Source organism: Rhodococcus sp. C3V (assembly GCF_029269915.1).
In the GTDB taxonomy this organism is placed as follows: domain Bacteria; phylum Actinomycetota; class Actinomycetes; order Mycobacteriales; family Mycobacteriaceae; genus Rhodococcus_F; species Rhodococcus_F qingshengii.
The window spans coordinates 170,882-283,230 of record NZ_JARJBE010000008.1 but is presented as its reverse complement, the minus strand read 5'-3'; the positions used below and the strand labels follow the sequence as shown (position 1 = coordinate 283,230).

The window sequence follows — 112,349 nt, the reverse complement described above, 5'->3', positions numbered from 1 at the left end:
ACAAGATCACCTCACCTCTGCACTCGCTGTGGTGGGCGATCAAAGGACCTTTCGAGAACTGGGACCGGACAGCACAGCGGGCCCGGGAGATTGCTGCGCGATACTCGGTCACCGACGTCGAGAGTGCTTGCGGGGATCTCAGTTTGGGGGCGCAGCGTCTGGTCGAGGTGGCGCGGGCGATGGCGACCGAACCCGAAGTCCTCCTGTTGGACGAACCGTTTGCCGGCGCGGATCACGACGGCATCGCTGCCATCTCCGGTGCCGTGCGATCGATTGCCGCGCAGGGCAAAGGAGTAGTCCTGGTTGATCACAACGTCGATCTCATCGCGGCGCTCGCAACCAAGATCGTGCTGCTCAATTTCGGATCAGTGGCGTTCTACGGACCACCGCAGGAGTGCTTGGCCAGCGACGCGATGCGAGAAGTCTATTTCGGTTCCGAATACGAGGAAGGCGCCTGACATGCTCGAACTCGACAGAGTCACAGTTCGATACGGATCCGCTGTCGCCGTCCGGGAAGTCTCCCTTGTCGCCCCCGCCGGTGAAGTGACAGCGATCGTCGGGCCGAACGGTGCGGGCAAGACCAGCTTGGCGGGATCCATCTACGGCTCGGTTCCCGCCACCGGGACAATCAAATTCGATGGTCGAGAGATCCAGAAATTATCGGCACTGGATCGTGTCCGCAGCGGATTTGCCTACGTTCCCCAAGGCAGGCAACTGTTCATGCGAATGTCCGTTCGCGAGAACCTACGCGTCGGCGCAGACCTGCTGGGATTGAAAGCCGAAGCCGTGGAAACAGCTTTCGAGAGGTTCCCGATCCTGCGTGAACGCTCGGAGAGTTATGCCGGGGTCCTCAGCGGTGGTGAGCAGCAGATGTTGGTTCTGGGGCGGGCCCTTCTGGAAACCCCGAAGGTGTTGCTCCTCGACGAGATGATGACAGGACTGGCACCGAAAATCGTCGCGGAGCTGCGAGCATTGGTCGGGGGTCTGGCCGCCGAGGGTGTGACCGTCATCGTGACGGAACCGGCACTTACTGCACTGAAATCGGTTGTCGACCGCGGATATGTCATGCAGCGCGGCGAACTCGTCCGCGAATGCGATTCCGCAGCGACACTGGACAACGCGTACAAACAATCGATGGGCGTCCTCAGCGCCGACGGGAGATGATCGACGATCATGCTTGAAACGAAGACACTCGACTTCACCGTCGGTGAATTCGCCACGAATCCGGACCGCTTCGCCGGCGTCAGCATCAGCGAAATGGTCAGGCATTGGTCTGAGACCATCCCGGACGAAACCGCCTTTGTCACTCCGGAATCGAGGGTGTCGTGGAAGCAGTACGACGCGGCTGCCGATGCGATCGCGTCGGCGCTGGATCTAGCTGGTGAGGGATACGGACATGTAGCCGTGTTGCTCCCCGACACCGCTGTATTCCATGCGGCTCTCTGCGCAGCATTTCGTACCGGCCGCGTCGCCGTCGGAATCGGTTCGCGCTCGGGCATTCGCGAGATCTCTCATCTGATCGCCCGCTCGGAAGCCTCCGTACTCGTCACCACTCGCACGCTGCGCGGCGTCGATACCGCCGAACTCGTGGCGAGTCTGCGGGCAGAGCATCCCGGACTGGACGTCGTCTTCGCCGACGAACGCGCCGACGTGAGTTTCGAACGCGTGAGCGCAAACGGCGAACTCACCTCGTTGCCGGTCGAGCTAAAGCAGTTCCCCGCAACCAGTCCGTGTTTTGTCACGTCAGCCGTTTCGATGCTGAACTCGACCTCCGGCACAACGGGCCTACCCAAACTGGTCACACAAACCGAGGATCGTTGGATTGGTTTCTCCGAGATTGCCGCCGAGGCGGCGGCGATCGGTTCGGATGAGGTGTTCCTCGGCGCGGTTCCAGCACCTTTCGGATTCGGCCTCTGGACTTCGCATTTCCTGCCGGCACTACTCGGTGCTCGCAATGTCGTCATGGAACGCTTCGACGTTTCGGTGATGATCGAGTTGATCGAGCGCGAACGGGTGACTGCTTTGAATTGTGTGAGTACACAATTCAAGATGCTGTTGCGTTCGGAGGCCGCGGAATCGGCCGATCTCTCGTCACTTCGTTTCATGTTCACCGGTGGTGAAGCCGTGCCCTATTCGGAGGCGCTGGCATTCGAACAACGTACCGGAGCGGCTGTCCTGCAGTTCTACGGATCGAACGAAACCGGCGCCGTCTCGGTGACGACGGTTTCGGACGATTCCGACACCCGACTGAAGACGTGCGGCCACGTCATCGATCGCATGCGAGTTCGTGTATTCGACGATGCGGCAAAGGAAATGACCGGCTCCGTCCGCCGCGGTCAGCCTGGGGTGAACGGACCGCTGATGTGTCAGGGCTATTGGGGGGACACCGATGCGAACGACGAGTTGTACACCGATGACGGTTGGATGCTTCTCGGCGACATCGTCGAGATCGACGAGACAGGACGGGTGCGTGTGGTCGGGCGCAAAGCCGACATCATCATTCGTGGCGGCAAGAACATCTCCGCGGTCGAAGTCGAGGAGTACGTGCGCGCGCACCCTTCGGTGGAGTTGGTCGCCGTGGTCGGGGTCGACGATCCGCTGTTCGGTGAGAAGGTCTGTGCGGTCGTCGTGTCCGCCGATGACGATCTGAGTTCGGAGGATCTGACCGCCTGGCTGCAGAGCCGAGGAGTGACCCGCGAGTACATACCCGAGTACGTGATGACGGTCGCCGAATTGCCGATGGCGGCAGGCGGCAAAGTAGCCAAGGGTGAAGTCAAGGCACTCGCGCAGAGGCGGATCGCTGAACTCGGCTGATCGCACTTGGCGGTACCGGCTTCGCGTTACGCTGATCCGGACATTGTGCCGAGAGTGAAGGAAACCCGATGACGAACCCTTCACCGCATCGGTGGCGCAGGCGCTTGCTGTGGGCTCTGGCAATTGTGTTCGTTCTGGTCGGAGCCGTGGTTCTGGCCTTCGTTCTGAGCCCGAGACCTGGCGCACTCACCGTGCGATGGGTCTTCGATCGTGATGCGGTGAAAGTCACCGAGGCGCTCGAGAAGCACGCGCCCGAAGGCGTCGACTCGATCAAGGACCAGCAGTACCGCGCCGATGACGACGACGCATACCTGGATGTCTACTTTCCCGCAGCGACGACGACCGCATTGCCTACGGTGATCTGGACTCATGGCGGTGCCTGGATCTCGGGAAGCAAGTCCAACTACGCGCCGTACTACGAGTTGCTGGCCTCGCGTGGCTACACAGTTGTGTCCCTGGACTACTCACTCGGACCTGAGCACCACTATCCGACAGCGGTGCGGCAGCTCAACGACGCTCACGCGTACGTCGTCGCGAATGCGGAACGGCTGCATGTTGATCCGACGACGGTCGTTCTCGCCGGTGATTCTGCGGGAGCGCAACTCTCGAGTCAGCTCGCCACTCTCATCACTGATCCCGCGTATGCGAACCGTGTGGGCGTGGTCCCGTCGCTGCGGCCGGATCAGTTACGTGGAGTAATACTGAACTGTGGAATCTACGACGTCGGGAACATGGTCGGCGGACCCGGCATCATCGGTTGGGGGGTTGATCGGTCCCTCTGGGCGTATACCGGCGTGCGTGACTTCATGAGTACCGACGCAGCGGATCAGATGTCGACCTTGAACTACGTCACCGATCGATTTCCGCCTGCCTACATCAGCGGCGGCAACGCGGATCCTTTGACAGATTCTCAGTCGAAACCGTTGGCTGACAAATTGACGGGGTTGGGAGTTGCGGTCGACACACTGTTCTATCCGGCCGATCACGTTCCGGCGCTCGGTCACGAGTATCAGTTCGATCTGGACAATGCCGACGGTCTCACTGCCCTCGATCGCACGGTTCAGTTTCTCGACGCACACACCCGCTAGTTGTCGGATGATGCTGAGACGCTGAAGAAATGGTCATTTCAGACAAAGCGCCGCGGGTGTGTTGCCGGGGAATTCTCGACTAGTCCTTTTGGTCTAGCCTGGGTGAATCCGACCCGACCCCAGGAGTTGTTGTGCGCGCGTCTTCCCCCGACAGACGGCGAAGGCGCATTGTCGGAACCGCGGCGGTATTCGTCGTCGCCCTGCTGTCCGGGGTAACCGCGGCACTCGTCAGTCCGTGGCCAGGAGTTCTCCTCGTACGGTGGATGTCAGCGGGTGGCTCCGAAGCGACACACGCACAACTCGACAGACATGCACCATCAGGAATCGTCTCGATTCTCGATCAGTCGTACCGCGACGGCGACGACGATGCACAACTCGACGCGTACTACCCGTCGGAGTCCACTTCGGCGCTACCCACGGTGGTCTGGGTGCACGGCGGTGGCTGGATATCAGGATCGAGAACTGATGCCGACGGTTACTACAAACTGTTGGCAAATCAAGGCTTCACTGTGATTTCGGTGGACTACTCACTGGGACCAGATGCGTATTACCCCACCGCAGTGAATCAACTTAACGACGCGTATCGATTTATCGTGAGCCATGCGGACAGGTTGCATGTCGATTCGAACAACCTCTTTCTTGCCGGAGATTCGGCAGGCGCGCAGTTGTCCAGTCAGATGGCGACCGTCATGACCAGCCCTTACTACGCGTCGGAAATGGGTGTGGAGCCGGCATTACGTCCCGAGCAGACACGCGGAGTTGTCCTCGACTGTGGGGTCTTCGATCTGAAACCGCTGCTGTCACAGGGGAAGTACTTCGGTTGGGGCGTCGACAAGCAATCGCTGTGGGGGTACCTCGGAACGAGGGACTTCGACGGGTCGACTGCAGTGCGTCAGATGTCGACACTGGGTCATGTGACCTCGGACTTTCCAGCGACGTTCATCACCGGCGGAAATGTCGACCCACTGACCGCCAGCCAGTCGAAACCCATGGCAGAACGGCTCGCCGATCTGGGCGTCGAGGTCGATGCACTGTTCTACCCGGACGATCACGAGCCTGCACTCGACCACGAATATCAGTTCGACCTCGACACCGTCGACGGGATGGTCGCGTTCGATCGCACAGTCGCGTTCCTGCGCGACCACGTGCGTTAGCGCGGTCAGCGAATCACGTACGGCGAAATCGAACTCCGGTGCTCGCTGATGTCGAGGTCTTTACCCAACGGAGGGAAGGCACGCTGCGGACAATTGAGACGTTCGCAGACACGGCAGCCCGAGCCGATCGGCGTTCCCGGATTCGACTCGTCCAGATCCAGACCGTCGCTGTAGACGAGTCGGTGGGCGTGTCGAATCTCGCATCCCAATCCGATGGCGAAGATCTTTGCGGGCTGTCCGTATCGAGCCGCTCGACGTTCGACCGTGCGAGCAACCCATAGGTATCGGCGGCCGTCGGGCATCTGTGCGATCTGAGGCATGATCTTGCCCGGATACGAGAACGTCTCGTAGACGTTCCACAGCGGACACGTACCGCCGCTGGTGGAGAAGTGGAATCCGGTGGCGGACTGACGCTTCGACATGTTTCCGGCACGATCGACACGCACGAACATGAACGGAACCCCGCGAAGTTTGGGGCGCTGCAGGGTCGAGAGGCGGTGGCAGATCGTCTCGTAGCTCGCGGAATAGAAGGCAGACATACGCTCGATGTCGTACCGGAAGTCCTCGGCAACCTCGTGAAACTGGCTGTAGGGCAGCACGGTGGCCGCGGCGAAATAGTTGGCCAAACCAAGCTTCGCCAGGGAAACCGACGCTTCGCTGGTGAAGTTGCCCTCGGCCACCAACGAGTCGAGCAGGTCGCCATGCTCGAGGTATGCGAGTTCTGTCGCGAACTTGAAGACCTGTTGCCCGCCGGAGAGTCGTGCGGAAATTTCCAGGACCCTGGTGTCCGGGTCGTAGCGATGAAGTATGTTCTCGCCCAAGTCGACTCGTCGAACGATCTGCACGTCATGGACGGACTCGAGGCGTCTGGCGATCTCGCCGGCGACGTCGCCACGGTGAAAGCGCATCCGGGCAGTGAGTTCTTCGGCCGCGGTGTCGAGATCGTGGATGTAGTTCTGTCGCTGATAGAAGTAGTCGCGCACTTCCTCGTGCGGCATGGTGATCGAACCGCTGCCGCTGCCGTCCGAGAAACGGTCCTCCGTGGCTGCGGCGAGCTGCGCCGTCGTGTTCCGGAAGCGGCGATGCATGTTCACCATCGCCTTGGCCAGGCCCGGGTGGGTGGAGACCATCTCCGCGATTTCGTGGGCGTCGGCGTCGATACCCATCTCTTGATCGAGGGCAACTTCACGCATTTCCGCGATCAGGCGTGTGTCGTCCTGCGGGGAGAAGAAGGTGGTGTCGACACCGAAGACTTCACTGATTCGCAGGAGCACCGGCACGGTGAGTGGCCGGACGTCGTGCTCGATCTGATTGAGATAGCTTGCCGAGATCTCGAGCGTCTTGGCCAGCGAAGCCTGACTCAACCCGCGCTCGGTCCGCAGTTGGCGGAGCCGGACACCGACAAAGGTTTTCGACATTTTCCCAGGATACGAGTGACAGTCCGGCTTCGCAAAGGTGGGTTCGCAGTCTTCGCACAGGGGCTCCGCCCCCGTGAGTGGTTGAGGAGCCTCGGCACTCCCTAACCACTCACGGGGCCGGAGGCCTAGACCCTGTTCTCCGAACGCGGGGCGCCGATTCCGGGATCGATCTGGAACGGCCCGCTCGACGAGGGTGCAAGGGGGAAGTCGAAGATCGCAGTCGGGAGATAGACCGTCGAACACGAGTTGGGGATATCCACGACACCCGACAGGCGGCCCTCGATCGGCGCCGCACCGAGTAGCAGGTACGCCTGCTCTGGCGCGTACCCGAACTTGGTCAGATACTCGATCGCATGCAGGCACGCACGCTGGTAGGACAGATGTGAATCCAGGTACTTCTGTTCGCCGTCCAACGTGACGGAAGTGCCCGAGAACGCAAGCCACTCGGAATACTGCGGATCCGTGTTGCCCGGCATGAAGATGGCGTTCTCGGAAACACCGTAGGTATCCATTCCGCCCTTGATGATGTCCACACGAAGATCGATGAAGCCGCCCATCTCGATGGCACCGCAGAAAGTGATCTCACCGTCGCCCTGGGAGAAGTGAAGATCGCCGACCGACAGATTCGCACCGTCCACGAACACCGGATAGAAGATTCGGCTGCCCTTGGTGAGGTTCTTGATGTCCTGGTTTCCGCCGTTCTCACGCGGGGGAGCGGTACGAGCCGCCTCGCCGGCCACGCGTGTGTACTCGTCACCGGTCAAGGTTCCCAGTACTGCATCGCGGGGCTCGGGCGGAAGTGCAAGCGGGGGAACCCGATTGGGATCGGTGGCAATGAGGGCGCCCTCGCGGGCATTCCACTTGGCGAGCAAGGCTGCCGACGGAGCCGTGCCCATGAGTCCCGGGTGGACGATGCCCGTGAACGAGACGTGCGGAATGTGACGCGACGTCGCCGTTTGGCCGGAGAAATCCCAGACGGCCTTGTACGCATCGGGGAACTGTTCGGTGAGGAAGCCACCGCCGTTGTTCCGAGGGAAGATGCCCGTGTACCCCCAGCCTTGTCCGGCCAACGGACCCGAATCTTCTTGGGGGATAGGCCCGATATCCAAGATGTCGACGATCAAGAGGTCGCCGGGCTTCGCGCCTTCGACGGCAAAGGGGCCGGACAGCGTGTGGACCGTGGTCAGTGGTGCATTGAGAATGTCGTCGGCCGAGTCGTCGTTGTGTATTGCGCCGTCGAACCATTCGCGGCAATGGACACGAAACGCATCACCGGGTTTCACCGTCACCGCCGCTGGGATGTCCGGGTGCCACCGATTGTGGCCGACGATTGCCTGGTCGGTGAATTTCTTGGCGGAATCGAGTGGAAACAGCAGTTCAGGCATATGCACTCCTCATTCTCGAAGAAACGGAAAACTCGTGGCGGCAGGACTTTCGTGTCGGATCGGGCCTCACGGCGAGGGCGCGCGGTGAGGACGCTCAGGGGCGAGGTAGCTTGCGGTGCAACGGATTGGACGTCGTCGGGGCAGATTGCCGGCCGCGGCCGGGTAGCGACCCACTGACCACGGCAGGCTCGTGAGCCGATCGAGCAGTGCTGTCCAGTAGACCCATCGCGGCCGACGACGCGTGACTCAACCGGGGAGACGAGACCACCCGCTTGGACTCGAGACTGCACTGGGGGCAAGTAATCGACTGGGGCACTTCGGCCATCGCGAACGACCGCTCGAGCGGGCCGCAGCCGGTACAGCGAAACTCGTACAGAGGCATGCGGTCACGCTATCGGAGGATCCGTAAGTGCGACACTGGAACGACACGCACCGGGTTGCCGATGCCGCAATTGCGCCCGTCAGCGCAAGTACACAACCGCGTTGTCTCCGCCGGTACAGGTGACGATGCCGGAGGTCACCTTGCATGCCATCGTGTACTCCTTGCCGGTCACCGGACTACGTGCGGACACGGTGCTGGATGCACCGGTTGCACCGGAGTTCCCGTAGGCGATCCGAACCGCCTCGGCAAACTCACATGAAGTTTTGCCCCCACTTGTCGCGGACTCCTTGTAACTTCCGGCCGGCTGCCCGCCGGGGCAGGCGGACGCACCGGCCGGAAAGTTCGCGGCGCGTGTGGTCGTCGGGGATGTCGTGCTGGGAGCGGTTGTCGTGGTGCCGGGTGTGTTCGCGGCGCTGATGGTGGTGTGGGCGGCGCCACCGGCGGCCGAGTTGGGGACGTCCTTCGGCCAGAGGACCCAGGCAAGCCCGCCGAAGAGAGCCAACACAGTGATGACTCCGATTACGGATACCGGAATCACCCAGCCGGGCCGACGCGGCGGCGGATTTCCACGTGGCGGTGCAGGCGGGAATCCCTGGGGCGGGGGATACGACTGCGGCGCGGCTCGGTAGCCCAACTGCGGCGGCTGTGGACCGGATTGCGACCATGCCTGGTTGTTCGGTGGCCGCTGATAGTTGTCCGGCACCGCTTTATCGCCCGGTCGGGGGCGTCGAACGACAAGTCATGGTTCGACAGCATATGGCCGGCGAACGGGTTGTCTCCGGCTTTCCCAGGGGTAGATCCCGGAATTGTCCTAGCGAAGGCTGTTGCCGAGGAGTGATTGCGGTCACTCGCGGGTAGTGAAGTTGGCTCCGAAGTAGCGGACGGGCCTGTTCCGAGTGGCGTGCGAACTGCCGGAATTCGCAAGCGGCGGAGTTGAGTGCATTTCGTTCACAGCCTGCGGTTTCTTTCCTACTCGCCAGTACGGAACCTGTCCGATTGGGTAGTACCAGCCGCGTAGGAATCTTCACAGACTTAGCAAAGTGTGTTGAAAAGGTAGCGAAGATTGGCATTAGCAACAGGTAGACGGCACTTTTTCGATGTGCCATTCTCGGTAAGTACACAAGAAGGGCCTGGCAAGTATGTGAAGTAGTACGCACGTACTGCTCACAACAGGCCGGACCAGCAGATCAAAGAGATGGAGTCTTGATGTCGACCACCGGCACCCCGAAGACCGCAGCTGAGCTCCAGCAGGATTGGGACACCAACCCTCGCTGGAAGGGCGTTACTCGTAACTACACGGCCGATCAGGTCGTCAAGCTCCAGGGCACCGTCGTCGAGGAGCAGACCCTCGCTCGTCGCGGATCCGAGATCCTGTGGGATCTCGTGAACAACGAGGACTACATCAACTCCCTCGGTGCACTTACCGGCAACATGGCTGTGCAGCAGGTTCGCGCCGGCCTGAAGGCCATCTACCTCTCCGGTTGGCAGGTTGCCGGCGATGCGAACCTCTCGGGCCACACGTACCCGGACCAGAGCCTCTACCCGGCCAACTCGGTTCCGACCGTCGTCCGTCGCATCAACAATGCACTGCTGCGCGCCGACGAGATCGCCAAGACCGAGGGTGACACCTCCGTCAGCAACTGGCTCGCTCCGATCGTTGCCGACGCCGAAGCCGGCTTCGGTGGCGCTCTCAACGCTTACGAGCTGCAGAAGGCCATGATCGGCGCCGGCGCTGCCGGTGTCCACTGGGAGGATCAGCTCGCTTCGGAGAAGAAGTGCGGCCACCTCGGCGGCAAGGTGCTCATCCCCACGCAGCAGCACATCCGCACCCTGACCTCGGCTCGCCTGGCTTCCGACGTCGCGGACGTTCCGTCCGTCATCATCGCCCGCACCGACGCTGAGGCCGCAACCCTCATCACCTCCGACGTGGACGAGCGCGACCGCCCGTTCCTCGACGGAACCCGCACGGCTGAAGGCTTCTACGGCGTCAAGAACGGCATCGAGCCCTGCATCGCTCGCGCCAAGGCTTACGCACCGTACGCAGACCTCATCTGGATGGAGACCGGCGTGCCGGATCTCGAGGTTGCAAAGAAGTTCGCCGAGTCCGTTCGCAGCGAATTCCCGGACCAGCTCCTGGCCTACAACTGCTCCCCTTCCTTCAACTGGAAGGCGCACCTGGACGACGCGACCATCGCGAAGTTCCAGAAGGAGCTCGGCGCGATGGGCTTCAAGTTCCAGTTCATCACGCTGGCCGGCTTCCACTCGCTCAACTACGGCATGTTCGACCTTGCCTACGGCTACGCCCGCGAAGGCATGACGGCATTCGTCGACCTGCAGGAGCGCGAGTTCAAGGCTGCCGAAGAGCGTGGCTTCACCGCCATCAAGCACCAGCGTGAGGTTGGCGCCGGCTACTTCGACACCATCGCCACCACCGTTGACCCCAACACCTCGACGGCAGCTCTCAAGGGCTCCACCGAAGAGGGACAGTTCCACTAAGAACTGACTTCGGGTGGGGGAGAGGCTCGGCTTCGGGTCTCTCCCCTGCTTGTATCACCGCACTACTTTCTCTCGTCTTCAAGGCAGTTCCGATTGCGTCGGCCACCAGCGTCGACGCAGTTCGAAGTGCTTGTTTTTGCAACACCTTCACCAGACAAACTCCACGAGACAAACAAGGAGCTGACGTGACCAGCGAAAAAATTCAGCGCGTCGGCGTTATCGGCGCCGGAATCATGGGTGCCGGAATCGCCGAGGTGTGCGCCCGCGCACATGTCGATGTTCTGGTCTTCGAGCAGACTCGCGAGCTTGCAGCAGCCGGGCGTTCACGCATCCTGCGTTCGCTCGACCGCGGCGTGAGCAGCGGAAAGATCACAGAACGTGAGCGTGAGCAGGCCGCATGGCGTCTGCGTTTCACCTCCGATCTGGGAGATTTCGCGGACCGCCAGCTCGTCGTGGAGGCCGTCGTCGAAGACGAGAAGATCAAGAGCGAAATCTTCGCCGAGCTCGACGCGGTCGTGACGGACCCGGATGCGGTTCTCGCGTCCAACACGTCGTCGATCCCGATCATGAAGCTCGGCATCTCGACCAAGCGTCCCGAGCGAGTCATCGGCATGCACTTCTTCAACCCGGTTCCGGTTCTGCCGCTCGTCGAATTGGTGACGACGCTCAAGACCAGTGCCTCCGTCTCGCAGCGCGCCGAGGCTTTTGCCAGCGACATCCTCGGCAAGCAGGTCGTCCGCAGTGCCGACCGCTCCGGCTTCGTCGTCAACGCACTCCTGGTGCCGTACCTGCTCTCGGCGATCCGCATGGTCGAGTCGGGCTTCGCGACCAAGGAAGACATCGACAAGGCAACGGTTCTCGGCCTCGCGCACCCCATGGGTCCGCTGGCTCTCACGGACCTGGTCGGACTCGACACCGTCAAGTCCATCGCCGACTCCATGTACGAAGAGTTCAAGGAGCCGCTGTACTCCGCTCCGCCGTTGCTCCTGCGTATGGTCGAAGCCGGCTTGACCGGCAAGAAGTCCGGCGCGGGCTTCTACGAATACGCCGACAACGGTCGCTCCACCAAGCAGGCAAGCTAAGGCCCAACGCCCCTGTGCGCCTTTCTGGTAGTTCCGGCTACCACAAAGGCGCACAGGGCGCTCGCGCCCCTCGGTTAGAAAGGTCGACCGCATGTCCAGCAGCACTGCAGCATTCGGCTCCAGCGTCCTGGGGTATCCGCGCATCGGGCCGCGCCGTGAGCTCAAGCGCGCCCTCGAGTCCTACTGGCACGGCACTTCGGACAAGGACGCACTTCTCGCGGTCGCCAAGGAACTCCAGGAATCGACCTGGAGCGAATTGGCTGCGACGGGATTGAGCCAGGTTCCCGGCAACACCTTCTCCTTCTACGATCACGTGCTCGACAATGCGCTGCTCTTCGGCGCAGTGCCGGAGCGGTTCAAGCCGCTCGAGGGCGCCCTCGAGCCGCTCGATTTCTACTTCACGATGGCCCGCGGCCGCCCGGACTTCCCGCCTCTCGAGCTGGTGCGCTTCTTCGGTACGAACTACTACTACCGTCAGCCCGAGATCGACGCGAACACAGTGTTCTCGCTCAACTCGGATGCACTTCTCGACGAGTTCGAACGTGCGAAGGCGCGCGGCATCGAATTGCGCCCCGTCATCATGGGGCCCGTCTCGCTGCTTCTGCTTTCGAAGGTCGGACCTGCCACCGAGAAGTCCGATCCGAACTTCACCCCGCTCGACCTGTTGGACGCGCTCCTGCCCGAGTACGAGAAGCTCTTCGAGCAGCTCGCCAAGGCCGGTGCGACCTGTGTTCAGTTGGACGAGCCTTCGGTCACCGAGGATCGCACCCCCGAGGAGCTAGCCGCTCTGGGACGTGCGTACGAGAAGCTGTCGACGGCCCCGCTGCGCCCGCGCCTGTTGGTGACGGGTCCGTACGGCAAGTTCGGCGAAGCCCTCAACATCTTGGCGCCCACCAAGATCGAAGCCTTCGGTCTTGACTTGGTGCACGGCAAGATCACGGCCGAGGAACTGGCCGCGGTGCCGAACATCAAGCGCAAGCGCATCTACGCGGGCGTCGTCGACGGTCGCAACGTCTGGCGCGTCGACCGGTTCAACACCTTGACGTACCTGAACGAACTCAAAGACGTTGTGCCTGACCTCGTCGTCTCCACGTCGTCGTCGCTGCTGCACGTGCCGTACGACGTGCTCTCCGAGTACGACATTCCGGGAGACGTCGCAGACCGTCTGGCTTTTGCGAAGCAGAAGGTCGGCGAAGTCGTCTCACTGGCGAAGGCGCTCACCGAAGGTCCTTCGGACAAGTGGCGTAAGCGTCCGACGAAGGTGCACTTCAAGCTCAAGCACGCTGTCCGTGCTCGGGTGAACGCGATCAAGCCCGAAGATCGTGTGCGTGCACCGTACGAGGAGCGTCGTAAAGCTCAGCAGGAACGGTTGAATCTGCCCTTGGTGCCGGCCCAGACACTGGGTTCGTTCCCGCAGACCGACGCGATTCGCCAGGCTCGTTACGAACTCGGCCAGGGGCGTTTGGAGTGGGACGACTACTACAAGCGCATCCAGGAAGAGATCCAGCGCACAATCCGTCTGCAAGAGGACATCGGTCTCGATGTTTTCGTGCACGGCGAGCACGAGCGCAACGACATGGTCCAGTACTTCGCCGAACTGCTCGAGGGCTATGCCTTCACGCACAACGGTTGGGTCCAGGCCTACGGATCTCGTTGCACGCGTCCGCCGATTCTCTACGGCGACATCGCACGTCCGAAGCCGATGACGGTCGAGTGGATCGCGTACGCGCAGTCGCTGACCGACAAGCCGGTCAAGGGCATGCTGACGGGTCCGGTCACCATGATCGCCCGTTCGTTCGTTCGCCAGGATCAGCCGCTCTACGAAACGGCAGAGCAACTGGCACTTGTCATTCGAGACGAAATCGCGGATCTCGAAGCTGCCGGAATCGCCATCATCCAGGTGGACGAACCGGCAATTCGTGAACTGCTGCCACTGCGTGAGGACGGCCGGGAGGCCTACCTGGAGTGGGCCGTCGACGCGTTCCGTCTGGCAACAGGTGGAGCGAAGCCGGAAACACAGATCCACACACATCTGACGTACTCCGCTCGGTCGTCGGTGGTCGACGCCATCGAACGGTTGGACGCCGATGTGACGGCTATCGTCGCGACCCGCTCCATCACGTGGGTTCTCGAAGCACTCAAGGAAGGCGCGCTCACGCACGGCGTCGGTCCCGGTGTCTACGAATCTCGCTCGGCTCGGATTCCCGACATCGACGAACTCGACGAATTGCTCACTGAGGCAAGCGAATCGATCTCTCTCGATCGCTTGTGGGCAAACCCGGACGGCGGCCTCAAGACCCGCCATCCGTGGCAACTCGAGCCTTCGCTGCGCAATATGGTTGCGGCCGCGAGGCGCCTGCGTCGTCGGGCCGAGCAAGCCGAGCGCGACGCCGGGAAAGCCACGTAAAGAACAAGTCATGGAGGGGCCTGCGAGTTGCAGGTCCCTCCATGCACGGGTAGGCATGTGTGCATGGTTACTGCTGCTGCTTATGCCGCGACGTCCGCTGACGGTCCCCTCGAGAAGACCACTGTCGAACGCCGCGAGCTCGGTCCACTGGACATTCTCATCGACATCAAATTTGCCGGCATCTGCCATTCCGACATCCACACCGCTCGCAACGAGTGGGGCGGAGCCAAGTACCCGATCGTCCCCGGACACGAAATCGCCGGCGTCGTCGCCGCCGTGGGTTCCGATGTCACCAAGCACAAGGTCGGCGACCGAGTGGGCGTCGGCTGCTTCGTCGACTCGTGCGGGGAGTGCGACGCCTGCACCGCCGGTGAAGAGCAGTACTGCCGCAAGGGTGTGACGGGTACGTACAACGCCACCGGCCGCGACGGCGAGCGCACTCAGGGTGGCTACTCGACGCACATCGTCGTCACCGAGCACTTCGTGCTCTCGATCCCGGAGGGCATCGAACTCGACGTTGCAGCGCCGCTCCTGTGCGCGGGCATCACCTTGTACTCACCGCTGCGGCACTGGAACGCCGGCCCCGGCAAGAAGGTCGCCATCATCGGTTTCGGCGGCCTCGGGCACGTCGGCGTGAAGATCGCCAAGGCGCTCGGAGCGGAAGTCACCGTCCTGAGCCAGACGCTCGGCAAGAAAGACGACGGGCTTCGCCTCGGCGCCGATCACTACTACGCGACCAACGACCGTGAGACGTTCAAGGCTCTTCGCGGCGAGTTCGACCTGATCCTCAACACGGTCTCGGTCAACCTCGACATCGACGCCTACATGTCCTTGCTTGCCATCAACGGCACTCTCGTCGAACTCGGCCTGCCCGAGAAGCCGATCGAAGTTCGAGCATTCTCGCTCGCCGCAAACCGTCGTAGCCTCGCCGGTTCCATGGTCGGAGGTATCCCGCAGACACAGGAGATGCTCGACTTCTGCGCCGAGCACGGCATCGGCGCAGAAATCGAACTGATCCCGGCGAGCGACATCAACGACGCTTACGAGCGCGTGATCAAGAGCGACGTCCGATACCGATTCGTGATCGACACCGCAACGATCTGACCCGCTCGGTCCTGCCCAGTCGAATTGTTCGCGGAGCTCAGTCGAGTTGCTCGCGAAGATTACTCAGTGTCTTCGCGAGCAACCTCGACACGTGCATCTGGGACACACCTACTTTCTCGGCGATCTGTGTCTGCGTCAGATTTCCGAAGAATCTGAGCATCAACACCGTCCGCTCTCGCTCGGGCAGCTTGTCGAGAAGCGGACGCAACGCCTCGTGATTCTCGACGTTCTCGAGAGCTGCGTCGTAGTCACCGAGTGTCTCCACGAGCGGGAGATCGTCGGTGTGATTGGACGCGGCACCGTCGACCGAGACCGTCTGATACGCGTTGCCGGCGATCAAGGCCTGGGCAACTTCTTCGCGTTCGATCCCCAACGTCTCGGCCAACTCGTCGACGGTCGGCGCGTGTCCGAGCTGTTGTGACAGCTCGCTGATGGCCTGCCCGAGTTGGAAGTGCAACTCCTTCATCCGGCGGGGAACCCGCAATGCCCAACCGGTGTCGCGGAAGTGTCGTCGAACCTCGCCCATGACGGTGGGAACTGCGAACGAGACGAAATCGGATCCGCGCGTGGAATCGAAACGGTCGACGGCGTTGACCAGACCGAGACGCGCCACCTGAACCAGATCGTCGTGTGCCTCGCCACGACCGTCGAATCGTCTGGCGATGTGCTCGGCCAACGGTAGGCATCTGGTGATGAGTGCAGTGCGCACTCGTTCGTACTCCGGGCTGTGGGGCTCGAGGGTCCGCAGTTCCTCGAAAACTGGTATTACGTCCCGATATTCGTCGGTGGACCGCCGACGCGGGCGTGACGGGCCGTCTGCGGAAGCGGTCACAGGCGCCCGCTGAGGGCCTTGGTGAACTTCATGGTGGTGATGTAGCCGACGCCGCCGAGGTTCTCTTCCTGGTCGAGCGAAATCGAATCGGTGAGTTCGGTGAGGATGTGCCACCCGAACGAACGCTGACTGCTGTCCTCGTACTCCGTGGTCGTCGTGGACACGGACACGTGCAATTGCGGGGGCGTGAAGACGAACCGACACACCAGAACCGAATCAGGCGCAGCGCGAACGATCAGATGCGTACAGATTTCGTCCATGGCCAGTTTGATGTCGGCGATGGCGTCGAGGTCGAAGTTTTCCTGAATGGCAACGGTGGCGGCCAGTGCACGCAAAATCGACAGCTGATCGAGAGTCGCTTGAATCCTCAACTCCACAACTGGCTGAGTCTGATCCTGATCGGGCTCGAGTGCGCTGAGGTGTGCCATAAGTTCTCCGGATCGTCGTACCAGGGGTCGCGGTGAAGTCTGGTGCCGAGAACGATACCCATCCCGACCTTCACAGTGACCCCCGAACACGAAATTTGGTCGATGGTGGTGCCGGGGTAAACGACACGATTCTGCTCACGACCGTTGGCGATCGCAACATCGGATTACCTCGCGGAACCGCAGACCAAACCACATTTTTGTTCGGAACACCGAAACGAATGGTCGCAACGCACTTGTGACGTCCGTCATGCTGGCGTACTGTTTCAAACCGAGGTTGAGCACACAGCCGATGAGGGATTTATCCGTATTTCTGGAGACCCGTTCATCGTGCGTCTCCTTCGGAGGTCCCTTCTCTTTTGCAGAGTGTAAACCGTTGCGGGATGGGAGAACCATGACTGTTGTTCCAGGATCATCTATTTCAGGCTTTACGAACGCGGCGAAGGGATCGGTAGACTACGGACCTCCCGCGACCGGGACAGCGACCGCATCGTTTCACGCGCACCGCATCAGTGCACACACCGCTGTGATCAAAGTTCGTGGTGAGATCGATCTGATGAGCGCCAATGCTTTTCGTGACTTCTTGACGTACCACGTGGCCGCGGACCGGACGCTGGTCGTCGATCTATCCGAACTCGAATTCATGGGGACGTGCGGCTTGTCCGTGCTGTCGGTCCTGTCGACGCGATCACGCGACGTGGGCGGCACACTCGCGCTCGTCTGCGCCCGCCCGGTGCAAAGGTTGCTCAAAGCAGCTGGTCAGGAGTCGATGTTTGCCTGCTACGAGTCGCTCGATCATGCAATCGGACTCGAAGAGACCCGACGTTTTCCCGCTTGATCACGCAGTTTCAGTCCAAGCTTCGTGAAATCACCTTCGTGAATTCAGTTTCGTAGAGCCCGTCAGCGTCAGTGCACTTCACTTCGGTGAGTGCCCTTGTGTTGGCGGGCTCTCGGCGGTGCTGTGACGCAGCGGCCGTAGGTGCGGACCACTTCGGTGGCGACGTGATCCCACGAATACGATTCGCACGCTCGGGCCCGGCTCTGCCGTGCGAACGCCGCGCCTTCGTCCTCGTCGTCGAGAAGATGGCGGACTGCGCGAGCGGTTTCCACCGGGTTGTTGACCGGGACCCGACGCCCGGTGAGTCCGTCGATCACCGTATCCCGCAGTCCGCCAACAGGAGTCGCGACTACGGGAACTCCGCACGCCATTGCTTCCAGTGCCGCGATTCCGAACGGTTCGTATCGAGGGGTGCACACGAGGGCGTCGGCCGATCGCATCAGTTTCGGTACTTGGCGGTGCGGAACCCGTCCCAACAATTGGACGCGATCTGCGACGCCGAGGCGCTCGGCGAGCTTGACCAAGCGGATCGCCACTTCGTCGGTGCTCAGTTGCGCGACGGGTGGCCCGCCGATCACCACCAACTCCGTATCCGGCAGCGAAGCCAGCGCGGCGACGGCAACATCGAAGCCCTTCTGCTCCGCCAGTCTTCCGACGCAGATCAATCGATGCGGTGCGGTTTTCTTCGCGGCGGGTCCCTCCGGGGTGAATGCTTCGGTGTCCACGCCCGAGGGCACCATCGTGGTCCGTGATCGTGGTGATCCCTGCCGGACCAGATCGAAGATTTCGTCCGAACTGGTCGCGATGACATGGGTTGCGCCCCTGGCGATCAACGGTTCCAGGTGAGTCCGCTCCGAGGGGCTGTCGTCGGCTGCTCCGAGGTGGCGGTGCGCCGCAGATCCCAGGGAATGGAATGTCTGAAGTACGGGGATGCCGAGCGATCGGGTCGCGAGTTCCGTTGCCACACCGGACATCCAGAAGTGCGAGTGCACCACATCGGGTCGGTCGGTACTCCACTGAGCGCGCAGAATGCTGGCAAAGGTTCCCAGGTGAGGGAGGATGTCGGCATCCGGGAGAGCCTGCGTCGGGCCGGCCTCGAGATAGTCGACGGAGTACCCGGCGCGGGCGCGAACGCGGTCCGGCCCACCGACGTGGGCACGCCTGGTGAAGACGGTGACGTCGTGTCCGGCACGAACCAAGGCGGCAGACAGTTCGTCGACGTGCAGGTTCTGTGCACCGGCTGCCGAGCAGCCCACCGGTGCGAGTGGATCGGCGTTCACCGACACCATGGAGATCTTCAGCATTCGTCCGGGAGCCATAGCGGGCGAGTACTTCATCGGGTCCCCTCTCCACTTGATCGGTTCGTCTGGGGATACCCGGAGTCCGTGATCTGAACCGGGTTTCGACGCGGTCAGCGCTGGGCACATTCCAAACACGATGGCGAGGAGTGAGGTTCGATGACAGAACAAATGCTGGTCGACGCAACCGTCGGACTCGGGTTCGAGCGGTACGTACAACGGGTGGCGGTCGGTGTGGGGGCCGGCATCGAGCAGTGGTGTTGCAGGCGCGAGCACCCTCTGGAGGCTTACATCGCATTGGACCGAACTGTGCCGCGTTTCCCCGGGCGCGAGGTGGCTTTGCTGTGGGAGGAGACGTGCGGTTGGGCCCTGGCCGTGGAGACCAGATCAGGGGAGGACCTCATCGTTCTCGGATATCTGGGCGAACACGCAGTGCCGACCCCGGACGCCGTCGCCGATTTTGCCGCGACACTGGGTACGCGCAGCCCACACTGGGTCATGAACAGACCATTGGCGGATTCGGACGAGACCGCGCGAGAACTGCGGAGCTACTCCGGAAGTGCTTACGCCTGAACAGTATCGAGGTCCGATCGGCTCAGTTGACTACATCCAGGATGGGATCGAGAACCGGAGTCGCTGCAGCCTCGACGGCCGGATCGTCCATGAGCTTGAAAACGATGTGACCACCGAGCGCGCCACCGACACCGACCGCGGTGAGCGCCAGCACCGACAGCACTCGCGCCAGCGCGAGTGAGTCCTTTCCGCGTAGCCTGTACGACGCCGCAAAAGACCAGATCCCCACTGCATTCGACGCCGCGTGCACCAGCCCCACTCGGCGTGCGACGTCGCCACGTTCGGACCAGTCCAGCCATCCCGTCAGCAAAGCCGGCGGAGTCGAAACCAATCCGAGCCCGATCAGCCGTCGTGCAGTCTGCGGATCGCCTAGAACATCGAAGACCAACGAAGCCGTCCACGCGCCCGCGGGAATGGTCACGAGGGCAGGATGGATGGGATGCCCGACGGCGGCGCCGCGCAGAAGTGCGGCGACAGTGCGCGATCGGTCGGATCGCTCCGTGATCTCGAGGATTCTGCGCCTGAGGCCAGTGGACGGACCGTCCAGTCCGCGAGCGGATTCGATTCCGCGATAAAGAGTTCCGATGTCCATGTAATTCGGCTACCCGGCGTAGACGTCGGGAAACCTCGCGACGGCAGTGTCTTGTCGACCGTCATGCTCCGGCGTACGGTCGAAACGAAAGAGATCCGACCGGAGGAGCGAACGATGAAGCTCAATCTCTTTGCAGCGTGGGCGTCGTATTTCCTGGTGCTGGCCACAGTGGTCTGCCTCGGCAGTTTTCTGGTGGCGGCAGGTTCAGGCCAGGGTGGTTGGGCATTGATCGCCGGCCTCGCCGGCGTCGCGTGCATCGGCCTCGCGGTAGCCCTGTACGCCAGTACTGTGCGTCACGACCACAAAGTGCACCGCGAATCCCCACACCTGTTCTGATCAGGCCTGCTTCTGATCAAGACTGTGCGAGTCGTGCCTTCTCCGCCTCGATGTCGAAGTCGGCAGGGGGCCAGTCGAGATCGAGCTTTTCCAGAGCGTCGATCAGTAGCTCCGTGACCGCAATGCGGCTGTACCACTTCCGATCACACGGCACGACGTACCACGGCGCGTGCTCGGTCGACGTCTTGTCGAGCATTGCCTGATACGCCTGTTGATATGCAGGCCACAAACCGCGTTCGGTCACGTCGCCAGGGTTGTACTTCCAGTACTTGTCCGGGCGGTCGAGACGTTCTTCGAGTCGCTTCTTCTGCTCGTCGAGCGAGACGAACATCGCGACTTTCACGATGGTGGTTCCGGCGTCGACGAGTTCCTTTTCGAACTGGTTGATCTCGTCGTAGCGCTTGCTCCAGACATCCTCCGGGACAAGATCGTGGACGCGCACTACCAGGACGTCCTCGTAGTGGGAGCGATCGAACACACCGAGATAGCCGCCGCGGGGGAGTTCCTTCTTGATCCGCCAAAGGTAGTGATGTTGCTTTTCCTCTTCGGTCGGGACGCCGAAGGCCGCGTGCTGAACTCCCGAAGGATCCACGTGACCGATCACGTGTCGGACCATGCCGCCCTTGCCTGCGGTGTCCATTCCTTGCAGAACCAGCAGGACTGAACGACTGTCCCCGGACCGGCCGTTGGCGTACAGCAACTCCTGCAGGTCGGACAGAACCGCGCCGCGTTCCTCGAGCAGACGTTCGCCGTCAGCTTTGTTTCCGGTGAATCCCGGAGTGCTGTTGCGATCGAGTTGATCGAGTTCGAACCCGGGCTCCGCCCGCAGGGTCTTGGCGGCCGGTGTTTCCCACAGCGAGTCTTGTGCCATGCCGAAAGAGTGCCACAGGATCGCGCCCGGCGGCTCGAAAGTTCGGTCTCGGGCGAGTCAGTCCTCGGCAGGCTTGACGAGGGGATGCGGAACCGACTTGAACTTGGCCGGTGATCCGTTGACCGCAGCTATGCCGGTGATGCCGCCCCACGTCATCATCGTGAGGTAGTCGATCAGCGATTCCGCGGACATCGACTTGTTGGAGATCCACCAGTGCGTCGCGAGCTGAATTCCGCCCACGATCCCGAACGCCCACGGCAGCGAACCGCCGGAATCCATCTCCATCTCGCGAAGACGATTGCCCAACACCGTGGAGAGCAATTCGGCGATCATGCGCTCGGAATCGGCAACGACGTCGCGGTTGGCGCCGGCGCCGTTGGCCATGACGTAGAGGTAGATGTCGGGGTCGGATGCCACCGTCTCGACGTATGCGGTGATGCTCGCCTGGGTGAGTTCGAAATCGTCGAGATCGCCACTGATCGCTTCGTAGATACGCGGCGACAGGATGGTCTCGACGTACCGCATCATCGTGGCGGTCGTGAGGTCGCTCTTGTCGGCGAAGTATCGGTAGAGCACGGTCTTGGAGACACCGATCTCGGACGCGATCTCGTCCATGCCGATCTCACGGCCGCGCGCGCGGATGGCGGCGATGGTGCCGTCGACGAGTTCCTCGCGGCGAGCGATCTTGTGCTCACGCCAACGACGCTTCCGACCGTCGGATTTCTCGGGCTTCGCATCAGCAACGACTGGGCCGTCTACCTGCTCGTTGTCCTGCACGGCATTCTTGGCCACGAGTCATCTCATATCTGTGGTGCGAGCCACGTCCGATCGGTCTACTTTCCGGTCCAGCTTAATGTCCGCGCCTTTATCTCGGGCACTCACATCCGCAGTTCGGGGGATTAGGTCCTGCAGAATCGGACTTCGTGTCGCTCGCGCTACGCCGCGTCACACCTTTCGGCACAATGGCGAGGGTGCAGCAACTGAGCCTCTCCGCCTTCGACGACGCCGCCAAGCGTCGGGACCTTCGCAAGATGAAGGTCTTCGCTACTGGCCTTCTGGGCTTCGCGACGGTGGTCTACATCTTCTGCCGGTGGCAGGAATCCCGCGGCGCCGGAGAGTGGGTCGGGTACGTCCGGGCCGCGTCCGAGGCAGGCATGGTCGGCGCGCTTGCCGACTGGTTTGCCGTCACCGCGCTCTTCCGTCATCCGATGGGCCTTCCCATCCCGCACACTGCCATCATCAAGCGTAAGAAAGACCAGCTCGGAGCCAGCCTGAGCTCATTCGTCGGTCAAAACTTCCTGGCTCCCGAGGTTGTGTCGGCCAAGGTGCAGCAGGCGCAGATTCCGCTGCGGCTCGGCACGTGGATGGCCGAACCTGCCAACGCCGCTCGCGTCGCCGCCGAGACGTCGACGGTCTTGCGCGGCATGGTCGAGGTTCTTCGCGACGAGGACATCGCCCAGATCATCGACAACACGATCGTGAAGCGTCTGGCCGAGCCCATGTGGGGACCGCCGATCGGCCGAGTGCTCGGTGAACTTCTCAAGGACAACAAGCAACTGCCGATCATCGAATTGCTTGCCGAGCGGGCACATCAGTGGGCTCTCGGCAGCCAGGAGACGATCGATCGTGTGATCGTTCGCGATTCGCCCGCGTGGTCGCCGAAGTTCGTCGACGCCATGCTGGGGGAGAAGATATACAAGGAACTCGTCGAGTTCACCTGGAAGGTCCGTTCCAACCCCGAACACGAGGTACGCCTCGCCGCCAACCGCTTCCTGATCGACTTCGCCGATGATCTGCAGAACGACCCGGAGACCATCAAGAAGGCCGAGGGGATCAAGGCCGAGATCATGGGTCGCGAGGAAGTGACGGGTCTGGCGTCGTCGACATGGCAGGTTGCCAAGCGGCTCATCATGGAGTCCGTCGACGATCCGAACAGCACCCTGCGGACCAAGGTCGCCGAGAACGTCGCCGGCTTCGGAGTCAGGCTGCGTGACGACGAGTCCATGCGTGAGAAGGTCGACGGCTGGCTGGTGCAGGGCACCAAGTACATCGCGGAGAACTACACCGACGAGATCACTGGAGTCATCAGTGACACCGTCGAGCGGTGGGACGCCGACGAAGCGAGCCAGAAGATCGAGTTGCAGGTCGGTCGAGATCTTCAGTTCATCCGTATCAACGGCACCGTTGTCGGCTCGATCGCCGGACTGCTGATCTACACGATTTCGACGCTCATCTTCGGCTGAGCTGTCCGGTATGTGACGTCCACCACGAGTGCTAGCAGTAGTGCTTGCAATAGTTAGCACCCTCTCCTATCCTGGGAAATGTCCACTGGAAAGGGAGGACGCAATGCCAGCGAAGTCGACGAACTCCGATGACGGAGATCGTGAATCATCCGGTGCCGCAGCCGGAGCAAGCGACTTGGCAGCTCGCGTCGTCAGCTCTGCGGCACACGACATCGGGGGGTTCATTCGTGCACAGCGGGAAGCCGCCCAAGTTTCGATGCGCCAACTCGCTCAACTCGCCGGCGTCAGCAATCCGTATCTGAGTCAGATCGAACGCGGATTGCGCAAACCGTCGGCGGACGTACTGGCGCAAATCGCCAAGGGCCTTCGAGTCTCATCAGAAGTGCTGTACGTCCAAGCGGGATATCTCGAGCAACGCCCGCACAGTCCCATCAGGGACGCGGTGTTGGCCGAGACGGCCATCAACGAACGGCAGAAGCAAGTACTGCTCGAAATCTACGACTCGTTCTGTCGCGAGAACGAGTCGTCAAGACCAGCCGCAGCGCCCGATTTCGCTGAATCGGCCGCAATTCCAGACACCGAGACTTCACTAGGAGAACAAGATGACTGACAAGAACGCCATCGACAGCGTCAAGACCTCGCTCTACGCCGCCGTCGGCGCAGGCGACCTGGTTGTCCAGGCCGTGGCCGATGTAGTTGCTCAGGTTCGTGAGCGCGCCGAGAACACCCAGGGCGATGTCAACGGCCGTGTCGACGGTGCTCGCGAGAAGCTCGCTTCCGTCCAGGGTGACGTTGCCGAGAGCGTCGATGCGCTGCGCGAGCGTCTCGCCGGCCTGCCGTCCGAGCTGCCCGAAGAGCTCGCCGAGCTGCGCGAGAAGTTCTCACCCGAGGAACTCCGCAAGGTCGCCGAGGCATACCTCAAGGTTGCCGGAGATCTGTACAACTCCCTCGCAGAACGTGGCGAAGACGCAGTCGAGCGCATCCGCAAGCAGCCCGCAGTCGAAGAAGGCATCGCTGCTGCAGAGTCGGCACTCGGCGACGCCGTCGAGCTGACCGAAGACGCACTCGGAACCGTTGCTCGTCAGACGCGCGCCGTAGGCGAGCAGGCTGCCAAGCTGGCCGGCCGCGCTGCCGGACGCATCTCCGACACCGCAGAAGAGGTCGGCGAGAAGATCTCTGACGCCGGTGAGAAGATCGCCGACGCAGGCGACGAGGCTGCACTGAAGGTCCTCGACCTCGGTGACCAGGCTGACGAGGCTTCCAAGGAAGCTGCCGCTCGCGTGACCGCTGCTGCTTCCGACGTCCAGGAGCGCGCGACCACCGCCGCGAAGAAGGCCGCTCCGGCCAAGGCTGCACCCGCCAAGGCTGCTCCCGCCAAGGCCACCGCGCCGGCTCCGGCCAAGAAGGCTGCTCCGGCCAAGAAGGCCTGATTTGCCCAGCTCCACCTGACGAAGGCTCCCTCACTCAGCCGAGTGTGGGAGCCTTCGTGTTCGTCGGGAACCGGATGAGAACTTAGGATGTAGTTGTGACTCAAGTCGATGGGCTAGTCGGTCTGATCTTTCTCGCACTCAAAGTGCTCGCATTGGTGGGTGCTGTCTACGCGATCGTTCATGCCGTCAGGCAGCGTCCTGACGCTTTCACCGCGGTCAACAAATTGACCAAGCCGATCTGGCTGGGAATTCTGATCGTCGCGGCGTTGATTCTCTTGGCGACGTCCCCTGTCGGGCTCCTGGGCATCATCGCGGTCGTTGCAGTGTGCGTGTATCTCGTCGACGTTCGCCCGCGGGTGGACGACATTCAGCACGGCGGTTCTCGCTGGTAGTTTGCCGTACTCCCGCTCATTCCGAGCCGTGGTTCCCGGCTCATGGTGTGCTGCCCCACTCTTCTCTCCAACGCTGACAACGGGCGTTGTTCGAGTGATAGTGTCGGTTAACGGCAGTCACACATAGATTGCATCCGTCTGTCGTCAGCAGCAGTCAGGGGTAAATGCATGTCCAGTCGTTCGCGCACCACAGAGCTTCGAGTACTGGCAGGCGCCGTCGGAGTGGGAGCACTCGTCGCGGCCGTCGCTGGGATCCGTCATCGGCGATCCACGCGTGGGTTGACTCTTTCGAGCGACGTCGAGCCCAATGCACTCCTGAAGACTCCGACGCTCAAAGCTGACATCAGCGAACTGACCACCGACGACGGTGCGATCATCAATGTCCGGGCTTACGGTCCCGTCGACGGCGATCCGATCGTTCTCAGTCACGGCTGGACGTGCTCCACCGAATTCTGGTACCCGCAGGTCAATGCGCTTGCCGGCGAATATCGCGTCATCACCTACGATCAGCGCGGTCACGGCCGCAGCACCGTCGGCAATCTTCCGCTCGGCCCGGACGTCCTTGCCGACGATCTCTCTGCAGTGCTGGCGGCCACGGTTCGCGAGGACAAGAAGGCCGTCATCGTCGGTCACAGCATGGGCGGGATGAGCATCATCGCCTGGGCAGGTCGTCACCCCGACGAGGTCAAGAAGTACGCGTCGGCGGTCATGCTCGCGAGCACCGCGAGCGAAAGGTTGATCGCCGAGACCACGGTCATCCCACTGCCCAATCGTTTCCCTCGCGTGCCGGTCCCCGTGGGCCGCGCCATCCTCAGTTCGCCCGTTCCGTTCGTCTCCTCGGGCGCCATGACGAAGGCGATCCAGTACGTCTCGATGTCACCGAACGCGACCAAGGCCGAGATTCAGTTCTGCGAGAACATCGTTCGTGAGTGCAAGCCCCGCATCCGTGGAGGTTGGGGAGCAGCGCTGAGCACCCTCGACATTCACGAGGGACTCGACAATCTCGAAGTGCCGACCACCGTGCTCGTCGGTTCGCTCGATCGGCTCACTCCGCCGGTCCATGCGCGCAAGCTTGCGCAAGTCCTCGACGACGCCGGCAACCTCGAACGGTTGATCGTGTTGCCGGGCGTCGGTCACATGTCGTCGATCGAGAACATCGACGAGTTCGACAAGGAAATCGTGCGACTGCGCAATCTCTAGCGCAACGCAGCTCTAGCTGAAGACGACCGTCTTGCGCCCGTGGACCAGCACACGATCCTCGAGGTGCCAGCGCAGTCCGCGGGAGAGTACGAGCTTTTCGATGTCTCGACCCTGACGGACCATGTCGGCGACATCGTCGGCGTGGTCCACACGGATCACGTCCTGCTCGATGATCGGACCGGCATCGAGTTCGGCGGTCACGTAGTGGCAGGTGGCGCCGATCAACTTCACGCCGCGGGCGAACGCCTGGTGATAGGGGCGGGCACCGATGAACGACGGCAAGAAGCTGTGGTGAATGTTGATCGCGCGCCCGGCCCAGTGCTCGCACAGTGATTCGGGCAGCACCTGCATGAATCGGGCAAGAACCACGGCGTCGGGATTGTGAGCGTCGACCAGGGCGCGGACCTTCTCGAAGGACGGTCCCCGTTCTGCCGGGTCCTTGGCGAACGGAACATGGTGGAAGTCGATCCCGTGGCGCTCGGTGACACTGCGCAGATCTTCGTGGTTTCCGATGACGGCGCTGATTTCTGCGGGGAGTTCCCCGCCCGCGGCGCGGCCAAGGAGGTCATGCAAGCAGTGACCTTCCTTGCTCACGAGCAACACGATCTTCTTGGGTGCGCCGGAGTCGTGAAGAGTCCACTCGGTTTCCGGACCGATCTCGGCCGCAACAGCTTTGAACCGTTCACGAAGCTCGTCGATGCTCATACTCACCGACGATGCACGGACCGCCTGACGCGTGAAGAACCATCCGGTGTCGGCATCGGCGTGGTATGCGGCCTCCACGATCCATCCACCGACGTCGGTGAGAAAGGTCGAGATGCGTGCGACGATGCCCGTGGTGTCGGGGCAGCCGAGGGACAGAACATAGCGACGATCATCGATCGATGGTGCAGCGGTCATGCGGCCTAGTCTCTCAGGTGCGGCTGCAGCGACGGTCGCGTGGTGGTGTGCCAAGCTTTCCAACATGTCTGAAGCTGCACTCACTCGTTCCCAGGTTGCCGCGATGGTGGACCACACTCTCCTCAAACCCGAAGCCACCGCGGCCGATGTGACCGCCCTGATCGACGAAGCACGCAGCCTCGGTGTGCTGGCTGTCTGTGTCTCGCCGTCGATGTTGCCGATTCGCGCCGAGGGACTTGTGACGGCGGCCGTCGTCGGATTCCCGTCGGGGAAGCATCATTCGCTGGTCAAGGGTGCCGAAGCGCGACTGGCCGTCGATCAAGGCGCAGCCGAGATCGACATGGTCATCGACGTAGGAGCGGCGGTCGCCGGCGACTACAGCGCGGTGTTGGCCGATATCCTCACCGTCCGCGAGGCGATGGGGGAGAGTGCGATCCTCAAAGTGATCCTCGAAACCGCAGCGCTGTCCGACGAGGCCATCGTCGAATGTTGCCGCGCAGCTGTGCGTGCCGGGGCGAACTTCGTCAAGACCTCCACCGGCTTCCACCCCGCGGGTGGAGCGACGGTCGAGGCCGTCGCACTGATGGCGCAGACGGTCGGCCCGGGCGTGGGAGTCAAGGCCAGTGGCGGAATACGTACGACGCAGGCAGCGCTCGACATGATCGCGGCCGGCGCCACCCGCCTCGGACTATCCGGAAGTCGAGCAGTATTGGACGGTCTGGCCGACTAGGTCAGCAGGCCGCAGCTGTCCGGAACCGCCGAGGTGTTCTGGTTGTTCGCGTCGGCGACGGGCATGGCGTAAGCGCCGCCCTCCAACGAGATCTGGATAGCGTCGTCGGTGACGGTCAGCTTCGTGGGCTTCATGTCCAGCGGGTAGGTCTGCAGGCTGTCGGTGAGTGTCTGGACGATGCCGTCGACCAGATCGGTCGGCAGACCCAATCCGAGAATCTCGGCGCCGACGGTCTGGACGTCGACCACACCGTTGGTGACGGTGGGCTTGACCGTGAGCTTCGCGAGCCCGACCGGACCGACGTCGAACGCGAGTGTTCCGGCGCTCGAGTCGGCGGTGACGCCGGAGACGAGCCCGCCGAAGGTCTGTTCCTGCAAGGTGGCGAGAATGCCTGCGGTAGACCAGGTGACGTCGGCGCTGGAGCTGCCGACGGTGCCGCTGTTGCCCGCCGAGGGCTGCAAGTTGATGTCGTTCACCTTCGCGTGAACCTGCATTCCCGTTGCGGGGCCGAACGAAGAGTCGTCACTGTCGATGCTGATGTACGGCACCTTCTTGTCGACTGCCTGCAGGAGTACGGGCTTCCAGCTCAACCCGACGTCGACCTGGGATCCCAGTTCGCTCTGGAACTGATCGGCCATGCAGGTCTTCACCTGGTTGCGCACGTACAGTTCTCCACCGACGAGCGCCGCGACGAGCACGGCGATCACCACGAGAAGGATGATGAGCACTCGGTTGCGCGGACGAGGGTTGTTCGCTGCGACAGTCATTCGCCAGATTCTTCCCGACGAGTCTGAACGAACTCTGTGAATACGCACTTCCTCATTCCTGTGATGCGCGACACACTCGCCCGTAGTCTGTTCGAAACGGCGTTTTCGACGGTCACCGGAGGTGGTCATGGCTTCGGACTACGAATCACTCGAGTTGCTGGCGCTGCGACAGTGCGGATTTGTCACGGCTCTCCAGGCATCCGAACTGGGTTTCGGTCTGGCGTTGATGGAAGAAATGACGGAATCCGGAACATGGACATGTGAGTGCCGCGGGCTTTTTCGCCTCGAACGCGTCAGACATACCGCCTTGGACGAGTTCGCGAAGTGGTGCACGTGGTTCGCCGGTAGCGCCACCGTCTCGCACTACAGTGCCGCAGATCTGCATGGCCTCGGGCACCTGCAACCTCGCTTCATTCACCTCTCCGTTGCGCACCCTCTCGCGGCGCCGACCCGCCAGGTAGCACTGCACCGACTGCCGCTCGCGGACGACGAGTGTGAACAGATCGGGCCCATCCGCATCACCACGCCTTTGCGTACCGTGCACGACCTCGCTTCCGGTGGAATTTCTCAAGTCCTGCTCAACGAAGTAGTCGCCGATGCGGTCGCGATAGGTCGACTGGACGCGCACGAGTTGTATCTCTCGTGTGAGAACGCGAGCGTCGACGTTGCTGTTCGGGTCGAGTTGGCTCTGGCCGCAAGCCTGTAGCCGAGAGAGATCTTCGAGGCTCCTGCGACCTTCTGGCATCACGCCCGAAATCGAATATGACGCCGATATCAGAGATTTGTAATTCGCTATTTTCGGGCGACTGTTTTGTCTTTAGCGCAGGTAAGAACGCATCCAGATGTGCGGTGCGGGACGTTCAGCCCACTGTTATTGCAGTTCGGCGATGTCGCCGATGAACTAAATCTACGAAAAGCGTAGTTACTTTACAGTCAATGGGATAACGTCACGGCATCGAAAGCAGACGGACGCTTGTCCTGGACGCCTGTCTGCCCCGTTGTCGAGAGGGATCTGGATGTCCGTGAGTGGTGTTCGTCGTGTTGTCGGTGGGTTGAGTGTTTTTGCTGTTTCTGCGGGCTTCGCGGTGGTTGCGGGCGTCGGGGTTGCTGGTGCGGCTCCGGTGACGGCGGAGTTCAATTCGAGTGGTTACAAGATCACACGAACGATCAGTAACGCGACGCCGTCGGAAGGTGATGTGATCACCTCTACGACAGTGTTCAAGCGGACCGACTTTGTGGTCAATTACCTCTACGCGGTTCGGGATTTTCATCCGTCGTGCATGACGTATGTCGAGGGCTCGGCGAAGGTGAACGGGAAGGCCTATTCCCCGGAAACGCCGGTGAGCGCTGATTCTGTGCGTGTGAGCGCGAGCATCACGGATTGGCCGTTGTATCAGAACAATACGAAGTCGTTCGAGTTTCAGTATCGGGTCGGCGCAGGATGTGAGCGCGGGACCGATCTGGCAAGCACAGTGCATTTCGACGGTTCGGCTTGGGTGAATGACACGACAAATGGTCGTGGTCCTTCGGTCAACATTCAGAAGAACGTCTCGACGACAGCACTTGCGCCCGTCGGTGGCGCTCAGGTGGGGCAACCGGTGACGCTGAGCGCGACGGTGACCGGTGGTGCCGACGGTGATTCGGTGGAGTTCTTCGACGCCGCCACCAAGATTGGTGCGGGTACCCTCGCCAATGGTGTTGCAACACTTGCCTGGACACCGACCACCCGTGGAGACCACTCGATCACAGCGAAGTTCGCCGACACGGCGCGTGCCGTCGGCTCCGCTTCGGCAGCGCTGATCGTGAACGTTTCGCAGGCCGATGCTCAGTCCAGCACGACTCTGGCGCCGATCTCGGGCGCGCAGGTCGGCAAGTCGACCAATCTCAAAGCGACTGTGTCCGCGTCGGGCACCGGTGGAACGGTCACGTTCAAGGTCGGCGGAACGGTGCTCGCTTCGGTGCCGGTGGCAGGCAACGGTGAAGCGACCTATGCCTGGGTTCCGACGGTCGCCGGTGCACAGACGGTGGAAGCCGTATTCGCCGGTCGATCCGGTGTCACCGGGTCGAGTACCACCGCGAATGTGACAGTCGCCGAACAGCCCGCCGGAACAACAAGCTCCACAACAGATCTCAGCGTAGTAGCGGGCCAGGTCGGCGTTGCCCAGACGATCTCCGCTCAAATCAGCCCCGCCAATGCGGGTGGCACAGTCACCTTCAAGGACGGCGAGACCGTCATCGGCACGGCCACGGTCGATTCATCCGGAAAGGCCAGCCTTTCGTGGAAGCCCGCAACTCAAGGGCAGCGAGTTGTCGCGGCGGAGTACTCGGGCGCCGGCACGGTGACGGCATCGTCCGATCAGGTCTCCGTCCAGATCGCCGCACCCGTCGACGGTGAAGAACCAGGCAACGGCACCGGTTCGCTCGGCAGCCTCGGCAACATCTTCGGCTCCTAGCCGCCGACACCTGGTGATGCCCCGCCCGCGTTCGGCGGTGGGGCATCACCCATTTCGCTCACTTCTCGAGAAGGAAAAGCTATGTCTGTAGGTTCTGCACGCCGTGCAGTTGCAGGTTTGAGTGTGTTTGCTGTTGCTGCGGGTTTCGCGGTGGTTGCGGGTGTCGGGGTTGCTGGTGCGGCTCCGGTGACGGCGGAGTTCAATTCCGACGGGTACAAGGTGACTCGGACGATCAGTAACGGGACGCCGTCCGAGGGTGATGTGATCACGTCGAAGACGGTGTTCAAGCGAACTGCCGCGGTTCACAATCTGTATGCGGTGCGCGATTTTCATCCGGCGTGTATGACGTATGTCGATGGTTCGGCGACGGTGAACGGTAGTGCGTTCCGTGTCAACGAGGTGGCTACTGATTCTGTTCGTTTGAGTGCGGGTGCTACGGAATGGCCGATGTGGGGTGGTGACGTCAAGACGTTCGAATTCCAGTATCGCGTCGGTGCGGATTGTGCTCGTGGTACTGATTTGTCGACGACGGTGCATTTCGACGGCACGGTGTTCGTTGACGACACGACAAATGGTCGTGGTCCGTCGATCAACGTTCAGAAGAACGTCTCGACGACGACGCTGTCACCGACCAGTGGCGTGAAGTTGGGACAACTTGTTCCGCTGAGCGCGACGGTGACCGGTGGTGCCGACGGTGATTCGGTGGAGTTCTTCGACGGTGCCACCAAGATCGGTGCTGGCGCGCTCGCCAATGGTGTTGCAACGCTTGCCTGGACACCGGCTGACGTCCGAACCCACAGCGTGACGGCCAAGTATCTCGGTAATGCAAAGGTGGCGTCTTCCACGTCGTCAGCTGTCGACGTCGTAGTGTCCGAAGCGGACAAGAGCACTGTAACCGCGATCACCGGTCCCGCAAGTGCAGTTGCAGGTGAGTCCGTGACCGTCGAGGCTACGGTGTCGCCCACTCCGGCGGGTGGCACGGTGCAGTTCAAAGACGGTGCAACCGACCTCGGCGGCGCCGTTCCCGTCGATGCCAACGGCAAGGCCTCGCTGACGAATTCCTATGCAGTCGGAGCGCATTCGATCGTGGCGGTGTACTCCGGTTCCGGTGTCTACCAGACTTCGACGTCGGCGCCACATGCGCTGACAGTCGCTCCGGTGGTGGTCGAGGAGAACACAACGACCACCCTCGTCGGCCCGTCGACAGGTTCGACAGGGGAGGCCTTGTCGTTCACTGCCTCCGTCTCGACCGGTGCTGCAGGCGGAACCGTGCAGTTCAAGGAAGGTGGCAGGGATCTGGGATCCCCGGTTCCCGTGGACGCCTCAGGTAAGGCAACAACCACGCCGACCTTCAACGTGGCGGGCGAGTACAGCATCACCGCAGTGTTCTCGGGTTCGGGTAACTACTTGGGCTCGACATCGAACGCCCAGACCGTGAACGTCAAGGCGCCGGCTCCCACCGACCAGCAGACCCAGACGGTCTTGACCGTTCCGGCGGATGCAAAAACCGGTACGGCAGTTGGTCTGTCCGTAACCGTCACGCCGACGCCGGTTGGCGGCACAGTGCAGTTCAAGGACGGCTCGGGCAATCTCGGCTCACCGGTGCCGGTCGTCGAGGGCAAGGCGTCGATCATGCACGAGTTCGCGAGCGTCGGTACGCACGACATCACGGCCGTCTACTCGGGTGCAACAGGATTCCTCACCTCTACCTCGGCCGCTCAGTCGGTTTCGGTCACGGCTCCGGCCGCGGAGGATCAGGAAACGTCCATCACCGTGAGCGCTCCGGCGTCAGCGGTCAAGGGCGCGAAGGTCGATCTCGTTGCGGCAGTGGTACCTACGCTCAGCGCAGGAACGGTTCAGTTCATGGACGGAACCACCCCGATCGGTGGACCAGTTGCGGTGGTGAACGGTAAGGCCACGCTCTCGCACACCTTCACCGAACTCGGAGATCGCCGAATCACCGCGGTGTTCAGCGGAACTGACGGCTATCTCGGTTCCGAGACCCAGGCCGCAGTCACCGTCAAGGTCACGGCAGAGTCCGACGGCGGCGATCCCGGCAACGGCGGCAGTTCGACCGGTTCACTGGGAAGCCTGGAAAACATCTTCGGGTCCTAGCCCGACGCCTGCATACAGACGCCTCGCCGCGGAGAACACCTCCGCGGCGGGGCGTTTCCGTCTGTGAGTTCAGGGATTCGGCGCTACGACGTGCCAGGGCACGGTCAGGATGCAGTCACGAAGACGTCGCCGCGCGGGTTGCACGGGAATTCCTTGCGCCCGAAGAATTTCCAATGCGGCGGCCCAACGATGGCGAGGTCCGAACGAGGCGTGCGGCGCGGCGGTGGCCCAGGCTCGATCGGCCGCGCTGAGCAACGCGTGGATCGGCTCACCGGGAACGTTGCGGTGGATGAGAGCCTTCGGGAGACGTTCCGCGATGTCGGAAGGACGCTCGACGTCGAAGGGGTCCCAGGCCAGTGTCAGGGTCAATGGACGATCAGCGTCGAGAAGCACCCAAGCGCAACGTCTCCCGAGTTCGTCGCAGGTTCCGTCGAGTAGCAGCCCGCCCGGTGCGAGACCGGACTGAATGTGTGACCACGCAGAGTCCACAGCCTCCTCCGGGTACTGCCGGAGCACGTTGAAGGCGCGTACGAAGACGGGTGTGAGACCGGCAAGTTCGAATCCACCACGGGCGAAGCTGACACCGTCACGACTCTCGACCACGCGGGCGGGGTCGATCTCGAGCCCGATGACGCGTCGATCCCGCCGGACAGCGGTGAGGCGGCTTGCCATCTCGAAGGTGGTGTCCGGCCTCGCCCCGTACCCGAGGTCGACGATCAACGGATCGGTCGCGTTGTTCAGGGCGTGCGCGATAGTGCGGTTGTGCACGATCCACCGGTCACTACGTCGCAGTCTGTTGATTCCCGTCGTGCCACGGGTGATGACCCCCTCGATCTTCGGGGGTGGAGCTTTCTTCACGGCGGGTTCAGCGTGCGGCGAGCCAGGTCGCGGTGACCTGGGCTTCGGTGCGGAACAGATCTACGAGGTTGACGAGCATCAGTTGCTCCAACTTCGCGCCGATGAACGGTATGAAGACCTTGGCCTCGGACGTGGTTCGCAGCGTGGACCCGGTATCGGTCGCGAACAACTCCATGGTGCCGGACAAACTCCCCGGCCCGGCCGGGATGGACGCTTCGTACGTTCCGGTCACGGTGTCACCGAAGGCGCCGTACGACTCCTTACGAGTGATGACAAGATCCTTCTTCATCACCGTCTGAGCGATGTCAGGCAAATCCGTGCGCGGAAGAATGTGGTGGAGCACGAGATCGATTCCGGAATCGGTGACCTCGAAATGTTCCACATGGTTCTCGGAATGCTTGCGCATCTCCTCGACACGGGCCTCCCAGTACGAGCGGTCCGCCAGCGCCGCATAGACCTGCTCGGGGGAGTGCTGATAGCGGGCGGAGTAGTCGATGCGGCGAGCCATGATCGGAAAGAATACCGGTTACACGCTGTGACAAGCCAAATCGGCTGTATCCACAACTGCCGCCGCTCGCAGGGTTTTACTTCGTGATCCACTCCCGGGTGAAGTCCTGTTCGGCTTGGATGAGCCGGACAACCTCGTCGACAATCGCACTTTCGATCTTTCCGCCGAGGAACGGGATCTTGACCTCGACCTCACCGTCGATCTCGAGAGTGGCGGAGTTCTCGTCACCTGTCAGCACCTGCGTGCCCTCGACACGGGCGGGAACGCCGTCGACGTGGGCGGAGAAGGTGCCGGTGGCCTTGCCGTCCTTGAAAGGCGCCATCGTTTCACTGCGCTTGATGACGATGTCGCCGTTGACGACTTTCGACACCATGCTGGGGAGGTGCTCTGCGGCAATGATCTGCGACATCGTGACCGCGACGGTCTCGTCGCGAACGGTCAGCTCTTCGATCGTTGCGCCGGGACCACCGACAGCGACGATTCGGTCGCGCCAGTACTGCTCGGAGGTCACCGCCTCATGGACCTTCTCGGCGGGGACTGTGTACTTCGACGAATGCTCGATGCGACGGCTCACGATTGTGGAGGCTACCGTTTATCGATGTGTGGGACGTAACCATTGGCAGACGCGTCGTGGAATCAGGCGCTTTCGTGTCCGAGAACGTTGACTTGTCGGGATTGACGACGCTCCGAATCGGGGGACCGGCGCGGCTGCTCGCCGAATGTCCGACGACGCAGTCGTTGATCGACGTCGTGACGCTGCTCGATCGCGAGCAGATCCCGACGCTGATTCTCGCCGGCGGATCCAATCTCGTGATCTCCGACTCGGGATTCGACGGAGTTGTCGTTCGTGTGGCCAACACCACCGTGAGCCTCGACACGGACCGCGTCGTCGCCGAAGCGGGCGCGGTGTGGGACGAAGTAGTCGGTCAATCGGTCGCCGCGGAACTGGGTGGCCTCGAGTGCCTGTCCGGGATTCCGGGCTCGACCGGTGCGACGCCGGTGCAGAATGTCGGCGCGTACGGCGTCGAGGTGGGCTCGCGGCTCCGGCAGGTTCAATTGCTCGACCGACGCAGTGGCGAAGTGTCGTGGGTCGAACCGTCGAAACTCGACTTGGGTTACCGGTCGAGCGTCCTCAAGCATTCGGACGCAGCACTGGTTCTCGCCGTCGAATTCGACGCGTCGACCGACGGATTGAGCGCCCCGCTCGCGTACCGCGAACTGTTCACCGCACTGGGGGCAGAAGAAGGCGAGCGGTTACCTGCGTCGCAGGTCCGCGAGGCAGTTCTGGGACTTCGGACAGGCAAGGCGATGGTCCTTGATCCGTACGATCACGACACCTGGAGCGCGGGTTCCTTCTTCACCAACCCCGTGGTGCCCGACGACAAGCTGCCTGCCGTGCTCGAAGCAATCGCCGAACAGCTCGGCGGCGTCACCGTGCCGCAGTTCCCCGGCAGTGGTGGAACCAAGCTCTCGGCCGGATGGTTGATCGAACGGGCCGGATTCTCGAAGGGTTATCCCGGCGAAGATGCACCGGCCAGGCTGTCGACCAAACACACCTTGGCGTTGACCAACAGAGGGTCGGCAACGAGCGCGGATGTGGTCTCGCTCGCGCGGACAGTGCGCGACGGCGTCGAAGCCGCGTTCGGTGTCCACCTGGAACCGGAACCGGTAACTGTGGGCTGCACCGTCTGATTCTTGACAGAGCCCGCAGGTAGCCTGTTGAAGTGCATGAGCTGGGTGGTAGGAGAAGTCGTTCGCGTCTTGTTGCGTTGGTAGCTGTATTGCTCGCTGTGATGGTGGCCGTCGTCGGCTGCACGATCGGCGGCAAGGACGGACAGGGCGGCGCGGCGGCCGCTGAACCAGCACCGGTGGCGACCGTGGTGTCGACGCCGGCGCCCGGCACCAAAGATGTCAGCCCGGTCGCCCCCGTCTCGGTAGCCGTGACCCAGGGAACGCTGTCCGACGTCAGCCTCAGCAACGCAGCCGGTAAAGCCGTTGCAGGACAATTGTCGCCTGACAAGACATCGTTCACCGTCAGTGAGGCACTCGGCTACGGCACCACGTATTCGTGGTCGGGTTCGGCAACCGGAACCGACGGTAAATCCGTGCCAGTCCAAGGGAGCTTTACGACGGTTGCCCCGGAGTCGACCACCGGCGCCACCCTCAACATCGCCGACGGCCAAGAAGTTGGCATCGCGGCACCGATCACGTTGCAGTTCGACAACTCCGTCGTCGACAAGGCGGCCGTCGAGAAGGCGCTTGTCGTGACCACCGTGCCGCCCACCGCCGGATCGTGGGCTTGGCTGGCCGACGACAACGGCGGATCGCGGGCCCACTGGCGTCCGGCCGATTACTGGGTGCCGGGCACGACTGTCCATCTGGACGCCAAGCTCTACGGCTTGAACTACGGCGGTGGCGCCTTCGGCGACCAGGATCTCACGCTCGACTTCACGATCGGTCGCAGCCAGATCGTGAAGGCGAATGCGCCCAGCCACCGCATGCAGGTGGTGCGCGACGGTCAGACGATCATGGACATTCCCGTCAGCTACGGCGAGGGAAACGAACCTCGAAACGTCACGCGCAGCGGCATTCACATGGTGACGGAGAAGTACGAAGACTTCATGATGTCCAATCCGCCGTTCTACGAGAACGTGCGTGAGCGTTGGGCCGTGCGCATCTCCAACAACGGCGAATTCATCCACGCCAATCCTGAGACCACCGGGGTGCAGGGCTCGTCGAACGTCACGAACGGTTGCATCAACCTGTCGACATCCGACGCGCAGGAATACTTCGGAACCGCCCTCTACGGTGACCCCGTAGAGGTGACCGGCACGTCGATCGACCTGTCTCCTGCGGACGGCGACATCTACGACTGGGCAATCGATCTGCCGACCTGGAAGTCGATGTCGGCACTGCCGTAACTCTGTACTGCGGTAAATCCGTGGATGAGGGAACCGTCCGGGCTCTGCTTGCGTCTGTACAGGTAAGTGCTGTCGGCTCGGGGGAGTCCGACGGGGGTTTTCGACTTCAGGGGGACAGCGGTGGGCATTCCATTTCTGGAAGACGTGCTGGGAAGAATCTCCGAAGCGACGCAGGCCGTGCCTCCTGGCGTGGCGGCATTGCCAGTTGTCGGCACTCCCATCGCGAGCGCAATCGCTACATCTGCTCTGGTGCAATCCATAACCGACGACCGCGGCGCGTTCGACGACGAGATGGCTGCTGCGACCGTTGACGCCGATGTGGAGCGCGCACGAGCCTGGGGTGAGCGCGATGCCCTCACCGCTCAGACGTCGTCGCTCGAGTACAGCGAACACGCAATCGTGGACGACGATCCGTTCGATGCGATGTCGCACTCCGAAATCTTCGACCACGTCAACGAGATGAATCCGGCAACCCTGAGTGCGATCGGTGAGGCTTGGAAGGCCATTGCAGGCCGGGTAGAAGCCGGCATCGGGAAGTTCCAGAACGACGTGAACGGTGCGATCACCGAAGGCTGGCAGGGGCGCGGCGGCTCGGCTGCGCTGGAAGCAGTGCTGGCCTACTCGGCTGATGCGGGTGAGCTGAAGGTGCGGGTCGATCTGATCTCGAACAAGATCGAGGAGGCGAAGATCGCACTCGACGAGGCCAAACGCTCGATTCCGGCCCCCGACGGCGCCTCGACGGTCGAGAGGTTTCTCAGCATGGTTCCCGGGGCTACATGGAAGCAGGCCCAATACGAAGCGGAAGAAGCCGAACGTCAAGCGCGCCAGGTGATGAAGGACGTGTATCTGCCGTCCATGAAGCGTGCGGACGATCAGGTGCCGATCCTCCCGGCCGCATTCAATCCGGTCACCGGCGGTGGAGGGGCTGGAAGTGGCGGGGCTGGAAGTGGCGGCGCATTCGGTGGTGGTGGTGCCGACGGCGGGAACTTTTCGGGTCCAGGAAACGGGCTCGGCACGCCATCTACATCGGGTGGCGGAATTGGCGGGGGAGCGGACGGTGGAAACTCCGGCGGGGCAAACCCGCCCGGACACGGTTCCGGTCAGAATCCATCCGGCACCGATTCCGGAAATGGTGACAACCGTAGCGGCGTTGATGCCCAAGGGAATCCGAACGTCGATGCAGTTCGATCCGGAACCGATTCCGACCCGGCCGGGACCACGGCGGCACATGCCGGTCCACTGTCCGCCGGTGCAGCGCCAGATGGCCTAGCTCGTGCAACTCCGAATGGTGCTCAGCTCGGTTCCGGAGTGCCTTCAGGCCTCATGGGTAGCGGTTCGGGTGGTGGTTCCGCAGGTGGAATCGGTACCGGAGGCTTCGGGCCAGGTGGAACCGGAGGTGGCGCTCTCGGCCCTGGCGGCGTGGGCGGCCTCGCCAATGGCGGGCGTGGGGGCGTCAACGGAACTGGCGGTACCTCGGCGACGGGCGCGCAGAGCGGTCGGGGCGCGATGGGTGGCGTCGGCGGCATGGCACCGGGACGAGGGCAAGGGCAAGACGAAGACAACGTTCACGACACCCCCGGCTACCTCGTCACAGTCGAGAACGGCAATGCCCTGGTCGGCGACCTACCGATGGTCTCCCCGGCGGTGCTGGGCGAATGACCACCATGCAGTGGCAGTTCACCGGCCTCGAATTCCAGATTCTCTGGGAAGCGGTCGGACGTGACCGACTCCCGTACCCGCTGCGGTTTCGTCCGACGGCCGAAACCATGAACGAGCTGACAGAAGAGCGACGACGAGCGGGAGCACACCTGGCTTGGTTGCTCGACGATCGGCTGCATCACGTTCTCGGTGCTCTTGCGAATCCTGATGCTCGCGTTGAGGTTTCCGGTTTTCACGGGCAGAACATGAGTACGGTGACGCGATTGCACGGCGTTGTTGCCGGCGACCTGGGGGTGCTCCTGACTCAACTGCCCGGCAGGACTGTCGACTGTGGCTCCGACGTGGTTTTCACCGTGGTACGCCCATCGGCAATTCCACGGATGCTCGTCGATCACCTGCCGACCTGCCCCGCTGGATCGGAGCGTGGTGTGAGCATCGAAAGGCCGAAAACTTCCGGTAGAGCGAGCTTTCTGAGCAGTGCTGCCGGTGCGCGCGGGAGCGAGGAAGTGAGCAGATTCTTCGGCCGAGAGCGGACCTCGATCGGTGAAGTCACCACATACCCGGGAGGAGCGGTGGACAGCAGACCGACAGGCGACGGAATAACGTTCCACTGGTACGACTATGCCGGAGATGGTCGGTACATCGTCACCGCTGGTGAAACCGTAAGTGCCCGTAGCGCTTCCACGGAAATGGCGGAGGCCGAGATTGCACGCAATCTCGGCCTCGTCCTGCACCGGGTGATTCGCACTGGTTAGTCAGAACGATTCGAACTAGCTGGTGGTGCGGTGGAACCGACCGGGGCTTGCCTGATCCCTCGGCTTGACGATGATCTGATCGAGGTTCACATGTGACGGCCGCGACGCGACAAAACCGATGATCTCGGCGATGTCCTGCGCCACCAACGGTGTGATTCCCTCGTACACCTTGTCGGCCTTGTCCTGATCGCCCTCGAACCGGACGAGTGAGAACTCCGTCTCGACGGCTCCCGGCGCGATTTCGGTCAGTCGAACGGGCTTGCCCAACAGTTCACCACGCAATGTCCGATGAAGGACGGCTTGAGCGTGCTTGGCGGTGGTGTAGCCCGAGCCGTTGTCGTATGCCTCCAGCGCGGCCACCGAGGTGATGGTCACGACCAGACCGTCACCCGAATCGATCAGCTTGGGCAGCAGTGCCTTCGTCACACGCAACGTGCCCAGAACATTGGTCTCCCACATCCACCGCCAGTCGTCCAGATCCGCGTCCAGGACTGTTGCCAGACCCTTTGCACCACCCGCGTTGTTGACCAACACGTCGACACGTGGGACCACGGCCGCAAACGCGTCGACGGAATCCTCGTCGGTGACGTCGAGTTCGAGAGCGGTACCACCGATTTCCTCGGCGATCTTCTCGAGACGATCGACGCGGCGAGCACCGATCACGACGTGGAATCCCTGAGCTGCCAGGGTGCGGGCGGTGGCCTCACCGATTCCGGAGCTGGCTCCGGTGACTACGGCGATGCGGGCATCGGAAGAAATGGTCATGATGCAATCGTAGGGCTAGTCGGCGGCATACTCTGCTTCCCGTTCGATGGATTCGATGTGACGACGCGGTACTTGTATCCGGCCGGGTGTGTAGGTGACGGCGCGCAGCGCGCCGCTGTACCGGAAGGGACCATGGCGTCGTCGTACCTCCCACGACACAGGTCCCCTGGCGTCGACACCGACCGAGATACCGGTCCACGGCGCCATTCCCACCAGTTGTACTTGCCCGAGCAGCCGGCCCGCGTGAATGCCGTCGACGCTGACGTGGAGATCCCAACGCAACCGCGGTACCACCGTCACCGACAGCTCGATGCGTTCGGTGCCGAGCGCCAGCGGTCCGGCGTCGACAACGGAGTAGGAACCGAACGCGTTGTACCCGAGATGCAGGTGCCCGTCCTCGACGTAGAGAAGGTACCCACCCTGCGGATCGCCATGGGCGACAAGGACACCGGCGTCACCTTCGCGGTAACCGTCGAGTTCGACCGTGATGTCGAAGTCGCGGAACCCGATCAGCTTGGATGAGCGGTAGCGCTCCAGCGGGGGCGTTCCGGCAAGTAGTCGCACCGGGCGTGAGAGTGCTCCTTCCTCCGGACGGCGAACCGCGCCGACGGTATTGCCGAGTAGAGGAAACACGGTGTTCGCCCACGCCGAGTGGTCCCAGGCCTCGGCGAGTTCGCGAACCTTGTCGGGAAACCGTGATGCCAGGTCGTCGAGCTCGGTCGGGTCGGTGCGGACGTCGAACAACTGCCAGTGCGGTTTGTCGATGTCCGCCGGGGTGAGAGCCAGCAGTTTCCAGCCGTCCTTGTAGTAGCCACGGTTGCCGGTCATCTCGGTGTACTGCTCGGTGTGAGTGCTCGGAGCGGCAGACGAACGCAGAACGGACGCGGAAGACACCCCGTCGAACTCTTTCACCGGGAGCCCGTTTCGCACACTGGGTGCGTCGATTCCGGCCAGTTCGAGCAGCGTAGGGGTCAGGTCGGTGACGTACGCGAACTGGTCGCGAATCCCGTTGTCGTCTGCTCCGGGTTTCAATCCAGCGGGCCAGGACAGGAGAAAAGGAACACGGATCCCGCCGGCAAAGGATTGCCCTTTGTAGAACCGGAACGGGGTGTTGGACGTCTGTCCCCATCCACGTGGATAGTGGACGCCCAATTCAGGTCCGCCGATGAGGGATTCGTCGTGGGGGACATCGCCCACCCAGTCCGGATCCTGAATATGCGCGAACTGTGCGAAGTAGCTTCGGGTCCCGTCCGAACCGCCCTCGGCGGTGCCGCCGTTGTCGGAGGTGAAGACGATGATCGTGTTGTCGAGCTCGCCGAGTTCGTCCAGGGTGTCGACGATGCGTCCGACGCTCTGATCGATCGAGTCGACCATCGCCGCGTACACCTCCATGTAGCGGGCGAACCTGGGCTGCACTTCCGGCGTGAGTGATTCCCATTCGGGGACGTCGAAGCCGGGTTCGGAGTTTCGCGGTGCTTGTTGCGTACCTTCCGGAAAGAGGCCTTGCACGAGCTGAGAGGCGAACCGCGACTCGCGGATTCGATCCCACCCTTCGTCGTAGCGGCCGCGGTACTTTTCCTGGTCGGCAGGCTTGGCCTGCAACGGTCCGTGCATGGCGACGTGTGCGAAGTAGAGGAAGAACGGCTTGTCCTGATCGTGGGCGCGGAGGTCCTTGATGTACCCGACCGCTTTGTCGGTCAGATCGTCGGTGAGGTAGTACCCCTCGGGGTACTCGTCCACGTCGACCACAGAATTGTCGGAGATCAGTTGATTGGGATAGTAGAAGGAGTTGAGGCCTTCGAGTGAGCCGTAGTAGCGATCGAAACCGCGCTGCGTCGGCCAGGAGTCACGACTTCGTCCCGGGGCCAGGTTGGCGTCGCGTACGAGGTGCCACTTGCCGACGGCATAGGTCGCATAGCCCGCGCCGCGGAGGATTTCGGGGAGTGTCTGGACGTCGTCGGCCAATTCCAGACGCAGTCCGGGGTAGCCCGGATCGGCGTTGGCGACAAAACCGTACCCGGCGCGGTGCGGATTCAGGCCGGTGAGAAGAGCTGCGCGCGACGGCGAGCAGAGGGGCGTCGTGTGATAGTTGGTCATCCGAATGCCCTGCGCGGCAAGGCGGTCGAGGGTGGGAGTCTCGATCTCGGAGCCGAACGGCCCGATGTCGCTGTACCCCATGTCGTCGATCAGAACCACGACGATGTTGGGTGATCCGGGAATCGGGGTCGTGGAGGTGGGCCACGACGGGGTCGAATCGGCTGCGGTGCGGCCGATTCGACCCTCGAAGCCTTCGTATCCGCGGGCGTGCGGAGGAGGGGCGGAATCCGATGAAGTCATGGGAGAGTCGAGGCGCCTTCGATGATCGAGTATTCGGAAGCGTCGCCGGCGATGCTGCGGCTTCGTTCCCCGTGGATGTTGACCGGGATGTCGCCGGCAAGGGTGATGCGCTCCAGCCGCCGGTACTGATCGTCGTAGTCGGCGATCGCGTAGTGCTGGGTGGCGCGGTTGTCCCAGATCGCGACGTCACCCGCTTCCCAGTTCCACCGCGTCGTGTACTCGAGCTTGATGGCGTGATCCTGCAAGAGCTTGAATACACCGTTCGACTGTTCGGTGCTCAACCCGACGAAGTTCTTGACAAAATGTCCGAGGACGAGCGTGCGTTCTCCGGTTTCGGGGTGGACCCGCACCACCGGGTGTTCCGTCTCGAAGTACGTGGACTGGAACTCCTCGCGGTAGGCGGCCGTGCGATCTTCGGTGAGCCGCTCGGCGCTGGTTGCCGCATAGTCGTAGACGTTCGTGTGGCGAGCCCAGAGGTTCTCCGCGAGCGCCTTGAGCGGATCCGGCAGTCCGTTGTAGGCGGCTACCCCTGACGCCCACGTCGTGGAACCGCCGTATTCGGGTAGCTGCACCGCGCGCAGGATCGAAGCCTTGGGGATGCGGTCGACGAAGGTGACGTCGGTGTGCCAGCTGTTGGCCTTGCCCAGGTCCGAGTCGATGGGCAGAACTTTTGCGCCGTGCGACTTCACGGTGGGGTGGGCAGTGGTCGGGGTACCCAGCAGTTGGGCGAACTCGTACTGCGAATCGTTGTCGAGGTGGTCTTGCCCGCGAAAGAAGATCACCTTGTGTTCGAGAAGTGCTTGCCGGATGAGGGAAATCGTCGCCGGGTCGAGATGCCCGCCGAGAGTGATTCCGTCGATTCGGGCGCCGATATGCGCGCCGAGGGTGGTGACAGTGCCGCGAGCGGCGTCAACGGCCGCTCCGTTCGTTGATGCCGAATTCGTGAGGGTCGGCTTGGCGAAAGCTGTAGACATGGTGCACCTTTCGTGGGGAGTGTGCCCACCCAAACACGCGAGATTTCGCCCCGACAGGGTTGCGTTCAGTGTGATCGTTACCGCACCTGATTTGTGAATCTCGGTGAAGCTGCTACTTTTGGAGCCATGTCGACCGACCAGCCTGCCGCTTTGCGGGTCACCTATGTGACCGCTGCGCTTGGTTCGCGTCTGCCTCTGGCGCGAGAGCTGTGTTGTCGCCGCCGTTCTTTCTGCAGCTAATTTCTGCGCCTTTTCTGTCTATTTCTTCGTGTGAACAGTGGAAACGCTGATTTCTCGGTCGACAGAGATATGCGCCTTCTCCTCCTTCTGCAAGGGACAGCCATGTCGACACCCACAATCTCCGCCATTCCGAACATCCGATCGCGAACCGCGCTCTCGGGAACCCGGACCCGTACCCAGATAGTTGCGCCCGAACTACGCATCGCCGACGGTCCGTCCGCGACTGTGTTGCGCATTGCTCGATCCCGTGGGCCGCTCTCACGTGACACTGCGGCAAAGGCATCAGGGCTGAGCATCGCCACCGTGAACCGGCAGGTCACGAGCCTGCTGGACCTCGGGATCCTGCGCGAACGCGCGGACCTGACGGCCTCCGGAGCAATCGGGCGTCCGCGAGTTCCGTTCGAGGTCAACCACGAGCCTTATCTGACAGTCGGCATCCACATCGGTGCCGTCGTCACCAGCATCATTGCCAGCGACATTCGAGGAAAGGTGCTCGGCGCCGTCGAGATTCCGACGCCTGCCACCAATTCTGCTGTCGCGCTTGCCACGATTGCGCGCTCGGCCAAATCCTTTGCCTCGCGGTGGCACAAGCGTCGTCCGCTCGCCGTCGGCGTGGCCATCGGCGGTCGCGTCGATTCAGCGACCGGAGTCGTCGATCACCCGCGTCTGGGATGGAAGGGCGCCAAGGTCGGGTCCATCATCGGAGCCGGCTTGGATCTCCCTGTATCGGTAGCCGCCCACGTCGAGGCGATGGCCGCGTCGGAACTTCTGCTCAGTACCGACCGTGCCGAAGCCCCGACGCCGGGCACTACCGGCCTGTACTTCTACGCTCGTGAAACTGCCGGCATCGCAATCACTTTCGAAGGGCGAGTGCACACGCCGTCCAGCGGACCCGGTTCGATCGCGCACCTCCCCACCGGTTCGTCCGCACGGTGCACCTGCGGAGCCGTGGGTTGCCTTGAAGCGACGATCAGTGACCGCGCCGTAGTCGCGCAGGCTTTGTCTTCGGGCGCCGTGATCCAGGGCGGCGAGCGTGTCACGATCGCGGACGTCTACCGGGCAGCGTCGTCGGGTTCCATTCCGGCACACGAGCTTCTGGTTGATCGAGCACGCGTCCTCGGCCGGACAGTGGCGATGCTGCGTGACCTGTTCAACCCGGATCGTGTGATTCTGGGTGGTCAGGCATTCACCGACTATCCCGCCGGGGTGCCCCATGTCGCCGAGGCCTTCTCGACGGCATCCTCCTTGGAGCGTAAGGACATTCGAATTACCGGTTTCGGCAATCGGGTTCAGGAATACGCTTCCACGGTCGTGTCACTGAGCTCACTGTTTGCTGATCCCGCTGCGGCTATGCGCCGCGCGTCGGCCGTCTGACTGCGAAGAGGGTAGTCAGAGTTCCGGTCGATCCAAGACTCGCAACCAAGATCCGTCGGGCTGGCGGCGCGCGACCTGCGTGCGCCCGCCGGTTCCGTCGGATGGTTTGGTCGAGGTCATTGCCAGGTCGCCGCTGATCACCGTCGGTAGAGATTCCTCGACGGTGAATCTCGGTGCTGCGGCCAGCATCTGAGAGATCACCTCGCGGATGGCTTGGCGGCCCACGGTGAGGGACCCGGGCGGGAAGGCCATCACCGCATCCTCCTCGTAGAGTGCGGCGACGGCGTCTGCGTCACCAGCGTTGGCGAACTGCACAAAAAGCTTCGCGATGTCTTCCGGGGTTCCGGCCTTCTGAACGTCATCTGTTGTTGTCATGCTTCCATCGTTCTACCGCACCGGCGATAAGTCCAAGATCTAGTTTGTCTCGCAGCTAGAATTAGCAGTTATGGAACTTCGGCAACTCGAGTACTTTGTCGCTGTCGTTGAGGAAGCTAATTTCACTCGCGCCGCCGAGCGGCTTCACGTAGCCCAGCCGGGTGTGAGTGCGCAGGTCAAAAGACTGGAACGTGAGCTGGGTCAGGAGTTGCTCGACCGTAGTGGTCGAACCGTTCGTCTGACCGACGCCGGGCGAGCTGTCCTCCCACACGCCCGCGCTGCTCTTGCTTCCGTGCAGAGCACCCGCGACGCTGTCGATGCCCTGAACGGACTGGTTCGGGGCTCCGTTTCGGTCGGGATGGTCACCGCCTGCGCTTCCGCCGATCTGACTGATCTGCTCAGTCGGTTGCACACCAGACACCCCGGCCTGGACATTTCGCTGGCCGAGGACGATTCGCGCAGTTTGCTTGCCGGAGTGTTGGACGGAACCTTCGACATAGCCGTCATCGGGGTGGCGGGCAAGCTGCCGGAAGGGCTCGAATCGAGGGTGATCACCGACGAACGACTGGTGGCCGGAGTGGCGGCGGATCATCCGCTGGCCGAGGTGTCGTCTCTGCCGTTTGCCGAACTCGCGACGCAATCGGTCATCTGTCTGCCCGAGGGAACCGGCATCAGGACGTGTCTGGACTTCGCATGCGCCGCGGCCGGCACCACGCCGACGGTTGCGCTCGAGGCAAGCAACCTCGGCATCATCGTTTCATTGGCCGCGCAGGGGCTGGGAATGGCCGTGCTTCCCGAGTCGGCAGTGGGGGAGTTGCATCGGATCGATCTCGAACCGGAGGCGCGATCTCGGCTGGAATTGGTCTGGCGTTCGTCGGGCGGCAAGAATCCTGCGGCCTCCGCTCTCATCGATCTTGCGAGAGCTGTTCCCGCCGAGTGAGTTCGGCCTGCGCCCGATCCAATCCGCCGTGCTCGAGAGCAGCCAACCTCGACCTGTCCTTCCAGACGATGGTGCCGCGCCGGCGGACGATGACCGACATCGTTCCACCGAGATGCTCGAGCGCTCCTGGAACGTTTCGACGCTCGGCAGGTATCGGAACAGGAAGTATGTGTGCGTCGGCGATGGGTGCGGTCCCGTCGATGTCGACGCTCCACTTCCGGCTGTAACCCCGAAGCGTCCAGCGATCGTCGGACACCGTCGTCTCCACCTGTGACGTCAGTGGATTACCCAGCCGCAATACCGTTCCGTCCGGTAGCGCGGCAACGACGGCGGTGACTTCGGTGCGCAGAGGTCCGGCGCTGACCTGTCCGCCGGCAAACGCCACGCAGGCTCGAGGATCGGTGAACCCCTGTGCCTGTCCCCACCACCAGGATTCCGGGAATCCTCCCTTTCCCCAGTTCTTCTCGCCGTACACCTGCGCTCCGGTGAGATCCCAGCTCTGTCCGTCGATGACGGCGCTTCCCTCGACCCGGCCGCCGAGCAGCCACGGATGCCAGTACTGATTGAGTGCGGGAACTGATTGGAAGTAACTCGACCCCCCGAAGCGGCGGTGCGGCCAGAATCGCTGATTACTGATGCGTACGTCGAGATGACTGTCGCCGAAATCGACCTGGAGTCGATCGGCATTGCCGCGGAAAGCGTTGTCGGCGTAGGCCCCCAGGATACGGGGATCGGCCGATCCGTTCGGATGCTCAGCAGTGCGGAGGAATCCGCCTGGGTGTGCCGCGAGACCGAGCGTCGACCAGCTGCCGCCGTCGGCCTTGTTGATTCCGGCGAGCGCGATCACCACCCGTCCGCTGTCTGGCATCGTGAATCGCCAGAAGTAACCCTCCATCGCAACGTCATGGGAGGCAAGCAGATTGCCGTACGGCAGGGTGGCACCCGAGGCGCGGTACGCGGGAAGCTTCACGGTCCCAGTACTGCCTGTGATGCGGTGACCTGAGCGACGAGGCGGCCCTCGTCGTCGCGGATCTCGGTCACCACCGCGACGGTGCTGCGCCCCGCGTGCAGTGGCCGGGCGGTGGCGGTGACCGTGCCCTTGCGCACGCCGCGAGTGAAGACGGTCGACGAACTGGTGGTGGACGTACTTGCGCCGGACGGCAGATTGAGGAATGCACAGACGGCGCCGACGCTGTCTGCCAGCGTCATCAAGGCGCCGCCGTGCATTCCGTTGCCGGCGGTGGTGCGGTGGCTGTCCCAATCCAGATGGCCGACAACCTGTTCGGGTGCCGCGCTGTCCAACTGAATTCCGGTGTGAACTGCAAAAGGCATGCTCGCGACAAGTTGTTCGAGGTCCATGCCTACCGATGTTAACGAGCCGCCGAAACCTCCGTCGGGACTTCGGTTTATCGAGGGCGGTGACTCATAGGGGCAGGGCGGTTTCCGACAGCCCTTCCGGCGCGTTGCGACGACGGAACCACTCGGTGCCGAATGCCGCGGCGAGCTGCTCCGTCGGCATTTCGAGGAACGGGCCGAAATCGCCGACCTGCGTTGCGTGCGCGTACATGGCCGCGCGCTTGGACGAGATCACCGAACTGACATCGACCGCGGTGGTGAGTTGGTCAGCCGGAAGCCCGAACGATTCGATGTCCGGCGGCTGCGCCTCCTCGGTCCACTCGGGGTTGGCCTGCATCAGCATCTTCATGTGATCGCGGTTGGTGGACGCCTCGTAGACGAACGGCGTGCCCGCGAGTTCTGCAGCACGAACGCCGACGTGGTGGACCTGGATGTGATCCGGGTGGCCGTATCCGCCGTTGGGGTCGTAGATGGTCAGGACATCGGCGTTCTCTTCACGAAGAACCTCGGCCAGACGCTCGGCGGCCTTCTCGACGTCGACGTTGCAGAACGCTTCCGGATTCTCGTTCTCGGGCGTACCCACCATCCCCGAATCCGGGTAGTGCAGGGACACGACGCGACTGGCACCCAACGCGTCGGTGGACGCCTCGAGCTCACGGCTGCGGCGCTGAGCCAACGTCTCGTATTCGTCCAACAGTCCGTCGGGGAATTCACCGAGAGCACCGTCGGTAGCGGTGACGACTACGACGCGGTGACCTGCGTCGGCGGCCATTCTCATCACGCCGCCCGTGGTGAAAACTTCGTCATCGGGATGGGCGTGGAAACACACCAGGACACTCATTCGCGCAATCGTAAGGCAAGTTACCGACAGGTCAACCCGAGCGCACAGTGAAAACGATTTGTCGAGTCGGCCTCGGCTCTGTGAACCTTGTTCAGTGCACGAGAAGCTGACATGAGCGAATCCACCAACAAAGGCCTGCTGAGCGCCTACCGCGAGATCTTTGCCGCCCCCGGATCGGTCGCCTTCTCGGCCGCCGGATTTGTCGCAAGGCTGCCGATCGCCATGATCGGTATCGGAATCGTGACGATGATCTCGCAACTTCGTGGTGACTACGCGCTCGCCGGCGCGCTCGCCGCGGTTTTCGCGCTCTCGTCGGCGATCATCGCGCCCGCGGTCTCGCGTGCGGTCGACCGCTTCGGACAGCGAGCGGTCCTGCCGATTGCCGCAGCCGTGAGCGTCACCGCGATCGGGGCGCTCCTGCTCGCTGTCCGGATGGAAGCTCCCGACTGGCTGCTGTTCGTTCTGGTCGTCCCCGGCGGCGCCACTCCGACGATCGGCGCGATGATTCGCGCCAGGTGGGTGGCGATCTATGTCGGAAAACCTCAGCTGCGCACCGCCTTCGCCTTCGAATCGGTGGTGGACGAGCTCTGCTTCGTGGCGGGCCCGGTCATATCGGTAGGTCTGAGCATCGGGCTCTTCCCCGAGGCTGGACCACTGGCAGGGTTGATCCTGCTGGTCACCGGAACCCTGCTGCTGGTCATACAGCGCGGAACCGAACCGAAGGTGCATCCGCGTCGACCCGGCCGCGGACGATCGGTTCTCGGTAACCACGTGATGTGGATCGTCATCGTGATCATGGTGATGCTCGGAACGATCTTCGGCGTCATCGACGTCGGCGCCATCGCGTTCACCAAGGAACAGAATTCGCCGGGGTCGGCGACGCTGGTCCTCGCGCTGTTCGCCGGCGGTTCGGGAATCGCGGGACTGATCTTCGGGTCGATGCACCCGGCGCGATCGCTGCGCGGGCAGTTGATGATCGCGTCCTCGGCGGTCGCCGTTCTCAGCGTCCCGCTTCTGTTGGTCGGAAACGTGGCCGCACTTGCGGGTGCCTACGTGCTGGCGGGCGCGACCATCGCACCGACGCTCATCATCGCGACAGCCCTGGTCGAACAGATCGTCCCGCCGGAAAAGCTCACCGAGGGAATGACCCTGACGGTTACCGGCCTCGGCGTCGGCGTGGCGCTCGGGTCTGCGCTGGCCGGACAGCTGATCGATCGCTACGGCGTCCCGTCGGCCTACATGCTCGCCGTCGGCGCCGCAGTCGCAGCCTCTATCGTGACGGCATGTCTATTCGTGAAGCCGTCAGCGTCGACGGCACGTCCATCGTCTATCGAGTAACCGGAAATTCGGCGGGGACCCCGCTGGTGTTGCTGCACGGCTGGGCTCAGTCCTCGCAGTGCTGGGGCGAGCAGGTCCTCGCGGACCTGGCCGCGGACTATCGGCTGATCGCCGTCGATCTGCGCGGCCACGGTTACTCCGATGCGCCCGAATCCGGATACGACGATTCCGCGAACTGGGCCGGCGACGTCGCGGCTGTTCTTGCGGCCGAAGGCGTCACCGAGAACGCGATCCTGCTCGGCTGGTCGTACGGCGGTCTGGTGATCTGCGATTACCTGGCAGTGCACGGCACCGGCGCGGTGGCGGGTGCGGTTCTGGTCGGGGCGATCACCAGCATCGGGCGCGGCGAAAAAGGTGGCAAGGTCGGCTCGGCGATGCGTAGCGCAGTTCCCGGCGCGATGTCCGAAGATCCCCGCGAGGCGATCCGTGCACTCGGCGCTTTCGGCAATGCTCTCACCGGCCCACCCGAGGGCAAGGGTGCAGCGTCGCAGGCCTTGTTCGGGAACAGCCTCTCGACGCGTCCGCGGGTGCGCGCAGCACTGTTCAACCGTGCTGTCGGTCACGACGACTTGCTCCGCAACCTGGATATCCCCGTTCTCGTTCTGCACGGAACCGAGGACTCCGTCGTCGACGTGAGCGCAGGTAAGCACGCCGAGGAACTGATTCCCAAGTCCCAGGCGTCGTACTGGGAAGGCTGCAATCACGGCCCGTTCGTGGAGGATCCGACACGATTCGTGTCCGAAGTGCGAACCTTCATCTCGAGCCTCGGTTAGAGTTCGCGCCCGGTGAGGGGGCAGTATGGAGTCGTGACGCCCATGCACATTTCGCGCCCTCGCCGGGTGGCCGTTCTCTCGGTCCACACCTCGCCATTGGCGCAACCCGGCACCGGTGACGCGGGTGGGATGAACGTCTACGTTCTGCAATCCGCCATTCAGCTCGCCAAACGTGGCGTCGAGGTGGAGATATTCACCCGCGCGACGTCCTCGGCCGACGCACCCGTGGTGGACGCCGCTCCCGGAGTGCGGGTTCGGAACATTGCTGCTGGTCCCTTCGAAGGGCTGGACAAGGCGGATCTGCCGACTCAACTGTGTGCCTTCGTCGCAGGAGTTCTACGGGAGGAAGCGCGACACGAGCCCGGGTACTACAGCCTGATCCACTCGCACTACTGGTTGTCCGGGCAGGTCGGCTGGCTCGCCCGCGACCGCTGGGGCGTGCCCCTCGTACACACCGCCCACACCCTCGCGGCGGTGAAGAATCTTTCGCTTGCCGAGGGAGACACCCCGGAGCCGGCAGCACGTCAGATCGGCGAGCAGCAAGTAGTCGCCGAGTCCGATCGCCTGGTCGCCAACACCACCGACGAAGCCAAGGCGCTGCACGAGTTGTACGGCGCAGACCCCACGCGTATCGACGTCGTGGCTCCCGGCGCCGATCTCACCCGCTACCGCCCGGGCGATCGCGATTCCGCCCGCGCGTCCTTGGGGTTGGACCCGGGCGAGATCGTCGTGACTTTCGTCGGCCGGATCCAACCTCTGAAAGCACCGGACGTTCTGCTGCGTGCTGCCGCCGAAGTGATCAGCCGTCGCCCCGAGTTGCCGTTGCGCATCCTCGTCGTCGGCGGGCCGTCGGGAACTGGCCTCGCGCGGCCGGACGTGCTGATCGAACTTGCACGATCACTCGGCATCAGCGCGCAGGTGACATTCTTGCCGCCGCAGGCACCGGAGCGTCTCGCCGATGTCTACCGTGCCTCGGATCTGGTTGCGGTGCCGAGCTATTCGGAGTCCTTCGGATTGGTCGCCATCGAAGCTCAAGCCTGCGGAACTCCCGTGATCGCCGCCGACGTCGGCGGACTGGGAGTAGCCGTACGCAACGGTGACACCGGCCTGCTGGTTCAAGGACACCGCACCGAAGATTGGGCCGGCGCCCTCGAATCCTTGGTGACAGCACCGACGCGCTTGGCCGAACTCGCCGCGCAGGCACCGCGCCACGCCGAAAATTTCTCGTGGGAACACACCGCGGACGGTTTGCTCGAGAGCTATCGCAAAGCCGCAGTCAACTACAACAACGGAACCGGTCCCAGCGACTTCTCGCCCCGCCGTGCGCGGGGTCTGTGGCGTCTGCGCCGGACCGGGGGAGTGCGTACATGAGCAGCATTTCGGACACCATCGAGCAGGCTCTCACCGAGCGCGAACTCGAATTCACCAGAAAAGACGACGCGCATTTCATCGTCGAACTTCCCGGTGAACACAAACTCAAGACGTCGACTCTGCTCACCGTCGGCAATCACGGTGTGCGGGTCGAGGCCTTCGTGTGCCGCAAGGTGGACGAGAACTTCGAAGGCGTCTACAAGTTCCTGCTCAAGCGCAACCGTCGTCTGTACGGGGTGGCGTACACACTCGACAAGGTCGGGGACATCTACCTCGTCGGCAAGATCGCGGAGCATGCGGTGACCGGCGATGAACTCGACCGAGTGCTCGGTCAGGTTCTCGAAGCCGCCGACGGCGATTTCAACGTCATCCTCGAACTCGGCTTCTCCTCGTCCATCAAGCGTGAGTGGGCGTGGCGGGTGTCGCGAGGCGAGTCGCTGGCGAATCTCGAACCGTTCAAGCACCTCATCGAGGAAGAGCCCGCGCAGAGCTGATCGAGCGGGGTGAGACACATCGCGAATGTGTCACGTAAAGTGACCTTTACTTGTGACTGTCGTCACGGAATAATACTGTTCCCGTGAGTCACAGTAAGTTGGTTACATCACCCCGCCGCGCAACTTTTCGAGGAGCACAGTGAGCTTCAAGAGTCCGTTCCCCGACGTTGAAATCCCCAACCTCAGCGTCTACGACTTCCTGTTCGGAAATACCGACCCCGCAGACCTCGACAAGACGGCCTTCGTCGAGGGCAGTTCGGGCGCAGTCACCACATACGCTTCGCTGATCGCACAGATCAACGGCGTTGCAGGCGCTCTCGCAGCGCGCGGACTCGCCGTCGGCGACGTGGTCGGGCTGCATTCGCCCAACGTCCCGGCCTTCGGTTCCGTCTTCCACGGCATCCTTCGTGCCGGTGGCGTCGCGACCACGATCAACGCGCTCTACACCGCCGAGGACATCGCCAAGCAACTCACCGATTCCAAGGCAAAGTTCCTCTTCACCGTCTCGCCGCTCCTGCCGCAGGCAAAGGCCGCTGCTGACCTGGTCGGTATCCCGGCTGAGAACGTCTTCGTGCTCGACGGGGCCGAAGGCCATCTGTCGCTGCGTGATCTGCTCGGCGAGGGTGCAGCGGCGCCGGAGGTCTCCTTCGATCCGGCCACCCAGCTCGCGGTGCTGCCGTACTCGTCTGGCACCACCGGCCGACCCAAGGGGGTCATGCTCACTCATCGCAACCTCGTGGCCAACGTCTGCCAGATCATTCCGCGGATGGGCATCGAGACCGACGACAAGATTCTCGCGGTCCTGCCGTTCTTCCACATCTACGGCATGACGGTCCTGCTCAACGCTGCGCTCTACCGCCGCGCGAGCCTCATCACGATGCCGAAGTTCGATCTCGTCGAGTTCCTGCGGATCGTCGCCGAGCAGAAGTCGACGTACATCTTCGTCGCACCGCCCGTTGCCGTCGCGCTGGCCAAGCATCCGCTCGTCGATCAGTACGACCTCTCGAGCGTACACACCATCTTCTCCGGTGCGGCCCCGCTCGACGCGGCGCTCGGCAAGGCCGTCGCCGACCGGTTGAACTGCCACGTCCGCCAGGGCTACGGCATGTCCGAGATGAGCCCGGTCTCGCACGCGATCCCTTTCGATCGTGACGACATCGCCCTCGACACGTGCGGTCCGACCATCGCCAACATGGAATGCAAGCTCGTCGACCCCGGAACGGGCGAAGAGGTCGCGTACCCGGCTCTCGGCTCGGACGGCGTCAGCGAGCCCGGCGAACTGTGGTGCAAGGGCCCGAACATCATGCTCGGCTACCTCGGCAACGACCAGGCCACCAAGGACACCCTCGACGACGACGGTTACCTGCACACCGGTGACATCGCGACCGTCGACGGCGACGGCGTCGTCAAGATCGTCGACCGCCTCAAGGAACTGATCAAGTACAAGGGCTACCAGGTTCCCCCGGCGGAACTCGAGGCCTTGCTGCTGACCCACCCGCAGATCGCCGACGCCGCAGTGATCGGCGTGCTCGACGCCGAGGGCGAAGAGGTTCCGAAGGCATTCGTCGTGCTCCAGGACGGCGCCGAGTTGACCGAAGACGACGTGATCTCGTTCGTCGCCGAGCGCGTCTCGCCGCACAAGAAGGTTCGCCAGGTTTCGTTCATCAGCACCGTGCCGAAATCCGCGGCCGGAAAGATCCTCCGCAAGGATCTGCGAACTGCGGAAGTAGCCCCGAGCTGATTTCCGGACAGGGTTGATCAAGAAGGGTTCCGGTACTCGTGCCAGGATGAACGCCATGAGTATCGGAACCCTGGTCCTGCTCCGCCACGGCGAGAGCGAATGGAATGCACTCAATCTGTTCACCGGCTGGGTGGACGTACACCTGACAGACAAGGGCATGGCCGAGGGCAAGCGCGCCGGCGAACTGCTCGCCGAGCACAACCTGTTGCCCGACGTTCTCTACACGTCTCTGCTGCGCCGCGCGATCAGCACCGCAAACCTCGCGCTCGATGCCGCCGATCGCCACTGGATCCCCGTGGTCCGCGACTGGCGCCTCAACGAGCGTCACTACGGCGCTCTGCAGGGCAAGAACAAGGCGCAGACCAAGGAAGAGTACGGAAACGAGCAGTTCATGCTCTGGCGTCGTAGCTACGACACCCCGCCGCCCGCCATCGAAGCCGGCAGCGAGTACAGCCAGGACACCGATCCCCGGTACGCGAACCTCGACGAGGTTCCCTTGACCGAGTGCCTGCTCGACGTCGTCAAGCGTCTGATCCCGTACTGGGAGGACACCATCTCCCAGGAGCTGCTCGCCGGTCGGAACGTGCTGGTCACCGCGCACGGCAACTCGCTGCGTGCGTTGGTCAAGCACCTCGACGGCATCTCGGACGAGGACATCGCGGGCCTGAACATCCCGACCGGAATCCCGCTGCGTTACGACCTCGACGAGAACCTGAAGCCGCTCAATCCCGGCGGCACCTACCTGGATCCGGAGGCCGCAGCTGCCGGCGCCGCCGCGGTGGCGAATCAGGGCGGAAAGTAGCAACCCGATGATGTGCGTCGAGGCCCCCCGAACAGTGATTTCGGGGGGCCTCGGCCAACAGCAGATGAACGACGAACCAACGCCGTCCACCTGGCGGATTACACGGGTGGGAACGTCCGAACCCGCCGTAACCGACTCTTCGCGCGAACGTACGATTGCGCCGTGAGTGTCGTGATTGCAGTGCTGCTGGTCGTGGTCGCCGGCTTGGTCGGCTACCTCGTCGGCGGGGTGCTGGTACCCAGGCTGTCGTCGCGCCAGAGTCAGCGCTCGGACGAACAGACCGGGCTCACGATGTCCCAGGTTCTCGACCTCATCGTGTTGGCTTCGGAAAGCGGTATCGCCGTCGTCGACGGTTTTCACGACGTCGTGCTCTTCAATCCTCGCGCCGAGGAACTCGGTCTCGTCAAGAATCGTCTGGTCGACGAGCGAGCTTGGCGGGCTGCTCAGGAAGTTCTGCGGACGGGTCAACCCGTCGAGGTCGATCTGACGGCGCAGACCGCTCAGCGGGGCCGCGACAAGATCGCGGTACGTGGCACGGCCCGGTTGCTCAGCAAGGACGATCGCAACTTCGTGGTCCTGTTCGCCGACGACGATTCCGAGCAGGTCCGCATGGAGGCGACCCGACGCGATTTCGTCGCGAACGTCAGCCACGAACTCAAGACGCCGGTCGGTGCGATGAGCCTGCTCGCGGAGGCGCTGCTCGAGTCCGCTGACGACCCGGAATCGGTGCGCCACTTCGGCGAACGGGTGCTCGGTGAGTCGATTCGTCTGGGCAAGATGGTCACCGAGTTGATCGCACTCTCGCGTCTGCAAGGTGCCGAGAAGCTGCCGGATCTCGACGTGGTCGACGTCGACACCGTGGTGTCCGAAGCACTGTCGAGGTCGAATCTGTCGGCCGAGGCCGCCGGGATCACGGTCACCACCGACCATCCGAGTGGGCTGGAAGTACTCGGGGATCAGACTCTCCTCGTCACGGCATTGTCCAACCTCATCGAGAACGCTATTGCGTACTCGCCCAAGGGTTCTCCGGTGTCCGTCAGTCGTTCGGTACGCGGCGACAATGTCGCGATCGCAGTCACCGACCGAGGAGAAGGCATCGCGAAAGCGGACCAGGAGCGAGTGTTCGAGAGATTCTTCCGCGTGGACAAGGCGCGGTCACGGCAGACCGGTGGAACCGGTCTGGGGCTGGCGATCGTCAAACACGTCGCGGCCAATCACAACGGCTCCATCGAACTGTGGAGCAAACCGGGTACAGGGTCTACCTTCACGTTGCAGATACCGGCACACGTGGAGTCGGACGACGACATCGACTCTGACGACGCGGGAACCGCCGGTTCCACGCGGATCGGCAGACGAGAACAAGGCAGTAGAGAAAACGGCATGGAGGCCAAACGATGACGAGTGTGCTGATCGTGGAGGACGAGGAGTCCTTGGCGGACCCGCTGGCGTTCCTGCTCCGCAAGGAAGGCTTCGAGACCACCATCGTCAACGACGGACCGTCGGCGTTGGCGGAATTCGATCGCTCCGGAGCGGACATCGTCCTGCTCGACCTCATGCTGCCCGGCATGAGTGGCACGGACGTCTGCAAGGCGCTGCGGTCGCGCTCCGGCGTCCCCGTCATCATGGTGACGGCGCGTGACAGTGAGATCGACAAGGTCGTCGGACTGGAACTCGGTGCGGACGACTATGTGACCAAACCGTATTCGGCGCGTGAGCTGATCGCTCGCATCCGTGCGGTGCTGCGCCGCGGGGTGGAGAACGAGGCGGACCTCGCCTCCGACAACGGGGTGCTCGAGGCCGGACCGGTACGGATGGACGTCGAGCGCCACGTCGTGCAGGTCGCGGGTAACCCGGTGACGTTGCCGCTCAAGGAGTTCGATCTCCTCGAGTACCTGCTCCGCAACTCCGGTCGGGTGCTGACCCGCGGACAGTTGATCGACCGCGTCTGGGGCGCCGACTACGTCGGTGACACCAAAACCCTTGACGTACACGTGAAGCGGTTGCGTTCGAAGATCGAATCGGATCCGGCCAAGCCGGAACATCTGGTCACGGTCCGTGGATTGGGTTACAAGCTCGAAGCGTGATCGAACCTCGTCGAGAAGAAATGTCGAGAAGAATTCAGCCGCTCACACGATCGTGTGAGCGGCTGAATTCTTTTTGTTCAGGCGGAGTCAGCCCTGAGCTTTGTTCTGAGCGATCGTGGTCGCCGGATGGACTGCGATGAGGCCGAGGCCCGCGCGACGCCTGCAGAGGCGAGCCAGCTCGTCGTACGCGCGCTTTCCGAGAAGTTCCGTCAACTCGGGCCCGTAGGACTGCCAGACCTGCCGCTCCCCGACATGAGCGTCGGGGGAGCCGGAGCAGTACCAGGCGAGGTCGTCGCCGCCCTCACCCCAGCCGCGGCGGTCGTACTCGGTGATCGTGGTCTTGAGGATCTGGACGCCGTCCGGCCGGTCGACCCAGTCCTGGGTGCGGCGGATCGGTAGCTGCCAGCACACGTCCGGTTTCACCTCGAGCGGCTCGATGCCCTTCTTGAGCGCCATGGAATGCAGAGCGCAGCCCTCGCCTCCGGCAAAACCCGGCCGGTTGAGGAAGATGCACGCTCCTTTGTAGCGGCGGGTGCGCAGCGCGGGCTCGTCCTCGAGGTCGTCTTCTTCGACGTAGCCCTTCTTGCCGAGACCCTTTTCCATGAACTGCCAGTCTTCGGCTGTGAGCATTTTCACTGACGCATCGAGCTTGTCCTGATCTTCCTGATCGGAGAGGAAAGCGCCGTGCGAGCAGCAACCGTCGTCCGGGCGGTCTCCGATGATGCCCTGACACGCCGGCGTGCCGAACACGCAGGTCCAATGCGAGAGCAACCACGTCATATCAGCGGAAATGAGGTGTTCGGAGTTATCCGGATCGACAAATTCGACCCATTCGCGCGGGAAATCGAGATCGACCTCGGGGCTCGGAGTCATCTTGTGGGACCGGTCTGGGTTACCTGCTGTCACAAGGGCCGACCGTAGACCCAGTAACGTGGCGATGTGCGACTAGGGGTACTCGACGTCGGAAGCAATACCGTCCATCTATTGGTTGTGGACGCCCATCGGGGCGGCCACCCAACACCCATGAGCTCGACCAAGTCCACGTTGAGGCTGGCAGAAAACACTGACGACCGCGGCGATATCACCACGTCAGGAGCCGATCGGTTGGTCTCGACGGTTTCCGAATTCGCCGGTATCGCCAAGACGTCCGGGTGCGAGGAAATGATGGCTTTTGCCACTTCCGCGGTCCGTGACGCCAACAATTCCGAAGCCGTACTCGCCCGCGTCCGCGCCGAGACCGGAGTCAACCTCGAGGTTCTGTCCGGGGTCGACGAAGCCCGCTTGACCTTTCTGGCCGTGCGCCGCTGGTACGGCTGGAGCGCCGGACGCATCCTGAACCTGGACATCGGCGGCGGCTCGCTCGAACTCACCGCAGGTGGTGACGAGGATCCGGACGTCGCCTTCTCACTGCAACTCGGTGCCGGACGGTTGACGCGCGACTGGCTACAGGCCGATCCGCCGGGCAAGCGCCGGGTCGCTGTGTTGCGTGACTGGCTGGACGCGGAGTTGGTCGGACCAGCCAAGGAACTGCGCGCCGCCGGCGACTGGGACCGCACGGTCGGGACTTCGAAGACCTTCCGATCGTTGGCTCGGCTCACCGGCGCGGCCCCTTCTGCCGCAGGCCCCCGGGCAAAACGGACCCTGACTTCCAGCGGACTCAGGCAACTCATAGCCTTCATATCCAGGATGACGGCGGCGGACCGTGCAGAATTGGAAGGAGTGAGCTCGGATCGGTCACAGCAGATTGTGGCCGGCGCGCTCATCGCAGAGGCAACCATGCGGGCGCTCGGAGTGGACGAACTGGAAATTTGTCCCTGGGCACTGCGTGAGGGTCTGATTCTGCGAAAGCTCGACACAGAAATGGGCGGTGAATTGGTGGTGAGTGCTTGATGACCGAGGACAGTCAGCAGATTTCCGTAGCGGAACTGCTCAAGCGGAACGGTCAGAGCGTCGAATCCCGAGGTGGACGACGCCGGCGCGGCGTAGCCGGTGGCATCTCCGTCGCCGAACTGACGGGTGAGATCCCGATCGTTCGCCAGTCGGGATCGCGCGCGGCCGCCGAGCCCGAGTCCGACGAACCAGCAGCCCAGCCCGAAGCCGCTGCGCCGGAAAACTCTGCACCTTCAGCGCCGGCCGAGGCCGTCGCGGAAACCGCCAAGTCAGTCGAACCGGCACCGAAGGTTCCCGCCGATCGCACCGCAGCCTTCGCCGTCTCGTTCGACGACGACGATGACGATGACGAGCCGCAGGCACCCAAGGGTGAGTCGAAGCCGGTTGCTGCGCCGCCGGTCACCACTCCGAAGCCGACTTCCACACGTTCGCCGGGACAGACCTCGAAGTCCTCGCCCGGGCAGTGGGTGAGCCGGGCACCGCTCAACTCCTCGTCACCGACGCAGGTAACGCAGGAACCAGCCCTGCTGTCGGGTCAGACCCTGGCGGGCGACCTGATGCGTCAGGAGCGCGCCGCAACGCAGTCGCCGTCGTTGCGTCCGCCGATCCTGCCGCCGCGTGTCCCCACTCCCGTCGCCAAGGCACCTGCACAGACCGCTCCCGCTCCGGCCGCGCCGGAAGAGAGCACCGAGCTGATCGACAAGATCGCAGACGCGGATGCCGGCGAGGCCGAATCCACCGCCGTGGTCGATCTGGTCAAGGCGCCGGCTGTCGATGACGGTGCAAAAAAGACCAGTGCCGCCGCGGAGTCCGATGTCGAAGCCGAACCGGCAGCGGAAGAGGCAGGCGAGCGTAACTCGATCCGTGAATGGGCAGTGCTTGCCGGTCAGGTGGTTGTTGCACTGATCGTCGGCGGCGCGATGTTCAAGGGCTTCGAGAAGCTGTGGGACATGCTGCCGTGGGTGGCGTTGGTGCTCGCGCTGATCGTGATCGTCGGCCTGGTTGCCGTCGTGCGGGTTCTGCGGAAGACGGACGACATCACGAGTTTCGTGATCGCGGTGGTCGTCGGCATGATCGTGACGCTCGGTCCACTGGCGTTCTTGTTGACCTCGGGTTGATCGGACGATGATCGGGGGATCGCAGCGCATGGTTCGTCGGCCGATAGCCGTCGGCTTGTCGACGGCTTCGGTATATCCGGAGAACACGGAAGCAGCATTTCGCTACGCCGCTGATCTCGGATACGACGGTGTCGAACTGATGGTGTGGGCCGAATCCGTGAGTCAGGACATCGGTGCTGTTGCCGCCCTCGTTCGCAAGTACGCCATTCCGGTGCAGGCCGTGCATGCGCCGTGTCTGCTGATTTCGCAGCGCGTGTGGGGTTCCGATCCGGTCGAGAAGCTCGAGCGTTCGGTGCGCACCGCCGAAACCTTGGGAGCGACGACGGTGGTCGTCCACCCGCCGTTCCGGTGGCAGCGCAAGTACGCCGAAGGCTTCGCGGAACAGGTTGTCGATCTCGAATCGAAGAGCAGCGTCGTGGTGGCGGTGGAGAACATGTTCCCCATGCGCGCCGACAGCTTCTTCGGGGGCAAGGACAAGTCCGCGGAGCGTCTGCGTAAACGTGGCGGTCCAGGGGCAGCGTTGTCCGCGTTCAGTCCGTCGTACGACCCGACCGATTCCGATCACGCTCACTACACACTCGACCTGTCGCACACCGCGACGGCGGGCATGGATGCCCTGGAGTTGGCCTCCCGTATGGGCAAGGGGCTCGAGCACCTGCACCTGGCCGACGGTCGCGGGGCGTCGATGGACGAGCACCTGATTCCGGGGCATGGCTCACAGCCGTGCGCGGAGTTGTGTCAGCAATTGGCTGCGAGCGAATTCAGCGGCCAGGCAGTCATCGAGATCAACACGCAGAACGCGCGCACCCGGCGGGAGCGGGCGTCGATGCTGGCGCAGGCGCTCGCGTTTGCACGCGAGCACCTGGCACGCTCAGCGGTGGCCGGCAAGTAGCGCAGCTTCGAACTGCGCGCGCACCTTCTCGACGTGTGCGTCGAGGTCTTTGGTCTCCCAGCCTTCGGTCGAGATGGGATCGAGCACCGAGACATAGACCGGGCCTGGATGGGCGACAAGCGAATTGCGCCACATCCGTTCACCCGCGTTGTGAATCACCACGGGCACGATCGGCACACCGGCTTGGATCGCCAAGTGGAATCCACCCTTCTTGAAAGGGCCCAGACGTGGCGTCGGAGAACGGGTGCCCTCCGGAGCTATGACTATCGAGACACCATTCTTCAGCTTGTCTACTGCCGGTTGCAGTGCAGCCTTCGCCTTCGTGGTGTCGGTGCGGTCGATGTAGGCGACGTCGAGCAGTGCACCGACGGGCATGAACCGCGGATCGCTTGCCGCCTCCTTCTTCGCGACGCCGGTCACGTCACGCTTGATCACGGTGCCCAGGACCAACATGTCCAGGGAACTCTGATGGTTGAACATGAACACCGCCGGGCGGTGATCCCACACGTTGTGCTCGCCGTCGATCTCGACGTCGATGCCCAGCAGTGAGAGCGAGATGTCGGGGCCGTACGTGCCGACCAGGTTCGCACCCAGTTGACGGTTCCCGGTGACAATGCCTGCCGACGCACCGAGTGCGGCGGTGGCAGCAAGCGCGCCCATGGCCGTCGCCGTTCGGATCGTGGAGATCGGTGTTGCGCCTCGCTGCGGTTTACGCAGGCTGACCGAAGGCCAGTGATTGCGCAACGCGATCTTGGCCAGACCACGATCGGGATTCAACGCGACAGGTCGCCCGACGGCCTCGAGCATGAAGACGTCTTCGACACCGTTGGAGTACGCAAACGCGTTCTTCAGATCGGCGCCCATCTTCTCGGCATAGCCTGCAAGGGCATTGGCCTTGGCCGGCCCCCACAGTGCGGGCGAAGACAGTTCGCCGGTGAGCATGCCGTCGACGACTTCGGGCTCGGTGCACAGCACGTCTTCGATGTCGAGATCTTCGGCGACGTACTTGGCCTGGAACGGAGTCGCCGACGTAGCCATCACGATCGTGTGGCCGGCTCGCCGGTGTGCCGCCAGTAGTCCGCGGGCTTCCGGGTAGATCATCGCGGCGATTTCCTGCTTGAACAGCCGTCGGCCCCAGTCGTTCAGTTCCTCGACGGTACGGCCGCCCAGGGCTCGAACGCCGATGTCCATCAGTGCTCCGACGTCAGCACCGCGGAATTGGGTGTCGATCGCGGCACCGGTGGTGCGCAAGAGTTCGCCGACGCTGATATCCAAGCGTCGCAGGCGGTCTCGGTACACAACGCTGGCCGAGTACCCGCTGATCAAGGTGCCGTCGAGGTCGAAGGCGGCGATCGTTCCGGGCCCGGGCGGGGCGGCTTCGATGGCGGAGTGCAGACGCTCGAGTCCGGTCACAGTCCTACTTCCTCGTTCGCGGCGGGCGCTCGGTTTGCTTCTGGAATGGTCACTACCGCAGCGGCGTCCGGTACCGGCATCGCCACCTGATCGAGTCGTGCATGCGCGAGTGCGCGAAGGTGACGCAGGCGCTCGACCTGAACCTTGATCTCGGCAGCGAATGCCAGGCGCCGGGCCCGGACTCCGTCGTCGTCGACTTCGATCAAGTTACGGTTGCGCGCCAAATTCAGTGCGGTGGCGAACAACTCACCGGAGACGGATTCGTTGCTGGCGATCTGCTGCCGCAGTCGACGCTGATGTGCGACGTCGATGCAGTTGCTGATGAACGACTTTTCGTCGAACGATGTCGAAATCGGCGCGAGCACAAGCTGATCGGCGACAACCTGGTACGCCTCGAGGAACGGTTGGAGCACGCGGTGCGCGAGGTACGGGCGAACCGTCTCGATCATGTGCTCGGTTCGTTTGTCGTCGGCCATGACGGTTTCCCACTCGGGGTCGATCAGCGTCAGCTCGGTCCGCATCTCCTGCTCGAACGTGTCCCGGTCACTGAAGAAGAACTCGAATTTCAACAAATCTCGGATGCGCTTGGCCTCTGCCCACCCGTCCCCGATGGGGTCCTCGAACCGCTCTTCGACGGCTGCCTGAAGTACGAGTTCGGTGATGGCACGCACGACAAGAAAGTGAATCGTGTTGTTGCGGTAGAAGGCAGCGACAAGATGCTGGTCCTTGCCGAGGTAGAAGACCTGCTCGCCGCCCCGATCGAAGCGCTCGAGCACCCCGGAATCGACGTGTGTCTGCAATGCCTTCTCGATGACACGCGGATCGGACAGTTCGACGTCGCCGGCGATCGGAAGATTTCGCGCGGTGATGTAGCCGAACAGCGGCGTGAGAATCGCGGTGAGTTCACGAACTGTCAACGCCCGGTCTTCGATTCCGAGGAACGCCAACATCGCCAGTGAAGACACGGTCACCGGGGTGACCTCGTTGATGCGGTGACACACCTCGATGCCGGCCTTCTGAATGGCGAGGCGCTGATCGGTTTCCTGGCTGAGTGCGTCCGCGAGTGAGAGCGGCCGGCCGATGGTCACGTGCGCGACACCGTTGCGTTTTCCCTGGGCGCGTACGTAACCCACCATCCAGCGCAGGCCTTCCGGTGTCTTCTCGGCGCCGAGCGCCTCGGCAGCCATGGCCCCGACCTCGTAGAGTTGGTCGTAGCTCAGCGCAACCGGGACGAGGTACACGTCGGACGCTCCGCTGACCTGAAATGCCTTGGTCAGGTAGGTCAGGAGACCGAAGCGCGGCGGGCGTAGTTTCCCGGTACGTCCGCGTCCACCTTCGATGTACCACTCCAGATTGAAGCGCTTGGTCAGCAGATAGCGCATGTACTCGTGCATCGACCACTTGTAGACCTCGTCGTTGCCGATGCTTCGACGAATGAAGACGGTGCCGCTGCGCTTGAGGATCGAGCCCATGGGCCAGAAACTGATGTTGAGGCCGCCCATGACGTGATTGAGCGGCAAGCCGTTCGCGATCAACGCCGGACGCAGGACGAGGGGATCGAGGTACGAACGGTGACTGGGGAGGAAGACCAGTGAGTGTTCCTTGTTCAGCTCACGGAGTTCCTCGAAGCGGCTCGTGTCCACGTCCAGCTTGTAGGCGCGAGCGAAGTAGCGGCCCAGGCGATCCCACACCGCGATGGCTTGGCGACTCTGGGTGGCAACCATTTCTTCGAGAGCTTCACGTGCGCGGCGATCGACTTCGGCGACGGCGATGTTCAACCGGTCGGCCAAAGCCATGACCTCGGTGGCGAATCGGCGGGTGTCGGTGATCTCGTCGACGACGAACCGTGACACCTTGTACTGGCCACCCAGTAGGCCCAATTCGGCGCGTTCGAGTGCCAGAGCGGCCTGCCGTCGGATGAACTCCGGTAGCGAACCGCCACCGCTCTTTTCGAGGCGACGCTCGAGATCGCTCAGTGGTGCGGGTTCACCTTCGATGACCTGGCACCGAGAGGGGTCGGTGCGCAGGGTTCTGCGTTGTGCACCGCGTCCGGGGTGGAGAGGATCGCGTGGTGCCAGCGCATCACGTAGTCGCACCGCGACGTTGTGCTTGGTATGGGTGTCCGGAATCCACACCACGCGAAGCGGTGCGAGCATCGGGTCGTCGGTCCGTGCCGCCAGTTCTGCCAGGGTCTTGTCGGTGATGTTGACGGTGACCGGCCGAGTTTCGGATGAGCTTGCCTTGTCGGCAAGCCACTTTCGCAGCACGCCGGCTTCGGCCTCTGTCATGGTTTCGGTGAGGTACACGCGCGGGTTAGTCGTGTTCTCGCTCATGACTCACGCACCTTCCGTTGTGACTCCGAGAGCGACGATCTCGTCCAGGCTCTCCTGCAAGCACTGCATCAGCAGCGCGGGCTTCGTGATCGCGGCGGTGTCGAGATTGATTCCGATACAGCACACCCCGACGTGGGAGACCAGTGTCGCCATCGCCGCGCAACCGGGCGCCGGGCCGAACGGGAACATCCGCTCGATCTTCGCTCCGGCGAGATAGACCGGTACCGGTACGCCGGCGACGTTGCTCGCCTGCAGGTCCAGTCCTGTCGACTGGGACAGATACCAGTTCGCGAGTAGATAGTTCGGCAGGCGAGCGAGGATCGGGGCGGCGACGTCGATAGCGTCCAACGCCGGTTCCTCACGCAGACTCAGAACGATCTCTCGCACCTGCCTGATGCGTTTGGCCGGATCCGTTTCGGCGACCGGGCCGTTGAAGCGAACGGCTGCAAACCGGTTGCCGCCGTTGGCATCCGCGCCCGTGCGCATGCTGATCGGCATACCCATCGGGATGCTCTCGACGGATTGTCCGAAGGCTTCGTGGTAGCGATGGAAGCCGCCGAGCAAAGCGGCGACGTACGCGTCGTTGAGTGAGCCGCCGGCAGCTTTTGCTCCGGCCTTGAGCTCGGGAACACCCACTTCGAGAGTTCCGAACCATCGTCCGAGACCACGATCGTGGAGCAGAGGGGAACCGGAACGAGCTGGGGGAGTGACGATCTTGCGGAGTGAATTGGCGTAACCGAGGACCTCGGAAGCTGTCGTGATCGGACTCGAGATCGCCGTGGTCGCAACATTGGTGGCACCACGGACCAGCTTGGCGATACGCGAGGGCGCACGCCGGATCTCGCTGACCACCTCCTCGCCGAAGGCGCCCACCGACGACAGATGCTCAGGAGCAGGCGGTGTGCGGTCGGGCTTGTTCGGAGTGGGGTCCGGGCGTCTGCTGTGCAGGAGCGTCATCATCTGGATGCCGCCCATGCCGTCGGTGATGGAGTGGTGAGTCTTGACCACGAACACGGCGCGACCGTCGTCGAGACCTTCGATGAGCAGCGCGCTCCACGGCGGTCGAGCCTTGTCGAAAGGTTCCGTCGCAAGGTGACGACACATGCGCAGTGCGTGATCGAAGTCCGCCGGTGCAGGTAAGCGGACGCGTCGTAGGTGGTAGCCGATGTCGAACTCGGGATCGACGGACCACACCGGATTGCCCAGCTGCATTGCCGGTTCCACTGCTCGCATACGAATACGCGGAACCACGTGCGATGCCCACTCGACTGCGTCGAGAAGTCGATCCCAGTCCGGGGCACGATCGAGTACCTCTACCGCAACGATCGGTGAGCGCAGTTGCGGCTGCGCCTCTTCCATCCGCCACATTCCAGTCTCGAAGTCGGACATCGTGCGGTTCGCCCCCCAGGCGACCGCGGAAAGGTCGACGTCGACCGCGCTAGGAGGAACAAATGGATTGCTGTTGGCCATACGTCAAGAACTCCCTCGGTCTGCGGATCCACCCCGCGCATCTCTGCTTCTAAGTGTGGACCCGCGACCGTGGGCGCGTCCCGGTTTCGGTGTCAGCCGACAGGTGTGACGTTCGTCAGTTAAGGGCTAATCGGACATGCCGGGAAGTTCAGTGCTCAAGAAGTGACGCCGACGGCTTTCAGGGCTATCTCGCGGTAGAGAACACTGACTTCGCGCGGAGTCTGCGGTCCGTCGAGTCGATACCAGAGGACGACGGACTGACACATTCCCAGTAGTGCACGGCCCGTTCCGGTGATGTCCGGGACCGTGAACTCACCGCTCTCGACGCCTGCCGTCAGTACGTCGACGAGTAGGTTCTCGAGCTTCTTTCGCTTGGCGGCGTAGCTCTTTCGTTCCGCGTCCTCGAGGTACCGCAGTTCGGAATCGAGGAAGGCTATGTCGGAGCGACTGGTCATGTGCAGAACACACGCCTCGACGAGATTGCCGAACTGTGCCGTCGGCGACGGTCCGGCAGCGTCGACCGCAGCGCTCGCGCGTGCGGTGACGTTCTCGATGCCCGGTTCCATCAGCGCGACGAGGATGCCCTGTTTGTTGCCGTGGTGGTAATACAGCGTCGGCACGGTGACGCCGGCACGTTTTGCGATGTCACGAACCGACGCTCCGTGGTAACCGAGTTCGTGGAACACCTCGAGTGCGGCGGTGAGCAGGGGAGTCAGCGTCAGTGGTTCCACGATGCGCCACTGTTCGTCGGGCTGAGCCTCCGACTGCAAATCCGTCATTCCGCCTGTTCGCTCCGTTCGGAAATTTCTGGTGGTGTGCGCAAAGAAGGTTCAACCCTAGCGCAAGGCGTGTCCTCCTTACCGATGCTCGGCCCCCATTGGATAGCATCACTATCCAGTAATGGGTCGAGCGAGTTGGACGGAGGAGCGGTGAAGGTTTCCGAACTGGCCGCACAGTCCGGCGTTGCACTGGCCACTATCAAGTACTACCTCCGTGAAGGTCTGCTGATGCCGGGTGAGCCGACCAGCGCAACGGGAGCGAGGTACGGCGAACAGCACGTCCGGCGACTCGCGTTGATCAGGGCCCTGGCCGGGGCGGGACTCGCGATTCCACGGATTCGCGCGGTGCTCGAACTGGTGGACACTGACGAACGATCCGAATTCGAGACTTTCGGCCGCGCAATCGCGCAACTACCCCCGTACGTCGAACCTGAACCGGATCCAGAGTTCCCCAGAGCTCGCAAGGTTCTGGAGTTTCTCGGTCAGGTTTTCGAGCCGAGGTACGTGGCGGTCGCGCACCTCGAGCGGGCACTGATCGGCCTCGAGGATGCCGGACTGAGTCTCTCGGACGCGCGCCTGCGCGCCTACGGCGACCACATCCGAGGGATTGCCGAAGTGGAAATCGAGCTGATGCCTACCAGTTCGACCGAGGACGGCATTCGCTATGCGGTCCTCGGAACCGCCATGTACGAACCCGTCCTGACAGCTTTGCGACGCCTGGCGCACCAAGATTTGGCCGCACGACATTTCCCGCAACACCGAGAAAGCACCGAACAGGAAAATCGATGAGCACCAGTCCCTTTCAAGATCTCAATCGCCTCACCTCGCTCGGCGACGGGCGATTCACCGCAACGATCGATTCGATCTGGACCATCGGGCCGAAAGTGCACGGCGGCTCCATGATGGCTGTGTGCGCCGCTGCAGCGCGTCAATGTCTGCGAGACGGCGCAGGTGAGAACGACTCGCTTCTGAAGATGCAGCCACTCGCGGTGAGCGCCAACTATCTGTCGGCCCCAGATCCGGGTGAAGTCGAACTGGAGGTGATCGTCCGAAAGCAGGGACGCCAGGTCGCGTTATTAGACGTCGAGTTGAGCCAGGCGGGCCGCAGCGCTGTTCGCGCGGCGGTCACGCTCGGATTCCCCGATGACGGCGACCCCACCTTCGTCACGGCCTCGTCGATCGACGACATGTCACCGGAACCGCCGGAGAGTGCGGTGGCAGTCATCGGCGATCACCCGATGGCGCAGGTCGTGCATGTCGGTCAGGGTTGCGACATGCGAATCGACACCACCTCGGCGCACTTCCTGACCGGCAGCCAAGGCGAGGCCGAGGTCAGGATGTGGGTCCGTCCTCGACCCGAGGACGAAAACGACCTCGACACCGCTGTGCTGTTCGCGATCATGGCGGGTGACATCAGCGCGCCGGTGACGATGAACCGCGGCCTGTTCGGGTGGGCGCCGACCGTGCAGTTGACGACGTACCTGCGCCGACTGCCGACGCCGGGATGGCTTCGCGTGCGGGCGAGCTCGGATGTTCTGGGCAGCACGTGGTTCGAAGAGGATCATGCTGTTCTCGATTCGACGGGCGCAGTCGTCGTCCAGAGTCGTCAATTGGCGATGATGCCCCGCTAGGGTCGATCGCTGCGGTCGTGGCAGGCTGTTCGCCATGACAAGAATTGCGATTATCGGTGGCGGCAAGATCGGCGAGGCGCTGATCTCCGGGCTGTTGCAGGCCGGCCACGCCATCAAGGATCTGGTCGTCGCCGAGCAATATCAGCCTCGCGCAGACGAATTGATCGCCGAATACTCCATCCGCGTCAGCACGGTCGCCGATGCCGCCGAGGGTGCGGACGTCATCGTCATCGCGGTGAAGCCGAACGACGTCGAGTCAGCGCTCACGGCGTTGACGAAGGTCGATCTGGACGGCGACCTCGAACAATTGATCGTTTCCCTTGCGGCGGGAATCCCCACGGGATTCTTCGAAACGCGTCTGCCCGCAGGGTTCCCGGTCATCCGCGTCATGCCGAACACCCCCATGTTGGTCGGGGAGGGCGTGAGCGTGCTCTCGCCCGGACGGCACGTCAAGGCCGAGCATCTCGAGCTCGTACGCGGCATCCTCGGCAGCGTCGGCAAGGTGGTCACGGTTCCCGAATCGCAGATCGACGCGGTCACGGCTGTCTCCGGTTCCGGCCCGGCCTACTTCTTTCTGGTCGCCGAAGCGATGATCGACGCGGGAGTCGGTCTCGGCCTGACGCGCCCAGTCGCTACCGAATTGGTGGTGCAGACGATGGTCGGTTCCGCAGCGATGCTCGATCGCACCGGCGACAGCGCGACGGATCTTCGCGCCGCGGTGACGTCACCGGGCGGAACGACGGCTGCGGCACTGCGTCAGCTCGAAGCGGGCGGCCTGCGGACGGCGTTCTTCGATGCCTTGGATGCCGCCAAGTCGCGCTCGGCCGCGATGGGTGCAGCTGCGGATTAGTCGTCCGTTTAGCCACACCCGTCGCTTTAACCCCACCAGTACAGCTAAGCTCGACTTAGTACGTACGTGTCTGTTCCGCCGGAGGGGAAGCCGGCGGCGCGAGTCGTGCTGGAGGTATGTGGATTAATGGCGTCTGCAAACAAGCCGTCCATGGGTTCGTCCCACGACGGAAAGCCGGCAGTGGCCGGCACGCAATTCCTCACTGTTGCTGAGGTAGCAACTTTGATGAGGGTGTCGAAAATGACTGTGTACCGGTTGGTACACAGTGGCGAATTGCCCGCTGTACGAGTGGGCCGTTCGTTCCGTGTACATGCGAAGGCAGTGCACGATTACCTCGAAACCTCGTACTTCGATGCCGGCTGACCAGCCGGTTCGAAGAGGATGACCTCGGCGTGAGCCGAGTCGCGGGCACAGCGGTTGCTGTGCCGGAGGCTCGGTTTATGCCGAGTGACTCCACACCGGTACGATGAGTCACTGTCGTACCAGCAAGCTGGTGTCGTAAGGCGCTGAGCTAGTTAAAACGAGGGCCAGGCGCCAATTGCTTGGCGCAGGCGTACGTGACCGGCGTGCGCAGGAACGCTAGAGAAGAACGTGAGGGACACCCGCTATGGGTTCAGTGATCAAGAAGCGTCGCAAGCGCATGTCGAAGAAGAAGCACCGCAAGCTGCTTCGTCGTACCCGAGTACAGCGCAGGAAACTCGGTAAATAAGCAGTACCTGTTGATGCCCGCCACCCCTTCCGGGGTGGCGGGCATCAGCATATTCGGGGGAAGCGATGTGTGCCACGTCTCATTGGCTGGGCGATTTGTCTTGAATGGCCGAAATTTGGGTAGTCAGCGCGGGACCCCCTCTGCCCGTAAAGTGGGGGAAAATCGCGGGAGGGACGCTTCGGCAGAGCGCGTTTCTACTGGATATGGGGGTACTTGGTGGTTGAAGGTGACAACACTTCAGGGGGCACGACGCCTCGCGTCGTACTGGTGACCGGGGCGAGCAGATTTCTCGGCGGCTACCTGGTGACCAGGCTTGCGCAGAATCCGTCGATCGAGCGTGTCATCGCCGTCGACGCCGTCAGTCCGAGCAAGGACATGATGCGCAGAATGGGCCGCGCGGAATTCGTGCGAGCAGACATCCGCAATCCGCTGATCGGCAAAGTGATCCGAAACGCCGAGGTCGACACCGTCGTGCACGCGTCGACGCTTCAGAAAGCCCCCAAAGCCGGCAGCCGCGCCGCGATGAAGGACATGAACGTCATCGGCGCCATGCAACTGTTCGCGGTCTGTCAGAAAGCTCCGACGGTTCGCAAGGTGGTCCTGCGCTCGGCTTCGGTCGTCTACGGGTGCAGTGCCAAGGATCCCGCTCAGTTCACCGAAGAAATGAGTGCGCGCCGCCGGCCGCCGGGCGGATATGCCCGCGACAGCCTCGAGATCGAGGGATACCTCCGCGGAATGGGGCGTCGGCGCCCGGACATCTCGGTCGGGATTCTGCGGTTGGCGCCGTTGATCGGACCTCAGCTGACTGCAACCGTCGGGCACTACGTCACCGCCCCACTCGTGCCCACCATCGTCGGGCGCAACGCGCGCCTGCAATTGCTCCACGTCGAGGATGCCCTCGCGGCGCTGGAGAAGGCGACCATCGGACACGCTTCGGGTACGTACAACATCGCCGGCGACGGAGTGGTCATGATGTCGCAGGCGATCCGCCGGGCAGGCAGGGTGGAAGTTCCCATGCCGCTCGCTCTGTTCCGCAGCGTCGGGAGCGCGTTGGTGGGGTCGTCCATGAGGCTGTACACCGACGAGCAACTCGAGTACTTCCGGTTCGGCTGCGGACTCGACACCACTCGCATGCGCAGCGAGCTGGGGTTCGAGCCGCGATGGACCACCATGCAAGCACTCGACGATTTCATGCGTGCGATGCAGACGCGCCGGATCATCAAGTCCGAGTGGATCGATCGGGCGGAGAATGCGTTGACCACCATCCTCGGCGGTGACACCGCCGCGGCGGCAACAAGTGCAGACGTGATGCACATGCCGCTGTCGGGACGAAGTGCGGTGAAGGGGTGACTGACGTGGCGAAGGTAATTCCCCTGCGGCCCAGCGCAACTCACACCGGAAAGTCGGCAACTTCCCGTTCGCGTGAGTCCGTCACCGGTGCGGAGCGTGACATCCGTGAACAAAGTGAGCGCCGGCATCCGTCCGGAGTGTCCTCGGCGGCCGACCACGGCGGTGAGAGCACGTTCGTCGATTCGGCCAGGTCGGCGATCGTCGATCAGATCGCCTCGGCAGCAGAATTCTTCCGACGTCGGGTGTCCGGCGACTACGAGGTCGACGAGTTCGGATTCGACCCGCATTTCGCGGACAACGTGGTCATGCCGATGTTGCGCCCGTTGTTCGAGAAGTGGTTTCGCGTCGAGGTCAGTGGGATCGAGAACATTCCCCTCACCGGGGGAGCGCTTGTGGTCGCCAACCACGCCGGTGTGATCCCGATCGACGGACTGATGACGTCGGTTGCCGTGCACGATCACCATCCAGCGCATCGTCCACTGCGAATGTTGGCTGCGGACATGGCATTCGAGATGCCGGTGGTGGGTGGACTGGCGCGCAAAGCCGGTCATACGTTGGCCTGCAACCCCGACGCCGAGCGTCTGCTCAACGACGGTGAAGTCGCGGCCGTGTTCCCGGAAGGATTCAAGGGCATCGGGAAACCGTTCAGTGAGCGGTACAAGTTGCAGCGGTTCGGGCGCGGTGGCTTCGTGTCGGCCGCAATGCGAACCGGTGTTCCGATCATTCCGTGCTCGATCGTGGGTTCGGAGGAGATCTATCCCAAAATCGGTGATCTCACCACACTCGCACGCGTTCTCGGTCTTCCGTATTTCCCGGTGACACCGCTGTTTCCACACTTCGGGCCGCTCGGCCTGGTTCCGTTGCCGTCGAAGTGGTACATCGAGTTCGGAAAGCCCATCGTCACCGACACCTTCGAGAGCGGTGCCGCCGACGATCCGATGGTCCTGTTCGAGGTCACGGACCACGTCCGAGAAACGATTCAGCAGACGCTGTATCGACTGTTGGCCAAGCGTCGCAACGTCTTTCTCGGCTGAGCTCGGTCCGGATCGCTGCTCGATCCGGACCGAACCCGCTCAGGCGTTCTGTTCTTTGCGCCTGGCGAGAATTGCCGCGAGCGCCCCGCCGACCGCTCCGAGCACCAGCGCCGTCGGTACGCCGATCTTGGCGGCCTTTCGTCCGGTGCGGAAATCGCGAACTTCCCACCCGCGGTTCTTCGCGAGTTCACGAAGATCTGCGTCGGGATTGATCGCCACCGGTGTCCCCACCAACGAGAGCATCGGAACGTCGTTGTGGCTGTCGGAGTAGGCGGAACAGCGCTTGAGATTGAGTCCTTCACGCACCGCCAACGTCCGTACGGCGTGCGCCTTGCCCATGCCGTGCAGGATGTCGCCGACGAGTCGGCCGGTGAAGACGCCGTCCTCACTCTCGGCGACAGTGCCCAAGGCGCCGGTCAATCCCAGTTTCTCGGCGATGACCTGAGCCAGTTCGACCGGAGTTGCCGTCACCAACCACACCTGTTGTCCGGCGTCGAGGTGCATCTGGGCCAACGCCCTCGTGCCTGGCCAGATCTTGTCGGCGATGACCTCGTCGTAGATCTCCTCGCCGAGGCGGGCGAGTTCGGCGGTGGATCGACCGGCCACGAAGGACAGTGCTTTCTCGCGGCCTTCGGCGACGTCGTTGCTACTTTCTCGGCCGGTGACTCGGAACTTGATCTGCTTCCACGCGAAATCCACCAGATCCGAGGTCTTGAGATACTTTCGTGCAGCGAGACCACGGGCGAAGTGGATGATCGACGCACCCTGCACCATGGTGTTGTCGACGTCGAAGAATGCGGCGGCCGTGAGGTCGCGCGGAACGGCCGGGGGCTCTTCGCCGGTTTCCGGTTCTGTGGGGTTGGCAGCTTCGTGCAATGCCAGAGCTGCGTCAGCGCTCGCCTCGCCGGCGAGATTGGCTCGAACTTCCGACTCACTCGGGCCCAGCGGATTCTTCACATGGCGACGTCCGGGGAGAATGACCCCGGCAAGCCCTGATCCGAATCCGGAGCCGTTCGGTAGTGATCGCGCAGGCACCCGCACCTCCCGTGTTGCATTCTCGAGCAGAGAACTCTTCGAGTCAGCCTATCCTCCGCGATGAGGCCCGATGGGTTGGATGGTGACCTTCCCTGTGGTGTGTGACGTTCCTCTCCGCCGATTTGGTACCGAGTGGGGCTCCGGAGGCACACTCGACCGATCAAGTAGATGGCGTCCCCCTAGAAGAAAGGTATGCGTCGATGACTGCAGCTACGCATGAAGTGACCCTGTTGACACGCGCAGGATGCGCGTCCTGCGTCGGCGCGGCGGAGGTCCTGCGACGGGTCTGTTCCGAGTTCGAGCTGGAATTGACGTGCATCGACGTGGACGAAGCTGCCGCGACGGATCCAGAGCTGAGAGCGGAGTACGGAGACAGATTGCCCGTCATTCTTCTCGACGGACGCGAGCACGGTTACTGGGAAGTCGACGAGGAGCGCCTTCGTGACGATTTACGCAAGTAAGGCAACCCTCAAAGTTGTCCGCGGAGCCGCTTTGCAGGTGAACGGCACATCGAACCCGTCTCGAGCAACTTTGTGCATGGGTTCACAAGCGGTTACCGTGGTGTGAACATTCCCCCGGAGCATCGTGGAGGTCGACAGTCGTGTCGACCGGACGAGGAGCCAGCGACGTGACCGAACCGCACCAGACGCATGAGCCTGTGGCTCAGCGCGTCACCGGCGCTGCGGGCTCTTCCGTCACCGACGCTGCCAGCGCCTCGGTTACCGACCCGATCGCTCAGGATCGCGTCATCCCCCAGGCTACGGTGACGCGCTTGGCCGCATACCTGCGGGTCCTCGGAGTGATGTCCGACCGGGGTACCTCCATCGTCTCGAGCGAGGAACTCGCGCAGGCGTCAGGTGTCGGATCAGCGAAGTTGCGTAAGGATCTGTCGTTCCTCGGACCCAACGGTGTCCGCGGCGTCGGGTACGACGTCAACAGGCTCCGCATCCGCATCGAGCGTGCACTCGGACTCGATCGTGGGCACAAGGTCGTTCTCGTCGGAGTCGGAAACCTCGGCAAGGCACTGGTCGGTTACGGCGGATTCAGCCGCCGCGGTTTCGAGATGGTCGGACTCTTCGACAGTGACGCAGATCGAATCGGAAGCAGAGTCGGGGATCTCGTCGTGCGCAGCACCGAGGAACTGACCGTCGCCTGCCGTGAACTGAATGCGACCATCGGCGTCATCTCCACACCGGACGAGGCAGCTCAGGGCGTGTGCGACCAGTTCGTCAGCGCCGGGCTGCGCTGCATCATGAGTTTTTCGCCGATCGCCCTCGACGTTCCCGATCACGTGGAACTGCGACGTGTAGATCTAGCCGTCGAGATGCAGGTTCTCTCCTTCAACAGTGCGCGCAACGCCGATCAGGCATCCAGCGCGCCGCGAGTACGAGTGGCTCACGCCGCATCCGCTTCGTCAGTCCCATCCACCAGTTCACCCGCTCCGGTCGGAGCAGGTTCGACAAGAAACGGATCAGTGATCGCGCCGTGAGTGTTCTGCTTGTCGGGGTCTCGCATCGAACCGCGCCCGTCCCGGTGCTCGAGCGAGTAGCTGTCACCGACACCGATCGTCCGAAGCTGATCGACAAGCTTCTGGCGTCTTCGCACATCTCCGAAGCGATGATCGTCTCCACCTGTAACCGGGTGGAGGTCTACGCGGTGGTGGACGCGTTCCACGGTGCACTCACCGAGGTCGGTGAAATCCTGGCCGACCATTCGGGTCTCGACCTGACGGCGCTGCACGCTCACGCATACGTCCGCTACAGCGAAGCAGCGGTCGAACATCTCTTCGCCGTGGCCAGTGGCCTCGATTCGATGGTGATCGGCGAACAGCAGATTCTCGGCCAGATCCGTTCGGCCTACGCATCTTCGGATGCGCAGCAGGCCGCCGGACGCGTCGTCCACGAACTGGCTCAGCAGGCACTGCGCGTCGGCAAGCGAGTGCATTCCGAAACCGGAATCGACTCCGCCGGAGCATCAGTCGTGTCCGTGGCTCTCGATCGTGCAGCGGGCATCATCGGTGAGGGCGGCCTGGTCGGCCGCACTGCCGTGGTTGTCGGGGCAGGATCGATGGGCGGTCTGTCGGTTGCGCATCTCACCCGCGCCGGAATCGCACGCATCGTCGTCGTCAACCGGACACAGGAACGCGCCGAGCACCTGGCAGAGACGGCACGCTCCAACGGCGTCGACGCCGACGGTGTTGCCTTCGATCAGCTTTCGGCCGCGATGGCGCAGGCAGATGTCATGGTCACCTGTACCGGCGCGGTCGGGGCAGTGGTCACCCTGGCGGATGTGCACCGCGCACTCGCCGAGCCCGATCGCGACAACACCAAGCACCTCGTCATCTGCGACCTCGGACTGCCGCGCGACATCGATCCCGCCGTCGCCGGCCTGCCGGGTGTGACCGTTCTCGACATGGAGACGCTGCAGCGTGATCCAGCGGCGGGCGCAGCCGCTTCCGACGCAGATGCCGCACGCACCATCGTCGCCGGTGAGCTTGCGACCTATCTTGCCGGACAGCGCCTCGCCGAGGTCACTCCGACCGTGACGGCTTTGCGTCAGCGCGCCGCCGACGTCGTCGAAGCCGAACTGATGCGGCTCGATTCGCGTCTGCCCGGCCTGGACGATCCGCAGCGCGACGAGGTTGCGCGCACCGTGCGCCGCGTCGTGGACAAGCTTCTCCACGCCCCGACCGTGCGCGTCAAGCAACTGGCGTCGGCCCCCGGCGGCGACTCCTACGCAGCAGCGCTGCGCGAACTCTTCGAACTCAGCCCCGGATCTCCCGCGGCCGTGGCCACACCCACCGATCTGGTGGACGGCGACCGCACTGGAAGGGACCTGCAGGCATGAGCGTCACCACCCCTCGATCGGGGAGCCCGCTGCGGATCGGCACTCGCGGAAGTCTTCTCGCGACCACGCAAGCCGGTACCGTGCGCGATGCCCTCGTTGCGGCCGGACATCCCGCCGAGTTGGTCATCATCAAGACCAAGGGCGACCAGTCCACCGATCCCGTCCAGAAGATCGGCGTCGGAGTGTTCACGGCAGAGCTTCGAGAAGCCTTGCTGGACAACCGCGTCGACGTTGCGGTGCATTCCTACAAGGACTTACCGACCGCGCAGGACCCGCGTTTCGTCATCGCGGCGATTCCGCCACGCGAAGATCCGCGTGACGCGCTCGTCGCACGTGACGGTCTGGTCCTCGGGGAGCTTCCGGCCGGTTCCAAGGTGGGAACCTCCGCGCCGCGCCGTGTTTCGCAGCTGAAGGCACTCGGTCTCGGCCTCGACATCGTGCCGTTGCGGGGCAACCTGCAGCGCCGTCTCGGCAAGGTCGAATCCGGTGAACTCGACGCCGTGATCCTCGCTCGCGCCGGCCTGTCCCGTATCGGGCTGCTCGATCTCATCACCGAGAATATCGAGCCCGTGCAGATGCTCCCCGCTCCGGCGCAGGGTGCCCTGGCCGTCGAATGCCTTTCTGCCAATGCGGAATTGGCGGCGATCCTCGCCGAGCACGACGACGCGGGTACCCGGGCGGCAGTTACTGCCGAGCGCGCCCTGCTCGCCGAGTTGGAAGCCGGCTGCACCGCTCCGGTGGGAGCGATCGCGGAGATCGTCGAATCCCTCGACGACGACGGCAGAATCTTCGACGAACTGTCGGTACGCGGCTGCGCAGCCGCCATCGACGGTTCGGACGTCATCCGTACCGGCGCAGTGGGTGCGCCGGACAAGGCCGAGGAACTCGGCCGAGCGGTAGCGCGCGAGTTACTCGAACTCGGCGCCCGCGAGTTGATGAACGTGACTACAGGCGAGGCAGCCGATGTTTGACGCCCCACTTTGCACTTGCACCAAGTTCCCATTTCGATACAGCGCACTGGAGAATCACCGATGACCCGAGTCCGAAAGAACACTCCCGGACGGATCCTGTTCGTGGGATCGGGACCGGGCGACCCCGCCCTGCTCACCGTTCGCGCACGTGACGTCCTCACCGGCGCCGCAATGGCATTCACCGATCCGGATGTAGACAAGGGCGTCGTCGCACTCGTCGGCATCGACATGGGCCGCGACGAGGAGACCGGCGAGCTGATCGCGGACGTGCGTCCGGCACTCGGCGAGCCTGCCGAGGTTGCAAAGACATTGGTGCACGAGGCCAAGAACGGCCACGACGTCGTGCGTCTGGTCTCCGGCGACCCGCTGACCACGGATTCCGTGATCGCAGAGGTCACCGCAGTCGCCCGTACGCAGGTTCAGTTCGAGGTTCTCCCGGGTCTGCCTTCCGGTTCGGCTGTGCCGAGCTACGCCGGCATGGCGCTCGGCTCGGGTCACACCGAGGCCGACGTTCGCGGTGAAGTCGACTGGGCTGCTCTGGCCGCTGCACCGGGACCGCTTGTCCTGCACGCGACGTCCGGACATCTCGCCGAGACCGCCAGCGCGCTGGTCGAGAACGGCTTGGCCCCGCAGACGCCTGCTGCGATCACCGTCCGCGGTACCACTCGTCAGCAGCGAACCGTCGAGGCAACTCTCGCGACGCTCAACGAAGCCGGATCCGAACTGGTGGGCTCGCTCATCGTCACCGTCGGCAAGGTTGTCGCGCAGCGCAACAAGATGTCGTGGTGGGAATCGCGCGCTCTGTACGGCTGGACCGTCCTCGTGCCGCGCACCAAGGATCAGGCCGGCGAGATGAGCGACCGTCTGGTCACTCACGGAGCGATCCCGATCGAGGTTCCGACCATCGCCGTCGAGCCGCCTCGCAGCCCGGCTCAGATGGAGCGTTCGGTCAAGGGACTCGTCGACGGTCGCTACCAGTGGGTCGTCTTCACTTCCACCAATGCTGTTCGCGCAGTGTGGGAGAAGTTCGAAGAGTTCGGCCTCGACGCTCGCGCCTTCTCCGGTGTGAAGATCGCCTGCATCGGTGAAGCAACCGCAGCCAAGGTGCGCTCGTTCGGCATCAACCCCGAGCTGATCCCGACCGGTGAGCAGTCCAGCGAAGGCCTGTTGGCCGAATTCGCCCCGTACGACGACGTTTTCGATCCGGTCAACCGGGTTCTGTTGCCGCGGGCGGACATTGCGACCGAAACCCTCGCAGAGGGCCTGCGCGAACGCGGTTGGGAGATCGACGACGTCACCGCCTACCGCACCGTCCGGGCAGCGCCGCCGCCGGCCGAGACCCGCGAGATGATCAAGACCGGTGGATTCGACGCCGTCTGCTTCACCTCGTCCTCGACCGTGCGCAACCTCGTCGGCATCGCCGGCAAGCCGCACGCCCGCACGTTGGTCGCGTGCATCGGCCCGAAGACGGCCGAAACCGCTATCGAGTTCGGTCTGCGCGTCGACGTGCAGCCCGAGACCTCGCAGGTGGGACCGCTGGTGGAGGCTCTCGCCGAGCATGCTGCTCGTCTGCGCGCCGAAGGTGCTTTGCCGCCCCCGCGCAAGAAGTCTCGAAGGCGCTAGAGCATCCGTGAGGGGTTGAGGAGTCTGTGGACTCCTCAACCGCTCACAGGTTCCGACGAAGGAGGGCTACTTCTCGTGTTTCCCACTCATCGCCCTCGCCGGCTCCGGCGCACTCCTGCGCTCCGGCGACTCGTGGCAGAGACCTCGCTCGAACCCCGGCACCTCGTTTTGCCGATGTTCGTCGCCGACGGCATCGACGCACCGCGTGAGATCAGTTCCATGCCAGGCGTTTTCCAGCACACTCTCGATTCGCTGCGGTCCGCAGCGGTGGAAGCGGTGGAAGCCGGCGTCGGTGGCCTGATGCTGTTCGGTGTTCCGAAGGCGGAGGACAAGGATCCCCAGGGGTCCGGTGCCTCCGATCCCGACGGAATCCTCAACGTCGGATTGCGCGCTCTGGCAGACGAACTCGGCGATTCGACGGTCATCATGGCCGATACCTGCCTCGACGAGTTCACCGATCACGGCCACTGCGGCGTGTTGACTGCCGGCGGCGCTGTCGACAACGACGCGACCTTGATCCGATACGTCGAAATGGCTCTCGCACAAGCTGAATCGGGTGCGCACCTGCTCGGTCCCAGCGGCATGATGGACGGTCAGGTGGCTGCGATCCGCGGTGCACTCGATGCTTCGGGGTATGTCGATGTCGGTCAGCTCGCCTATGCCGCGAAATATGCGTCAGCGTTCTACGGGCCGTTCCGTGAAGCCGTCGGATCCTCACTGCAAGGCGACCGTCGTACGTATCAGCAGGACGGCGCCAATCGCCGCGAGTCGATGCGCGAGGTAGACCTCGACGTCGCCGAGGGCGCCGACATGGTGATGGTCAAGCCTGCAATGTCCTACCTGGACATTCTGCGTGAGACCGCCGACCGGTCCCCGGTTCCGGTCGCTGCGTACCAGATCTCGGGGGAGTACTCGATGATCACCGCGGCCGCGCAGAACGGGTGGATCGATCGGGACGCGGCGATTCTCGAATCGCTCATCAGCATTCGCCGCGCCGGTGCCGACGTGGTCCTCACCTACTGGGCGTCGGAAGTTGCCGGATGGCTGTGACGGAGTCACGCATGGTGGCTGCGCCGGTATCGACCGATACGCTGGTGTCATGACCGAGCAGTGGCCGCCGTCGCGCCAGGAACCGCCCCGCCGGGAACCTCCCTACGAGAACCAGCCGTTCGAGAATCAGCCGTACCGCGAACTCGGACCGATGCCGACGGGTCAGATCCCGGGATACGGCCCCGGTTACAACGGATACCCGGGACCTGCGCCGAAACCCGAGCCGCCGACGGACGTCGTGACTGCGATTCAGTTGTGGTGGGCTGTGACGGCGCTGGGGTTGGTCCAGGGCGGCGCGATGATCTGGATGCTGCTCGGGCAGAAGTCGATGTTCGTCGACGAGATGCTCAGAAATCAGGCAGCTGTCGACGCCGGTCTGACGCGTTCCGACGTGGAGGGCATGTTCCCACTGGTCATCGTGTTCTCTGCTGTTTTGGTCGTGATCGTCACCGCGGTGTTCCTTCTGTTCGTGCGCGCGATGAGTCGCGGCAAGAACTGGGCTCGAATGTTGCTGACGTTCTGTGGCGTCTTCATGCTGGTCTCCGCGATCCCGGTGATCTTCGGGCTCGGCGGAGACGGCGGCGCGGCCACTCTGCTGTTCGGCGGAGCGGAAATCCTGCAGGCAGTTGCTGCTGTCGGGGCGATCGTGATGATGCACCGAAAAGAGTCCAATCCGTACTTTCTTCGTTTCCCCCCGGCGGGGAACCGGTAGGTAGCTCGGGGTACTGTGAAACGGGTCACTGAAGTAGTAGGGGAGAGGTCGGACGCGATGAGTTCTCAGGAAGCCCTGCGTACGGAAAGCACCCACGACGCGCCACTGCGCCAACGTGGTTCACGCACCGAAGTGATCTTGTTCGCGATCCTCGGAGCCTCTGTTCTGGTGACACTCCTGATGCTCATGATTCCGGGCATCGTCAGCGGATAGCGCACACTTGAACCCGTGAGTATCTCTACGAAGGTCAGGCGCCCGACGGCTGTCGAGGCAGCATTCTGGCTGTGGATCGCCAGCGCGTTCCTGCTCATACTCTTCGGCCTGATCAATGTCACCAGCGCTTCGTATTCGTTGCGTGAGCAGTTCACCGATCAAGGCGTTTCTGCCGGAAACATCGACATCTACGTCACCTTCGTGCGGGTGTCAGGGCTGGTTCTGCTGTTGACCGGCCTCGCGATCGGCGGCCTCGCCGGTCCCACTCGCGCCGGAAGGGCGTTGTGCCGACGGATCCTGGTGATCGTGTCCGGAGTGTTCGCGGTGCTGCAGATCGCGCTGGTCGTGGCCGGGATCAGTACCGTGCTCGCGCTGGTTGTTCCCGTCATGCTGATCTGTGCCTGCGTCGCGATCTACCGCGACACCACCCGAAGTTGGTTTGCCCGTGGCTGATCGCGCGCCGGAAATCGGCCCGGACGTTCTGTACTACGAACCGGGTTCTCGGTGGTGGGCCATCGCGTTCGGTCCGATCTTCTGCCTGATCGCCTTGGTCATCGAACTGTTCACCGGCCCGGTGGTGCATTGGTTCGGTCTGGCGATGTTCGCCGTGATCCTCACCGGATTGGTCTACGTGCAGGTGATCGCAGCACGGCGGCACGCGAGCGTACTTCTGACCGCGACCACGTTGCGTCAGGGAACCGAAGAGGTGCCGATCACCGAGATCGCCGAGGTGTTCCCGGAGTCCGACGACGCTGCCTACGAGGACGAAATGGAACCGTGGGAAACGGCACGCGCGCTCGGTGAGCTGTCCGGAGTGCCCAGGCGTCGGCACGGTATCGGCTTACGTTTGACCACCGGGGGATTGGTGCGGGCGTGGGCAAAGGACGATCAGGCACTTCGCGAGGCGTTGAGTCAGGTCGTTGTGGTTGGTGTCGAACCGGACGGGTCTGCCGATGACTGAGCCACAGCCATCCCCGCGTGTCGACGTGAAGACGTGGATCGGTGTACTCGGTATCGTCGCCGCAACGATTCTGGCGGTCGTGTGCTGGCGAGCGGGTACGACGACGTCCGACTTCGGACCGATACTGGAGGGCGCTCCACCGTTCGAGAGCACGCACTACGACGGTCTCTGGATCTCGGGCGCCGGGTTGTCGATTCTGGTTGCGGGGCTGATGGCCATCGATGTCGTGCGCCGCGTCCGGGTGGGCTTCGTCGCATCGCAGTAGCCCTCATACGGGTAGGGGGTATAGTTGCGGTATGAGTAGTTACAGCCCCGAGCAGGACGATCTGCTCAAGCGCCTTCGTCGTATCGAAGGTCAGGTAGCCGGAATTTCACGCATGGTCGCAGACGACCGGTACTGCATCGACGTGCTCACCCAGGTATCCGCCGCGACGAGCGCGTTGCAGTCCGTGTCCCTGAAGCTTCTCGACGCCCACCTTGCGGGTTGCGTCGTCGAAGCTGCCAAGCAGGGTGGTCCGGAAGCGGACGTCAAGATCAAGGAAGCTCAGGCGGCCATCGCTCGCCTCGTTCGTTCGTAAGGTGTCGGTCCGTCACTCCGTGATGGACCGCGCGAGCGCCCGGGCGGAGAAGCTCACGAAGTACTCGGGTGTGACTTCTTTGGCGATGTTGATGACGATGGTGTCCGACAGGCCTTTGAGTCCGGAGAGCACGAGATGGATCAACGCGGGGTCGTCGATCAACCGGCTCCCTTCGGCTGCAGCAGATTCGGTGAGCGCTCGAATCAATGCCGAGTTGTAGACCGCTACGGATGCGTGAAGTTCCCGCATGCTTTCTCGGTCGGACCCGGCCATGCCTTCGATGTCGCGCCAAGTGGTGGTGAGTCGACCCACCCGTGCCCAGTGCCGAGCAAACTCGGAAATCATGGACTCGAGTAAGGCGCTCAGTCCCTGCTCGCGGGGGAGCGAGTTCACGAAGTCCGCCATTTCCAGCTGACTTTCGCTGAGGAGGGCGGCGAAGATGTCCTGCTTGTCGACGAAGTACTGGTAGATCAGGCCAGTACTGGTGCCGGCTCGTTTGGCGACAGCGCGGATCGTGAGCGCGGAGTAGCCTCCTTCGTCCAGAAGCGAGATCGCCGCGTCGAGAGTTCGGCGTCGACGCACTTCGGCGTCGCCGTAGATCGACTTGCTGCTGGTACTGCTCATTTGATCACCGTAGTCGCGGTGGTCGGCATCCTCAATTCACATCGAACACTGTTCGTTGTCGAACGCCGCCCAGAATTCGATGTGACTCAGATCATAGAATGAACATTGTTCGAAATAGAATGAACATCGTTCATTCTGGTGTTACGGTATGGCGCAGACCACATCGAGGCCAGTGCAAAGTGCTGGACACTCTGCGGTCGGCCTGACCTTTCTTCCCGTATCGATCGGGAGGTCTACACAGTTGTGGAGTACCTATGACACGCACTAACGATGAACGCGCGGCGATCGACATCGCCGCTACGGCTGGAGAACTTCTGCTCGACCATCGGAAATCCCTCGGCGAAAACGACGGTGATGTCGCGACTTTCAAGAACGCGGCCGATCGGCTCAGTCACGAATTCATCGTCGCCGAACTTGCCCGACGCTTTCCTGCGGATGCAGTGCTGTCGGAGGAAGGGGCTGACGACCTCGCGAGGCTGGCTGCGGATCGGGTGTGGATCGTCGACCCTCTCGACGGCACCCGTGAGTACGGCGAGGCCGGACGACCGGACTGGGCCGTTCATGTTGCACTGACCGAAAACGGTGTCCTCACAACAGGTGCGGTCGCAATGCCTGCCCTTGGCGTCACCTATTCGAGCAGCGATGATCGAACCGAACGGGATGCCGCGACGCCGGTTCGAGTCGTCGTATCGCGGACGCGTCGTCCGGAACCGGTCATGCGCATGGCCGACTCGATGGGCGCGGAGTTGATCGAAATGGGATCCGCCGGAGCCAAAGCAATGGCGGTCGTCTCGGGTGAGGCAGACATCTATGCACATGCGGGCGGACAGTACGAGTGGGATTCGGCGGCGCCCGTTGCTGTCGCACGTGCTGCGGGACTGCATGTTTCGCGTATCGATGGCAGCGAACTGCGCTACAACCAGGAAAACCCGTGGTTGCCGGATCTGCTGATCTGCCGACCCGAACTCGCCCCGAAAGCACTGGAGGAACTGGGCCGATGACCGCGACACTGACGCACCTCGAACGACTCGAAGCCGAGAGCATTCACATCATGCGTGAAGCTGTTGCCCAGAGCGAAAACCCGGTGATGTTGTACTCGGTGGGCAAGGACTCCGCCGTGATGCTGCATCTGGCGCGCAAGGCCTTCTATCCGTCGAAGCTGCCGTTTCCGCTTCTGCACGTCGATACCACGTGGAAGTTCCGTGAAATGTACAAACTTCGTGACAGTACCGCCGCTGCAGGCGATCTCGATCTGATCGTCCACACCAACCCGGACTGCGTGAAGCAGGGGATCAACCCGTTCACTCACGGCAGCGCTGTCCATACCGACATGTGGAAGACCGAAGGCCTCAAACAAGCCCTCGATCACTACAAGTTCGACGCTGCATTCGGCGGCGCCCGCCGTGACGAAGAAAAATCCCGCGCCAAGGAACGCATCTTCTCGATCCGATCAGCTGCGCACCGTTGGGATCCCAAGCAGCAGCGACCGGAACTGTGGCGGATGTACAACGTCCGCAAAGCGCCGGGCGAGAGCCTGCGCGTCTTCCCTCTCTCGAACTGGACCGAGCTGGATGTGTGGGAATACATACGCCAGGAAGAGATTCCGATCGTTCCGCTGTATTTTGCCGACAAGCGGCCCGTCGTCGAGCGGGACGGTGCGCTGATCATGGTCGACGACGACCGGATGCCGTTGCTGCCGGGAGAGACTCCGGAACTCAAGAGCGTTCGTTTCCGCACCCTCGGCTGCTACCCGCTGACCGGAGCCGTCGAATCGACCGCCACGAGCCTGACCGAGATCATCTCGGAAATGTTGCTCACCACCACTTCCGAACGCCAGGGACGGGTCATCGACCACGACTCCAGTGCGTCGATGGAGAAGAAGAAGCAAGAGGGGTACTTCTGATGACTGTTTCCTCGGATCTGATCGCTGACGACATCGAGGCGTACCTCGAACGTCATGCAAACAAGAGCATGCTGCGATTCATCACGTGCGGCAGCGTCGACGACGGCAAGAGCACCTTGATCGGCCGTCTGCTCTACGAATCGAAACTCGTCTTCGACGACCAGTTGACGGCGCTCGAAGCCGATTCGCGCAAGAGCGGAACCCAGGGGGAGGGGCTCGATTTCGCGCTCCTGGTCGACGGTCTCGCCGCCGAACGTGAGCAGGGCATCACGATCGACGTCGCCTACCGCTACTTCACGACCGAGCGACGCAAGTTCGTCGTCGCCGATACTCCGGGGCACGAGCAGTACACCCGAAACATGGTGACGGGCGCGTCGACCGCCGATCTTGCTGTGATCCTTGTCGATTCCCGCAAGGGGATACTGACTCAGACCCGCCGGCACTCGTATCTGGTGTCGTTGCTGGGGATCAAGCACGTGGTGCTTGCCGTGAACAAACTCGACCTCGTCGACTACTCGCAAGAGGTCTTCGATGCCATTACCGCGGATTACGCAGAGTTCGCTCACGAGATCGGTCTGGACGGGTTCGTCGCCATCCCGATGTCGGCATACATGGGTGACAATCTCACCGAGCGCAGTGCGAATACCCCGTGGTACTCCGGACCAAGCCTGATCGAGCATCTCGAAAGCGTGGACATCGACGATGCTGCCGCCGCGGCTCCGTTCCGGATGCCGGTGCAGTGGGTCAACCGGCCGGACCTCGACTTCCGCGGATTCTCCGGCCAGATCGTTTCCGGCACCGTATCTCCCGGAGATCCCATCCGCGTGCTCCCCAGTGGAAAGACGTCCACAGTCGAGCGCATCGTGACCATGGGTGGCGACCTCGACGTTGCCGGTGCGGGCCGCTCGGTCACCATCACGCTCGCCGACGAGATCGACATCAGTCGCGGTGATGTGCTGTCCATCGGCGACAATCCGCCGGCCGTAGCCGATCAGTTCGAGGCCTGCATCGTCTGGATGGGTGAGGCTCCCATGCTGCCCGAACGGCCGTTCCTGTGCCAGATCGGTACCGTCACAGTCACTGCGCGCATCACCAAACCGAAACACAAGATCAACGTCAACACTCTCGAGAAGACCGCAACGACTACTCTCGCGCTCAACGAAATCGGTGTGTGCAACCTCAGTTTCGATCGACCGGTCCCGTTCGACCCGTATGTCGGCAACCGTGACACCGGTAGCTTCATCCTCATCGACCGCCTTACCAACGGCACTGTCGGTGCGGGCATGATCACGCACTCGCTGCGTCGATCGGACAACATTCACTGGCAATCCGTCGACGTCGACGAGGCCGCGCACACCAGGCTCAAGGGACACCAACCCGCAGTTCTGTGGTTCACCGGTCTCTCCGGTTCGGGAAAGTCGACCATCGCGAACGATGTCGAGCGTCAACTGCACGCACTCGGCGCGCACACCTACCTCCTCGACGGAGACAACGTCCGTCACGGGCTGAATCGAGACCTCGGATTCACCGAAGCCGACCGCGTCGAGAACATCCGTCGCGTCACCGAGGTCACCCGACTGATGGCGGACGCCGGTCTGATCGTGCTCGCGTCCTTCATTTCACCGTTCGAGGCCGAGCGTCATGCCGCCCGCGAATTGATCGGCGACGAACAGTTCGTCGAAATCTTCGTCGACACCGCGCTTGCCGTCGCAGAGGAGCGAGATCCCAAGGGGCTGTACAAGAAGGCTCGACGTGGCGAGTTGGTGAACTTCACCGGCATCGATTCGCCGTACGAACCGCCGCAGAACCCTGACATTCACATCGACACCAGTGTCACGACGACCGAGGACGCTGCGATCGCGATCGTCGACCATCTCCGCGCCCGCGGAACTATTTCTTGATCCGCCTGAACACGAGGAGCATCCATGCCTGACAGGGCTGAAATAGTTTCTGCCGTAGAAGATTACGTCAAGTGTCTCGGAAGTCACGACGTCGACGGACTGGTTGCGCTGTTTGCGCTCGACGCAGTTCAACACGAACCGCTGGGGGTCCAGACCTACCGCGGAATCGACGAGATTCGCGAATTCGATACCGCGAACGCGCAGGTCGATTTCACAGTCAGCCTGCTCGGTCCGATTTCGGTGACGGGAAAGTACGCAGCCATGCAGCTTCGGGTGCAGCGCGCCGGTATCCCCGACTTCGCTGCCACCGATGTGTTCGAGTTCGACGAGAACGGCAAGATCATCTCCCTGAGTGTTGTTCTCGATCCGCAGGCGCTGTGCTGACCCATCAGGGCCTGCTGGCAGGCAAGGTTGTCGTCGTCTCGGGAGTGGGCCCGGCGCTGGGTCGTTCGATTGCGCTGCAGAGTGCGGCGGCCGGAGCGAAGGTTGTTCTGGCTGCCCGCACACCCGAGCGCTTGGAATCGGTGGCAAGGGAGATTCGAGACCGCGGCGGAATCGCGTTGGCCGTCCCGACGAACCTCACCGACGTCGATTCGATCGCTTCGTTGGCGGAGACAACTGTCGCTGAGTTCGGTGCGGTGCATTGCTTGGTGAACAACGCATTTGTTCAACCCGCGCAGGTCCCGCTCCTGGACGCCGACGTGGTGTCCATCCAGTCGGGCATCGACATCAACTTGCTCGCGGCGTTGAACGTCACCAGAGAATTTGCTCCGGCATTGATCGAGTCGCACGGGTCCGTCGTGATGGTCACGTCCATGGTGTTGCGCAACCAGCTTCCCGGGTTCGGGGCCTACCGCATCATGAAATCCGGGCTCCTGGCAATGGCACGCAGTTTGTCGATCGATCTCGGTCCCAAGGGTGTTCGAGTCAATTCGGTTGCTCCCGGCTATATCTGGGCGGACTCGGTCAAGAACATGTTCGAGAAGAAGGCGGCGGCGGCAGGAGTCGACCCCAAGATGATCTACGACGAGATCGCAGCGGGCGCCGATCTGCGCCGATTGCCGGAGCCAGATGACATCGCAAACGCTGTCGTCTTCCTCCTGTCCGATTCAGCGAGGGCCATCACAGGGCAATGTCTCGACGTCAACTGCGGTCACACGCACCACTGATCAACTCATACAAGGACTAGCCATGACACAGGATTACGACGGCATCGGTTCCATCGATGACCTGCACCAGGCTGCGCGCGAGGCGGCCGGGTACGAAAACTTCGGCAGCGAAAGCTATCTCGAAGGACTTCGAGTTCTCCTCGAGTCGTTCCAGAACGAGGCCGACCTCACTCCTCACGGCAAGGTGATCGCTCGCAAGATGATCGTCGGAGCGCTCGCGGGTCGCCTGACCAGTGAGGCCGGATTCGCGAAATATCCAGAGCACGTAGATGTTCCGATCAAACGCCCGATCTTCGTGGTCGGGTTGACCCGCACCGGCAGCACCGCGCTGCACCGTTTGCTCGGTGCCGACCCAGCGCATCAGGGCGCCGAGATGTGGCTCGCCGAGACGCCGCAGCCGCGCCCCGAGCGCGACACGTGGTCGGAGAACGAAGATTACGTTCGCTCCGACGCCTTCTACCGTGCTCGCCAGCGTAACGAGGCAGACCTGATGAAGGTTCATTTCATGGGGGCGGAGGAGGTCGAGGAATGCTGGCGGCTGCTGCAGCAGACGATGCTCTCGACCGCGTTCGAGACGGTGGCGTACGTGCCGAGTTACACCCGGTGGCTGGCGGAGCAGGACTGGACCGAAACATATGCGCGGCACAAGAAGAACCTGCAGTTGATCGGGCTGCACGACCAGGACAGACGGTGGGTGCTCAAAAGCCCGAGCCATGTCTTCGCGATCGACGAGATCATGTCGGTCTATCCGGATGCACTGTTCGTTCGGACCTTCCGAGACCCGTTGACATCGATGGCGTCCACCTTCAGCCTCGTAGAGCAGGGCGGACACGACATGTCGAAGGCATTCGACCGTCCCGCCATCGGGCGCACGCAACTGGACCTGTGGGCGCGAGGGAACGCGAACTTCAACAATGCCCGTAGCCGTTACAACCCCGATCAGTTCATCGACGTCGACTACAAGGACTTCATCGCCGGTGCGGTCGGCACCGTCGAGAAGATCTATGCACAGTTCGCCCTGCCCTTCACAGACGACGCCCGCGCCGCGGTGGAGGCGTCGCATCAGGCCAGCCTTGCCGAGCACCGTCGTCCGTCGCATCGCTATTCGCTCGAGGATTTCGGCGTGAGCGCTGCCGACGTCGAAGCGAAGTTCGCCACCACACCCTGAAGCCCTCCGGCCCTGTGCGCCTTTTTGGTAGTGCCGACTACCAAAAAGGCGCACAGGGGCGAAGCCCCAACCGAAACAAGGAGATTCACATGAATGCTGTTTGGGAAAAGTTCTGCGCAGATCTGCTCGAGGTCGGAAAGGTCCTGGAAGACGAGATCGTCCCTCAGGATCCGCTGACTCAAGCCGAGGGCGTCCGCTACCTGAGTCGGTTGCTTCGGTACGGCACGATCAACTGTGTTGAGTACACCGATCCGCGGTGGCCGCAGTTCTCGTCGGCTCCGAACCCGAACATGATGACGAAGATCGGTGCCGACAACCCGGACAACGTCTACATGCGCGCCAACATTTCCGGTAAGTACAACTACCGGATCATCGGCACCCGAGGCACCGTCCCGCTGATCACCTTCGGCTCGCGCGTAAATCGGTACCACATCGACGGCACCATGCTGCAGACCGGCGATCTGCATATCCACGACCTCGAGGTCGACGAGAACGGCCGTTTCGAGTTCATCGCGAGCGTCGACAAGCCCGATGAGGGCGCTTGGCTGCCTTTGGCGCCCGACAGCAACCTCATCTCCGTTCGGCAAACTCACCAGGATCGACGCAACGAGATTGTCGGTGATCTGACCATCGAATGCCTGAACCCGGACGGGGAGTTCGTCCCGTTGACTCCGGAAGAGATCGGCGAGCGCCTCACCAAGTCCGTCGGGATCGTGAAGGGGATGGCGGAGACCTTCCTGGAATGGTCGCGCAAATTCCAGCCGCACACCAACGAGATCTTCGACTGGGGACAGGACTACTTCCAGGATGCCGGCGGCGATCCGACGATCTTCTACTTCCACGGTTACTGGAAGCTCGCCGAGGACGAGGCGTGGGTCATCGAGACCGAGGTTCCGAACTGCGAGTACTTCAACTTCGTGCTGCAGAACTTCTGGGTCGAGTCCCTCGACTACAACCGCACGAACATCTACATCAACAATCACACCGCGAAGCTCAACGACGACGGCACCATGACAATCGTCGTGGCGGCGAAGGATCCGGGTTATGGCAACTGGATCGACACCGATTCGCATGCCGAGGGGACATGGGCGCTGCGCTGGATCAAGGCGGACTCGCACCCGATCCCGACGTCGAAGGTAGTCAAGATCTGACACGCTGACGGAGATTGGGAACGTATGTACACCAGGAAGATTAGGTTCGGCCCTCGCTTTGTCGCGCTCGGGCTTGCCGGTGCATTGATGTTGGCCGGCTGCGCGTCGAGCAGTGGGGACAACTCGGGATCGGCTTCACCGAGCAGTAGTGGCGCAGCTGGTTTTGTGGGCGCCCCAGATGTGGGGGAGCGGATCGACGGCGGTGTTCTCACCTTCGGGTCCTATTCGTTCCCTTCCTCGTTGGACCCCACGAGAACGCAAGCCGCCGGTTCGACCGGCGGAACCGAAATGGCCGCGATTTACGACACGCTGGTACGCAGCGACTCCACAAACGGGAGCTTCGTGCCACAACTCGCGAAGACACTGTCGAACAACAGCGACTTCACCTCGTACACCGTCACTTTGGCTGACGGCCTCACCTTCAGCGACGGAAGTCCGCTCGACGCGGAAGCGGTGAAGTGGAGTATCGATCGATTCGTGGCAGGCAAGGGTGATGTATCGCAGACCTGGCTCAACATCGTGGATCGGATCGAGACGCCCGACGCCACCACAGTCGAATTCGTGCTCGAGCGGCCCTGGCGTCAATTCCCGGCGCTGTTGTCGCTCGGGCCCGGAATGATCGTTGCGCGAAGTTCAGGGGGAGAGGCAGGGTCGGTTTCAGGAACCGGGGAGAGAGCGTTCACACCGATCGGGGCGGGTCCGTTCACCTTGGCCAAGTTCGCCCCGCACGAAGAACTGGTACTCGCCGCACGCACGGATTATCAGGGCGGTAAACCTCCACTGGACACAGTGCGGTTTGTTCCCACGTCGGGTGCGCAGTCTCAGTACGAATCGTTGAAGAGCGGCCAGATCGACATGACGTACATCCTCCGCGACGAGGCCGTGATCGAACAAGCTCTCGACGACGGATACTCGGGTTACCTCAGTCCGACCGGACAGAACGGGATTGGCACGATCAACAACCGTGAGGGCAAGCCCGGGGCCGATGTTCGCGTCCGTCAGGCGATCGCCTACGGGGTGGATCCGGCGGCGGTCAATACCCGGGCGAACAACGGATTGGGCACCGCCAGTTCCGAACTGGTCCCGCAGACGTCACGTTGGTACAACAACACAGCAGGCATTCCGTTCGATCAGGTGAAGGCAAAGGCGCTGCTCGATCAAGCGAAGTCCGACGGGTACGACGGGAAACTCCGCTACCTCACCACCTCGGAGCCGAGCCAACAGGCGACGGCACTGACGGTTCAGGCTTCGCTGAACGCGATCGGTTTCGACGTCACCATCGACTACGCGACCGATGTGACCGATCTGGTTCGACGGGTATACAAGGACCACGATTTCGACATGACCAGAGGTGGCGCTCCGGTCGGAGAAGAAGCGCCGTACCTCAATTTGTACAACAGTGTGGCCAGTGATTCGAAGAACAACCCGTCCGGCTTCGCGGACCCGGAGATGGACGCGATGATCACAGCTGTGCAGACGGCATCAACGGACAATGCTGTCCGTGAGGCGATCAGCAAGGTGCAGGAGTACGCCAACGCGACTGTGCCTTACGTGATCTGGGGGCCGGCGTCGGTGTTGACCGCATGGGACGGCAACGTTCACGGCGTCGTACGCAACATCACCGACATCATGTTCTTGGGCGGCGCTTGGATCTCGCCCAACGGCGAAACGGTGGAACGATGAAGTGGTCCTTGGCCGGTGCGATGATCGACGCCCTGGAACTGTGCGAGTTGGCGCAGGTCGCCGAAGAGGTGGGGTTCGACGGAATCGCGATGCCGGATTCCGTGTTCTATCCGGAGCAGGTGTCGGCGCCGTACCCGTACACTGCTGACGGGAAGCGGATGTGGGCGCCCGAGACGCCAATGCCTGATCCGTTCATTGCCATGGCGGCGATGGCGGCCGTCACATCGCGAATTCAGTTCTACACCAACGTGTTCAAACTTCCACTGCGCGATCCGCTGTTGGTAGCCAAGCAGGTCGCGACCATGGCCGTGATGTCGAGGAACCGCGTCGCTCTCGGCGTCGGTTTGTCCTGGATTCCCGAGGAATTCACCTTCATCGGTACCGAGATGCGCACCCGCGGCGCGCGTACCGACGAAGCCATCGAGATCATCAAGGCGGTGTGTGCGGGACGTGGGCCGGAATGGGTCGAATACCACGGCAAGCACTACGATTTCGACGCTCTGATGATCAGTCCTGCTCCGGAAATTCCGGTTCCGATCTACATCGGTGGGCACAGCGAACCGGGGTTGCGCCGTGCAGCCAGGCTGGCCGACGGTTGGATGTCGGTGAACACGACCAAAGCCGAATTAGCCTGCGCCATCGATCGTCTCACGGAATTGCGGGTCGAGTACGGTCGTGCCGATATTCCTTTCGGCGTCAACGTCTCGCCGACGGATGTTCGTGATCTGGACGGATATCGCGAACTCGAGACTCTCGGAGTCACGGAAATCAGAGTTTTGCCCTGGTATCACTACGGAGTTGACTCCGGTGATCGTCAGGGACGACTCGACTCCATTCGGCGGTTTGCCGAGGAGGTCATCGCTCAGTACTGATCGATCAGCGTCTGCATCGCCCGGCCGTAGAGTTTTGCCAACTCGTCGCGATCTGCGGACTGGGGGATACTCTCGTCGCTGAGGACGCTCAACAGCCCGGACACCTGGGCGGAGACCAGGAGTGCGCGGGTGTACGCGTCTTCGCCGTCTAGACGAGCGGCGAGATTGGTGGCAAATACTCCGGTCATGTCTCGGAGTCGCTCCCGGATGCGTGGACTGTCCGACGCTCGCATGAGCGCTGTGTACACCGACAGCATCCGGGCGTCGGCCTTGCCCAGGACGAAGGCGGCGATTCGCTCACCGAGGGTGTCGAGTGGGCCGTCGAACTGGCCTTCGAAGTAGTCCGCAACCGGCGTGGTTTCCAGGAACAGTGCTTCTTTGGACCCGAAATGCCGGATGACCAGGGCCGGATCGATTCCGGCAACTTTGGCGATGGCGCGAACTGACGTGCCGCCGAACCCGTGCTCGCCGAACAGTTGGAACGCCGCCGCGCGAATCGCCTCGGATGTCGAGGGGTGCTCCTGCTCTGGCGTGTGCCTCGTGGGTGTCACGACATCGACCTCTGTGCTCGCTCGCCGACCGCGTTGTCAACGGCGTTGACTATAACGTGTCAACGGTGTTGACTGTTGAGTCTGTCAACGGTGTTGACATCTAGATGCGGTTAGTGAAGAGAGCGTGGAATATGACAGATACCGACGTCCGAGTACCCAGCGAAGAAGTTGTCGATCCGCCGACCAATTGGAAGATGGTGGGCAGTGGACTCGCATTTCCGTTGTTCTTCGTCATCATGTTCTGCTTGTGCTACGTCAGCGCCTTCCATTCGCCGACGCCGAATCAGGCACCGATCGTGGTGGTCGGGTCGCCGTCCGTCACGGCCCCGCTGATCGACGGAATCCAGGCTTCGTCGGGTGACAAGTTCGACATCGTTGCCACAGCCAACGCCGCCGACGCACTCTCTCGGATCGACAACCGCGATGCGATCGGCGCCATCGAGATCGGTGACGCCGTGACCGCACATATCGCCACCGGCGCGGGCGCCTCGACGGTTTCCGTGGTGAGCAGCTTGGCGCATTCGGTTGCGGAGCAGACGGGGCAGCAGGTCACGGTGATCGACTCGGCGCCTGTCACGGCGCGCGACTCCTCGACTGTCGGACTCTTCTACTTCCTGATCGTCTGCACCCTCGGTGGCTACCTGACCATCACGGTGCTCAGTCAGGTTGCGCCGAGAATGCGGTTACGCGAGCAGTATTCGATCCTGGCCGGTGCGGCGATACTCACCCCGCTCATAGCCTTCGGCATCACCAGCATCTTCATGCACGCCTTCGGGGCGTCATTCGGCCAGATCCTGCAACTGCTGGGAATCTCGATGGTTTACACGTTCACCGTCGGTGCGGTGAGCATTCTGCTCAATCGACTGCTCGGCCAAGCCGCGATCTTCGCGGTGCTGACGGTGCTCGTTTTCATCAACTTCCCGAGTTCGGGTGGTGCCATTCCGGTGTCGTTCCTGCCGGGATTCTGGCAGCACATCCATTCGTTCTGGCTCGGATCGGCAGCCATGGAGCCCATCCGCTCCGTCATCTACTTCGATGGGAACGGCGCCGGACCGCACCTGCTCGTTCTGGGGATCTGGCTGGTCGCGGCACTCGGCCTGACCGGACTGCTTGCCTCTCGGCAGTCGGAAAAGGCGGCAGCGCAATAAATGTGGTGGGGCCGGCGATTGCCGACCCCACCCGAACCCTTTACTTCAGCCGTACCGCGTCGGTGCCCGGTCCGTCGAGCATCGCGGACCCCAGCAGGATGTCCGGAATGCCGAACCCGTCGATCAGTGTCTCGACGTGGGGGCGCAGGGTGCGGCAACGCTCGTTGATTCCGCGCGTCACGGCCTTCGAACGCTCCACCGACAGATGCCGGTGCTCCATGAACCAGGCCTTGTCCTCTTCGATCACGGACAGTGCGTAGAGATCGCACACCTCGCCGAAGAGTTCCTTTGCGGTCTCGTCCTCACACGAGTCGATGCCGGCGACGAATGCTTCCAGGATGACGCGCTCGATGTGCGCCTGAGCGGCTTTGAGTACGTGGTCCTGCACGAAGTTGAACGCGTCGAACGGGTTCTCCTCGCGCTTCTGCGCTGCCTGCAATCGCCTTGCCGCAGTGGCGAGTAGGTACTCTTCGCGGTCTTCGAACATCTTCATCTGGGTGCCGCGGTTGAAGAGGCTGCCGTCCTCTTCGTTGTCCTGGCGAGTGTCGACGATCGTCTGCAGGATCTGCTGCGCTGCCGTGCGTTTCTTGACCACGTCGGAGACCGTCGTAGCGGCGAAGCGCATCCAGTCGACAGGGCTCATGCCGCGGACTTCGTCGGCGTAGGAGGTGAGGAGTTCTTTTGCGACCAACTGCGTCAGAACGTGGTTGTCACCCTCGAACGTGGTGAAGACGTCGGTGTCCGCCTTGAGTGCGGTGAGGCGGTTCTCGGCGAGATAGCCTGCGCCGCCGCAGGCTTCGCGTGCCTCCTGGATGGCCCGAGTGGCATGCCAGGTGTTGGCGGCCTTGAGTCCGGCGGCGCGACCTTCGAGTTCGCGCTGCTCCTGCGGATCCGGGTCGTCGCTGCTCTGGATGTCGTGCATCGCGGCTACGAGTTCGTTCTGTGCGAACTGCAGAGCGTACGAGCGGGCGATCAACGGCAGCAGACGCTTCTGGTGGACGAGGTAGTCCATGATCAGGACTTCGTCGTCACTCTTCGGAGCACTGAACTGCCTGCGCTGCAGGGCGTATCGACCGGCGATGGCCAATCCGACGCGGGCGGCCGCTGCCGCGGAACCACCGACGGTGACACGTCCACGAACCAGTGTGCCGACCATCGTGAAGAAACGACGGTTCGGGTTCTCGATCGCCGAGCTGTACGTGCCGTCCTCGGCGACGTCGGCGTAACGGTTGAGTAGATTCTCACGCGGGATGCGGACCTGGTCGAAGACGATGCGGCCGTTGTCGACTCCGGGCAGTCCACCCTTGAGCCCGCAGTCGGACGTCGTGACGCCGGGGAGGTCGTTGCCGGCGTCGTCACGAATCGGCACGACAAAGCAGTGGACGCCCTGACTTTCGCCTCCGGTGATCAGCTGTGCGAACACCGCTGCGACGGTGGCGTGCTGGGCAGCGCCGCCGATGTAGTCCTTGCGAGAGGACGGAGTGGGGGAGTTGACGACGAACTCGCCCGTCTCGACGTCGTAGGTCGCCGTGGTTTCGAGTTCCTGGACGTCGCTGCCGTGACCGGTCTCGGTCATCGCAAAGCAACCGAGCAGGTCCAGATCGATCAGCGGCTTGACGTACGCCTGGTGGTGACGCTCGGTGCCGAGGTTTTCGATGGCGCCGCCGAACAGACCCCACTGGACGCCGGCCTTGACCATCAGTGAGAGGTCGGACATCGCGAGCATCTCGATGCTGGTGACGGCGCCACCCGCGTCGCCCGTTCCGCCGTGAGAGACGGCGAAACCGTTTGCGGCGTACCCGAGATCGGCGAGGACCCGCATCTGTTCGAGAGCCTTGGAGCGCGCAATGGCGGTGTTGGGTGTGTAGTGCGGAGCAAAACGTTCGTCGTTCAATTCGCCGCGAACGCGCTCACGCACCTCCCGCCAGCGTCCGTCGAGTGTTGTCCTGAGGTGGTCCGCTGTGGTGGCCATGGAACCGACGATAGCGCGTAGCGCACCGCGGGCAACCCGGTTCGATCCCAACCTCACATTCAGCAGGAGCCCGCGGCACCCGCTTCGATTCCTTGGCGGAAGAGTTCCTTCTCGCTCTCGGACATAGCCTGGTACGAAGGGTCGTTCTCGACGATCTTCAGGAAGTCGGCGCCCGCCGTCTGGGTCGACGTGTCGCCGCTCTGAACACGCTGCTGAACGTAGACGGACACCGCCGAACACCCGCCGAGAAACGCGGGGTCGGTGCTCGTCGCCGCGGTGGTTCGAGCCGAGTCGGTGGCGCTCGGCGGCGACGAAACTGTCGCCTTGTCGTCGTTCGAAGCGTCCGAACCACACGATGTGAGAAGAATCGCAGCCGAGACCATCAGCGTCGTCAACAGTCGCTTCATGCCCGGAATCGTCTCACGCGGGGCCCGGTTCGACCGGAAAACTCGCCTCGAGCACCGAAGTCCTACACCCTGTCGTTGTCAGATTCGACAGAACTGGGACACTGGAAGCCGTGACTGTGTCTTCCGGTGATCCCGACGTGCATGCAACGAACTCCGCTCGGCTCTTCGAACGTGCCGGCAACGTGATTCCGGGTGGCGTCAACTCGCCCGTCCGCGCGTTCGGTTCGGTCGGCGGAACACCGCGATTCATTCGCGAAGCATCCGGCTACACCCTCACCGACGTCGACGGAAACAACTACGTCGACCTGGTGTCGTCCTGGGGTCCGATGATTCTCGGGCACGCTCACCCGGCAGTCGTCGAAGCCGTTCGCGAAGCCGCGCTCGGAGGTCTCTCCTTCGGTGCGCCGACCGAAGGCGAAGTCGCTCTTGCCGAGGAAATCGTCGCCCGCGTCGCGCCCGTGGAAAAGGTTCGCCTGGTTAACTCCGGAACCGAAGCCACGATGAGCGCAGTCCGCCTCGCCCGCGGATTCACCGGGCGGACCAAGATCGTCAAGTTCTCCGGTTGCTACCACGGCCACGTCGACGCCCTTCTCGCCGACGCCGGATCCGGCCTCGCGACGTTCGGGCTGCCGACCTCTCCCGGCGTGACCGGCGCTCAAGCAGAAGACACCATCGTCGTGCGCTACAACGATCTCGACGCGGTGGCCGCGGCCTTCGCGGCCAATCCCGGCGCCATCGCGTGCGTCATCACCGAAGCTGCCGCCGGAAACATGGGCGCCGTCGCACCGCTTCCCGGTTTCAACGAAGGTCTGCGTCGTCTCACCCGTGAGCACGGCGCACTCCTGATCATGGACGAGGTGATGACCGGATTCCGCGTCAGTGCCTCGGGTTGGTACGGCATCGACAACGTCGCAGGCGACCTCTACACCTTCGGCAAGGTCATGAGCGGCGGCCTGCCTGCCGCAGCATTCGGCGGCCGCGCCGACATCATGGGCCACCTCGCACCGGACGGTCCCGTCTACCAGGCAGGCACCCTCTCGGGTAACCCCGTAGCCGTCGCCGCCGGACTCGCGAGCCTGCGCGCCGCCGACGCCGAGGTGTACGCCAAGCTCGGCCGGAACGCGACCGCCCTCGGCGACCTCATGACCCAAGAACTCACCGCCGAAGGCGTCGAACACCGAGTGCAGTACGCAGGCACCTTGGTGAGCGTGTTCTTCACCGAGAACACGGTGACCAACTACGACGAAGCCAAAGCCGCGCAGACCTGGCGATTCCCCGCCTTCTTCCACGCACTGCTCTCCCGCGGCGTGTACCCGCCGCCGAGCGCGTTCGAAGCGTGGTTCGTCTCCGCAGCCCTCGACGATCGAGCCTTCTCGATCATCGCCGACGCCATGCCGCACGCAGCCAAGGCCGCAGCTGCTGCCGTCAAGCCCTGACCAGTTCCCATTCCAGAACACCCGCACGCTTCCGACATCCATCATCTTCAGCGAGGACCCTCGACTGTGACCGACGCCGATCACCCCGACCACACGTCCACCCGCACCATCGTCCACGTCCTGCGCCACGGCGAAGTACACAACCCGCGCGGGATCCTCTACGGACGGCTCCCGGGCTTCCGGTTGTCGGTGGCGGGCGAAGCTCAGGCTCGTGCGGTCGCGTCGGTGCTCGCCGATCACGACATCACCCACGTGGTCGCGTCGCCGCTGCAGCGGGCGCAAGAGACCGCGACTCCGATCGCCGAGGCACACAAGCTCGACATCGTCACGGACGAAAACCTGATCGAGGCAGGCAACGAGTTCGAGGGTCTCAAGGTTGCCGTCGGGGACGGTGCGCTCTCGCGTCCGCGTCACTGGTGGAAACTGCGTGACCCGTTCACCCCGTCCTGGGGCGAGCCCTACCTGCAGATCGCGCATCGCATGCTCGCAGCCGTCAATGCCGCACGCGTCGCGGCAGTCGGACACGAAGCCGTCGTCGTCAGCCATCAGCTTCCGGTCTGGACTCTGCGTCGATTCCTGCAGGGTGAGCGTCTGTGGCACGATCCCCGTCACCGTCAGTGTGGACTGGCGTCGTTGACGTCACTGGTCTACGAAGGCGACACCCTGGTCGACATCGTCTACTCCGAACCTGCCGGCGCCTCCGACCCGAGAGTGACAGGAGCATGATTTCGCGCCGCATCGCCGCAGCATTCGCAGCCGCTGCGTCGGCGATGCTTCTTCTCTCGTCCTGCGCGACCGGCGACGACGCCGTCGCACAGGGCGGAACTTTCGACTTCGTCTCACCGGGCGGACAAACCAAGATCTTCTACGATCCGCCGTCCGACCGAGGCACCATCGGCAAGCTCTCCGGGCCCGATCTGATGAACGAAGGTCAGAAGGTCGGTGTCGAGGACTTCGAGGGCAAGGTCGTCGTCCTCAACGTCTGGGGTCAGTGGTGCGGACCGTGCCGCGCCGAAGCCGACGACCTGGAACAGGTCTACGAGCAGACCAAGGATTCGGGCGTGCAGTTCCTCGGCATCAACGTCCGCGACGACACCAAGAACAAAGCGCAGGACTTCGTGGTCGACAACAAGGTCTCGTACCCGTCGATCTACGACCCGTCGATGCGTTCGCTGATCGCCCTCGGTGACGGCTACCCCACGTCGGTCATTCCGACGACGATCGTCCTGGACCGCCAGCATCGCGTCGCCGCGGTGTTCCTCCAAGAACTTCTCGCCGAGGATTTGCTGCCCGTCGTCCAGCGAGTAGCTCAGGAAGACGCGCAGTAAAGATGACAACCACGACCACTACGCTGCTGGCCGGCAGCGACACACTGAGTGCCGGTGTGGGCGAAGCGTTTCAGAACGCGGCGTCGTCCGGTCCGCTTCTGCTCGCCCTCGGCGCCTGTGTGCTCGCCGGTCTGGTGTCGTTCGCTTCACCGTGCGTCGTGCCGCTCGTTCCCGGCTACCTGTCCTACCTGGCCGGCGTCGTCGGTGCCGACGCTCCCGCGATCACCGCCGAAGAGGCGAAGACGCGGACGATCACCCGGAGCAGTCGACTGAGGGTGGCCGGTGCGGCCGGACTGTTCGTCGCGGGCTTCACCGTTGTGTTCGTCCTCGCGACCGCGTCGGTATTCGGCGTGATCTCCACGCTGCTCGTCAACCGCGAGGTCCTGATGCGAGTGGGCGGTGTCGTCACCATCGCAATGGGTCTCGTCTTCATCGGGCTGATTCCGGCGCTGCAGAAGGACGTTCGTTTCGAACCGCGTCGCGTGTCGTCACTGGTGGGTGCGCCGCTGCTCGGGGGAGTGTTCGCTCTGGGCTGGACGCCGTGCCTCGGTCCGACATTGGCAGGCGTGATGTCCGTAGCGGCGGGAACCGACGGGATGACCGCCGCGCGTGGTGTCACGTTGATCGTCGCGTACTGCATCGGACTCGGCCTGCCGTTCATCATCTTGGCGCTGGGATCGGCGCGCGCGCTGACCGGCGTCGGCTGGTTGCGTCGTAATGCACGCACCATTCAAATTTTCGGCGGAATCATGTTGGTGGCAGTGGGAATCGCCCTCGTCACCGGCGCGTGGGACCAGTTCGTCGGCTGGGTTCGCGACGCATTTATCTCGGAGGTGACGCTGCCGATATGACAGCTGACGACAATAACGACCACCCGAAACCCGTGCTGCCGAAGCAGTCGGTGATCGGTCGAGTCGTTGCACTCGGGCGCAACACCTGGCGCGGGCTCACCTCGATGCGGACCGCGCTGGTACTGCTGTTCCTCCTCGCGCTCGCTGCGATCCCCGGCGCCCTGCTGCCACAGCGAACCCTCAACGAGGGCAAGGTCACCGACTACATCGCCGCGCGTCCGACGCTCGGTCCGTGGATGGACCGCCTCGAATTGTTCGACGTGTTCAGCAGTTTCTGGTTCACCGCGATCTACGCATTGCTCTTCATCTCGCTGGTCGGCTGCATCCTGCCGCGTTGCGTGGAGCACGCGAAGGCGCTGCGCACCCGTCCGGTGAATGCGCCGCGCAATCTTGCTCGCCTGCCGCACCACACCACGAGCGTCGTGGACGGCGAGACTCCTGACGAACTTGCTGCCCGGGTGTCGAAAGAACTGCGCGGGTGGCGCGTCGAAACGCGTCGCGGCGATTCGAAATCACGACGCGAAGGCGAAATCACCATCTCGGCGGAGAAGGGATACCTCCGCGAGTTCGGCAACCTCGTGTTCCACCTCTCGCTGGTCGGATTGTTGATCGCGATCGCCGCGGGCAAGTTGTTCGGCTACGAGGGCAATCGCATCGTCATCGCCAACGACGGCCCCGGGTTCTGCACGACCTCGCCGGCAGTGTTCGACTCCTTCGTCGCCGGTCTGAGCCTCGACGGCACCGGCATGACCCCGCTGTGTGTACGTGTGAAGAATTTCCAGGCCGACTACCTCGAGACCGGTCAGGCCGAGATGTTCACCTCGGACATCTCGTACCAGGCAGGCGACGACCTCGAGTCCGATACCTGGCGGGACACGACCATCCAGGTGAACCACCCACTGCGGATCGCCGGCGATCGTGTGTACCTGCAGGGACACGGATACGCGCCGACATTTACCGTCACGTTCCCGAACGGTGAGACCCGCACCGAGACGCTCCAGTGGCGTCCGGACGACGCCACGACGTTCCTGAGCAGTGGCGCGATGCGCTTCGACCCGCCGGGCGGCATGTATCCCGATGCGGACGAGCGTCGGAAGAATCAGATTGCCATCGAAGGATTGTTCGCGCCCACCGCGCTGTTCCACGGCAACCTGCTGTCGTCGAGTTACCCGGCGATGAACGATCCGGCAGTCGCCATCGACATCTACAAGGGCGACACCGGACTCGATACCGGTAACCCGCAATCGCTGTTCGAACTCAACACCGAACTGATCAATCAGGGCCGACTGGTCAAGCAGGATCGAGTCAATCTGTTTCCGGGGGAGAGCGCGACGCTTGCCGACGGAACCCAGGTGCGATTCGATGGTGCCGTCGACTTCGTGAACCTGCAGGTCTCCCACGATCCCGCTCAGGTGTGGGTGTTGGTTTCGGCGTTGACCATGATGGCGGGCCTACTCGTCTCGCTCGTGATCAAGCGTCGCCGCGTCTGGGCACGTATCTATCCAGATGACGAACGACGTACTGTAGTAGAACTTGGTGGGCTTGCCCGCACCGACCACGCAGGCTGGGGCGACGAGTTCGACCGCCTCGCCGACCGCTTGCTGAAAAGCAATCCGACCACCGCGGTGAACCAACCGCACGCGCAGGAGAACGCCCGATGACAACGAACGAGACACTCGCGCAGTACAGCGACTGGGCCTTCAAGTCCGCCTTCACCGTGCTCGTGCTGGCGTTTGTGCTGCTCATCGTGCAGTACGCGTCGGCCAGAGCAAAGGCGGTTCAGGACAAGGAACTGGTCTCCGCCGGCGGTGTCGACGCATCCGTGCCTGGCAGGGTCGCGGAGACTCCGAGCAAGTCGCTCTCGGAACGATTCGGCGGAATGGGCCGAGCTGTCCTGGTCGTCGGAACGGTGCTGATCATCGCGTCGATCGTGCTCCGCGGATTTGCGACGGAACGATTCCCGCTCGGCAACATGTACGAATTCGTGGCGATGGCGTGTGCGGCGTCGTTGCTGGTCGGGCACGTCCTGTTGATCAAGCCGGCGTACCGTCCTATGTGGGTCTTCTTGCTGGTGCCGGTTCTGATCTTGATGTTCCTCGCCGGCACGGTCCTTTACGCCGACGCGGCTCCCGTGGTTCCGGCGCTGCGCTCGTACTGGCTTCCGATTCACGTGACGATCGTCAGCGTCGGTTCCGGAATCTTCATGATCGGCGGTATCGCGAGCCTTCTGTTCCTGCTGCGACTGAAGTTCCCGCCCGGTGACGAAGGCACGAGCATCGGTGGCCGGATCGCAGAGCGACTGCCGGATGCCCAGACTCTCGACCGCTTGGCGTACAAGAGCACGATCATCGCGTTTCCGCTGTTCGGCGCCGGCGTCATCCTCGGTGCCATCTGGGCGGAAGCTGCGTGGGGACGCTTCTGGGGTTGGGATCCGAAGGAGACGATGTCCTTCATCGCCTGGGTGATCTACGCGGCCTACCTGCATGCGAGGGCAACGTCCGGGTGGCGCGAGACGAAGGCCGCCTGGATCAACATCGCCGGTTTTGTTGCGATGCTGTTCAATCTCTTCATCATCAACATGGTCGTCTCCGGCTTGCACTCCTACGCGGGCCTCACCTGACCCTCTCGAGGTACCGTGGGTGGCTGCCGACCGGTCTGTAGGTATTACCGGTAGGTACGTCAGGGGCGGGCAACAGTTACGATGCAGTTTGGCGAATTACTAGCTGTCTGGTAGCTGTGGGATCGACGAGGGGAGCGGCGAGATGGCCGACAAGATTGAAGACGCCGGAGCAGGATTGTGGGAGCCGGTGCGCCCTGCCGAGCCGACGCGGCGCGAGCCGCGCGCATCCGCGCCCGAGCCGTCATCGGACTCGGTTCCCAGCGACGTTCGTAGTCTCTTCGTGGCCCCGGTCGACTCCGGGCCGCTCCAGCAAGTCGCCGGCCAGGCGCCCAGTGCACCCGCCGCTCCGCCGCCGACGACGACCCCAGCGGCTCCCGTGACAGGTCCCAAGACTCCGGTCATCCAGTATCCGGCAGCGCAGCCAGGCCCGATCAACGGCCAGTTCTCGACCTCGCCTGCGATGCCGATGCAGACCTACGAACCTACGAATCGTGGAGGGTCGCTTCCGGATTCACGAACTGGCGTTCCGCAGCCTGTTCAGAATTCGCAGCCTGTTCGGAACTCGCAGCCTGTTCAGAACCTGCAGCCTGTTCAGAACCTGCAGCCTGTTCAGAATTCGCAGCCCGGCCCGACGGCGCATTCATCCGCGAGACCGCTCCAGCAACCGCAGGCACCTTTTTCGCCCGGCGTCCATCCGCCCAATCCCGCGATTCGGCAGTTCGGTCATCCCGGCGCTGCGCCGGTGCAGAACGGGTACACCCTCCAGAATGGTCAGGCCGTGCCGATGGCCCCGCCGACGGCGCCACCTACTCGCGCTCCGATGCCGCAGACCGGACTCACTTCGGCTCCGGACAGTCGCTTCGAGTCCGCTCTCCCGATGACTGCGCAAGATCTCTCGGCTGCGCTCCTCGTCAAGCGGCCTGTCCGGCCTGCCCCGGTGGGTGGCTGGCGCAAGGCGCTGTACACGTTGTCCGGCCGATCGGTGAACCTCGGAAACGGTGCAAAAGAGCAGCACCTCGTCGAGTTGACGCGCCAGATCAACCAGCCGCTGCAGGGCTGCTACAAGGTTGCGGTGCTCAGTCTCAAAGGCGGCGTCGGAAAGACCACGACCACAGCGACACTGGGGTCGATGTTCGGCTCGATCCGCGGCGATCGCGTCGTCGCTGTCGATGCAAACCCCGACCGGGGAACGCTGAGCCAGAAGATCCCGCTCGAAACTCCGGCAACAGTGCGAAACCTGCTGCGCGACGAGAACAGCATCGAGAAGTACAGCGACGTCCGTGGCTACACATCGCAAAATCGACACCGGCTCGAAGTGCTTGCCTCCGACAGCGATCCAGCAGTTTCAGAGGCCTTCAGCGGTGGGGACTACACGCGCACGGTCGACATGCTCGAGAAGTTCTACAGCATAGTTCTGACCGATTGCGGCACCGGATTGATGCACTCGGCGATGCAGGCCATTCTCGAAGGTGCAGATTCGTTGATCGTCGTCAGTTCCGGTTCCGTCGACGGTGCACGTAGCGCCTCCGCAACACTTGACTGGCTCGACGCTCACGGTTACAGCAGGCTGGTCGCCACGTCCGTAGCTGTCATCAACGCGGTACGGCCTCGCTCGGGCAAGGTTGATCTGCCGCGGGTCGTCGAGCACTTCGAGCAGCGCTGTCGAGCGGTGAAACTGATTCCGTTCGATCCGCATTTGGAAGAGGGCGCCGAAATCGATCTGGACCGGCTGCGCCCAGGTACTCGGGAAGCGGTGCTGGAGTTGGCTGCGGTGGTTGCGCAGGACTTTCCGGCCTCCCCGTTCGCGTTGACGGGGCGGTAATCGGATAGCCGGGCGAGCCCGGACGCTACGTCGACGCGTCAGTCGGCGGTACGTCCGGACCTTCCGTGCGCTTGCGTCGTGTTTGCTGGTTCACATTCCATAGGAATTCGGGATCGTCATCCGGCCCGCGTACACCGCTCACCGGGGTGCGCGTCGACGGATCGGGCCCGAATGCCTTCCACATCAGAACGATCAATGTCACCAAACCCACCAACGCCAACAGATACAACACGGCGCACCTCCTCAGGGAACTGAAGTCGAGCCTACTCAGTCTCCGCCCCGCTTCACCAGAAGTGGTGCGGACAAGCGTTTCGGCTCAGTGCGCTAGTGCTGTATCTGTCGGGTACTGCAAGATCTGTCGGGTACTGCAAAGTGCTTCGAAGTGAGCCGAGTTTGCTCAGTTGTTGTCTGCTTCGGTGGTCAGCGAGCGCAGAAGCTGCATGACCTCGGTCTCACGGAATCGACGATGTCCTCCTGGCGTGCGAAGCGAGCCCAGTCGTCCTGCGTGTGCCCAGCGGGTCACGGTCTTGGGATCGACATGAAACAATGCCGCTACCTGTCCGGGCGTCATGAGTGCGTCTGCGGCGGTATTGAAGGTTGGTGCGCTCATTGTGAGGTCCTCCATGTTGATGTCGAACGTTTGACGAACAGTGATTCCGAACCGAGCAGTGATTCCGAACTTTGGTTCCGAACCGGTGTGTCGACCAGTTGCCAAAAACCTGCGTCGAGTTTGTTTCGAAGTCCTTCGCTCACATTCGACCGTTTTCTGAGTGGTAGCGCAATGTTTGCACAGATATAGCCGGGTAGTCGATCTTTCAAGAAAATGTAATGTTTAAGTAAAGGACAAAATGGATATAGCGGGCTCGGTCCCACCCGTATTCGGAATGGGTAACCTGAGAGGGTGAGTCAGTTGTCTGAAAACCCCGAAAATGTTCCTTCTGAGCCGGTCAAGGCCAGTAAACCTTCCGCAAACTCTGGGCAAGCAAAGTCGGCTTCCGGGCCGGTGACCAAGGGTCAACTAGCCCGCGACGTGGTGCTGTACTCGGTCGCTCGGCTGCTGCTTGTCGTCGTGATCGGTGCCGTCATCATCGGTGGCGGAAAGCTCGCCGGCACGGACGTTCCCTTGATCGTCGCGGCGCTGTTCGCAGTTCTGATCGCGCTGCCGCTGTCGTTGCTGCTCTTCGCGAAACTGCGCAAGCGTGTTAATGCGGGCATTGCGGCGGTCGACGCCCAGCGTCGGTCCGATCGTGACGATCTTCGCTCCAAGCTGCGCGGAGACGGGCGGTGACCACGGGGTCGCTCGACGTCGACCGTCGGACCTCACGCCAGTGGGTCGACAACGCGGTGCGGTTGATCGAAGCCGACGCGCAACGCAGCGCGGACACTCACCTGCTGCGCTATCCGCTGCCGAGTAACTGGACCGTCCAGCTTTATCTGAAGGACGAGTCGACCCACATCACGGGGAGTCTCAAGCATCGACTCGCACGGTCGCTTTTCCTCTACGCGATCTGCAACGGCTGGGTTACCGAAGAGACCACTGTCATCGAAGCGTCGTCCGGATCGACGGCTGTCAGCGAGGCGTATTTCGCGAAGTTGCTGGGCCTGGATTTTGTCGCGGTGATGCCCGCGAGCACGAGTCCCGCCAAGATCGCGTTGATCGAGGCGCAGGGGGGACGTTGTCATTTCGTGAGCGATCCGTCGTCGATCTACTCGGAATCGCATCGGCTCGCGAGTGAGTTGAACGGTCACTACATGGACCAGTTCACCCACGCCGAGCGCGCGACGGATTGGCGCGGAAACAACAACATCGCCGAATCGATCTTCACTCAGCTCGAACACGAGGAACATCCGATTCCCGACTGGGTGGTCGTCGGAGCCGGGACGGGCGGAACCGGTGCCACGATCGGCCGCTTTCTTCGTTACCGGAAATTCGACACGGGGCTGTGCGTGGTGGACCCGGAGCACTCCGTGTTTTTCGACGCGTGGCGAGCGAGCGATCCGTCGATCGTCGGTACTCGAGGTTCCCGGATCGAGGGCATCGGCCGTCCGCGCGTCGAACCGTCGTTTGTCGGTCAGGTGGTCGACCGAATGATCAAGGTGCCGGACGCAGGCTCGATCGCGGCCGCACGGCACGCCAGCGCGGCCCTGGGGCGCAAAGTGGGCGGCTCGACGGGGACGAACCTGTGGGGAGCTTTTGCGTTGATTGCCGAAATGATGGCGGCCGGGCGCAGCGGCAGCGTCGTCACCCTCCTGTGCGACGGCGGAGAGCGTTACTCGGGGACGTACTACAACGACGAATGGGTGGCGTCGGAAGGGATCGACCTGCTCGGTCCGACGGCAGTGCTGGACGAGTTCGTCCGTTCGGGTGCGTGGACGGCCAGTTCCTGAATCGCCGGCGCCGGACCGTGTGACGGGCGGCTCATCGTCACCCGCGGCCAGGCGTCCAGCCCGGACGACTGCTCGTCCGTTCTGATGCGTATCAGGCCGGGAGAGAGCGTGTTCTCGGCCAGACGCACGAACCCGAGTCGCTCGTAGTACGGCGCGTTCCACGGAACGTCGACGAACGTCGTCAGAGTCACGAGATCGTGGTGATGGTCCGCCGCCCATTCGGTGACGGCGTCGATCAGCTGAGCTCCGAGGCCTTTGCGGGCATGATCGGGGTGAACGGAGACCTGTTCGATATGCGCACCGCCGTCCACGATCTCGACGAGCGCGTACGCAACGGGTACGTCGTTCGCGTCGGTCTGAACCCAGATGTGCTCGGCTGCGAGAAAATCATTCAACTCGTCGAGCGTCGGCGGTGGATCGTCTGCGATGGCGTCCATCCCGATGTCTCGGAACGGTTCGCCCGCGGCGATCTCGATCTGTTGCAGTGCGGGTAGGTCGGTGGATATGGCCGAGCGGATCACAGAAACCGTTTTACCTCGAGAGTGGAGTTTCTCCCAGCGCTACGCCTTCTGTAACGCAAACCTACGCAACCGTAGGTTGTGTATCGTTTGGTCAAGGGGCACTTCTCCAGCGAGGGCGGATCATGGGCAATCCTGAAGTTTCACTCGACAATTACGAGGCTGTGTACGAGTACTACCGCATTCATCAGCAGAACCGATTCGTGGCGAAGCTCGCTTATGCCGCATTGGCGCTGAAGTACCGCCCGCGAGTGAGGTACGCGCCGGGTGCGGAAGCTGCGCTGAAGACTCTGCTGGAACGTAAGACGCAGTTGGTCGTGGCAGTCAATCATCTGACCGAGAGCGACCAGTTCACGCTCGCCGCGACCGCGTGGCGTACTCCGTTGCGTCGAGTGATCGGACGAACCCGGGTCCTCGCCAAAGACGAACTCTTCGTTGATCCTTCACAGCGCAAGAAGGTCGACATGATGGGCAGCATCCCGGTTTTTCGCAGCAAGAACTACGGCCTCCGGGCTGTTTCGGATGCCGGCCGAGTGATGATGGACGTCGCGGCCGAGCGGCTGGGCAACGGGGACTGTCTGGCGATTTTCCCGGAAGGGACGTGCAACACCGAAGATCCGACGCGGCTGCAGCACGTCAACAGCGGAATCGGCCACATCGTCGCGCGCGCCGAGAAGTTGGGATGCTCACCGGCTCTGGTGTCGATCGGCATCAATTACGGTCCGGTGGCCGGCGACGTCAAGGCTGCGAGTGTCTTTGTCGGAATGCCGGTGACCGAACTTCCGGACAAGCCGATGGATATCGCCCGAACTGTGCAGGCCGATTTGCAGGTGGCAGTGAACGGGGCCGTCGCCGGATACTAGGCGCGCCTGTCAATTTTGGTTGACAGATTCCGGTTGTCAACCTAAATTGACATCATGACCGAAGCAACCTCTCTCGCTGCTGCCGCCGGTAGCCCGGATCCCACCGAGGGATTGCGTGCTGTTCGAGCGCTGCGTCGTCTACTCGAAAAACTCGAGGCCATTCAGGTCGCCAATGCGCGCCGTCACGGATGGTCCTGGCAGGCGATCGCGGAAGCTCTCGAGGTCAGCCGTCAAGCCGTCCACAAGAAATACGCGTCCGCGCAGTCGGAATCGATGCTGCGTTCACTGCGCGAGAAGGGCAGGTAATTGCCATGTTCGAAAGGTTCTCAGCACAGGCTCGAGGCGTCGTTGTCGATGCTGTCGCCGGCTCCGGTCCTGTCACGCCGATGGAACTTCTGACCGCGCTGCTCACCTCTGATCGGGGCATCGCCACCGAGGTGCTCACCGAGTCTGGTGTCACGCTCGACGTGATCCGCCACGCCGGCGCCGGATCGAACGAAGGTAGCTCCAACAATTTCGACGACGCCGAGATACTCAAGTCGATCGGCATCGATCTCGATGCGGTTCGGGAGAGTCTCGAGCAGTCCTTCGGCGAAGGTGTGCTGGACGAGACTCCTGTGCCGGACGGCGTCGACACTTCTCGCAAGAGCCGATTCAGGTTCCCTCGTTCACGATTCGAGAAGGACTCCAAGAAGGTGTTGGAACTCTCGCTCCGTGAAGCGCTCGCGCACAAGGACAATCGCATCGGCGCCGAACACATCCTGCTCGGCATCCTGCGTGTCGCCGACGGGCCTACCCGTCAGGCCCTCGAAACGCAGGTCACGATGTCGGTGATCCGTGAGCGCTTGGAAGCGAAGATGAATCGCGCCGCCTAGATTCGGTACGGCTCCGCATGCACGGGGCGGGATGTGCCAGCATTCAGACATGACATTTCTGGCACGTCTCATCATCAACGGCATAGCCATCTGGCTGGCGTCGGCGTGGGTCACCGGCATCACGATCGCCAACCACGACAACGGCACCTGGGGCACGGTTCTCGTGATCGCGGTGATCGCTTTGATCTTCACGGTGGTCAACGCGTTCATCAAGCCGGTAGTGCAGCTTCTCTCGCTACCGCTGCTCATCCTGACTCTCGGATTGTTCACGCTCGTGATCAACGCCCTCATGCTGATGCTGACGGCGTGGATCTCGTCCGGAACGTCCTACGGCTTGACGGTCGACGGCTTCTGGACGGCAGTCTGGGGCGCGTTGATCATCTCGATCGTGAACTTCCTGCTCAGCGCGTTCGTCCCGGACAACCGTTGACTCCGTCGACTTTCAGGCGAGACTGAGCGCAACTGCGGTCGCGGCACCCCAGACGAGCATGGCGAGTCCGGTGTCGCGCAACGCGGGGATCAGGGCCATACCCTGCCCGCCCGAACGCAGTGGGGCGTTGGCTCGGATTGCCAGTGGCAACGCCAGCAATCCGAGCAATGCCCACGGAGTGCGCAGGATCAGCAGCAGGGTCGCGACGAACGGGACGGCCAGCAGGATCACGTGCAGTGTGCGTGTCCTGGCGTCGCCGAGCCGGACTGCGAGAGTGATCTTTCCGGACTCGGTGTCGGTCGGGATGTCTCGAAGATTGTTGGCAACGAGCACCGCACTCGAGAACGAACCGATGGCGATCGCGCCGGCCAGCCCGGCCAGATCCACCCGTTCGGCCTGTACGAACTGAGTTCCCAGCACTGCAATCAGTCCGAAGAAGATGAACACGGCGATCTCGCCGAACCCGCTGTATCCGTACGGCTTCTTGCCGCCGGTGTAGAACCAGGCACCGATGATGCAGAACACGCCGACCGCAACCAGCCACCAGGCTGTGGTCGCTGCCAGAACGAACCCGGCTACCGCGGCAACGGTGAAGCAGCTGATCGCCGCGGCCTTCACGGCTCCGGGACTGACCAACTTCGATCCGACCAAGCGCAGTGGCCCGACGCGGTCGTCGTCCGTTCCGCGGATTCCGTCGGAGTAGTCGTTCGCGAAATTCACCCCGACGATCAAGGCCAAGGAGACGATCAGTGCCAGGAGCGCCTTCCACCACACTGCGAGGTCCAGGGACGCCGCGGCTCCGGTGCCGACCAGCACGGGCGCAATCGCGTTCGGGAGTGTGCGCGGCCTCGCGCCTTCGATCCATTGAGCAGCTGTTGCCATACAACGATCTTTGCACTGTGCAATACGATCGAACGCGGTGGATCAGCACATGACTCGAGACGTGAGTGAGCGCGCCAGGTACGCGCAGTCGGGCGAAGACCTGGCAGACATTGCCTTGCTCGGACCCGTTTCGACCAAAGTGGGCGATCGTCTGGTTCCGTTGCCGGGTCCGCGAGCTCGAACTCTGCTGGTTGCGCTGGCTCGCAATCCGGGTGAGCCACGTACCGCGCAGAGCCTGATCGACGACGTCTGGGGGCTGGAGCCGCCGCGCTCACCGATGAACGCCCTCCACACTCAGGTCTCGCGCCTGCGATCTGCACTCCCGGACGGGGCCCTCGAAGTCACGGCGGCCGGATACCGGCTCACTCTCGCTCGGGAGCGTGTCGACCTGGCCAGGGCAGCGGACGCCGCCCGTGGTATGCGCACCGTCGGCGCCGACGCGTCCGAAGCGCTCGCCGTCACGACCGCGTCATTGCGCCTGTGGCGCGGTACCCCCG

Annotated in this window: 116 protein-coding genes and 1 pseudogene (2 of these 117 running past the window's edge); 81 read left to right on the top strand and 36 right to left on the bottom strand. The window is 62.9% G+C overall.

The genetic code is table 11. The features are described from left to right. The 5 genes from P3G66_RS21635 to P3G66_RS21615 all read left to right on the top strand — a co-directional run. Positions 1–458 carry the 3' portion of an ATP-binding cassette domain-containing protein gene (locus P3G66_RS21635; RefSeq protein ID WP_007735383.1) on the top strand. The gene continues 316 nt to the left of window position 1, outside the view, so only the last 458 of its 774 coding nucleotides appear in the window; the start codon falls outside the window, past its left edge; the stop codon is at positions 456–458. Position 459: 1 nt separating this feature from the next. Then, complete coding sequence (locus tag P3G66_RS21630) at positions 460–1,164, top strand: ATP-binding cassette domain-containing protein (protein WP_020906733.1); 705 nt, start codon at positions 460–462, stop codon at positions 1,162–1,164. A 9-nt stretch (positions 1,165–1,173) separates the two neighbouring features. Continuing rightward, positions 1,174–2,814, top strand: a complete 1,641-nt coding sequence (locus P3G66_RS21625) for a class I adenylate-forming enzyme family protein (protein ID WP_042923297.1) — start codon at positions 1,174–1,176, stop codon at positions 2,812–2,814. 68 nt (positions 2,815–2,882) lie between these two features. Next, a complete protein-coding gene (locus P3G66_RS21620) occupies positions 2,883–3,902 on the top strand; it encodes an alpha/beta hydrolase (protein ID WP_007735379.1) in 1,020 nt (339 codons plus the stop codon). Between the two features lie 131 nt (positions 3,903–4,033). Continuing rightward, the gene (locus P3G66_RS21615) at positions 4,034–5,056 is read left to right on the top strand and encodes an alpha/beta hydrolase (RefSeq protein WP_276117088.1); all 1,023 of its coding nucleotides are present in this window, start codon (positions 4,034–4,036) and stop codon (positions 5,054–5,056) included. A 5-nt stretch (positions 5,057–5,061) separates the two neighbouring features. Here P3G66_RS21615 and ramB read toward each other — a convergent pair whose 3' ends face one another. From ramB to P3G66_RS21595, 4 genes are all read right to left on the bottom strand, one after another. Then, the gene (gene ramB, locus P3G66_RS21610) at positions 5,062–6,474 is read right to left on the bottom strand and encodes an acetate metabolism transcriptional regulator RamB (protein ID WP_003941547.1); all 1,413 of its coding nucleotides are present in this window, start codon (positions 6,472–6,474) and stop codon (positions 5,062–5,064) included. A 125-nt stretch (positions 6,475–6,599) separates the two neighbouring features. Next, positions 6,600–7,859, bottom strand: coding sequence for a formamidase (gene fmdA, locus P3G66_RS21605; protein WP_042923284.1), 1,260 nt, complete (start codon positions 7,857–7,859; stop codon positions 6,600–6,602). A 94-nt stretch (positions 7,860–7,953) separates the two neighbouring features. Continuing rightward, positions 7,954–8,241, bottom strand: coding sequence for an FmdB family zinc ribbon protein (locus tag P3G66_RS21600; protein WP_037129638.1), 288 nt, complete (start codon positions 8,239–8,241; stop codon positions 7,954–7,956). Positions 8,242–8,320: 79 nt separating this feature from the next. Then, entirely contained in the window at positions 8,321–8,944 is a 624-nt protein-coding gene (locus tag P3G66_RS21595) for a serine/threonine protein kinase (protein ID WP_223304378.1), read from the bottom strand. Between the two features lie 503 nt (positions 8,945–9,447). Here P3G66_RS21595 and aceA point away from each other — a divergent pair. From aceA to P3G66_RS21575, 4 genes are all read left to right on the top strand, one after another. Further along, a complete protein-coding gene (gene aceA / locus P3G66_RS21590) occupies positions 9,448–10,737 on the top strand; it encodes an isocitrate lyase (protein ID WP_003941533.1) in 1,290 nt (429 codons plus the stop codon). A gap of 185 nt (positions 10,738–10,922) precedes the next feature. After that, positions 10,923–11,819 carry a 3-hydroxybutyryl-CoA dehydrogenase gene (locus tag P3G66_RS21585; RefSeq protein WP_003941541.1) on the top strand — a complete coding sequence of 299 codons (897 nt, stop codon included), beginning with the start codon at positions 10,923–10,925 and terminating at the stop codon, positions 11,817–11,819. Positions 11,820–11,910: 91 nt separating this feature from the next. Next, positions 11,911–14,226 carry a 5-methyltetrahydropteroyltriglutamate--homocysteine S-methyltransferase gene (gene metE / locus P3G66_RS21580; RefSeq protein ID WP_073512145.1) on the top strand — a complete coding sequence of 772 codons (2,316 nt, stop codon included), beginning with the start codon at positions 11,911–11,913 and terminating at the stop codon, positions 14,224–14,226. A gap of 63 nt (positions 14,227–14,289) precedes the next feature. Next, positions 14,290–15,330 (top strand): NAD(P)-dependent alcohol dehydrogenase, encoded by a 1,041-nt coding sequence (locus P3G66_RS21575; RefSeq protein WP_003941488.1) that lies wholly within the window; start codon positions 14,290–14,292, stop codon positions 15,328–15,330. 37 nt (positions 15,331–15,367) lie between these two features. Here the strand turns inward: P3G66_RS21575 and P3G66_RS21570 are convergent, their stop codons facing one another. Further along, a complete protein-coding gene (locus tag P3G66_RS21570; protein WP_003941515.1) occupies positions 15,368–16,162 on the bottom strand; it encodes an RNA polymerase sigma factor SigF in 795 nt (264 codons plus the stop codon). After that, entirely contained in the window at positions 16,159–16,590 is a 432-nt protein-coding gene (locus tag P3G66_RS21565; protein WP_003941553.1) for an ATP-binding protein, read from the bottom strand. Before P3G66_RS21565 ends, P3G66_RS21570 begins: the two co-directional genes overlap by 4 nt. Before the next feature lie 391 nt (positions 16,591–16,981). Here P3G66_RS21565 and P3G66_RS21560 point away from each other — a divergent pair, with 391 nt between their 5' ends. After that, positions 16,982–17,425, top strand: a complete 444-nt coding sequence (locus P3G66_RS21560) for an STAS domain-containing protein (protein WP_007735372.1) — start codon at positions 16,982–16,984, stop codon at positions 17,423–17,425. Between the two features lie 68 nt (positions 17,426–17,493). On the opposite strand, the gene P3G66_RS21555 is transcribed toward P3G66_RS21560, so the two are convergent. Further along, complete coding sequence (locus tag P3G66_RS21555; protein WP_276117087.1) at positions 17,494–18,762, bottom strand: glycosyltransferase; 1,269 nt, start codon at positions 18,760–18,762, stop codon at positions 17,494–17,496. Between the two features lie 120 nt (positions 18,763–18,882). On the opposite strand from P3G66_RS21555, the gene P3G66_RS21550 reads away from it, so the two are divergent. Further along, complete coding sequence (locus P3G66_RS21550) at positions 18,883–19,296, top strand: DUF6292 family protein (protein ID WP_003941464.1); 414 nt, start codon at positions 18,883–18,885, stop codon at positions 19,294–19,296. A gap of 22 nt (positions 19,297–19,318) precedes the next feature. Here the strand turns inward: P3G66_RS21550 and P3G66_RS21545 are convergent, their stop codons facing one another. Then, complete coding sequence (locus P3G66_RS21545; protein WP_064114015.1) at positions 19,319–19,888, bottom strand: DUF2231 domain-containing protein; 570 nt, start codon at positions 19,886–19,888, stop codon at positions 19,319–19,321. Between the two features lie 114 nt (positions 19,889–20,002). Between P3G66_RS21545 and P3G66_RS21540 the strand changes: the two genes are divergently transcribed. Continuing rightward, positions 20,003–20,224 (top strand): hypothetical protein, encoded by a 222-nt coding sequence (locus P3G66_RS21540; protein WP_039973486.1) that lies wholly within the window; start codon positions 20,003–20,005, stop codon positions 20,222–20,224. Between the two features lie 16 nt (positions 20,225–20,240). Here P3G66_RS21540 and P3G66_RS21535 read toward each other — a convergent pair whose 3' ends face one another. After that, positions 20,241–21,095: a polyphosphate kinase 2 family protein gene (locus P3G66_RS21535; RefSeq protein WP_054827968.1), complete on the bottom strand. Its 855-nt coding sequence runs from the start codon at positions 21,093–21,095 to the stop codon at positions 20,241–20,243. Between the two features lie 57 nt (positions 21,096–21,152). Continuing rightward, complete coding sequence (locus tag P3G66_RS21530; RefSeq protein WP_020906745.1) at positions 21,153–21,872, bottom strand: TetR/AcrR family transcriptional regulator; 720 nt, start codon at positions 21,870–21,872, stop codon at positions 21,153–21,155. Between the two features lie 185 nt (positions 21,873–22,057). Between P3G66_RS21530 and P3G66_RS21525 the strand changes: the two genes are divergently transcribed. The 5 genes from P3G66_RS21525 (at position 22,058) to P3G66_RS21505 (ending at position 26,360) form a co-directional block, all read left to right on the top strand. Next, positions 22,058–23,338 carry a DUF445 domain-containing protein gene (locus tag P3G66_RS21525; RefSeq protein ID WP_020968906.1) on the top strand — a complete coding sequence of 427 codons (1,281 nt, stop codon included), beginning with the start codon at positions 22,058–22,060 and terminating at the stop codon, positions 23,336–23,338. 103 nt (positions 23,339–23,441) lie between these two features. Beyond that, positions 23,442–23,948 carry a helix-turn-helix transcriptional regulator gene (locus P3G66_RS21520; RefSeq protein WP_003941483.1) on the top strand — a complete coding sequence of 169 codons (507 nt, stop codon included), beginning with the start codon at positions 23,442–23,444 and terminating at the stop codon, positions 23,946–23,948. Continuing rightward, positions 23,941–24,768 (top strand): heparin-binding hemagglutinin, encoded by an 828-nt coding sequence (locus tag P3G66_RS21515; protein ID WP_003941552.1) that lies wholly within the window; start codon positions 23,941–23,943, stop codon positions 24,766–24,768. Before P3G66_RS21520 ends, P3G66_RS21515 begins: the two co-directional genes overlap by 8 nt. A 95-nt stretch (positions 24,769–24,863) precedes the next feature. Further along, positions 24,864–25,160: a DUF2516 family protein gene (locus P3G66_RS21510; protein WP_003941505.1), complete on the top strand. Its 297-nt coding sequence runs from the start codon at positions 24,864–24,866 to the stop codon at positions 25,158–25,160. 168 nt (positions 25,161–25,328) lie between these two features. Further along, entirely contained in the window at positions 25,329–26,360 is a 1,032-nt protein-coding gene (locus P3G66_RS21505; protein WP_021333908.1) for an alpha/beta hydrolase, read from the top strand. 12 nt (positions 26,361–26,372) lie between these two features. Here P3G66_RS21505 and purU read toward each other — a convergent pair whose 3' ends face one another. Then, positions 26,373–27,260 (bottom strand): formyltetrahydrofolate deformylase, encoded by an 888-nt coding sequence (gene purU, locus P3G66_RS21500; RefSeq protein ID WP_003941509.1) that lies wholly within the window; start codon positions 27,258–27,260, stop codon positions 26,373–26,375. A gap of 64 nt (positions 27,261–27,324) precedes the next feature. Here purU and deoC point away from each other — a divergent pair, with 64 nt between their 5' ends. After that, positions 27,325–27,990 (top strand): deoxyribose-phosphate aldolase, encoded by a 666-nt coding sequence (gene deoC / locus P3G66_RS21495; protein WP_047268935.1) that lies wholly within the window; start codon positions 27,325–27,327, stop codon positions 27,988–27,990. On the opposite strand, the gene P3G66_RS21490 is transcribed toward deoC, so the two are convergent. Continuing rightward, a complete protein-coding gene (locus tag P3G66_RS21490) occupies positions 27,987–28,757 on the bottom strand; it encodes a DUF2993 domain-containing protein (protein ID WP_058227464.1) in 771 nt (256 codons plus the stop codon). The genes deoC and P3G66_RS21490 overlap by 4 nt on opposite strands. A gap of 127 nt (positions 28,758–28,884) precedes the next feature. Here P3G66_RS21490 and P3G66_RS21485 point away from each other — a divergent pair, with 127 nt between their 5' ends. The 3 genes from P3G66_RS21485 (at position 28,885) to P3G66_RS21475 (ending at position 33,325) form a co-directional block, all read left to right on the top strand. Next, positions 28,885–29,463, top strand: coding sequence for a hypothetical protein (locus P3G66_RS21485; RefSeq protein ID WP_003941523.1), 579 nt, complete (start codon positions 28,885–28,887; stop codon positions 29,461–29,463). Between the two features lie 310 nt (positions 29,464–29,773). Next, entirely contained in the window at positions 29,774–31,210 is a 1,437-nt protein-coding gene (locus tag P3G66_RS21480; RefSeq protein WP_042923274.1) for an Ig-like domain-containing protein, read from the top strand. 81 nt (positions 31,211–31,291) lie between these two features. Further along, positions 31,292–33,325 (top strand): Ig-like domain-containing protein, encoded by a 2,034-nt coding sequence (locus P3G66_RS21475; protein WP_276117086.1) that lies wholly within the window; start codon positions 31,292–31,294, stop codon positions 33,323–33,325. 69 nt (positions 33,326–33,394) lie between these two features. Here the strand turns inward: P3G66_RS21475 and P3G66_RS21470 are convergent, their stop codons facing one another. From P3G66_RS21470 to P3G66_RS21460, 3 genes are all read right to left on the bottom strand, one after another. Continuing rightward, a complete protein-coding gene (locus P3G66_RS21470; RefSeq protein WP_276117085.1) occupies positions 33,395–34,183 on the bottom strand; it encodes a class I SAM-dependent methyltransferase in 789 nt (262 codons plus the stop codon). A 7-nt stretch (positions 34,184–34,190) separates the two neighbouring features. Next, entirely contained in the window at positions 34,191–34,691 is a 501-nt protein-coding gene (locus tag P3G66_RS21465) for a DUF2505 domain-containing protein (protein ID WP_276117084.1), read from the bottom strand. A gap of 76 nt (positions 34,692–34,767) precedes the next feature. Then, complete coding sequence (locus P3G66_RS21460) at positions 34,768–35,265, bottom strand: DUF2505 domain-containing protein (protein WP_042452956.1); 498 nt, start codon at positions 35,263–35,265, stop codon at positions 34,768–34,770. Between the two features lie 74 nt (positions 35,266–35,339). Here P3G66_RS21460 and P3G66_RS21455 point away from each other — a divergent pair, with 74 nt between their 5' ends. From P3G66_RS21455 to P3G66_RS21440, 4 genes are all read left to right on the top strand, one after another. Beyond that, complete coding sequence (locus P3G66_RS21455) at positions 35,340–36,383, top strand: UDP-N-acetylmuramate dehydrogenase (protein WP_118606442.1); 1,044 nt, start codon at positions 35,340–35,342, stop codon at positions 36,381–36,383. 32 nt (positions 36,384–36,415) lie between these two features. Further along, positions 36,416–37,612: an Ig-like domain-containing protein gene (locus P3G66_RS21450; protein ID WP_042452959.1), complete on the top strand. Its 1,197-nt coding sequence runs from the start codon at positions 36,416–36,418 to the stop codon at positions 37,610–37,612. A gap of 120 nt (positions 37,613–37,732) precedes the next feature. Then, complete coding sequence (locus tag P3G66_RS21445; protein ID WP_081557550.1) at positions 37,733–39,271, top strand: hypothetical protein; 1,539 nt, start codon at positions 37,733–37,735, stop codon at positions 39,269–39,271. Beyond that, positions 39,268–40,026 carry an ESX secretion-associated protein EspG gene (locus P3G66_RS21440; RefSeq protein ID WP_276117083.1) on the top strand — a complete coding sequence of 253 codons (759 nt, stop codon included), beginning with the start codon at positions 39,268–39,270 and terminating at the stop codon, positions 40,024–40,026. The genes P3G66_RS21445 and P3G66_RS21440 overlap by 4 nt, the downstream gene beginning before the upstream one ends. Before the next feature lie 15 nt (positions 40,027–40,041). Here P3G66_RS21440 and P3G66_RS21435 read toward each other — a convergent pair whose 3' ends face one another. From P3G66_RS21435 to P3G66_RS21425, 3 genes are read right to left on the bottom strand one after another with little or no spacing between them, the layout of a single operon-like run. Beyond that, on the bottom strand, positions 40,042–40,791 hold the full coding sequence (locus P3G66_RS21435; RefSeq protein WP_003942076.1) for an SDR family oxidoreductase: 750 nt from the start codon (positions 40,789–40,791) through the stop codon (positions 40,042–40,044). 15 nt (positions 40,792–40,806) lie between these two features. Beyond that, positions 40,807–43,128 (bottom strand): arylsulfatase, encoded by a 2,322-nt coding sequence (locus P3G66_RS21430; RefSeq protein ID WP_276117082.1) that lies wholly within the window; start codon positions 43,126–43,128, stop codon positions 40,807–40,809. Beyond that, positions 43,125–44,102, bottom strand: a complete 978-nt coding sequence (locus P3G66_RS21425) for a TauD/TfdA family dioxygenase (RefSeq protein WP_042452972.1) — start codon at positions 44,100–44,102, stop codon at positions 43,125–43,127. The genes P3G66_RS21430 and P3G66_RS21425 overlap by 4 nt, the downstream gene beginning before the upstream one ends. A 342-nt stretch (positions 44,103–44,444) precedes the next feature. On the opposite strand from P3G66_RS21425, the gene P3G66_RS21420 reads away from it, so the two are divergent. Beyond that, positions 44,445–45,716: an ROK family protein gene (locus P3G66_RS21420; protein WP_208689752.1), complete on the top strand. Its 1,272-nt coding sequence runs from the start codon at positions 44,445–44,447 to the stop codon at positions 45,714–45,716. A gap of 15 nt (positions 45,717–45,731) precedes the next feature. On the opposite strand, the gene P3G66_RS21415 is transcribed toward P3G66_RS21420, so the two are convergent. Then, entirely contained in the window at positions 45,732–46,091 is a 360-nt protein-coding gene (locus P3G66_RS21415; protein ID WP_054187841.1) for a nuclear transport factor 2 family protein, read from the bottom strand. Positions 46,092–46,161: 70 nt separating this feature from the next. Here P3G66_RS21415 and P3G66_RS21410 point away from each other — a divergent pair, with 70 nt between their 5' ends. After that, positions 46,162–47,031: a LysR family transcriptional regulator gene (locus tag P3G66_RS21410; RefSeq protein ID WP_276117081.1), complete on the top strand. Its 870-nt coding sequence runs from the start codon at positions 46,162–46,164 to the stop codon at positions 47,029–47,031. On the opposite strand, the gene P3G66_RS21405 is transcribed toward P3G66_RS21410, so the two are convergent. The 3 genes from P3G66_RS21405 to P3G66_RS21395 form a co-directional block, all read right to left on the bottom strand. After that, complete coding sequence (locus P3G66_RS21405) at positions 46,997–48,001, bottom strand: tocopherol cyclase family protein (protein ID WP_007735336.1); 1,005 nt, start codon at positions 47,999–48,001, stop codon at positions 46,997–46,999. The genes P3G66_RS21410 and P3G66_RS21405 overlap by 35 nt on opposite strands. Then, positions 47,998–48,390: a PaaI family thioesterase gene (locus P3G66_RS21400; RefSeq protein ID WP_007735335.1), complete on the bottom strand. Its 393-nt coding sequence runs from the start codon at positions 48,388–48,390 to the stop codon at positions 47,998–48,000. The genes P3G66_RS21405 and P3G66_RS21400 overlap by 4 nt, the downstream gene beginning before the upstream one ends. 64 nt (positions 48,391–48,454) lie before the next feature. Beyond that, a complete protein-coding gene (locus tag P3G66_RS21395; RefSeq protein ID WP_003942001.1) occupies positions 48,455–49,228 on the bottom strand; it encodes a PIG-L family deacetylase in 774 nt (257 codons plus the stop codon). A 111-nt stretch (positions 49,229–49,339) separates the two neighbouring features. On the opposite strand from P3G66_RS21395, the gene P3G66_RS21390 reads away from it, so the two are divergent. The 8 genes from P3G66_RS21390 (at position 49,340) to P3G66_RS21355 (ending at position 57,831) form a co-directional block, all read left to right on the top strand. Next, positions 49,340–50,566, top strand: a complete 1,227-nt coding sequence (locus P3G66_RS21390; RefSeq protein ID WP_003942019.1) for an MFS transporter — start codon at positions 49,340–49,342, stop codon at positions 50,564–50,566. Then, entirely contained in the window at positions 50,512–51,339 is an 828-nt protein-coding gene (locus tag P3G66_RS21385; RefSeq protein ID WP_054187838.1) for an alpha/beta hydrolase, read from the top strand. The genes P3G66_RS21390 and P3G66_RS21385 overlap by 55 nt, the downstream gene beginning before the upstream one ends. A 42-nt stretch (positions 51,340–51,381) precedes the next feature. Then, positions 51,382–52,710 (top strand): D-inositol-3-phosphate glycosyltransferase, encoded by a 1,329-nt coding sequence (gene mshA, locus P3G66_RS21380; protein WP_070162630.1) that lies wholly within the window; start codon positions 51,382–51,384, stop codon positions 52,708–52,710. Beyond that, positions 52,707–53,204 carry a YbjN domain-containing protein gene (locus P3G66_RS21375; RefSeq protein WP_003941943.1) on the top strand — a complete coding sequence of 166 codons (498 nt, stop codon included), beginning with the start codon at positions 52,707–52,709 and terminating at the stop codon, positions 53,202–53,204. The genes mshA and P3G66_RS21375 overlap by 4 nt, the downstream gene beginning before the upstream one ends. A gap of 139 nt (positions 53,205–53,343) precedes the next feature. After that, entirely contained in the window at positions 53,344–54,945 is a 1,602-nt protein-coding gene (locus tag P3G66_RS21370; protein ID WP_042452995.1) for an AMP-binding protein, read from the top strand. Between the two features lie 46 nt (positions 54,946–54,991). Then, positions 54,992–55,747 carry a phosphoglyceromutase gene (locus P3G66_RS21365; RefSeq protein WP_003941992.1) on the top strand — a complete coding sequence of 252 codons (756 nt, stop codon included), beginning with the start codon at positions 54,992–54,994 and terminating at the stop codon, positions 55,745–55,747. Positions 55,748–55,909: 162 nt separating this feature from the next. Next, entirely contained in the window at positions 55,910–57,145 is a 1,236-nt protein-coding gene (locus tag P3G66_RS21360; protein ID WP_003941938.1) for an ATP-binding protein, read from the top strand. Next, complete coding sequence (locus tag P3G66_RS21355; RefSeq protein WP_003942020.1) at positions 57,142–57,831, top strand: response regulator transcription factor; 690 nt, start codon at positions 57,142–57,144, stop codon at positions 57,829–57,831. Before P3G66_RS21360 ends, P3G66_RS21355 begins: the two co-directional genes overlap by 4 nt. Positions 57,832–57,918: 87 nt before the next feature. On the opposite strand, the gene P3G66_RS21350 is transcribed toward P3G66_RS21355, so the two are convergent. Then, positions 57,919–58,704 carry a hypothetical protein gene (locus P3G66_RS21350; protein ID WP_003941928.1) on the bottom strand — a complete coding sequence of 262 codons (786 nt, stop codon included), beginning with the start codon at positions 58,702–58,704 and terminating at the stop codon, positions 57,919–57,921. Positions 58,705–58,770: 66 nt separating this feature from the next. On the opposite strand from P3G66_RS21350, the gene P3G66_RS21345 reads away from it, so the two are divergent. From P3G66_RS21345 to P3G66_RS21335, 3 genes are read left to right on the top strand one after another with little or no spacing between them, the layout of a single operon-like run. Continuing rightward, a complete protein-coding gene (locus P3G66_RS21345) occupies positions 58,771–59,721 on the top strand; it encodes a Ppx/GppA phosphatase family protein (RefSeq protein WP_003941975.1) in 951 nt (316 codons plus the stop codon). Next, a complete protein-coding gene (locus P3G66_RS21340) occupies positions 59,721–60,839 on the top strand; it encodes a hypothetical protein (protein WP_276117080.1) in 1,119 nt (372 codons plus the stop codon). Before P3G66_RS21345 ends, P3G66_RS21340 begins: the two co-directional genes overlap by 1 nt. Before the next feature lie 7 nt (positions 60,840–60,846). Next, positions 60,847–61,731, top strand: a complete 885-nt coding sequence (locus P3G66_RS21335; RefSeq protein ID WP_276117079.1) for a sugar phosphate isomerase/epimerase — start codon at positions 60,847–60,849, stop codon at positions 61,729–61,731. Here P3G66_RS21335 and P3G66_RS21330 read toward each other — a convergent pair. The 4 genes from P3G66_RS21330 to P3G66_RS21315 all read right to left on the bottom strand — a co-directional run bounded on the left by P3G66_RS21330 (position 61,711) and on the right by P3G66_RS21315 (position 67,726). Further along, entirely contained in the window at positions 61,711–63,144 is a 1,434-nt protein-coding gene (locus P3G66_RS21330; RefSeq protein WP_003941905.1) for an HAD-IB family hydrolase, read from the bottom strand. The genes P3G66_RS21335 and P3G66_RS21330 overlap by 21 nt on opposite strands. After that, complete coding sequence (locus tag P3G66_RS21325; protein ID WP_007735324.1) at positions 63,141–65,477, bottom strand: glycerol-3-phosphate 1-O-acyltransferase; 2,337 nt, start codon at positions 65,475–65,477, stop codon at positions 63,141–63,143. Before P3G66_RS21325 ends, P3G66_RS21330 begins: the two co-directional genes overlap by 4 nt. Positions 65,478–65,480: 3 nt before the next feature. Then, entirely contained in the window at positions 65,481–66,947 is a 1,467-nt protein-coding gene (locus P3G66_RS21320; protein ID WP_003941881.1) for a wax ester/triacylglycerol synthase domain-containing protein, read from the bottom strand. Positions 66,948–67,102: 155 nt separating this feature from the next. Next, positions 67,103–67,726, bottom strand: coding sequence for a TetR/AcrR family transcriptional regulator (locus P3G66_RS21315; RefSeq protein WP_003942051.1), 624 nt, complete (start codon positions 67,724–67,726; stop codon positions 67,103–67,105). A gap of 150 nt (positions 67,727–67,876) precedes the next feature. On the opposite strand from P3G66_RS21315, the gene P3G66_RS21310 reads away from it, so the two are divergent. From P3G66_RS21310 to P3G66_RS21280, 7 genes are all read left to right on the top strand, one after another. Next, a complete protein-coding gene (locus tag P3G66_RS21310; protein ID WP_063314776.1) occupies positions 67,877–68,515 on the top strand; it encodes a MerR family transcriptional regulator in 639 nt (212 codons plus the stop codon). Continuing rightward, positions 68,512–69,357 carry a thioesterase family protein gene (locus P3G66_RS21305; protein ID WP_276117078.1) on the top strand — a complete coding sequence of 282 codons (846 nt, stop codon included), beginning with the start codon at positions 68,512–68,514 and terminating at the stop codon, positions 69,355–69,357. The genes P3G66_RS21310 and P3G66_RS21305 overlap by 4 nt, the downstream gene beginning before the upstream one ends. A 34-nt stretch (positions 69,358–69,391) precedes the next feature. Further along, entirely contained in the window at positions 69,392–70,207 is an 816-nt protein-coding gene (gene proC / locus P3G66_RS21300; RefSeq protein WP_003941923.1) for a pyrroline-5-carboxylate reductase, read from the top strand. Between the two features lie 150 nt (positions 70,208–70,357). After that, positions 70,358–70,570: a helix-turn-helix domain-containing protein gene (locus tag P3G66_RS21295; RefSeq protein ID WP_263284141.1), complete on the top strand. Its 213-nt coding sequence runs from the start codon at positions 70,358–70,360 to the stop codon at positions 70,568–70,570. A gap of 244 nt (positions 70,571–70,814) precedes the next feature. Next, positions 70,815–70,916, top strand: coding sequence for an AURKAIP1/COX24 domain-containing protein (locus tag P3G66_RS21290; RefSeq protein ID WP_003402602.1), 102 nt, complete (start codon positions 70,815–70,817; stop codon positions 70,914–70,916). A gap of 216 nt (positions 70,917–71,132) precedes the next feature. Then, entirely contained in the window at positions 71,133–72,266 is a 1,134-nt protein-coding gene (locus P3G66_RS21285; RefSeq protein ID WP_003941967.1) for an NAD-dependent epimerase/dehydratase family protein, read from the top strand. Then, positions 72,263–73,300, top strand: coding sequence for a lysophospholipid acyltransferase family protein (locus P3G66_RS21280; protein WP_042923247.1), 1,038 nt, complete (start codon positions 72,263–72,265; stop codon positions 73,298–73,300). Before P3G66_RS21285 ends, P3G66_RS21280 begins: the two co-directional genes overlap by 4 nt. A gap of 39 nt (positions 73,301–73,339) precedes the next feature. On the opposite strand, the gene P3G66_RS21275 is transcribed toward P3G66_RS21280, so the two are convergent. After that, positions 73,340–74,335 carry an HAD-IB family hydrolase gene (locus P3G66_RS21275; protein ID WP_081558766.1) on the bottom strand — a complete coding sequence of 332 codons (996 nt, stop codon included), beginning with the start codon at positions 74,333–74,335 and terminating at the stop codon, positions 73,340–73,342. Positions 74,336–74,535: 200 nt separating this feature from the next. Here P3G66_RS21275 and P3G66_RS21270 point away from each other — a divergent pair, with 200 nt between their 5' ends. The 12 genes and pseudogenes from P3G66_RS21270 (at position 74,536) to P3G66_RS21215 (ending at position 83,290) form a co-directional block, all read left to right on the top strand. Next, positions 74,536–74,796, top strand: coding sequence for a glutaredoxin family protein (locus P3G66_RS21270; protein WP_003941953.1), 261 nt, complete (start codon positions 74,536–74,538; stop codon positions 74,794–74,796). Positions 74,797–74,936: 140 nt separating this feature from the next. Then, on the top strand, positions 74,937–75,824 hold the full coding sequence (locus P3G66_RS21265; RefSeq protein WP_042923244.1) for a redox-sensing transcriptional repressor Rex: 888 nt from the start codon (positions 74,937–74,939) through the stop codon (positions 75,822–75,824). Continuing rightward, a pseudogene (locus P3G66_RS21260) lies at positions 75,821–77,143 on the top strand (glutamyl-tRNA reductase); the annotation flags it as partial. The gene P3G66_RS21265 and the pseudogene P3G66_RS21260, both read left to right, overlap by 4 nt. 35 nt (positions 77,144–77,178) lie before the next feature. Then, positions 77,179–78,153 carry a hydroxymethylbilane synthase gene (gene hemC, locus P3G66_RS21255; protein ID WP_065455925.1) on the top strand — a complete coding sequence of 325 codons (975 nt, stop codon included), beginning with the start codon at positions 77,179–77,181 and terminating at the stop codon, positions 78,151–78,153. Positions 78,154–78,213: 60 nt separating this feature from the next. Next, entirely contained in the window at positions 78,214–79,776 is a 1,563-nt protein-coding gene (locus tag P3G66_RS21250) for a bifunctional uroporphyrinogen-III C-methyltransferase/uroporphyrinogen-III synthase (protein WP_003941969.1), read from the top strand. 75 nt (positions 79,777–79,851) lie between these two features. Continuing rightward, positions 79,852–80,826, top strand: coding sequence for a porphobilinogen synthase (gene hemB, locus P3G66_RS21245; RefSeq protein WP_007735309.1), 975 nt, complete (start codon positions 79,852–79,854; stop codon positions 80,824–80,826). Positions 80,827–80,875: 49 nt separating this feature from the next. Then, positions 80,876–81,538: a hypothetical protein gene (locus P3G66_RS21240; RefSeq protein ID WP_003942024.1), complete on the top strand. Its 663-nt coding sequence runs from the start codon at positions 80,876–80,878 to the stop codon at positions 81,536–81,538. Positions 81,539–81,595: 57 nt separating this feature from the next. Further along, positions 81,596–81,751, top strand: coding sequence for a hypothetical protein (locus P3G66_RS21235; RefSeq protein WP_003941930.1), 156 nt, complete (start codon positions 81,596–81,598; stop codon positions 81,749–81,751). A gap of 15 nt (positions 81,752–81,766) precedes the next feature. After that, positions 81,767–82,204: a hypothetical protein gene (locus P3G66_RS21230; RefSeq protein WP_003942066.1), complete on the top strand. Its 438-nt coding sequence runs from the start codon at positions 81,767–81,769 to the stop codon at positions 82,202–82,204. Further along, positions 82,197–82,712: a hypothetical protein gene (locus P3G66_RS21225; RefSeq protein ID WP_003941872.1), complete on the top strand. Its 516-nt coding sequence runs from the start codon at positions 82,197–82,199 to the stop codon at positions 82,710–82,712. Before P3G66_RS21230 ends, P3G66_RS21225 begins: the two co-directional genes overlap by 8 nt. Further along, positions 82,705–82,977: a hypothetical protein gene (locus P3G66_RS21220; protein WP_007735305.1), complete on the top strand. Its 273-nt coding sequence runs from the start codon at positions 82,705–82,707 to the stop codon at positions 82,975–82,977. The genes P3G66_RS21225 and P3G66_RS21220 overlap by 8 nt, the downstream gene beginning before the upstream one ends. Before the next feature lie 31 nt (positions 82,978–83,008). After that, positions 83,009–83,290, top strand: coding sequence for a metal-sensitive transcriptional regulator (locus P3G66_RS21215; RefSeq protein WP_003942012.1), 282 nt, complete (start codon positions 83,009–83,011; stop codon positions 83,288–83,290). A gap of 12 nt (positions 83,291–83,302) precedes the next feature. On the opposite strand, the gene P3G66_RS21210 is transcribed toward P3G66_RS21215, so the two are convergent. Further along, positions 83,303–83,914: a TetR/AcrR family transcriptional regulator gene (locus P3G66_RS21210; protein WP_003942004.1), complete on the bottom strand. Its 612-nt coding sequence runs from the start codon at positions 83,912–83,914 to the stop codon at positions 83,303–83,305. Between the two features lie 254 nt (positions 83,915–84,168). Here P3G66_RS21210 and P3G66_RS21205 point away from each other — a divergent pair, with 254 nt between their 5' ends. From P3G66_RS21205 to P3G66_RS21165, 9 genes are all read left to right on the top strand, one after another. Next, positions 84,169–84,915 (top strand): 3'(2'),5'-bisphosphate nucleotidase CysQ, encoded by a 747-nt coding sequence (locus tag P3G66_RS21205; protein WP_058227480.1) that lies wholly within the window; start codon positions 84,169–84,171, stop codon positions 84,913–84,915. After that, positions 84,912–85,817 (top strand): sulfate adenylyltransferase subunit CysD, encoded by a 906-nt coding sequence (gene cysD / locus P3G66_RS21200; RefSeq protein ID WP_019744365.1) that lies wholly within the window; start codon positions 84,912–84,914, stop codon positions 85,815–85,817. The genes P3G66_RS21205 and cysD overlap by 4 nt, the downstream gene beginning before the upstream one ends. Next, positions 85,817–87,718, top strand: coding sequence for a sulfate adenylyltransferase subunit CysN (gene cysN, locus P3G66_RS21195; protein WP_007735300.1), 1,902 nt, complete (start codon positions 85,817–85,819; stop codon positions 87,716–87,718). Before cysD ends, cysN begins: the two co-directional genes overlap by 1 nt. A 24-nt stretch (positions 87,719–87,742) precedes the next feature. Continuing rightward, positions 87,743–88,102 carry a nuclear transport factor 2 family protein gene (locus tag P3G66_RS21190; RefSeq protein WP_042453021.1) on the top strand — a complete coding sequence of 120 codons (360 nt, stop codon included), beginning with the start codon at positions 87,743–87,745 and terminating at the stop codon, positions 88,100–88,102. Next, a complete protein-coding gene (locus tag P3G66_RS21185; RefSeq protein WP_054187831.1) occupies positions 88,096–88,887 on the top strand; it encodes an SDR family oxidoreductase in 792 nt (263 codons plus the stop codon). Before P3G66_RS21190 ends, P3G66_RS21185 begins: the two co-directional genes overlap by 7 nt. 22 nt (positions 88,888–88,909) lie before the next feature. Continuing rightward, the gene (locus P3G66_RS21180; RefSeq protein ID WP_058227482.1) at positions 88,910–90,055 is read left to right on the top strand and encodes a sulfotransferase; all 1,146 of its coding nucleotides are present in this window, start codon (positions 88,910–88,912) and stop codon (positions 90,053–90,055) included. Between the two features lie 89 nt (positions 90,056–90,144). Further along, positions 90,145–91,206, top strand: coding sequence for a DUF1214 domain-containing protein (locus P3G66_RS21175; RefSeq protein ID WP_042925645.1), 1,062 nt, complete (start codon positions 90,145–90,147; stop codon positions 91,204–91,206). A 24-nt stretch (positions 91,207–91,230) separates the two neighbouring features. Further along, on the top strand, positions 91,231–92,889 hold the full coding sequence (locus P3G66_RS21170; RefSeq protein WP_276117077.1) for an ABC transporter substrate-binding protein: 1,659 nt from the start codon (positions 91,231–91,233) through the stop codon (positions 92,887–92,889). Then, a complete protein-coding gene (locus P3G66_RS21165) occupies positions 92,886–93,761 on the top strand; it encodes a TIGR03619 family F420-dependent LLM class oxidoreductase (RefSeq protein WP_058227484.1) in 876 nt (291 codons plus the stop codon). Before P3G66_RS21170 ends, P3G66_RS21165 begins: the two co-directional genes overlap by 4 nt. On the opposite strand, the gene P3G66_RS21160 is transcribed toward P3G66_RS21165, so the two are convergent. Next, the gene (locus tag P3G66_RS21160) at positions 93,752–94,312 is read right to left on the bottom strand and encodes a TetR family transcriptional regulator (protein ID WP_007735287.1); all 561 of its coding nucleotides are present in this window, start codon (positions 94,310–94,312) and stop codon (positions 93,752–93,754) included. The genes P3G66_RS21165 and P3G66_RS21160 overlap by 10 nt on opposite strands. A gap of 131 nt (positions 94,313–94,443) precedes the next feature. Here P3G66_RS21160 and P3G66_RS21155 point away from each other — a divergent pair, with 131 nt between their 5' ends. Continuing rightward, complete coding sequence (locus tag P3G66_RS21155) at positions 94,444–95,460, top strand: ABC transporter permease (RefSeq protein ID WP_058227485.1); 1,017 nt, start codon at positions 94,444–94,446, stop codon at positions 95,458–95,460. A gap of 40 nt (positions 95,461–95,500) precedes the next feature. Here P3G66_RS21155 and P3G66_RS21150 read toward each other — a convergent pair whose 3' ends face one another. Together P3G66_RS21150 and P3G66_RS21145 are read right to left on the bottom strand one after the other, a co-directional pair. Then, positions 95,501–97,432, bottom strand: coding sequence for an acyl-CoA dehydrogenase (locus tag P3G66_RS21150; protein ID WP_024487810.1), 1,932 nt, complete (start codon positions 97,430–97,432; stop codon positions 95,501–95,503). 59 nt (positions 97,433–97,491) lie between these two features. Further along, positions 97,492–97,839, bottom strand: a complete 348-nt coding sequence (locus P3G66_RS21145) for a hypothetical protein (RefSeq protein ID WP_007735283.1) — start codon at positions 97,837–97,839, stop codon at positions 97,492–97,494. 110 nt (positions 97,840–97,949) lie between these two features. Here P3G66_RS21145 and hemL point away from each other — a divergent pair, with 110 nt between their 5' ends. The 7 genes from hemL to P3G66_RS21110 all read left to right on the top strand — a co-directional run bounded on the left by hemL (position 97,950) and on the right by P3G66_RS21110 (position 105,896). Further along, the gene (hemL, locus tag P3G66_RS21140) at positions 97,950–99,275 is read left to right on the top strand and encodes a glutamate-1-semialdehyde 2,1-aminomutase (RefSeq protein WP_058227486.1); all 1,326 of its coding nucleotides are present in this window, start codon (positions 97,950–97,952) and stop codon (positions 99,273–99,275) included. A gap of 66 nt (positions 99,276–99,341) precedes the next feature. Next, positions 99,342–100,001, top strand: a complete 660-nt coding sequence (locus P3G66_RS21135) for a histidine phosphatase family protein (RefSeq protein WP_003941868.1) — start codon at positions 99,342–99,344, stop codon at positions 99,999–100,001. Then, on the top strand, positions 99,998–100,603 hold the full coding sequence (locus P3G66_RS21130) for a TlpA disulfide reductase family protein (RefSeq protein WP_007735280.1): 606 nt from the start codon (positions 99,998–100,000) through the stop codon (positions 100,601–100,603). The genes P3G66_RS21135 and P3G66_RS21130 overlap by 4 nt, the downstream gene beginning before the upstream one ends. A 2-nt stretch (positions 100,604–100,605) precedes the next feature. Beyond that, on the top strand, positions 100,606–101,454 hold the full coding sequence (locus P3G66_RS21125) for a cytochrome c biogenesis CcdA family protein (protein WP_007735278.1): 849 nt from the start codon (positions 100,606–100,608) through the stop codon (positions 101,452–101,454). Then, entirely contained in the window at positions 101,451–103,115 is a 1,665-nt protein-coding gene (locus tag P3G66_RS21120; RefSeq protein ID WP_042453041.1) for a cytochrome c biogenesis protein ResB, read from the top strand. The genes P3G66_RS21125 and P3G66_RS21120 overlap by 4 nt, the downstream gene beginning before the upstream one ends. Then, the gene (gene ccsB / locus P3G66_RS21115) at positions 103,112–104,074 is read left to right on the top strand and encodes a c-type cytochrome biogenesis protein CcsB (RefSeq protein WP_003941951.1); all 963 of its coding nucleotides are present in this window, start codon (positions 103,112–103,114) and stop codon (positions 104,072–104,074) included. Before P3G66_RS21120 ends, ccsB begins: the two co-directional genes overlap by 4 nt. Positions 104,075–104,216: 142 nt before the next feature. Continuing rightward, positions 104,217–105,896, top strand: a complete 1,680-nt coding sequence (locus P3G66_RS21110) for an AAA family ATPase (RefSeq protein ID WP_276117076.1) — start codon at positions 104,217–104,219, stop codon at positions 105,894–105,896. Positions 105,897–105,921: 25 nt separating this feature from the next. Here P3G66_RS21110 and P3G66_RS21105 read toward each other — a convergent pair whose 3' ends face one another. Together P3G66_RS21105 and P3G66_RS21100 are read right to left on the bottom strand one after the other, a co-directional pair. Then, positions 105,922–106,128, bottom strand: coding sequence for a hypothetical protein (locus tag P3G66_RS21105; protein WP_003941996.1), 207 nt, complete (start codon positions 106,126–106,128; stop codon positions 105,922–105,924). Between the two features lie 165 nt (positions 106,129–106,293). Continuing rightward, a complete protein-coding gene (locus P3G66_RS21100) occupies positions 106,294–106,506 on the bottom strand; it encodes a BldC family transcriptional regulator (RefSeq protein ID WP_003942029.1) in 213 nt (70 codons plus the stop codon). 393 nt (positions 106,507–106,899) lie between these two features. Here P3G66_RS21100 and P3G66_RS21095 point away from each other — a divergent pair, with 393 nt between their 5' ends. Both P3G66_RS21095 and P3G66_RS21090 read left to right on the top strand, forming a co-directional pair. Continuing rightward, on the top strand, positions 106,900–107,184 hold the full coding sequence (locus tag P3G66_RS21095) for a DUF4229 domain-containing protein (protein ID WP_007728513.1): 285 nt from the start codon (positions 106,900–106,902) through the stop codon (positions 107,182–107,184). Next, complete coding sequence (locus tag P3G66_RS21090) at positions 107,181–108,284, top strand: PLP-dependent cysteine synthase family protein (RefSeq protein WP_063314765.1); 1,104 nt, start codon at positions 107,181–107,183, stop codon at positions 108,282–108,284. The genes P3G66_RS21095 and P3G66_RS21090 overlap by 4 nt, the downstream gene beginning before the upstream one ends. Here the strand turns inward: P3G66_RS21090 and P3G66_RS21085 are convergent. Further along, positions 108,182–108,805 (bottom strand): GNAT family N-acetyltransferase, encoded by a 624-nt coding sequence (locus tag P3G66_RS21085; protein WP_063314764.1) that lies wholly within the window; start codon positions 108,803–108,805, stop codon positions 108,182–108,184. The two genes, P3G66_RS21090 and P3G66_RS21085, sit on opposite strands and share 103 nt — an antisense overlap. 122 nt (positions 108,806–108,927) lie before the next feature. Here P3G66_RS21085 and P3G66_RS21080 point away from each other — a divergent pair, with 122 nt between their 5' ends. From P3G66_RS21080 to P3G66_RS21065, 4 genes are read left to right on the top strand one after another with little or no spacing between them, the layout of a single operon-like run. Then, positions 108,928–109,665, top strand: coding sequence for a 1-acyl-sn-glycerol-3-phosphate acyltransferase (locus P3G66_RS21080; protein WP_276117074.1), 738 nt, complete (start codon positions 108,928–108,930; stop codon positions 109,663–109,665). A gap of 54 nt (positions 109,666–109,719) precedes the next feature. After that, the gene (locus P3G66_RS21075) at positions 109,720–109,971 is read left to right on the top strand and encodes an HTH domain-containing protein (RefSeq protein ID WP_003941869.1); all 252 of its coding nucleotides are present in this window, start codon (positions 109,720–109,722) and stop codon (positions 109,969–109,971) included. Positions 109,972–109,976: 5 nt separating this feature from the next. Next, positions 109,977–110,540 (top strand): Clp protease N-terminal domain-containing protein, encoded by a 564-nt coding sequence (locus tag P3G66_RS21070; protein ID WP_007728500.1) that lies wholly within the window; start codon positions 109,977–109,979, stop codon positions 110,538–110,540. A 49-nt stretch (positions 110,541–110,589) separates the two neighbouring features. Beyond that, positions 110,590–110,970, top strand: coding sequence for a phage holin family protein (locus P3G66_RS21065; protein ID WP_003941998.1), 381 nt, complete (start codon positions 110,590–110,592; stop codon positions 110,968–110,970). Between the two features lie 12 nt (positions 110,971–110,982). Here the strand turns inward: P3G66_RS21065 and P3G66_RS21060 are convergent, their stop codons facing one another. Next, positions 110,983–111,852 (bottom strand): 1,4-dihydroxy-2-naphthoate polyprenyltransferase, encoded by an 870-nt coding sequence (locus tag P3G66_RS21060; RefSeq protein WP_007728497.1) that lies wholly within the window; start codon positions 111,850–111,852, stop codon positions 110,983–110,985. Between the two features lie 49 nt (positions 111,853–111,901). Between P3G66_RS21060 and P3G66_RS21055 the strand changes: the two genes are divergently transcribed. Beyond that, positions 111,902–112,349 carry the 5' end (the start) of a BTAD domain-containing putative transcriptional regulator gene (locus P3G66_RS21055; RefSeq protein WP_276117072.1) on the top strand. It continues 2,801 nt past the right edge of the window, so only the first 448 of its 3,249 coding nucleotides appear in the window; the start codon lies at positions 111,902–111,904; its stop codon lies off the right edge, out of view.

What these genes read in the sequence shown, in the direction of transcription:
- P3G66_RS21630 (WP_020906733.1), top strand. Translation starts at nt 460, where the DNA reads ATGCTCGAACTCGACAGAGTCACAGTTCGATACGGATCCGCTGTCGCC.
- P3G66_RS21625 (WP_042923297.1), top strand. Translation starts at nt 1,174, where the DNA reads ATGCTTGAAACGAAGACACTCGACTTCACCGTCGGTGAATTCGCCACG.
- P3G66_RS21620 (WP_007735379.1), top strand. Translation starts at nt 2,883, where the DNA reads ATGACGAACCCTTCACCGCATCGGTGGCGCAGGCGCTTGCTGTGGGCT.
- ramB (WP_003941547.1), bottom strand. Translation starts at nt 6,474, where the DNA reads ATGTCGAAAACCTTTGTCGGTGTCCGGCTCCGCCAACTGCGGACCGAG.
- fmdA (WP_042923284.1), bottom strand. Translation starts at nt 7,859, where the DNA reads ATGCCTGAACTGCTGTTTCCACTCGATTCCGCCAAGAAATTCACCGAC.
- P3G66_RS21600 (WP_037129638.1), bottom strand. Translation starts at nt 8,241, where the DNA reads ATGCCTCTGTACGAGTTTCGCTGTACCGGCTGCGGCCCGCTCGAGCGG.
- aceA (WP_003941533.1), top strand. Translation starts at nt 9,448, where the DNA reads ATGTCGACCACCGGCACCCCGAAGACCGCAGCTGAGCTCCAGCAGGAT.
- metE (WP_073512145.1), top strand. Translation starts at nt 11,911, where the DNA reads ATGTCCAGCAGCACTGCAGCATTCGGCTCCAGCGTCCTGGGGTATCCG.
- P3G66_RS21575 (WP_003941488.1), top strand. Translation starts at nt 14,290, where the DNA reads ATGGTTACTGCTGCTGCTTATGCCGCGACGTCCGCTGACGGTCCCCTC.
- P3G66_RS21565 (WP_003941553.1), bottom strand. Translation starts at nt 16,590, where the DNA reads ATGGCACACCTCAGCGCACTCGAGCCCGATCAGGATCAGACTCAGCCA.
- P3G66_RS21560 (WP_007735372.1), top strand. Translation starts at nt 16,982, where the DNA reads ATGACTGTTGTTCCAGGATCATCTATTTCAGGCTTTACGAACGCGGCG.
- P3G66_RS21555 (WP_276117087.1), bottom strand. Translation starts at nt 18,762, where the DNA reads ATGAAGTACTCGCCCGCTATGGCTCCCGGACGAATGCTGAAGATCTCC.
- P3G66_RS21550 (WP_003941464.1), top strand. Translation starts at nt 18,883, where the DNA reads ATGACAGAACAAATGCTGGTCGACGCAACCGTCGGACTCGGGTTCGAG.
- P3G66_RS21545 (WP_064114015.1), bottom strand. Translation starts at nt 19,888, where the DNA reads ATGGACATCGGAACTCTTTATCGCGGAATCGAATCCGCTCGCGGACTG.
- P3G66_RS21540 (WP_039973486.1), top strand. Translation starts at nt 20,003, where the DNA reads ATGAAGCTCAATCTCTTTGCAGCGTGGGCGTCGTATTTCCTGGTGCTG.
- P3G66_RS21535 (WP_054827968.1), bottom strand. Translation starts at nt 21,095, where the DNA reads ATGGCACAAGACTCGCTGTGGGAAACACCGGCCGCCAAGACCCTGCGG.
- P3G66_RS21525 (WP_020968906.1), top strand. Translation starts at nt 22,058, where the DNA reads ATGGCGAGGGTGCAGCAACTGAGCCTCTCCGCCTTCGACGACGCCGCC.
- P3G66_RS21520 (WP_003941483.1), top strand. Translation starts at nt 23,442, where the DNA reads ATGCCAGCGAAGTCGACGAACTCCGATGACGGAGATCGTGAATCATCC.
- P3G66_RS21515 (WP_003941552.1), top strand. Translation starts at nt 23,941, where the DNA reads ATGACTGACAAGAACGCCATCGACAGCGTCAAGACCTCGCTCTACGCC.
- P3G66_RS21505 (WP_021333908.1), top strand. Translation starts at nt 25,329, where the DNA reads ATGTCCAGTCGTTCGCGCACCACAGAGCTTCGAGTACTGGCAGGCGCC.
- purU (WP_003941509.1), bottom strand. Translation starts at nt 27,260, where the DNA reads ATGACCGCTGCACCATCGATCGATGATCGTCGCTATGTTCTGTCCCTC.
- deoC (WP_047268935.1), top strand. Translation starts at nt 27,325, where the DNA reads ATGTCTGAAGCTGCACTCACTCGTTCCCAGGTTGCCGCGATGGTGGAC.
- P3G66_RS21490 (WP_058227464.1), bottom strand. Translation starts at nt 28,757, where the DNA reads ATGACTGTCGCAGCGAACAACCCTCGTCCGCGCAACCGAGTGCTCATC.
- P3G66_RS21485 (WP_003941523.1), top strand. Translation starts at nt 28,885, where the DNA reads ATGGCTTCGGACTACGAATCACTCGAGTTGCTGGCGCTGCGACAGTGC.
- P3G66_RS21480 (WP_042923274.1), top strand. Translation starts at nt 29,774, where the DNA reads ATGTCCGTGAGTGGTGTTCGTCGTGTTGTCGGTGGGTTGAGTGTTTTT.
- P3G66_RS21475 (WP_276117086.1), top strand. Translation starts at nt 31,292, where the DNA reads ATGTCTGTAGGTTCTGCACGCCGTGCAGTTGCAGGTTTGAGTGTGTTT.
- P3G66_RS21465 (WP_276117084.1), bottom strand. Translation starts at nt 34,691, where the DNA reads ATGGCTCGCCGCATCGACTACTCCGCCCGCTATCAGCACTCCCCCGAG.
- P3G66_RS21440 (WP_276117083.1), top strand. Translation starts at nt 39,268, where the DNA reads ATGACCACCATGCAGTGGCAGTTCACCGGCCTCGAATTCCAGATTCTC.
- P3G66_RS21435 (WP_003942076.1), bottom strand. Translation starts at nt 40,791, where the DNA reads ATGACCATTTCTTCCGATGCCCGCATCGCCGTAGTCACCGGAGCCAGC.
- P3G66_RS21430 (WP_276117082.1), bottom strand. Translation starts at nt 43,128, where the DNA reads ATGACTTCATCGGATTCCGCCCCTCCTCCGCACGCCCGCGGATACGAA.
- P3G66_RS21425 (WP_042452972.1), bottom strand. Translation starts at nt 44,102, where the DNA reads ATGTCTACAGCTTTCGCCAAGCCGACCCTCACGAATTCGGCATCAACG.
- P3G66_RS21420 (WP_208689752.1), top strand. Translation starts at nt 44,445, where the DNA reads ATGTCGACACCCACAATCTCCGCCATTCCGAACATCCGATCGCGAACC.
- P3G66_RS21415 (WP_054187841.1), bottom strand. Translation starts at nt 46,091, where the DNA reads ATGACAACAACAGATGACGTTCAGAAGGCCGGAACCCCGGAAGACATC.
- P3G66_RS21410 (WP_276117081.1), top strand. Translation starts at nt 46,162, where the DNA reads ATGGAACTTCGGCAACTCGAGTACTTTGTCGCTGTCGTTGAGGAAGCT.
- P3G66_RS21400 (WP_007735335.1), bottom strand. Translation starts at nt 48,390, where the DNA reads ATGGACCTCGAACAACTTGTCGCGAGCATGCCTTTTGCAGTTCACACC.
- P3G66_RS21395 (WP_003942001.1), bottom strand. Translation starts at nt 49,228, where the DNA reads ATGAGTGTCCTGGTGTGTTTCCACGCCCATCCCGATGACGAAGTTTTC.
- P3G66_RS21390 (WP_003942019.1), top strand. Translation starts at nt 49,340, where the DNA reads ATGAGCGAATCCACCAACAAAGGCCTGCTGAGCGCCTACCGCGAGATC.
- P3G66_RS21385 (WP_054187838.1), top strand. Translation starts at nt 50,512, where the DNA reads ATGTCTATTCGTGAAGCCGTCAGCGTCGACGGCACGTCCATCGTCTAT.
- mshA (WP_070162630.1), top strand. Translation starts at nt 51,382, where the DNA reads ATGCACATTTCGCGCCCTCGCCGGGTGGCCGTTCTCTCGGTCCACACC.
- P3G66_RS21375 (WP_003941943.1), top strand. Translation starts at nt 52,707, where the DNA reads ATGAGCAGCATTTCGGACACCATCGAGCAGGCTCTCACCGAGCGCGAA.
- P3G66_RS21365 (WP_003941992.1), top strand. Translation starts at nt 54,992, where the DNA reads ATGAACGCCATGAGTATCGGAACCCTGGTCCTGCTCCGCCACGGCGAG.
- P3G66_RS21355 (WP_003942020.1), top strand. Translation starts at nt 57,142, where the DNA reads ATGACGAGTGTGCTGATCGTGGAGGACGAGGAGTCCTTGGCGGACCCG.
- P3G66_RS21350 (WP_003941928.1), bottom strand. Translation starts at nt 58,704, where the DNA reads ATGACTCCGAGCCCCGAGGTCGATCTCGATTTCCCGCGCGAATGGGTC.
- P3G66_RS21340 (WP_276117080.1), top strand. Translation starts at nt 59,721, where the DNA reads ATGACCGAGGACAGTCAGCAGATTTCCGTAGCGGAACTGCTCAAGCGG.
- P3G66_RS21335 (WP_276117079.1), top strand. Translation starts at nt 60,847, where the DNA reads ATGATCGGGGGATCGCAGCGCATGGTTCGTCGGCCGATAGCCGTCGGC.
- P3G66_RS21325 (WP_007735324.1), bottom strand. Translation starts at nt 65,477, where the DNA reads ATGAGCGAGAACACGACTAACCCGCGCGTGTACCTCACCGAAACCATG.
- P3G66_RS21320 (WP_003941881.1), bottom strand. Translation starts at nt 66,947, where the DNA reads ATGGCCAACAGCAATCCATTTGTTCCTCCTAGCGCGGTCGACGTCGAC.
- P3G66_RS21315 (WP_003942051.1), bottom strand. Translation starts at nt 67,726, where the DNA reads ATGACGGATTTGCAGTCGGAGGCTCAGCCCGACGAACAGTGGCGCATC.
- P3G66_RS21305 (WP_276117078.1), top strand. Translation starts at nt 68,512, where the DNA reads ATGAGCACCAGTCCCTTTCAAGATCTCAATCGCCTCACCTCGCTCGGC.
- proC (WP_003941923.1), top strand. Translation starts at nt 69,392, where the DNA reads ATGACAAGAATTGCGATTATCGGTGGCGGCAAGATCGGCGAGGCGCTG.
- P3G66_RS21295 (WP_263284141.1), top strand. Translation starts at nt 70,358, where the DNA reads ATGGGTTCGTCCCACGACGGAAAGCCGGCAGTGGCCGGCACGCAATTC.
- P3G66_RS21290 (WP_003402602.1), top strand. Translation starts at nt 70,815, where the DNA reads ATGGGTTCAGTGATCAAGAAGCGTCGCAAGCGCATGTCGAAGAAGAAG.
- P3G66_RS21270 (WP_003941953.1), top strand. Translation starts at nt 74,536, where the DNA reads ATGACTGCAGCTACGCATGAAGTGACCCTGTTGACACGCGCAGGATGC.
- hemC (WP_065455925.1), top strand. Translation starts at nt 77,179, where the DNA reads ATGAGCGTCACCACCCCTCGATCGGGGAGCCCGCTGCGGATCGGCACT.
- P3G66_RS21250 (WP_003941969.1), top strand. Translation starts at nt 78,214, where the DNA reads ATGACCCGAGTCCGAAAGAACACTCCCGGACGGATCCTGTTCGTGGGA.
- P3G66_RS21240 (WP_003942024.1), top strand. Translation starts at nt 80,876, where the DNA reads ATGACCGAGCAGTGGCCGCCGTCGCGCCAGGAACCGCCCCGCCGGGAA.
- P3G66_RS21235 (WP_003941930.1), top strand. Translation starts at nt 81,596, where the DNA reads ATGAGTTCTCAGGAAGCCCTGCGTACGGAAAGCACCCACGACGCGCCA.
- P3G66_RS21220 (WP_007735305.1), top strand. Translation starts at nt 82,705, where the DNA reads ATGACTGAGCCACAGCCATCCCCGCGTGTCGACGTGAAGACGTGGATC.
- P3G66_RS21215 (WP_003942012.1), top strand. Translation starts at nt 83,009, where the DNA reads ATGAGTAGTTACAGCCCCGAGCAGGACGATCTGCTCAAGCGCCTTCGT.
- P3G66_RS21210 (WP_003942004.1), bottom strand. Translation starts at nt 83,914, where the DNA reads ATGAGCAGTACCAGCAGCAAGTCGATCTACGGCGACGCCGAAGTGCGT.
- P3G66_RS21205 (WP_058227480.1), top strand. Translation starts at nt 84,169, where the DNA reads ATGACACGCACTAACGATGAACGCGCGGCGATCGACATCGCCGCTACG.
- cysD (WP_019744365.1), top strand. Translation starts at nt 84,912, where the DNA reads ATGACCGCGACACTGACGCACCTCGAACGACTCGAAGCCGAGAGCATT.
- cysN (WP_007735300.1), top strand. Translation starts at nt 85,817, where the DNA reads ATGACTGTTTCCTCGGATCTGATCGCTGACGACATCGAGGCGTACCTC.
- P3G66_RS21190 (WP_042453021.1), top strand. Translation starts at nt 87,743, where the DNA reads ATGCCTGACAGGGCTGAAATAGTTTCTGCCGTAGAAGATTACGTCAAG.
- P3G66_RS21180 (WP_058227482.1), top strand. Translation starts at nt 88,910, where the DNA reads ATGACACAGGATTACGACGGCATCGGTTCCATCGATGACCTGCACCAG.
- P3G66_RS21175 (WP_042925645.1), top strand. Translation starts at nt 90,145, where the DNA reads ATGAATGCTGTTTGGGAAAAGTTCTGCGCAGATCTGCTCGAGGTCGGA.
- P3G66_RS21170 (WP_276117077.1), top strand. Translation starts at nt 91,231, where the DNA reads ATGTACACCAGGAAGATTAGGTTCGGCCCTCGCTTTGTCGCGCTCGGG.
- P3G66_RS21165 (WP_058227484.1), top strand. Translation starts at nt 92,886, where the DNA reads ATGAAGTGGTCCTTGGCCGGTGCGATGATCGACGCCCTGGAACTGTGC.
- P3G66_RS21155 (WP_058227485.1), top strand. Translation starts at nt 94,444, where the DNA reads ATGACAGATACCGACGTCCGAGTACCCAGCGAAGAAGTTGTCGATCCG.
- P3G66_RS21150 (WP_024487810.1), bottom strand. Translation starts at nt 97,432, where the DNA reads ATGGCCACCACAGCGGACCACCTCAGGACAACACTCGACGGACGCTGG.
- P3G66_RS21145 (WP_007735283.1), bottom strand. Translation starts at nt 97,839, where the DNA reads ATGAAGCGACTGTTGACGACGCTGATGGTCTCGGCTGCGATTCTTCTC.
- P3G66_RS21130 (WP_007735280.1), top strand. Translation starts at nt 99,998, where the DNA reads ATGATTTCGCGCCGCATCGCCGCAGCATTCGCAGCCGCTGCGTCGGCG.
- P3G66_RS21125 (WP_007735278.1), top strand. Translation starts at nt 100,606, where the DNA reads ATGACAACCACGACCACTACGCTGCTGGCCGGCAGCGACACACTGAGT.
- P3G66_RS21120 (WP_042453041.1), top strand. Translation starts at nt 101,451, where the DNA reads ATGACAGCTGACGACAATAACGACCACCCGAAACCCGTGCTGCCGAAG.
- ccsB (WP_003941951.1), top strand. Translation starts at nt 103,112, where the DNA reads ATGACAACGAACGAGACACTCGCGCAGTACAGCGACTGGGCCTTCAAG.
- P3G66_RS21110 (WP_276117076.1), top strand. Translation starts at nt 104,217, where the DNA reads ATGGCCGACAAGATTGAAGACGCCGGAGCAGGATTGTGGGAGCCGGTG.
- P3G66_RS21100 (WP_003942029.1), bottom strand. Translation starts at nt 106,506, where the DNA reads ATGAGCGCACCAACCTTCAATACCGCCGCAGACGCACTCATGACGCCC.
- P3G66_RS21080 (WP_276117074.1), top strand. Translation starts at nt 108,928, where the DNA reads ATGGGCAATCCTGAAGTTTCACTCGACAATTACGAGGCTGTGTACGAG.
- P3G66_RS21075 (WP_003941869.1), top strand. Translation starts at nt 109,720, where the DNA reads ATGACCGAAGCAACCTCTCTCGCTGCTGCCGCCGGTAGCCCGGATCCC.
- P3G66_RS21070 (WP_007728500.1), top strand. Translation starts at nt 109,977, where the DNA reads ATGTTCGAAAGGTTCTCAGCACAGGCTCGAGGCGTCGTTGTCGATGCT.
- P3G66_RS21065 (WP_003941998.1), top strand. Translation starts at nt 110,590, where the DNA reads ATGACATTTCTGGCACGTCTCATCATCAACGGCATAGCCATCTGGCTG.
- P3G66_RS21060 (WP_007728497.1), bottom strand. Translation starts at nt 111,852, where the DNA reads ATGGCAACAGCTGCTCAATGGATCGAAGGCGCGAGGCCGCGCACACTC.